The sequence below is a fragment of the Nocardioides furvisabuli genome (assembly GCF_021083185.1).
GTDB classification, from domain to species: Bacteria; Actinomycetota; Actinomycetes; order Propionibacteriales; family Nocardioidaceae; genus Nocardioides; species Nocardioides furvisabuli.
In genome coordinates, this window is sequence record NZ_JAIGQB010000008.1 from 1 (window position 1) to 113058 (window position 113058).

Sequence of the window (113058 nt, forward strand, 5' to 3'; positions counted from 1 at the left end):
ACGAGGATCAACGGGCTCATTGGTGGTCGGCACCGCCCCAGCCAGCCAGAAGTGTCACCACCAAACACCCCCTTCGTGTCACCAATGTCCTGATACAGAACTGTCACCGATGTCTTGAAACACGACACTCACCCGGCCAGGAAGGACCAGCGCACCTCGCGCCGGTCGTTGTCGACGTTGAGGTCGACCAGGCAGATGCTCTGCCAGGTGCCGAGGGCCAGCCCGCCGTCGATCACCGGCACGGTGCAGTGCGGCGGCACGATCGCCGGCATCACGTGGGAGCGGCCGTGGCCGGGCGAGCCGTGGCGGTGGCGCCAGCGATCATCGGCCGGCAGCACGTCCTGCAGCGCGGCCAGCAGGTCGTCGTCGGAGCCGGCCCCGGTCTCGATGATCGCGATGCCCGCGGTCGCGTGCGGGACGAAGACCTGGAGCAGACCGTCCCCGCGGCCCGCCACAAAGTCCGCGGCGTCGCGGGTCAGGTCGAGCACCACCTCGTCGGCGCCGGTGCGATAGGTGCGGACCTCACTCTCCATCGCGCAGCGCCTCCTCGATCCGCTCGACCTTGGCGGTGAGCTGCCCGTCGTGGCCGGGGCGGATGTCGGCCTTGAGGACCAGGCCGACGCGCGGGGAGACCTCGGCGACGACGTCGACGGCCCGCTTGACCACGGCCATCACCTCGTCCCACTCCCCCTCGATGTTGGTGAACATCGCGTTGGTCTGGTGCGGCAGGCCCGACTCGCGAACGACGCGTACGGCGGCAGCCACCGCCTCGGTGACCGACCCGCTGGGGTCCTGGGCGACGGGTGAGATGGAGAAGGCGACGAGCATGCGGGCCACGCTAGGACATCGACCTCCAGAGGCGCCCCACGGGTTCAACGTGAGTCACGCCGAGGAGTTCAACCGGGCGCCGCTGTTGCCCCGAGGCCGGTCTCGATACGCCCGCTCGCTGGCGCTCGCGACCTGCTCGATCACCGAGGACCAGGAATCAGGCGTTCGCGCCCTGGCCCGGCAGCGCACCCTGGGGGTCGGGCGTACCCCCCTGGCAGCTCGCGCCGAACTCCGGCGCAGTGTGACCGTCGCCGTACTCCTCGAGGAAGAGGCCGAGCCGCTCGTCATCAGCGCCGTCGAGCGCGAGCTGGGCCTCCCAGACGGTGACGACCACCGGCGACGGCAGGTCCCCGTGGGGCGACATGATGCCGTTGTCGGGCAGCCGGGCGGCGAGCGCGTCGCGGTCGGACTGCGACAGCTCCGGGTCGTGGGTGATCCAGACGGTGCCGTGCTCGAGGTCGTGGACAGCGTTCTCGTCGCGCACCGGCTCGTCGTACACACCGCACGCCAGCCAGATCGGGGCGTGCGCCCCGCCGGCAGGCGGCGTCTGGGGGTAGGTCACGTCGCCAATGGTGTGGGCGCGGTCGTCGATGACGAAGGTCGCGACCTCGCTGAGGTCCAACGCCTGCTGCTCCGCCTCGTCCCCGCGGATCACCCGGTCGACGAGCGGTGCGGCGAGCGCCGCGCCCATCACGAGGGCGGCGCTGACGCTGGCGAGCACGAGCGGCAAGCGGCTCGGACCGGGCATGACCTCTTCCGTGGCGGGCGGCGGCACGTCGTACGAGGTGTCGGGGTCGCTCACGGCGTCAGGCTACCGACGTACGCCCAGCGTCTCGCGCGTCGCGCCGGTCCGGCAGCAGCGTCCGCAACCGGGCGAGGCGGCGGGATCCCTTCCAGGCGGACGGCAGGCGGCCGCCGCCCCCACCGGTGGTGAGGTCGACGGCCGCCTGTGCCCGCGCGAGGAACTCGCGCAAGGTCAGGCCTTGAGCAGGTTCCGCAGGACGTACTGCATGATCCCGCCGTTGCGGTAGTAGTTCGCCTCGCCGGGGGTGTCGATGCGCACGACCGCCTCGAACTCACTGGTCTCGCCGTGCGCCTGGTCGGTGCCGGGGGCCGGCTCGACCTTGACGGTCACGGTCTTCGGCGTGGTGCCGTCGTTGAGCTCGGTGATGCCGGAGATCGAGATGATCTCGGCACCGGTGAGACCCAGGTCGTCGGCCGTCTTGCCCGCGGGGAACTGCAGCGGGATGACGCCCATGCCGATGAGGTTGGAGCGGTGGATGCGCTCGTAGGACTCGGCGATGACGGCCTTCACGCCCAGCAGCGCCGTGCCCTTCGCGGCCCAGTCGCGCGAGGAGCCGGAGCCGTACTCCTTGCCCGCCAGGACGATCAGCGGCGTGCCGGCGGCCTGGTAGTGCTCGCTGGCCTCGTAGACGCTGGTGACCTCGCCGTCGGCGGTGAAGTCGCGCGTCACGCCGCCCTCGGTGCCGGGGGCGAGCTGGTTGCGCAAGCGGATGTTGGCGAACGTGCCGCGGATCATGACCTCGTGGTTGCCACGGCGCGAGCCGTAGGAGTTGAAGTCACGCTGCTCCACACCGTGCTCGGCGAGGTAGCGACCCGCGGGGCTGTCCTTCTTGATCGCACCGGCCGGGCTGATGTGGTCGGTGGTGACCGAGTCGCCAAGCTTGAGCAGCACCCGCGCGCCGACGATGTCGCTGACCGGCTCGGGGTCCTGCGGCATCCCGTCGAAGTAGGGAGGACGACGCACGTAGGTCGACTCGGGGTCCCACTCGAAGGTGTTGCCCTCGGGGGTGGGCAGCGACTGCCAGCGCTCGTCGCCGGCGAAGACGTCCTGGTAGGAGTCGTTGAACATCTCGGAGCTGATCGCCATCGCGATCGTCTCCTCGACCTCCGTCGGGCTCGGCCAGATGTCCTTGAGGAAGACGTCGTTGCCGTCCTGGTCCTGGCCCAGCGCATCGTTGAACAGGTCGAGGTCCATCGAACCGGCCAGTGCGTAGGCGACGACCAGCGGCGGGGACGCGAGGTAGTTCATCTTGATGTCCGGGTTGATCCGGCCCTCGAAGTTGCGGTTGCCCGACAGCACCGAGACGACCGCGAGGTCGGCCTCGTTGACGGCGGCGCTGACCTCGGGGATGAGCGGGCCGGAGTTGCCGATGCAGGTCGTGCAGCCGTAGCCGACGAGGTTGAAGCCGAGCTTGTCGAGGTACGGCGTGAGGCCGGACTTCTCGTAGTAGTCCGAGACGACCTTCGAGCCGGGCGCGAGCGTGGTCTTGACCCACGGCTTGCGCGAGAGGCCCTTGTCGACGGCGTTCTTGGCCAGCAGGGCAGCGCCGATCATCACGCTCGGGTTCGAGGTGTTGGTGCACGAGGTGATGGCCGCGATGGTCACCGCTCCGTGGCCGATCTCGAACTCCTGACCGTCGAGGTTGACCGTCGCCCTGGCGGCGCGGTCCTCGGTGTAGTCGGCCAGCGCCTTCTCGAAGCTCTCCTGCGCCTTGGTGACCTCAACACGGTCCTGGGGACGCTTCGGGCCGGCCAGCGAGGGCACCACGGTCGACACGTCGAGCTCGAGGCGCTCGCTGTAGCGCGGCTCGGCGCTCGGCTCGTGCCAGAGGCCCTGCTCCTTGGCGTACGCCTCGACGAGCGCGAGCTGCTCCTCGGAGCGGCCGGTGAGGCGGAGGTAGTCCACGGTCTGCTCGTCGATCGGGAAGACGGCGATCGTGGAGCCGAACTCCGGGCTCATGTTGCCGATCGTGGCGCGGTTGGCCAGCGGCAGCGCCGAGACGCCCTCACCGTAGAACTCGACGAACTTGCCGACCACGCCGTGCTCACGCAGCATCTCGGTGATCGTCAGCACGAGGTCGGTGGCGGTCGAGCCCTCCGGCAGCTCGCCCGAGAGCTTGAAGCCGACCACGCGCGGGATGAGCATGGAGACCGGCTGGCCGAGCATCGCGGCCTCGGCCTCGATGCCGCCCACGCCCCAGCCCACCACGCCGATGCCGTTGACCATCGTGGTGTGGGAGTCGGTGCCGACGCAGGTGTCGGGGTAGGCGACACCGTCGCGCACCATGACCACGCGGGCGAGGTGCTCGATGTTGACCTGGTGCACGATGCCGGTGCCGGGCGGGACGACCTTGAAGTCGTCGAAGGCGCCCTGGCCCCAGCGCAGGAACTGGTAGCGCTCGCGGTTGCGCTCGTACTCGATCTCGACGTTGCGCTCGAACGCCTGCGGCGTGCCGAAGACGTCGGCGATGACGGAGTGGTCGATGACCATCTCGGCCGGAGCGAGCGGGTTGATCTTCGTGGCGTCCCCGCCGAGCTCGGCCATCGCCTCGCGCATGGTGGCGAGGTCGACGACACAGGGCACGCCGGTGAAGTCCTGCATGATCACGCGCGCAGGCGTGAACTGGATCTCCTGGTCGGGCGCGGCGCTGGCGTCCCAGCCGGCGATCGCCTTGATGTGGTCGGCGGTGATGTCCGCGCCGTCCTCGGTGCGGAGCAGGTTCTCCAGCAGCACCTTGAGCGAGAAGGGCAGGCTCTCGACGTCGAGACCCTCACCCTTCACCGCGTCGAGGCGGTAGATCTCGTAGGACTGTCCGTCCACGTCCAGGGTGCTCTTGGCACCGAAGCTGTCCTGACTGGCCATCAGCCACATCTCCTCGGGAGTTCGCGGGTCTGCGTCCATCTTGCCGTCGCACCCTGAGGTGCGGGAAGGAAGGCGACCCTTAGTTCTGACGTCACAATATCTTGACGTCAAGATATCACAACCGGTCCAGCCTCTGCCCGTGCCCACGCTCCTCCACCTCAACGGTCCTTCCGGCGTGGGCAAGTCGACCCTCACCCGCTCGTGGGCCGGCCGCCACCCCGGCACGCTGCTGTGCGACATCGACGAATTGCGCTCGTGGGTGTCGGGCCGGGGCCTGAGGTCTGGCCGTCTGGCCGTCTGGCCCGGAGTCAGAAGCCGAACAGCTTGCCGAGCGCGGAGAAGAACGTGTTGAACGTCCGGACGATCGGATTGCTCGACCCGCCGGTCGCGGACTTCTGCCAGAAGAGCTGGTGGCTCCCGGTGAACTCGTCGTCGACGAGCGGCGTCCTGCCCCACAGGTAGGGCCAGAACACCTCGGTCCGGTTGACCCCGACGGCGAGCCGGGAGTCGAAGCCCATCACCAGGTTCTGCTCGATCCTGGTGGACCTGCCCCGGGGCGTCGTGGCCACGACGTCGCCGCTGCCCTGGACGATGAGGCTGCCGGTGCCGGCGAACATGATGTAGCGCACCTGCCACGTCGCGAAGGACTGGATGCCCCACCGCCAGCGGGTCTGGAGCTCCGGTGTCCCGATGACGCCGACGACGTGCTTCGGGTGCACGACCACCCCCGGGTGGTCCTCGAAGTCGATGCGCATGAGGTAGGCGTCGGGGCTGTCCGGCGTCGCCAGCGTGGCAGAGGTGCCGCCGCCGTCCCCGGTCACCCGGCTGAGCCCGTAGAGACCCGCCGCGAAGCTGATGAACGGCGACGACCAGTCGTAGAGGAGCCGGCCACGGACGCTGCCCTCCACCGGACGCACGTGCTCCGATCTCGCAGAGAGCACCTGGCCGTCGGCCAGGTCGACGGCCAGCGTCCGCTGCGCGTCGGTGGTGCTCAGGGTCCCGGGCCCGTGCGCGGAGCCGGTCGCGAGGTCGATGCGCCGGTGCACACGAGCGACCAGGGGCATCAGCACGAAGTAGCCGACGACGCGCAGGACGAGGGGCAGGAGCAGGACGAGCAAGGCGATGCCGACCAACCACGGCCACGACCGGGCCCACTGGTCGACCAGCCAGGCCGCACCGGAGTCGCGGGCCGCACGCAGGCTGCGCTGCTCCGCGGTCTTCTGGACGAGCTCGGACTCCGTGTTGTCGATCTGCCGCTCGAGGGTGGACGTCCGGCCGCCGCTGCCCAGACGCAGGAGCTTCTCCTCGCTGCTCAGCTGGGGGTCGCCGAGGATCGCGGCCTGCGCCTGCGCACGGTCGAGGTTCTGCTCAAGCGTGTCGAGCGCCGCGTCGGCCTTCTCGACTGCCTGCTCGGCCGCGTCGCAGGCATCTCCGGGCAGCACGAGGGAGCCGAGCTTCTCCCAGAAGCCGCACACCTCGTCCTCACGATCGCGCAGGCGCTGCACCTCGGCCTGCTTCTCCGAGACGTTCCGGCGCCCGGCCTCGACCTCGGCGGCGATCGAGCTCGTCAGCGACGCGATCGCCGTGCTTCGCTCCTCGGCCGCCCGACGCCTCAGGTCCTCGAGGTCTGCCTGCAGGGCGGCCCGCTCCTCGGTGACCTGCTCCAGCCGCTCCCGGTCGGCGACGGCCTCGCTCACGGTCGGGACGACGGCCTGGACCACGAGGTAGGACAGGAACAGCGCCGCGATCAGGGCGACGAACAAGCCCACCTTCCTCAGGGCGAAGCCGAGGACAACCGCGAGGAGACGCACTTGAGCGATCCTAGGCGAACGGGGACGTGCACCAGGGACGTCGACTCCCACCGGACGTCGGCTGTCCCGACGACCCACGGGTGAAGTCCCTGGTCGCCGTCGCTGCGCTCGACGACGCAGTCGCTCGCCTCGACCAGCTCGGGACCTCGGTCGTCATCCCACCCCGTCCAGGTCGACCGGGCGTGCGGTGTCGCTGGTCGGACCGCTCTCGGGGTGGAAGTCATCCCGGTAGCGCCGCGCGTAGGCGACTCGGACGCGCTCACGGTCTGGCTCCGGCACGTCGGCCGTCTCGTTCATCGCCCGGATCAGCTCGGCCTGGCTCCGGAGGGCCAGCGCGGCACTGGGGCGGTGGAGCCCGGCCAGCGACTGCTCGATGTGGTGCAGCACGTCGAGCAGGTAGATCAGCACGGTCGGTTGCTCCGCCGATGCGATTCTCACCTCGTCGAACGCGATCCCGACGAGCTCCTCGTACGTCGTGGCGTGCGGGACCATCAGGACCAGGCCGTCTCGTCCGGACAACCGGCGAGACGGTGCCTGCCGACTCAGCAGGTCGGCCAGGACCGTGCCGAGGTGAGACATCGCGTCGTGGGCCGTGGTGGGGTCATTGATGCCGGGAGACATGGCCTTCAACGCCACGTCCGAGAGCTGGCGCACACCGTAGGCCATGTCCTGCTGCAACGTCCGGGTCTCCCCCACCATCACCGCTGCTCGGACTGCCTCGGCGATGTCCGCGATGTCGTCGGGGACGGGAGAGATGTGGCAGATCGGCGTGTGCTGGATGGCGTACTGCCCGGCGAAGGTGTCCAAGCGCACCGTCGCTCCGGGCGGCAACACAGACAGGAGCACGTCGTAGTCCACGTTCTGCACCCAGCCGTAGGTGGCGAAGCGCACCGCAGCAGCGCCCTCGGGCAGAGGCGGTGATTCACCCTGCTCGACACCGGACGATTCCGGCTCCGGTTCCGGCCAGGCCGAGCGTGCCTGGGTCAGCACCTCGTCGGTCACGCGGCGCAGGATCTTCGAGACGTCCATGGAGTGAGCCCCATGGTTGATGAAGGCGACGATCGAGAGGATGGAGACGATTCCGAGCACGACTGCGAGCAGGATGGAGACGCTCGGGACGACCGCGTCACCCGCATCCTCCAGCGCCCCTCGAACGGCACGCAGCACGACGAGGCAGTACGTGAACGTTCCGATGACCAGACCCATCACCCGCTTGTTGAACGGGTCGCGGAACATGCCGTGGACGACGCGCGGTGAGTACTGGCTCGACGCGAGCGAGATGAGCAGCAGGCTGACGGAGAACGCGATGCCGGCGAACGTCAGGGTCGCGCCGGCCACCGTGGTCAGCACGGTCCGGGCGCTGTCGACCGTGGCAGTCAGGCGTGGATCGATGCCGGTCACCAGGGCATCGACCACGAGCATCGCTTCGCCGAGAAGGACGCCGCCGATCACGCAGAGCATGGGGACGAAGAAGAGGCTGCTGCGAAGTCGGTCGCCCCAGGCCCTCAGTTGAGACAGCATCTCGCGCTCGTTCCTGTCGCTGGGACCTCGGTCATGGCCACGCGACGGGGCCGGGGCCTCGATGAGGTGGTCTGATCGAGAGTATGCCTCGTTCTGACATGTGCAGATGTCGGCGCTGCGGGGCCGAACGAGTCCCTAACGTCCGGTGGCTGCGCGATGAGCGGCCGGCTCCGCGCATCAGCCGGTCGGCGGGGACGCGGCCTCGACCCCGTCGGCGCCAGCGCATGGCGCGAGGACCCGGCTGCCTCCTCGCGGCGGAAGACGCTGCAGCGACGAGAGCGTCAGTTCGTCCGCGTCGGTAAGGTCTCGTGCTCTCGACCCTGACGGTCGCGCCGATCCAGCAGTGAGGGACTGAGCCATGGGCAAGAAGAAGTCGGGCACTGGCGCGTGGAGTGCCGACCCGCGAGACGCCCTCAGGGCCCACCCGGACTTCGACCTGTTCCAGATGGACCGTGGCGGCACTCCGGGCTGGGAGGACGACAAGGGCGCCGCGAAGAAGTTCGGTGCGCAGCGCGGTGGCCTGCTCAGCGAGCTCCAGGAGCGGCTCTACGCCGAAGGCCGGACAGGAGGCAGTCGGTCGCTCCTGGTGATCGTCCAGGGCCTCGACACTGCGGGCAAGGGTGGCGTCGCCCGGCACGTCATGAGCAAGGTCGACCCTCAAGGGGTGGCTCTGCGCTCGTTCGGACCTCCGACAGAGGAGGAGCAGCGGCACCACTTCCTGTGGCGGATCGAGAAGGAGCTGCCGGCCCCCGGCCTCATCGGCGTCTTCGACCGGTCGCACTACGAGGACGTCCTGGTCGCGCGGGTCGATGAGCTCGTCGCGCCCGAGGTCTGGGAGGAGCGGTACGACGAGATCAACGACTTCGAGGCCGACCTCGTCGCGGGTGGCACCACCGTGGTGAAGGTCGCCCTGATGATCAGCCACGACGAGCAGGGCATGAGGCTGATGAAGCGGCTCGACCGTCCCGACAAGCACTGGAAGTACAGCGCGAGCGACCTTTCCACCCGGCGTCGCTGGGACGACTACCAGGACGCCTACGCCGACGTGTTCCGGCGCACGTCCACTGATGTGGCGCCCTGGTACGTCGTCCCAGCCGACCACAAGTGGTACGCCCGCGTGGCCATCACCGAGATCCTGACCCAGACGCTGATCGACCTGGACCCGAAGTGGCCCTCGGTCCGTTGGGACCCGATGGTCCAGCGGCGTGAGCTCGCACAGACCTTGAGCACCCGAGCACTCGCCGACTCTCTCAGCGAGACCGACGAGCAGGTCGAGAAGTCGATCAAGTCCAACCGCGAAGTGCAGAAGAGGGCCGCCCGGGCCAGCAAGGTCGGCGACGGCTCGGATCCGGTCGCCGACGCCGACGCCACGGCCCGAGAAGCCGAGGCGTACGCGGCTGCTGCCGCCGCGATGGCCGACCAACAGCGCACCCGTCGCCAGAAGGCCGAGTTCCTGGCCGAGCGCGACGGCACCTGACGCACAGCTGTTCAGGGGGACATGTCACCGGAGGCCAGGTCCGGACTGCGGGCGGCGGAGCGACACGGCCTGACGCCGGCCCGCGGAGCGTCCCGCATCACAGCACTCCTGCGCGGTCTTCCTCTGACCGCTCGACCGGTTCATCGTGACTGCCGTGATCACGGCGGCGCCAGGCGATGGCGAGCGCAACGAGCACGACCGCCAACAGCGGCAGCCAGGTCGGCACGTGCGCGGCCCACTCGGTGACCGCCCGCTGCGCGGAGTACTCGACGTCGGTGAGGTCGCCCATGCCGAGGGACCCGGTGAGCCCGGCCGTGCCGTCGTAGCGCAGGAACACCACACCGACGGCGATGAACAGCAAGCCCGCGACCAGTGACGTGGTGTGCACCCGCAGGTGTCCCCACGTCAGGGTGCGGCCACGCAACCACCGGCGGCGGCCGAGCTCGAACCGGTCCCACAGGGCCGCGAGGACGAACAGCGGAGCCGCCATGCCGAGGGCGTACACCGCGAGCAGCGCCCCGCCCTTCCACGGCGAGTCCTGGGTGGCCGCGACGGTGAGGATGGCACCCAGCACCGGGCCCGAGCAGAAGCCCGCTAGCCCATAGACGGCTCCCAGCAGCAGCGTCGACAACCAGCCGTTGTCGCCGCGCGTCGACACCGCCGCTTGGAGCCGCGCGACGCCCGGCACGGCGAATCCACGTCCGGCCAGCTGGAGCACGCCGAGGCCGATGATGCTCCAGCCAGCGATCGTGATCAGCAGCGGCCGGTGACCATAGAACAGCGACGACGCCGCGCTCGCACCGGTGCCGAGCGGCACGAGGGTGATGAGCAGGCCAAGGTAGAACACGAACGTCCGGGCCAGGAGTGCTCGGCGGCTGGCGAACGCGTAGGCGAAGAAGGACGGCAGCAGCAGGGCGCTGCACGGCGACAGCAGCGCCAGGACCCCGGCCGCGAACGCAGCCAGGACTCCGACCTCGCTCATCGACCCGCGCCCCCCGCGTTCTCGGCCACATCGGCGGCCTGCTCGATGGTCTGCTCGAAGACCTCGGTCGGCTGCGCGCCGATGACCGGCACACCGTTGATGACGAACGCGGGCGTACCGGTCACCCCGATGGCCTGCCCCTCGGCGAAGTCCTTCTCGACGGCCTCCTCGTGCTCGGCGGAGCCGAGGTCACCGCGGAACCTCTCGACGTCGAGGCCGATGTCCTCGGCCACCGAGATCAGGTAGTCCTCATCGAGGTTGCCGCTGTTCGGCGGCAGCTGCTCGGCGTACATCGCCTCCTCGAACTCCCAGAACTTGTCCTGGGCGGCGGCTGCACGCCCGCCACGGGCTGCCACGTGCGACTCCTCACCGAGGTAGGGGAAGTCGCGCCACTCGATGCGCAGCGTGCCGTCCTCGACGTACTTCTCGACCAGGGTCGGTTCGGTGTCGCGGGCGAACTTCCCGCAGAACGGGCACTGGAACTCCGAGTAGGCGACCATCACGACCGGCGCGTCGGGCTCGCCCAGCGCCATCGGGTCGCCGGCGTCGCGGCGCACCAGCTCCTCCCACGTCTGCGGCGGCGCGGCCGACTCGGTCGCCGGCGCCGCATCGACAGGTCCGTTCGTCTCGTCGTCACCGCTGCCCTCCACGAGCACGAAACCGAGGGCGAGAGCCGCGACAAGGGCGACGATGAGCGGGACGACGGGGGTCGTGCGCTGTGCAGACACGAGCAGGAACTCCAGACAGGGGGTAGACGGTGGGTGGACGGGGGCAGTCGGGGATCGTCCGCGACGGTCCGGGGCCTCGGGGGAGCTCGGCAGGTTCAGCCGGCGGGTCCAGCCGCGGGCCCAGAGGCCGGCGCGCGGGCCGGCTGCACGGGGCACGACAGCTCGCCGCGCAGTCGGCTGCGCAGTGCCCAGACCAGCAGCGCAACGGCAGCAACCTGCAGGACGGGCTGGAACGGCTCGAACCACGTCATCGCGCCCGCACTGCCCAGGGCGAGAAGGACGAGCTTGTTGCACACCGGGCAGCCGACGGCGAAATAGGTGAGCAGCCCGCCGGCCCAACCACCCCGGCGGCTCGAGGGTCGGTCCGGCTGGACGGGAGCGCGCACGTAGGTCGCCACGAGCAGGCCAGCGAGCAGCGAGGACACCAGCAGCGAGGGCCACGCCCACCAGGTGGCCGGCACCTCGCGTCCGAAGACCGGTGTGTCGATGAGGTCGGTGGGGATGGCGACGACGAGCACGAACCCGGCCGCGGTGGAGAGCGCGACGAGCCAGCGTCGTGCCGGCCAGGTGAGCAGGACCGACCATGGGGTGGTCATGCCGCGCCCGCAGCGACGGGGAGCCCCGCGGTGCGCCACTCCAGCATCCCGTCCTCGAGGCGCCTGGCCTCGACGCCGGCGCCGCCGAGGATGCGCACGGCGTCGTGCGCCATGACGCAGAAGCTGCCGCGGCAGTAGGCCACCACGGCGGGCGTCTCGCGCAACGTGTCCACCTCGGCGCCCAACGTGTCGAGCGGTGCGCTCCGGGCGCCCGGGATGTGGCCGGCCAGGTACTCCTCGGACGGGCGCACGTCCAACAGGGTGACCTCGCCCGCCGCCAGCATCTGCTCGAGCTCCGCGCGCGTCACCAGGCCCACCTCGCCGGATCCGGGCAGATCGAGGTAGACCTCGAGAGCCTGGCTCACGTCGGCGGAGCGTTCCCGTGCGACGCTGCGCATCGCGGCGTACAGCTGGGCCACATCGTCGCCCGCAAGGCGGTAGAACACCTTGGTGCCTTCGCGCCGGGTCCGCACGAGGTTGGCGAGCTTGAGTACCTGCAGGTGGGCCGAGACAGTGCTCATTCCCATCCCGGCGGCACGCGCCAGCGCTTCGACCGTGCGCTCGCCCTGGGCGAGGAGCTCGACCAGCTCGAGCCGCTTGGGGCTGCCGAAGGCCTTGCCGACCACGGCGAGCTCGTCGAAGAGCCGGTTGCGCCTGTCGTCTGATTCCATCAGTCCTCCAAAGATCTTTGGAAGACTATACGGGATGGGCACACGGGCCCTCTCGTCGCGAGCGCTCGCTCCACGCCATGGATCCGCACGGCGTTCCCCACCAACGTCCAGGGCCGGCTGTGGCATATCCGCCGGCTCGCCGACTGATGGATGTCTCACCCCACCGGTTCCGCCGAACCGTGACAACCAAGATCGCCGAGGTCCACGACGCCGACGCCGCGATGAACCAGCTCGGCCACACGTCCAAGGCGGTCACCGAGCGGCACTACATCCATCGACGGCCCGGTCGTGCCCCGAATCATGCGCTTCCTTGCGGAAGAGCGCTCTGACTCCAGGAGCGATGCCGGGTGAACGTGCGTGATGTCGCTCGATGTAGCTCACTTCGGCCGGGTATTGCTGGTGTTTGCGATCAGTAGATGACCACGGCACGGACGCCCTACGTACTCGTCGGCCTCGACCCGGCACCGACCCGGACACGGTGGCGGATCGCATCCGCGAGAGCGTCGGTGGAGTGAGTGTCGCAACCCGAATGGCAGTGGGCACACACCCGAAAGGCCTGACGTCGGGTCTGAGGAAGCGGCGTTGAGAGATTACAGTCGCCCGGATGGGATGGATGATCAGTGCGGCTGGCCTACTCGTTGTCTTGGTGGCGCTGTGGGACATCTTCCACACTCTGTGGCACCCGGGCGGATTCGGCCGGATCGCTCGGTGGGTGTTCCAGCTCGTGTGGTTGGCCACCAAGCACGTGTTGCCCGGCCACAGCCGGCACCTCGCCGGGCCGATCGGAATCCTCGGAACCGTGGCGTTGTGGACCGGTCTGGTGGTGATCGGCTGGACTCTGGTCTACCTGCCCCACATGTCGGACGGCTTCTACTTCGGGTCTGCACTCAGACCCGAGCAGTCTTCCGATGCCCTGACCGCCCTGTACCTGTCGTTGGTCACCGTGGCCACGCTCGGCTTCGGTGACGTCACCCCGGCCGACCCCGTCCTGCGCCTGCTCGCACCGTTCGAGGCGCTTCTCGGGTTCGTCCTCCTGACCGCCGCCATCTCATGGATCCTGCAGGTCTACCCCGCCCTGGGCAGGCGGAGGTCTGTTGCGAAGCGGTTGAGCCTTCTGCAGTCGAGTCATGCGACTGCCGTGGTGGCCGGTGGGGAACCATGCGTCGCTAGCCGCATGCTGGACGCCGTGACCGACGGCACGATCCAGGCCGAGACGGACCTCATGCAGTACGCCGAGTCCTACTACTTCATCGAGGAAGAGGAAGAGCTGTCGCTGGCTGCGTCCCTCCCCCACGCCCTGGAGCTGGCGGAGGCCGGAAGGTCGTCGTCCTCGCGCGAGGTGCAACTCTCAGCCGACATGCTCACAGCGGCCGTCGAGAGCCTTGCCCTGCTGCTGGACCGTGCCTACCTCAAGACCGGGTCCGCGACACCGGAGGTGCTCGCGTCCTACCGCGCCGACCACGGATTCGAGCCCCACGCATGATGACGAAGGCGCGGGGCAGGGCGCTGCCATGACCCTTGACGTGCTGCTCATCGCGACCGGCGCGCTCGGCGTGCTGGTGGCTGCGTTGTCTGCACGAATCAGGCGTCTGCCCGTATCCGAGCCGCTCCTTGCTCTGGTGGTCGGCGTGCTCGTCGGGCCCGAGGTGCTCCGAGCTTTGCCTCTTCCACCGATCACCACCGAGCACGCGAGCGTTCACGACGCGACACGGATCCTGCTGGTGATATCGGTGATGGGAGTCGCGCTGCGCTATCCGTTCGGTTCGGTCCGTGCCCAGCTCCGGCCGGTCTCGATCCTGTTGTTGGTGGCCATGCCGGCCATGACGTTGGTCTCCACAGGCCTGACCGCCGCCATCCTCGGGGTCACGCTGGGCGCTGCGCTGCTGCTCGGGACAGCGATCTGCCCTACCGACCCGGTCCTCGCCTCCAGCGTGGTCACCGGCAAGCCCGCCGAAGAGGACCTACCGGCCCGTGACCGGCAGATCCTCTCCCTGGAGTCAGCCGCCAACGACGGTCTGGCCCTGCCGTTCGTGCTCGCCGCGGTCGCGTTCGCGGGACCGATGACCGCCGGGCAGGCAGTTGCCGAGGCGCTGTGGCAGGTGACGGGCGCTGTCGCCCTCGGCGTGCTCGCCGGTTGGCTCGGCGGTCGAGCCTTGCGGACAGGCGACGAATACGGGGCTGCGTCCCACGGCCCGATGCTGCTGTTCACCGTCCTCCTCGCCCTGCTCGTGCTGGGCCTGTCGGGCGTGCTCCACCTTGACGGCGTGCTCGCAGCGTTCGTCGCCGGCCTCGCCTTCAACCTCACCAGCACCGGCAGCGAGCGGACCGCAGACCTGGAGATCGACGAGGCTGTGAACCGATTCGCGGTCCTACCGATGTTCGTCCTGCTGGGCGCCACCCTGCCTTGGTCCGTGTGGGGCGAGCTGGGGTGGGCGGCGATCCTGCTGAGCGTCGCCGTGCTCTTGTTCCGCCGCATGCCCGTCCTGTTGCTGCTCAAGCGACCCCTGCGTCTGGGCTGGCCGGACGCCCTGTACCTGGGCTGGTTCGGACCCGTCGGAGTCTCGGCGGTGTTCTACCTGACCCTCGAGGCCGAGGAGCTCGGCCTTTCCGACACCGTCATGGGCGCCGGGATCATGATCGTCGTCGCGAGCACCGTGGCCCATGGCGTGACCTCCTCGACCGGCCGGCTGCTCTACCGACGCCTCACGGGCGAGACCGCAACCGGACAGCCAGTGCTCGAGGGTTGACCCTCCGCCACGTGGCCTGCGGTTCCCCATCTGGGGAACCCGTCAGATCGAGAAGACACTCCAGAGGACGCCTGCGCCTATGCCGAGCACGAGGCTGAGAGCCGAGGTCACCACCGCCGCCGTTGCCGACCAAGCACGAGGAACGAACGCTCCTTCTGGCAGGGTCCGCGCGGGGGGTTCCCCTCGGCCGTAGACGGATGCGATCCACCGAAGGTAGTAGAAGAGGCTGATCACGGTGTTGACGAACACCAGCACGGCCAGCCAGGCAAGCCCGCCGTCCCAGGCGGCGGCGGTGGTGGTGAGCTTGCCGGCGAAGACGACGGTCGGTGGGGTGCCGACGAGGCCGAGCAGCGCCACCACGAGGGATGCGCCGAGCCATGGCCGGGCTCGGCCCATGCCGCGGTAGGAGTCGAGGTCGCGCCGGTCGGGGAAGGCGGTCGTCACTGCGAATGCCGCGAGGTTGGTGACGGTGTAGCCGGCGAGGTAGAGCAGCAGGGAGGGCAGGGCGAGGTCGCTGCGCCCGGCGACGGCGACCGGCACGAGGAGGTAGCCGACCTGGCTGACCGTGGACCAGCCGAGCAGGCGTCGGGGGTCGGTTTGCCAGTAGGCGGCGAGGTTGCCGAGCGTCATGCTGGCAACCGCGAGGACGGCGACCAGCAGCGGCCAGGCGAGGGTGTCGGGGAGCATGGCGATGAGTCGGTAGGCTGCGACCATCGCGCCGATCTTGGGCACGGTGGTGAGGAAGGCCGCGACCGCCCCGCCCGCACCCTCGGCGGCATCGGGGACCCAGAAGTGCCCCGGGATGCCGCCGGCCTTGAACATCAAGCCACCCAGCACCGCCACGACGCCCGCCGCGACCACGCCCTGCGGCGCCTCAGCAAGTCGACCGGTGAGGTCGGCGTACGACGTGGTCGCGGAGACTCCGTAGAGCAGCGTGACCCCGAGCAGCAAGAGGATGCCGAACAGGGCACCCAGCAGGTAGGTCTTCATGGCCGCCTCGGCTCCGCGGGGGGTGCGCGCGATGCCGATCAGGCCGTAGAGCGGGATGCTTGCGAGCAGGAACCCGACCACGACGACGAGCAGGTCGTCGGCGCCGGCAAGGACAAGCGTGCCGGTCGTCGAGAACAGGAAGAGTGCGTAGGTCTCGCTCTCCCGTGGCGAGCCGGCGACCTCGTCGGAGGCCAGCGCGAGGACGATCAGCGTCCCGAGGGCGGCGACGATCCGCGCCACTCCGGTGGCGGTGTCGACGGTGAAGGTGCCCTCCATCGCCGGCTGGGCCGGGCTGGGGAGGTCGACCGCGGCCAGGATGGCGGCAGCGACCAGCGCGACCGCGGCGATGGCACGGGTGACCCACTGGCGGGTCCGCGGGAGGAAGGACCCGCTGACCAGGACCGCGAGCCCGCCGAGGAACAGCACGATCTCCGGCAGCAGCAAGAGCGGCCGCATGGCCATGTCGGAGCCCACGGATCTACCTTCCGACGAGCTCGACGGCGACCTCGGCCGCGGGCTCGATCACGGCGAGCAGCGGTCGGGGGAATACTCCGATGAGCAGGGAGAGCACCAGCAGCGGGCCGACCGACCAGACCTCGGCGGCGCGCAGGTCGGTGAAGCCGACCGAGCGGCAGCGGGTCTCGCCGGTGAAGATCCGTTGCAGCGCTCGGAGGAACAGCGCCGCGGTGAGGAGGATTCCGACGAGCGCGATCGCCGTGACGGGGGCGGCGGCGATGCTGCCGGTGAAGATCTGGAACTCCGCGATGAAGCCGGACAGCCCGGGAAGGCCAAGGGATGCGAAGGCACCGACGGCGAAGAAGGCGGCGAATCGGGGGGCGGGTCCGGCCAGGCCGCCGTAGGAGTCCATGTCGTAGGTCGCTGCCCGGTCCTGGAGGACGCCGGCGAGGAGGAACAGCGCACCTGTGATCAGCCCGTGGCTGACCATCTGTGTGACGGCACCGGTGACCGCAATGGACCGTGCCTGCGCGGTGTCGTCCGCGACGAGCCCTGCGGCGCCGACGGCGAGGACGATGTAGCCCATGTGGTTCACCGACGTGTAGGCGACCATCCGCTTGAAGTTCGTCTGGGCCAGGGCCACCAGGGCGCCGTACACGACGGAGACGATGCCCACGACGACGATCACCCACGCCCAGTCCCGCCACGCCTCGGGCAGCATCGGCATCGCGATCCGCACGAATCCATAGGCGCCCATCTTCAGCAGCACGCCCGCCAGGACCGCCGAGCCGATCGCCGGCGCGTCGGTGTGGGCCGGGGGCAGCCAGGTGTGGAACGGCACGGTCGGGGTCTTCACCGCCAGTCCGACCAGGATGGCGGCCAGCACCAGCCCACCGGCAAGCGACGACCCGGCGAGCGGGGTCTGCTCGGCCAGCTCGACCATGTCGAAGGTGTGCGGGTCGGCGGCGATGTAGAGGCCGATGAACCCGACGAGCAGGGCCAGGGAGCCCAGGAACGTGTAGAGGAAGAACTTCATCGCCGACCGGGCGGCGTTGCCGTGACCCCAGCCGGCGATCACGAAGTACATGCCGACGATCGAGAGGTCGAAGAAGACGAAGAAGAGGATCAGGTCGGCGGCGACGAACAGGCCCATGCTGACGCTCTGCAGGAAGAGGAACAGCGCAGCCTGGAGACGCGGCCGGTCGGTCTCGCGCAGCGCAAAGATCGCGCAGGCGAGGAATATCACCGCGGTCATCGCGATCAGCGGCAGGGACAACCCGTCGACGCCGAGGTGGTAGCTGCTGTTCACGCCGGGGATCCACTCGGCCTGCTCCTCAAAGGCGAGTCGTCCGGGCGTGGGCGTCTCGTAGCGCAGCCACGCCGCGACCACCAGGGCGAGGTCGGCGGCTGCGACCGCGACCCATGCCCATCGTACGGCCGTGTCGCCGAGCCGCGGAAGCGCGAGCAGGGCCAGAGCGGCAGCCAGAGGCAGGAAGACGATCAAACTGAGCACGTTCACCTCACCGTGACAAGGAGCAGGACGCCGATCGCGAGCACCGCGACGGCCTGGATGTAGTACTGGTGCAGCTGGCCGGTCTGCGGACGACGTGCGAGCCGGCCGAGGCGGCGCAGCTGCGCAGCGAGCCCCTCGACCGCCCGATCGAACCACCGGTCGTCGTCCCGTGCCGCACCAGCCGCGGCCAGCAAGGACGCCCGGGACGTTGCCTCGACCGCCCCGTCCAGCACCCGGTCGTCGAAGGTCGATGCCCGACGCGCCAGACCGAGCGCGGCCGCGGCGGACCCGGCCACGCCCCGGTCCAGGACGCGGTCGTCGAAGCGCGCCAGCGCCTCTGCCAGCGCGAGGGTCGGGCGTACGACGAGGGCCTGTGTTGCGCGCTCGAGGCCCAGCCAGGCCAGGGCCCAGCCCGGTTCCGGCACAGGACGCCACCACACGAGCGCGAGCACCCCCAGTGCGACCACGACCGACGCAGCCATCTCCGCCCATGTCGGGTGGAGCGGCTCCTCGCCGAGAGCGCGGACGACCGTGTCGCCGAACGGCGGCAGCGCGAGCACGCCGAGGACCACTGCGCCGAGGGCGAGGGCGACCAGCGGCGTCTGCTCCAGCATGCCGATGTGGCGGGTGCCTCGCTCCTCCTCGTCGAGGTGTGCCTCGACCTGGGCGTGTTCCCGCTCGGGTAGCTGTCGCCACAGCATCACCAGGATCTTGCCGGCGTAGGCCGCCGAGAACGCGGCCGCGGCGAGGCCGACGGCGTAGAGCCACGGTGAGTCCGCCAGCGCCGCGGCGAGGATCGCGTCCTTGGTCGCCCACAGCGCCAGCGGGGCGACGCCCGCGAGGGACAGCGCACCCGCGGTGGCTGCCCAGCCGACCAGCCGCCACCTTCGAGCCACGCCACGCAGGCCAGCGAGATGCTTGGTGCCGAGCACGGTGAGCCAAGCCCCGGCGGCGAGGAAGAGCAGCGCCTTGGTTGAGGCGTGGGCGACGAGGTGTGCCGCTCCCCCGCTCACCGAGGCCAGCCCGGCGCCCATGACCACGAAGCCGAGCTGGGCGGACGTGGAGGCGGCGAGGAGCTGTTTGAGGTCCCGCTGCGCCACGGCGACGGCGCCGAGCAGCAGTGCGGTGAGCGCGCCCACCCAGGCTGCAGTCGGCGCGGCCCAGCCTGTCGCGGCCAACAGCGGCTCGGTGCGCAGCAGCAGGTAGCCGCCCATGGCGACCATGGCGGCGGAGTGCAGCAGTGCGCTGACCGGGCTCGGGCCCTCCATCGCCCGCGACAACCAGAACGAGAACGGCAGCTGGGCCGCCTTGCCGAGCGCTGCGACCAGGACACCCGCCGCGACTACGTGGCGCCACCCCTCGCTGCTCGCCGAAAGGTCGCCCAGTGCCAGGCCGGCTCCACCAGCGAGCGCTGCTCCAGCCGCGACGTACAGCCCGACGTCCGCCGTGCGAGTGGTCACGAACGCGGTCAGGCCCGCGGTGACCCGGTGGTCGTCGCGCCACCAGAACCCGATCAGGGCGAACGACGTCGCACCCATCACCTCCCAGGCGAACAGCAGCGCGGGCAGCGTCTCGGCAGTAGCCGTCAGGAGCGCGGCGGAGGCGAAGAGCAGCATGAGCCCGTGGAACCGGGCCTGTGACTCCCGGATCTCGCCGGCCGAGAACACCAGCACGAGCAGGCTCACGACCGCCACGGTCGGTGCGACCAAGGCCGACAGCGCATCCACCCCGAAGGCGAGATCGCTGCCGGCCATGAACGGGACCGACACCCTCGGCCGTTCGAGGGCGACCACCACCGACAGTGCGGCTGTGGTGAAGGCCGTGGCCACCGACACGGCGGCCGCCCCCTGCTCCAGGCGGGAGAGTGCGAGCCCTCCGCCCACCACGGCGGGCAGCAGAACGAGCAGCCAGAGTGCGGTCTCGGACATGGACATGGTCACCCCGACAGGTCCGTGGCCATGTCGGTCATGTCGGCACCACGCTCACGATGCAGCAGCGTGGCGACCGCGAAGCCCATCGCCATCTCCACGGTCATCGCGGCGATGATCACCATGAGCAGGACCTGCCCGGTCGGGTCGGGCGCGAGGAACCACCAGACGCCGGCAGCGGCGAGAATGACAGCGTTGATCATGAGCTCCAGGCCCATCATCACCATCACCACGACCTGCTGGGAGATCGCGCCGTACAGCCCCACGCTGAAGATCGCCGCGGCGATGAGCAGCGTCGCCTCCAAGGTCATCGGCCGACACCTCCCGGCTGAGGGTCGTCTGCGGGACGCTGCTTCAGGTCGTCGCCCAACCGGTCGTAGCGGGTGCGGTGTGCGGCCAGCACGACGCCAGCCACGATCGTGGCGACCATGACCGGACTGATCACCGCCATCACCAGCATCTTCGGGCCCATCAACGACTCCCCCAGCGCCATGGTGACGTCCGACGACGGACCGCCCAGGCGGGCGGGCCAGTCGACCATCAGGATGCCCGCCGCCAGCCCCAAGAACGTGGTCAGGGCGACGGCGATGGCGGTCCTGTTGCCGTGCACCATGCTCATCGGCATCAGCGCCGGGTTCATCCCCATGAACATGACCATGTAGACGGCCATGATCGCCATCTCCATGACCATCATCAGGATCGTCACCACTCCGACGTAGTTCTGCTGCAGGAAGAGCACCTGCAGACCGACCGCGACGAACGACAGGGCGAGGGCGTACGTCGCGCGCGCCATCGAGTTGACGTAGAAGACCGCAGCGCCGCCGAGCAACGCGACGAGCCCGAACCCCCAGAAAGCGATGTCGCTGATCACGTTCACGACCTCCAGACGGCGATGACGGCGACGACCAGGTCCTGCAGCAGCACGGCCGGGAGCAGCAGCATCCAGCCCACCTCCATGAACTTGTCGGGGCGGAAGGCCGGCAACCGCCGCCGCAGCCAGACCAGGACCGCGAGCAGGGCAACGGTCTTCACCGGCACCCACGCCCAGTCCGGGAGCAGTGGGCCGGCGCCGCCACCGAGGAACATCGGGACCGCGAACGCGGCGCCGGCGGCGAGCAGTGCGTAGCGACCCGCCTCGAACACCAGCCGGTCCACGCCCGACAGCTCCGCGCGGGCGCCGCCGGCGATGTCGGCGCCGAGGGCCGGGGCGAACGGTCCCCACACGGAAAAGGCTGCGACCCCGAGCAGGTAGACCACGAACGCCACCGGCATCCAGACGACGAACCAGAGGCCGTCCTGGGCCGCCGCGACCTTGCCGACGTTCAGGCTCTCGGCGGCGATCGCCGGAGCGACCAAGGCAAACATCAACGGAAGCTCGTAGCCCAGGCCGTGCGCCAGGAACCGGTAGCCGCCGACCAGCGAGTGTGCCGAGTTCGCACCCCACCCGGTCAGCCACACCAGCGCCCAGACCATCACGTCCATGGCGTTGAACCACATGACGCCCACGTCGAGGTCGAAGATCGTCCACTCCCCCAACGGCACGACCGTCACCATCAGCGCGGCCACTACCAGCAGCCCGGCACCACCCATGCGCCACAGCAGGCGGTCCGCCTCGACGGTGGTACGACGACGCTGCCGCATCAGCCGGGCCGCCTCACCGAACGGCCGCGTCACACCGCTTGCTCCGCCGCCGGCACGCGCGGCGAGGGCACCGTCCAGCATGGCAGCGGCAACGGCCAACACACCGAGCATGGCCAAGGCGGCGATGGCCCAGCCGGGTGCAACGGTGGTGATCGGCGAGTCCGTCATCGGCATCGGGTCAGCCATGGGACACCTCGTGCTCCGCCTGACCAGCGACCAGCTCGTGGACGTCGAGGCTGGCGAGGACCAGACGTGCCGTGGCGAGATCCAGACCCGTCACCAGAGGTGCCAGGTGGTCGGTCGAGAGTGTCCGGTCGGCGACGTTCGTCCGACCGGTGTCACCGGCGGCGGTCGCGGCAACACCGGCGACCGCCCGGTCCAGCATGCCGATCAGCCGGTCGTAGGTGTCACCGACCGCGTCGGCCGGCAACCCCCGGGCGTGCGCGCCCTCGTCGCTCAGCCGCCTGACGCCTCGGAGCGACCAGCGCAACGTCCACGAACGACGGACCCTCCGGCGCAGACGCTCGAGATCCGAGCCCGCCGCTCCGTCCCCGGGCTCCAGAGCGGTGTCGCGGATCCGCCGGGCCTCTGCCGCGGCGTCGTCCCACCCCGTCAACGCCAGGAGCGAGGCGATGTTGTCGATGCCGCGGGCTGGCCCGATGACGTCGTCCTCTTGGCGGGCAGCCCCGTCGACGAGCTCGGCCTGTGCCTCGACGATGACGTCGCCCTGCAGCGAGCAGCGCAACACCAGCCCGGCCGGCCAGTGCGGCAGAACAGGCCCGAAACGCACCTGCAAGACGTCCATCTCGAGGCCGTCGCGGTCCTCACCGCCCTCCGCGAGCGGGATCCCTCCCGGGGACATCTCCATGTCGTCATGGCCTTCGTGGCCGCCGTGGTCCATGCCGTCGTGGCCGCCGTGGTCCATGCCCTCGTGGCCGCCATGGCTCTCGGCTTCAGGTTCGGCCTGCTCGGCGAGGAGTTCGGAGGCGGTGGGTCGCTGTTGCGCGTCACGGCGGTGGTGGTCGGTGTCGAGCAGGCCCCTGTGCGCTTCGTCCAGTCGAGCACCCACTTCGTCGCCCGCGTGCACGTCCACGCGCACCCGTGGTCCCGGCATCTGGTGCCAGACGCTCTCGATCGCCTCCGCGAGCCCCGGCCCGGGTGCGCCGCACACGACGAGTACGTCGGCGTCCGCGGGTGAGTCGGCGAGGCGCCATCCTCGCGCGAACAAGTTGCGCTCCGCCGTCATTCGCGCGCGCCACGAGCCCGGCACCTCGACGACCAGAGCGTGAGCGTGCCGGGAAGCGCTCCGTGCGAGCACGTCACTCAGACCCAACGCAGTGCCCCCTCCCGCCATGCCCAGAGCACGGCGACGAACAAGGCAGCCAGGAAGAGGAACATCTCGACGACCGCGGTCACGCCGACCTGTGCGACGACGACCGCCCAGGGATACATGAACAGCATCTCGACGTCGAAGGCGAGGAAGAGCAGCGTCGCGAGGTACCAGCGCACGTGGTACCGCGACAGTGCGTGCTGCGCGGGGGCCCAGCCCGACTCGAACGGAAGCACGTTCAGCGAGTCTGGCGCTACGGCGGTGAGCCTGTGCAGCGCGTACAGCCCGAGTACGAGTACCCCGACCGCGCTCGCCATCGCGACAACCCCTGCGTACATGACTCTCCTCTCGCGTTCAGATCGTCGCCACCGGCTGGCCATGGACGGGGATCCGTGCTCAGGGGCCGGCCTCGAAGTCCGGGACGGGGCGCTGCTCGGCCTCTTCCTCGGTGGTGGCGGCGCCGTTCTTCTCGATGTCCTCGATCAGCCACTTCATCTCGGCGATCTCGATGCGCTGAGCCTCGATGATCTCGTCGGCCAGCTTGCGCACACGCACGTCTTCGATCTCGGACCGCTCGCTGGTGAGGATCGCGATCGAGTGGTGCGGGATCATGCCCTTCATGTAGGACTCGTCCTGCACGAACGTCTGCGACCGGGACAGCCACAACGCGGAGCCCCCCACGACGAGCGCGGCGACGATGATGGCGACGTTGACCTTGACGTTCTTGTACATCATCCCCCACATGAAGCCGAGCATGATGATCGCCATCGCCGACCCCATGAGGATCGCCATGTAGACCCGCTCCTCGCTGAACGTCATGTGCGACCAGGTGAACGCGTTGGTGTAGGTGAGCAGGAACATCGTCACCGTCGACGTGGTGATCATGGCCGCGAAGACGAGGTACATCTTGCGCTCGTGCAACTTGCGCTGCTCGTGCTCGGAGGACTGGTTCTGATCGGACTTCGTGGTCATGCTGGGTCTCCTCTCATCGGGGATACTTGTCCACATCGCCGGTTGTGACACCGGAGCCTGTCGTCGGTGATCCGGGGCGATGGTCTTGCCTGCGCCTATCGGTCGCTGTCGCCTCGGAGCTGACGGAGACGGTCCTGGTACTCCTCGTCGGTGAGCTCGCCACGGGCGTAGCGCTCGTCGAGGATCTCCTGCGCTCGAGTTCTCCCGGTCCCCGGTCCAGGCGGTGGCGCGCTGCCACTGCCGCGGTTCGCGCCTCCGCCGCTGCCGCGAACCAGCAGCACGACGACGAGGACGATGACCAGGATCATGACGGGCCAGATGAACCACATCCCCATGCCCCCTCCGTTGCCGTACATGGGTCTCACCTCGCTTTCATTCCTCGAGCCCGAAGCTCCGCCTCTGTTGTCAGGCGACCCGATCTGGGCGGTGACCGCAGACAAGGTCAACTGGCCAGGATCGTGCCCATCATCCCCCGGTCCTCATGGTCGAGGATGTGACAGTGGTAGACGGTCCGACCGCCGAAGTCCTCGAACGCGACCCGGACCTTGACCTGGCTGCGGGCGGGAACGTTCACGACGTCGAGCCAGACCGGCTCAGACAGCTGTCGCCCGTCGACCTCCAGCAGCTGCATCGGCCACACGTGCAAGTGGAAGGGATGGTCCATCGAGCTGTCATTGCCGATGACCCACTCCTCCACCGTGTCCATCCCCACCTGTTGGTCGATCCGGTCGGCGTCGAACTCCTCACCGTCGAAGGTGAAGCTCATCGGACCGTCGCCACCGCCCATCACCGCGCCCATGCCCATCTGGAAGGTGATCGACCGACGACCATCGACGTCAGCCTCACGCAGGTCGCGGACAGCCGGGCCAGGCGGGATCCCCCCCGCGGCTCGGTTGCCGCTCGCGGACACGCCCAGGCGGGCGAGCGTCACCGGCCCGTCACCGCCTGGCATCGGGCCCCCGCCCATCATCTGGCCCGTCATGTCGCCACGGTCGACCGGCATCGCGGTGAGCTCGCTGCTTCCCTCGGACAGGTCGACCACCAGGTCGAGCCGGTTCCCGGGGGCGAGCACGACGTCCTCCAACGCCGTGTCCCGGGGCAGCCGACCCACGTCGCGACCGACCACTCGAGCCCGCTGTTCTGGCAGTCTCAACGCGAGGTAGCGGGCGGTGCAGGCGTTGACGATCCGCCACCGTTCACGCTCACCCGATCGACCCCTGAGCTCCGGCTCAACGGCACCGTTGACCAGGACGAGCTCACCCTCGCGGCCCATCATCTGCTCCATGGTGGACGGGCTGACCAGCGAGCCGCCGGAGTCGAGGGTGATGTCGGAGACGACCATGATCCGTTCCCGGTCGACGGGGATCTCCTCGTCGTCCTCCACGATGATGGCGCCGTAGAGTCCGCCGAACACCTGGGCCGCGACCGTGCCGTGGTGGTGCGGGTGGTACCAGTACACGCCTGGTGGATGGCTGTCGGGCAACCGATACTCGTAGCGATGCGCCCGGCCCGGTTCGACAGCGACGAACACGTCGTCGCCGCTGCCTTCGGGCGAGACGTGCAGCCCGTGCACGTGCAGGTTCGTGACCTCATCGAGCCGGTTCACCAGCTCCACCCGCAACGTGTCGCCCGGGCGCAGCCGCAACGTGGGACCCGGCACACCGCCGTTGAACCCCATCGTCGTGGCCTGTCGGCCGGCGACCTCGTGCTTGCCCAGCGCAGCCTCCAGCCGTACCTCCAGCAGGCCGCCGGCACTCCGGAGAACCTCGGGCTCGGTGAACCGCTCCCCGGCGACGGGGTCCAGGACCGAGGTGGACAGCTCCCGCCACAGGCCCGTGCCACCGACGACGGTGCTCACCAGGCCGGCACCGCCCATCGTCAGAGCCGTGCGTCGGCTGATCGATCTCACGATTGTCCCTCCTCCAGGACGCGCGACCGGTGCTGGTACTCCTCCGTGCTCAGCTCGCCCGCCGCGTACCGCTTCTCGAGGATCTGTCGGGCACCACCGGTCCCGCTCGGCCGACCGGGCCGGCCCGAACCGGTGTGGAGGCCCCCGGCCAGCATGCGCACCGCCGTCACCGCCAGCAGCACGACGCCGAGGACCAGCAGCACTCCGTAGAACCACGCGATCATGGGCGACCGACCTCGGACCACGTGGCACCAGCATCGGTGGACACGTGGACGCCGACCCCCGTAGCGGCGTACCACCGCGACTCGGTGGCGGTCAGCGCGTGAGGCACGTCCGGGAGTGATCCCACCTCCCGCCAGGTGTCCCCACCGTCGACGCTGCGGTAGACCGACCCCTCGGGGCCGGCCCCGACCAGCAGGTCCTCGCTGTCCCAGTCCAGGAGCACCAACCGCGGCGCGGACTCCACGACCTCGGGAGACCCAGGGACCTGGAGCCGGACGAGCGAACCGCTGCCATCGGTCAGCAGCACAAGATCGGGGTTGCCTGGATGGGCAGCCACGTCGGCGGCGGGCAGCTGTCCCAGGTCGCGCCACCGCTTGCCGTCCTCGGTGGACATGAGGCGCCCGCTCTGGGAGTCCACCCCGTACACGCGGTCACCCGACGCCTCGAGCGCATGGAAGTCCGCCGCCCCTTCCAATGAGAGCGACCTCCACGTCCGACCGGAGTCTTTCGACTCGGAGAGTCCGAAGTGCGCGGGTCCGCCGGCGCCCGGCTCGGGGTGTCCACTCATCAGGAAGCGGTCCGCGTCGGCGATGGTGAACGACATCGCGTCGAAACGCGCCTCCCCCACACGCTCGAACCCGTCGGCACCGAGGGCGAACACTCCGTGATGACTCGCGACGTAGAGCGTGTCGTCCGCGGGGTTCACGTCGAGGGAGTGGACATGGCCGAGCTCCTCCCCGGCCGCAGCGGCGTCCGAGGCGGCCGGGTCCTCTGTAGAGCCGCAGCCGGCGAGCAGGGCCGCGGCCACGGAGAGGCCGACGACCAGAGGGAGACCAGCAGACAGACTCAGTGAATTGCGCGTCGCGCACATGCGCATACTCCCATTGAGATCGGTGACGGGCAGGACAGACGCACCGGACCCACGTGGGTGGTGCGCCGGTGTGCCTGATCAGATCCGGAGTACGGTCAGCTGACGTTCGAACGGCGGTGGCAGCCCCGCCACGTCGAGTGCGGAGACGACCCACGGCAACGGACGCGGCAGACGCCATCCTCCGCCGCGTGCCGCAGCGGCGAGCAGCCACAGGCCCAGCGCCAGACCGGGCGTGAGCACCATCAGGCACAGCGCGACCAACCCCGCGTCATCCGCCGGCGGGGCCTCGTTGCCGGCAACGACGCCGGGGGATGCGACCACGCCCGACGTGGTGTCGGTGGTCATCATGATCGTCGGGGCGGCGTGGTGTCCGACGTGCTCGCCGGATTCCGGCCCGGACGCCAGCCCGTGCATGCCAACGATCCCGAGCGCGACTGCGCACAGGAGCACGGCCAGCGGAAGCCGCGTCCTCACGGCTCCTGGGAAGGTGCGGTCGGCAAGAGTCATCGCCTCCTGAGTTTAGGCACAGCCACACCCGGCCGCCAGCCGGACACCTCGATCCTGCCGCTGTGAGGGCAGGCAGCGGCACCGGACCCGAGGAGCGAGCACGTGCCATCGACACTGGTCCGAAGGAAGACTCCAGCAGCGCGACGCGCTCCACATGGCCGGTCACCGTCAAGTCGGCTTGGGCAGCCTCACGCGAACGTTCACAGGCTCCAGCAGCGCGACGCACTCCACATGACTTGTCATCGGGAACTCACCGGCGACGTTACGCGGGATTGCAGAACTTTGCGCTTGACTGCGATCGGCGGCCAAAGGTGCCCGCTGACCTGCAATGATGCTGACTTCGAGGGTTGCTGGCGTTAGTAGCCGGTTGCGGGCCGTTGCGACTCAAAGTGCGCCCAAACCGCGCCCTGCAGTCAGCAGGCTCAGACGTGCACAGACGCCCGCGGTCAACCGCCCTGGCACGGCACCCCAGAGACACGCTCGACGTCAGGCCTGGCACCGGCCGTGCGTGCAGCACGCGAGATCTTTGACCGCAAGACCTGGGCGACGCCGCGTTCGCGTGGTGCCCGCGAAGGACTGCGCACGCTCATCACCGGCCGTGACAGCGCGAAACTCGCGCGGGTCGCCGCGACCATCGTCCTCGAAGCACTTGTCGTTTGCCGCGCCCGTCGCCTTGCGCGAGGAACTGCGCGGCCGACCCCTGATGGACTCGGTCGGACGCTGCCGACGTCTGCGGCCGGACACCGCCGCCGATCCCGAGTACGCAGCGATGGAGCTGTCGCTGCGTAGTACCGCGAACCGCCTTCTGCAACCCACCGACGAATGCCGTGCGCTCGAGCTAGCGATGATCCCCCTCGTGCGGGCGACGGCGGCCGAGGTGCTCAACGAACCAGTCGCGGGCAGCGCCCGAGCTCGTCTCGAACCCATCACCGGTGTAGGCGTCGAAGTGCCCGCCGCCGACGAGAACGAGGTTCTTGGGTTGTGAAGCCTTCTCGTAAGCAGCCGTTGCCAGTCGCCCGTCGGCCAGGCGGTCGAGTGGGGCGACGATCATGAGCAGCGGAGTCGGTGCGATCAGCGGGATGTAGATGCCGGGCTCGTAACCCCGGAAGTACTCCATCGACGTCATCGTGACCTCGTTGCGCCAAGACGAGGCTCGATCGTCCGCCGTCGTCTGGAACCACTCATAGGAATCCGGGGTCGGGAGGGCCGACATCGCGGTCGGGTCCTTGTCGACCACTGGCAGCAAGGCGGCGTCCGCCCCGGCGGCGCGGGCCTGCCGCTCGGCGGAGAAGGCGGCGTCCATGGCCGCCCAGTTGTCGATGCGGACCAGCTGCTGGAAGCTATGGGAGCCGGAGATCGCGGGCACCTGGCCGACGACGGCCTTCACCCGGCGGTCGATCGCGGCAGTGACATAGGCGTGGCCACCGCCGTAGCTGGAACCCCACAGGCCGATCCGCTCCGCGTCGACCTCCGGGCGGCTCTGTGCGTAGGTGATTGCGTGCTGGATGCACCGCACCTGTTGCCACGGATCGATCTCCTGACGGGGTGTGCCTAGCACCGCGTCGCTGGCCCCGAAGCCCGGGTGGTCGTAGACGAGGGCGCTGAGCCCGGCCTCCTGGAACACCTCGGCGTAGCGGTCGAGCCACATTTCCTTGACGGCGGCGAACCCGTGCTGGACGACCACGCAGGGGGCGTCACCGTCCGAGCCCGTGGCCGGATAGAACCAGCCCCTGAGCGTCGTTCCCTGTGCATCGAACTCGATGTCCTCGCGGCTCATTTCGATCCTCCTCGTTATTGCTGTGGGTCACACCATGCCGGTCGCTGTGCAACCAGGGCTGGGACGACCGCGACAACTTCTGGTACGTCAGCGCCTCATCGATGCGCCGTGGGTGGCCCGGCGGATCGGGGGCACGCTGCTGGAGGATTTGGCGCGCTCGTACAGGCCAGGAGCGACTGGCCAGGGCTACGCTCGCGGGGTCCGCAACGAAAGGGGGCCGCCGTGGGGCAGGTTCTGACCGAGCACTACGACCTCAACGGCGTACCGGAGGCGGACAAGGAGGGCCGGTGGGAGGAGATTCTCTCCTCGACCCACGTCGATCTTCGGCTGCGCATCTCCGACGAGCCCATGACTCGGTCTCCGAAGCCGTTCCGCGCGACGGCCCGCCGGATGTGGATCGACGACCTGGCCTTGGTCGACGTGACATGTGACCCGTGCAGCGGGGTCCGTTCCGCGAGCCGGATCAAGGGCGCCGACCTCGATTACGTCGTCATCCTGATCAACCTCCGTGGCCGGGAGGTCGTGTCGCAGCACGACGCAGCGGCCGAGATGCGCGCCGGCGACGCCGTGGTGTGGGATACCACCCGCCCAGTGAAATTCCGCGTTCTCGAGCCCCTCGCGAAGCGGAGCCTCTTCGTGCCGCGGAGCGCCCTCGACGAGATCGGTGCCCGAAGCCTGGGTATCGCTGGGGCCATTCTCGGCAAGGACGCGCCAGCCACCGAGCTTCTGACGAGCTATCTCGACGTTCTTGCGCGCACGGTCGACCAACTCTCCCCAGCCGCGGTCGCCGCGGCGCGCAATGCGACGCTGGACCTCGTCAGTGCAGCTCTGCAGCCTGAGCAGGTCGATGAGCCCCTGCCGCGGGATGGCGCAGCATTGCGTGCCTCCATCAACCGCTGGATCGAACACAACCTAGACGGGTTGGATCTCAGCCCCTCGACGATTGCTCTGGCGCACAACGTGTCCGTCCGTTCGGTGCACCGCCTGTTCGAAGGCTCGGGCGCCACCGTCGTCGGGTTCGTCCGGACCCGCAGGCTGGCTCGAGCCCGTCAGGACCTGGTGTCGAGCAACGCCTCCATCACCGAGATCGCCGCTCGGTGGCGGTTCTACGATCCAAGTCACTTCACCCGCGCATTCCGTGCCCAGTACGGCGTGTCACCGAGCCACTTCCGCACAGACCCCGGGCGGCAGGGCGACGACAGGCTGAGGGCCTTGCCCTGACAGCGATCGTCCCGCCGGTCGCCAACGACTGGCCGCTCTCGGACGGTTGACCCCGCCGCGAACACGAGTTGATCGTGGAGCAGGCCGCGACCAGCGCGCCAGTCACCGTGCCGCACTTGGCGGAACGGCTCTCGCGGGCCGAGACCTCGTTGTCCGTCAGCGCTGGAGTCCGAGCTGGCGCGCAGCAGTGTCACGCATCTCGACCTTGCGGATCTTGCCGGTGACCGTCATCGGGAACTCGTCGACGAGCATGACGTATCGCGGAATCTTGTAGTGCGCGAGCTGGCCGTCACAGTAGGCCTTGACGGCAGCCGCATCGAGGCGGTCTGCGCCGGCCCGCAGCTTGATCCAGGCGCACAGCTCCTCGCCGTACCGATCATCCGGAACCCCGATGACCTGGACGTCCTCGATGTCGGGGTGGGCGTAGAGAAACTCCTCGATCTCCCGCGGATAGACGTTCTCTCCGCCGCGGATCACCATGTCCTTGATCCGGCCGACCACGTTGCAGTAGCCGTCGTCGCGCATCTCGGCCAGGTCTCCGGTGTGCATCCACCCGTCTTCGTCGATCGCCTCGGCTGTCCTCTCCGGGTCGTTCCAGTAGCCCAGCATCACGGAGTAGCCACGGGTGCAGAACTCGCCGGTCTCCCCGCGTTCAACGGTCTCGCCGGTGGCGGGGTCGACGATCTTGATCTCGAGGTGCGGGTGCACCCGGCCGATGGAGGCAGTTCGCCGGTCCAGGTCGTCGTCGGATCGGGTCTGCGTGGCCACCGGGCTGGTCTCGGTCATGCCATAGGCGATGGAGACCTCGGACATGTGCATGTCGTTGATGCAGCGTTTCATCACCTCGACCGGGCAGATGGATCCGGCCATGATCCCGGTGCGCAGGGTCGAGAGGTCGTGCTCGGCAAAGGTCGAGTGGTTCTGCATCGCGATGAACATCGTTGGCACACCGTAGACGCCCGTGCACCGCTCGGCCTCGATCGTGCGGAGAGTGATCTCGGGGTCGAAGCCCGGTGCCGGGATCACCATCGTGGTGCCGTGGCTGGTGCAGCCGAGGTTGCCCATCACCATCCCGAAGCAGTGGTAGAAGGGCACCGGGATGCAGAGCCGGTCCTCGTGGGTCAGGTTGATCAGCTCGGTTGTGAAGTACCCGTTGTTGAGGATGTTGCGGTGGCTCAGCGTCGCACCCTTGGGGCGCCCCGTTGTCCCGGAGGTGTACTGAATATTGATCGGGTCGCGCGGCTCGAGCGTGGCGAGGACCTCGGCGACGGCTCCGCGGTCGACCGCCTTGCCCTCCTCGACCAGCGTCGCCCAGTCATCGGTGTCGAGAAGGACCACACGTTCGAGGTCTGGGCACTCGGCGCGGGTCTCCTCGATCATGCCGCGGTAGTCGCTGGTCTTGTAACTCGAGGTCGCGATCAGCATCCGCATCCCGGACTGGTTCACCGCATAGACGAACTCGTGCGTGCGGTAGGCGGGGTTGACGTTCACCAGCACCACGCCCAGCTTGGCGGTGGCGTACTGCACGAGGGTCCACTCGGCGCAGTTGGGCGCCCAGATCCCCAGCCGATCACCCGTGGACAACCCAGCAGCGAGGAGTCCTCGCGCGAGCGCATCCACATCCTTGTTGAGCTCCGCCCACGTCCAACGTCGCCCGCTCGCGACCTCGACCAGCGCCTCACCATCTGGGTGCGCGGCGACCGTCCGCTCGAAGTTGGCTCCGATGGTCTCGTCCAACAGCTCCGTTCCGACGGGACCGCTGTCGTATGCCGTACTGGTACTCATACATCCGGACCCTAGACACCGACAAGACACTGCTCACACCTCCGATCGGAGGTGCGCGGTCCCAACCCGTTGCTGGTCGACCGGTCAGGGATCTGTGGGGTGGATGGCACCCTGACACGACGACGCTGACGTGGGAGCGCAATGCCGAACTCAGGCACCTCCGATCGGAGGTGAGCGATCGTTAACCTCCTGGATACGGTCCCGACATGAGCTTTGAGCTGACCCGCGAACATGAAGAGTTCCGCCACAGCGTGCGCGAGTTCGCGCAGGCTGAGATCGCGCCGCACGCCGCCCTGTGGGACAAGGACCACCACTTCCCGATCGACGTCGTCCAGAAGATGGGCAAGCTCGGTCTCTTCGGCTTGACCGCTCCCGAGGAGTACGGCGGCGCCGGCAACGACGGTGACTTCACCAGTCTGTGCGTGGCGATCGAGGAGCTCGGCCGAGTCGACCAGTCGATGGGCATCACCCTGCAGGCCGCGGTGGGGTTGGGGATCAATCCGATCCTCACCTATGGCACCCAGGAGCAGAAGGAGCGATGGCTGCCCGACCTGGTGGCAGGTGAACGTCTCGCCGGGTTCGGCCTCACTGAGCCGGGTGCCGGCTCGGACGCCGGAGCAACCCGGACCAAAGCCGAGCTGGTCGACGGCGGGTGGGTGGTCAACGGTTCCAAGCAGTTCATCACCAACTCTGGATCCGAGATCACCAGCGTGGTGACGGTGACGGCCCGCACAGGGACCCGCCAGGACGGCAAGCCAGAGATCTCCACGATCATGCTTCCCGCAGGAACGCCGGGCTTCACGGCTGAGAAGGCATACGACAAGCTCGGCTGGCACGCCTCGGACACGCACCCGCTGTCGTTCGAGGACGTCAGGGTGCCTGCCGACCACCTGCTCGGAGAACAGGGTCGCGGGTATGCGCAGTTCCTGGCGACGCTCGACGACGGACGGGTGGCGATCTCGGCACTCAGCGTCGGCTGCATCCAGGCCTGTCTCGACATGGCGCTGCAGTACGCCGGCGAGCGTCAGACGTTCGGCGGGCCGATCGGACGCAAGCAGGGCGTGGCGTTCCAGATCGCTGACCTCGAGGTGATGCTCCACGCCAGCCGCTTGCTGACGTACCGCGCAGCAGCGCTCAAGGACGCGGGAGCGCCCTACCAGCAGTTCAAGCAAGCAGCGTCGGTCGCGAAGGTCCACTGCACCGAGGCAGCTGTGACGGCTACGCGAATCGCGACTCAGGTGTTCGGTGGCTACGGGTTCATGGAGGAGTACCCAGTGGTGCGGTTCTATCGCGACGCGAAGGTGCTCGAGATCGGAGAAGGCACCTCTGAAGTGCAGCGGATGCTGATCGCACGTGGACTCGGGCTCCCGGTCGAGTGATGATGACTGGCCAGGGCGAGGAAGACGTGGCAGGGACGCCGATGGTGATCGATGGTTCGCGGGCGCGGGGCTTGGTCGATGTGAACACCCAGGTCCGCGTGGCGCTCAGCCTTCGGTCGCCGGTCGCCGGGGAAGTGAAGCGCGTCCAGGAAGTCGTCGGCAACCAGGTACCTCTCGGGGCGCCACTGTTCACGGTCGAGGCGAGGTCGTAGCGATGGACAAGGTCGTGTCGTCAGCCCAACAGGCCGTCGCCGACATCGGGCCAGGCTCGACGATCGCGGTCGGCGGGTTCGGCTTGTGCGGCATCCCGTCGGTACTGATCGGGGCGTTGCACGCTTCGGGCGTCGACGGTTTGGAGGCGGTATCCAACAACGCCGGGACCGACGGCTGGGGTCTCGGGATCCTGCTCGCCGAGGGCAGGCTGCGGCGGATGGTGGCGTCGTACGTCGGGGAGAACAAGGAGTTCGCCCGCCAGTACCTCGCCGGCGAGCTGGAGGTCGAGCTGACGCCGCAGGGCACGCTCGCCGAGCGCATGCGTGCTGGTGGGTCCGGGATCGCGGCGTTCTTCACCCGCACCGGCGTCGGCACCCAGGTGGCATACGGCGGTCTGCCGTGGCGCTACGACCCTGATGGCAAGGTGGTCGTGGCCTCACCGGCCAAACAGGTCCAGCAGTTCGGCGGCCTCGACTACGTGCTGGAGGAGGCGATCGTCGCCGACTTCGGTCTGGTCCGCGCCTGGAAAGGCGATAGGCACGGCAACCTCGTCTACCGCGACAGTGCGCGCAACTTCAACCCGTTGGCGGCAATGTGTGGGCGTGTGACGATCGCGGAGGTCGAACACCTCGTCGGGCCGGGTGAGCTCGACCCGAACCTCGTGCACACCCCGGGCGCCTACGTCCAGCGCGTGGTGGCCTTGACAGCCGGACAGGCAGCCGACAAGCGGATCGAGAAGCGGACCGTCCGGACGAAGGAGACCACGGTATGAGCTGGACGCGTGAAGAGATGGCCGCACGGGCGGCCGCGGAGCTGAGCGACGGGTCCTACGTCAACCTCGGGATCGGGCTCCCAACACTGGTGCCGAACTACGTACCTGACAACGTCGAGCTGGTGCTCCAGTCTGAAAACGGCGTGCTCGGCACCGGTGCCTACCCCCTCGATGGAGACGAGGACGCCGACCTCATCAACGCCGGCAAGGAGACCGTCACGCTGCGGCCCGGCGCATCGTTCTTCGACTCGGCCACGTCGTTCGGGATGATCCGCGGCGGCAAGATCGACGCCGCGATCCTCGGCGCCATGCAGGTCTCGGCGGTTGGCGACATCGCCAACTGGATGATCCCCGGCAAGATGGTCAAGGGCATGGGCGGCGCGATGGACCTGGTCCACGGCGCCACCCGGGTCATCGTGCTCATGGAGCACGTCGCTCGCGACGGGTCGTACAAGATCGTCAACGACTGCTCACTGCCCTACACGGGCCGTGGCGTCGTGCAGCGGATCATCACCGACCTCGGCGTCCTCGACATCACCGCCGACGGACTGCAGCTCGTCGAGCTCGCGACAGCCGTCACCATCGACGAGGTGCGGGAGAAGACCGAGCCTCAGGTGCTCGCCGGGTGAGCCGTGTGGCGCCCGGTCAATCGATCCAACCCGCGGTCCGGGCCGCTGCGATCGCTTGGACACGATTGGTGCAGTCGAGCTTGCGCATCAGGTCCTGCAGGTAGGACTTGACCGTGTTGGGCAGCAGGCCGAGGTTCTCGGCGATCTGTCGGTTGGACAACCCGCGGGCTGCCTCGACCAGGACCTGCATCTCGCGGCGAGTCAGTCGGGAGCCGTTGGGAAGTTCGACGCCGCGGTCGACGGCAAGGCCACCGTCGAGCCGTTGTCGGATGCGGTCGAGTCGCGCGCTCATCGCGGCGTTGCCAAGTTCAGCTGAGACCTCGCCAAGCTCCCGGACTACGGCAGCAAGCTCGATGGTGTTCGCCGTCGAGCTCAGAGCAGCCGAACCCGCCTGAAGCTGTGCCAGGCGCGCTTGGACCTCGTCCTCGACGAGGATCTCGTGCTGCAGTCGACGTCGTAGCGGTTCGAGGGTGTCGAACCATCGGTCGCCGATCGAGACCTCGGTGGTGCTCGCGAGGTAGACGAGCGCACGAGGTGTGCCGGCAACGACGATCGGAATGGCGACCGCCGTCACCAGCGACTCAGAGCGAACCGCGTGGTCGTAGTGGTGCGTGATCCCGCTGGCGGCCTCATAGTTCTCGACGCTCGTAGGACGCACAAGCGCCAGCGCCTTGCCGCCGAGTCCCGTCCGGGAGACGACTTCGAGGTTGTTGAGAGCCTTCGTCCTCGCACCTACCGTCGACATGATGTGAAGCGAGCCGGACTTCTCGTCGACGACCCCGCCGAAGGCCAAGTCCATGCCACCGACGCTGCGCCAGGCGGGCATGGCGGGGCTCAGACGATTGAGGACCGCGTCAGTTGACGCAGGCACCACGCTCACCTCCTGTGATCGAGCAGCGATTGACGCGGCGACACCCCAGAGAAGCTGGCCCGGGGCTGCGCGCGGCGAGTGAGGTTCTGGACCTCACCTCCTTTGCGCGGTCTCCTTTGCGGTCGGTGCGGAGCCCGCGGCCAACGCATTGGCGAGGAACCCAGTGACCGCCCCCAGCCCGCGTGGGTAGGCCGCCAGGGCAGGCATCGTGATGAAGTCGTGAAACGATCCGTCGAAACGAGCGACCTCGGCGGGAGTTCCGGCGCCTTCGAGGAGCTCGGCGTAGTGGAGACCGTCGTCGCGAAGCGGATCGTGTCCGGCCACGACCACCAGTGCCGGAGGCAGGTCGGCGAAGGAGCTCGCGTTGGCCGGGGTCGCCCGCGGATCGGTTCGGTCAGCCTCCGTGCGCAGGTACTGATCCCAGAACCAGACCGTGTCGGCGGCAGTCAGCAGGGGGGCGTTGGCATTGTCGATCCACGAGGGCCGGTCAACTGCATACTCGGTCGCCGGACACAACAACACCTGGGCGGCCAGAGGCATGGCGTTGCCCCGGTCCAGATGCGTGATGGCCGCCGCGATGTTGGCTCCTGCGCTGTCGCCGCCGATCGCGACGAGCGACGGATCCAGGCCCAGCGTGGGCGCCGAGCCGCGGAGCCAGGCCAAGGCCGCCTGGCAGTCCTCGACCGGAATCGGAAACTTGTGCTCTGGTGCCAGGCGATATTCCACCGATGCCACTGCGATGCCGAGCGTGCAGACGATATCGCGCGCCAGGTAGTCGACGCCGCCGTCGATGGATCCCATCGTCCAACCACCACCGTGGATGTAGAGCAGGACGGGGACCGGCCCGGCCGAGTCGGGCCGATACAGGCGCACCCGAACGTCTCCGTGTGGACCCGGGGCTTGGTGCTCACTCACCCGGTGCACCTCGGCCGCCGGCGGCGTCTGGGTGTTCGCTTGCTCTCCGAACGCTCGGACGCCGTCGACGCCCAGACCGGACAGACCGGCGGGAAGGAGGACGGCGAACTGGTCGGCGACCGCCTTCGCGTCCGGGTCGAGCGGGGCGGTGGTGTGGTTGGTTGTGGTGGACACAGTTGTTCTCCTCATGGCCGGGCGGCCAGGTTGGCGGTCGCAGGGGTGTGCAGGGTCAGACCTTCGAAGGTGCCAGCTGCCCACCAGCGGTCGATCATGTTCCAGTAGTCGACCTCACTGATCCGGTAGACGTCGGTGAAAAAGGCACGCGAGATGTCGCCCTGGCCGCTGTAGTAGCCGGGCGTACACGTCGAGACGTAGTGCAGGTGTGGCTGGGCTGCAGCGCGGACAGTCTCGACCCAGGCGTCCTGGGCCTCGAGGACAGGTTCGATGGTGCTGACGCCATGGTCGAGCGCGTGGGCGATGATGCGCGCGGCGTGGTGAGCCTTGCGATCCAACATGTACGTGTAGTTCACCAGATAGGCGTTCTGGCTCAGGCCCAGCTCGAGGAAGTTGGGGAAGCCGTGGGTGAACTGACCGTGGAGGGTCTTGGTCCCGTCGGCGAAGTGGTCGGCCAACGACAGTCCGTCGCGGCCGATGATGTCGTAGCCGTAGCGGGATGATGTCGAGCTGCCGGTTTCGAAGCCTGTGGCGAAGATGATGAGGTCGACGTCGTACGCGGTGCCGTCGACGACCAGGCCGGTCCCGGTGATGCCCTCGATGCCGCCTGGGGCCGAGACGAGCTTGACCGTGGGGCGATTGAACGCCGGGTAGTACTCGTCATTGAACACGGGTCGTTTGCAGAGGAAGCCGTACCAGGGCTTGAGCCCCTCAGCCGTATTCGGGTCCTCGACGATCCCGTTGATCCGGTCGTGGATGGCGTGGGTTGCGTTCATGTCCGCGATCTCGGCCAGCGCCATCTGGTCCTCCAGGGGCAGCGAGGCCGGCGGCACGTCGACCAGTTTGCGGCCCGTGGCGTTGGGAAAGACCTCGGTCCAGAAGTCTCCGACGAAGTTCTCGTCGGGATCGTGCCCGTTGACAACGTTGTTGAAGTTGTGGATCCGGTCCGCTTGCCACCCTGGCTCGAGGTCTGCGGCCCAAGCCGGATCGGTGGGCTTGTTGGCCCGGACACCTACCGTGCTCGGGGTTCGCTGGACGACAAGCAACTCTTTCGCGTACTCGGCGAGGTAAGGGACCGCCTGGATGGCCGTGGCACCCGTGCCGACGATTGCGACCCGCTTGTCGCGCAGGTTCTCCAAGCCACCGTGCTGGTCGCCACCGGTGTAGTCGTAGTCCCATCGGCTGGTGTGGAAGATCTTGCCGCGGAAGTCGTTGATCCCCGGCAGTCTGGGAACCTGCGGCTTGCTGAGGGGACCGTTCGAGCGGAGAAGGAACCTGGCACGGATGACGTCGCCTCGGTCGGTCCGCACCTCCCAGCGAGCCACGTCGGCCTGCCACTCGGTCGCGATCACGGTGGTCTGGAACAAGGCGGTGCGGTAGAGGTCGAAGTGCCGACCGATCCGCTGCGCGTGCTCGAAGATCTCGTCGCCATCGGCGTAGCGCTTGCTCGGCACATAGCCGGTCTCATCGAGCAGCGGCATGTAGATGTGCGACTCGACGTCGCACTGCACACCCGGGTAGCGGTTCCAGTACCAGGTTCCGCCGAAGTCGCCCCCGTGCTCGATGATGCGGAAGTCGGTGACTCCCTGCTCGGTCAGGCGCGCGCCGGCGCACAAGCCACCGAACCCTCCCCCGAGGATCGCAACCTCGACATCCTCGATGAGAGCGTCACGTACGACGGGATCGGCGAAGCGGTCGACGTACTCGAGCTCCAGCACATCGGACAGACCCTGGAACTGCCCCAAGGGCTCACGCTTCAGCCGCTTGTCGCGCTGCTCGGCGAAGCGTCGGCGCGTCTGGTCAGGATCGAAGTCGACACGGACAGGCGTGCCGGAGACGGGGAGTCTGACAGTCATATCGGCGTTCCTTTGCTCGAGGGACAGTCGGCCGCGTTCGGTGTCGGGGCGATCCCGCACCGGCCGGAGCCGTGAATTGGGCCTGTGATGCACGACATACAAAGGCAGGCCGTGAACCTCTCACGCGACACAGTGTTGTGTCAAGCATCACAGAGTCGTATGCCTAGCCGAAAGCGAAAGGGTGACGATTGACACGACCCAACGTCGAGTGGGTGGTCCACCTCGTAGCCATCACGCACGCAATCACGATGGTGATTCCCCCCGAAGGGTTCGACCGGCAGCATGGCCGAACAGCCCGACCAGACCGCCCAAGCCGTCGACTGCGACGGCTGGAGGCATACAGGAGACCTCGCCGTCATGGACGACTCCGGATACGTCCAGATCACTGGTCGCATCAAGCATGGTGATGAGCGGACTCACTGAAGCCGACAGCGGCGTCACCAGGTGAGGTCAGCGGAACCATGCGCAGAGGTCGAGGAGCGATCGCTTACTCGTATCCTGCTGCAATGCCAACAGAACCGGTGAAGCCCACACTCGCAAGACGAACGTCTCTGCGAGACGAGCAGAAGCGGATGACGCGCGAACGGCTGGTTGCGGCAGGTTACGAGACCTTTATCAAGTCTGGGTATTCCGCCACTGCGATCCGCGACATCACCGACGCGGCCGACGTGAACCGCGCGACCTTCTACCTGCACTTCGCAGGTAAGTCAGAACTCTTCCTGGCGGTGATCGAACACCAGCTCGCGAGGAGTGCATTCGCCCATTGGGACACACTTGACGCCGCCTTGACGAGTGGTAGCCGCGCCTCGATCCGCGCGTGGCTGGAGGATGCCGCACGCTGGTGGTTGGACAACGCGGCGTTTGTCTCCGCCTGGAACGAAGCTGTTGCAGTCGACGCCACGCTGCGAGCGTCGCCACGGGGTGTCTACGATCGCATCGGGCGTTCGTTGGCCCAGTTCGAGAGTTCGCTGCCAGAAGGCCCGGAAAGACAACGCGGCGTCCTCCGCGTCGAGATGCTGGTCATGCTGCTCAACAGCGTGCTGACCCAGTACTTGCAGCCCGAAACACCACAGGCCGAGCGGGCCGGCGCGCTGGACGCGCTCACCGAGATCTGGTGCGCAACGCTTCGCGTCCCTGAAGGCTCGGCCGAGTGAGGGAACCGGTGAAGCGGGCCCGCTTGCCCGTCGACCATGGATAGAAGTTGATCGCAGCACAACCGCTGAAGACCGTCGCCGACGCCGAGTAAGCCAGCCCCTGCGGGGTCGATTGGTACATCGACAGAAGGCTCCACGCAACCTTGGAAAGCGTCCCATCCGGTCGAGTACGAGCAAGCCCACTACGCTGCTCTCAACCGAGAGCCGCACCCCGTAGAGGAGCGGCCGAGAACCTGGGGCGGTTCAGGCTGCCTTTCGACAACAACGCCACAACCTCAACATGTGAAGTCATCGGGAACAGGTCGAAGGCCCGGACCGCGGTGAGCTCGTAGCCGTGCTCGGCGAAGATCGCCACGTCGCGCCCCAGCGCTGCGGGGTCGCCGGCGACGTACGCCACCGCGCGGGGGCGACGGTCGACGACCTGCTCGACCACGGCCCGCTTCGCTCCCTCCCGCGGAGGGTCGAGGACGACGAGGTCGAAGGGTTCGTCGAAGCCGTCGCGCAGCACCCTGTCGGTCGGGCCGCACTCGACCACCGCGCTCTCGAGGGCGGAGAGGTTGGTGCGCGCGTGCTGGCAGGCGCCGCGGTCTCCCTCGACGGCGACGACGCGCGCGCCCGTCACCTCGCCCACGAAGCGGGCGAAGAGGCCGACGCCGGAGTAGAGGTCGAGCGCCCGCTCCCCCGGCTGCGGCGCCAGCACGTCGAGCACTGCCTCCACGAGCACGCGGGGCGCCTCGGGATGGACCTGCCAGAAGCCGTCGGCCGCGACGGTGAACGCGTGGGTACGGCCGGCCGCGGTGACGTCGTGCTGGACCAGGCCCCGGGCCACGACCTCGTCCGGTCCGGCGGGTCCATCCGCATCGACGGGACGCGCCCCCTCGGCGGCGATGAGGCAGTCGTCGATCGCGACGAGCTCGTGGGAGCGGTGGGCGCGCATCGCGGGCCGACCGTCGGGCAGCACGGCGTAGCGCTGACGCGTACGCCACCGCAGGCCGTCGTCGGGGCGACCCGGCACGGGCACCGCCTCGACCCGGAGTCCGGCGACGAGCGGTGAGGACGCGTCGAGACGTCCCAGGCGCACGAGCTGCTCGCGGACGACCGCGGTCTTCAGGTCGCGCTGGGCAGGCACGGCGACGTGCTGGAAGTCGCAGCCGCCGCACTTCCCGGGGCCGGCGTACGCGCACGGCGCCTCGACTCGGTCGGGCGAGCGCGACAGGACCGACACGGCATCGCCGCGCCAGAAGCGGTCGCCGTCGGTGCCCTCGGTGATCTCGACGACCACCCGTTCGCCCGGGATCGCGTGTCGCACGAAGACCACCCGGGACTCGGGCTCGGGCAGCCGGGCGACGCAGTGGCCGCCGTGGGCGACCGGACCGACCTCGGCCTCGAAGCGCTCCCCCACCCGCGAGCGTCCGCGCGGCTTGCGGGGACGGTAGGAGCCGCGGCTCACAGGTCGTCCCGGATGTCGGAGGGACGTTCGGAGGCCACCCGGCCGCGACGCAGGTCACCGGCGTGCACGCGCGCCTCGTCCCACTTCTCGCGCTGCTGCGCGGCCTGGGAGGAGCGGAGCTGGTAGGGCACGGAGATCACCATGACACCGGGGGTGAACAGCAGCCGACCCTTGAGGCGCAGGGCGGTCTGGTTGTGGAGCAGCTGCTCCCACCAGCGCCCGACGACGTACTCCGGGATGTAGACCGCGACCACCCCGCGCGGGCTGGCCCGCCGGATCTCCTGGGTGTACTCCACGATCGGGCGCACCACCTCGCGGTAGGGCGAGTGCAGCACCTTGAGCGGGATGTCGAGGTGGCGCTCGTCCCACTCCTCGAGGAGCCGGTTGGTGGCCTTGGCATCGATGCTGACGTAGATCGCCTCGAGCACGTTGGGGCGTGTCGCGCGGGCGAAGGCCAGCGCCCGCAGGGTCGGCTTGTGCAGCTTGGAGGCCAGCACGATCGCGTGCACGCGTGTCGGCATCACCTTGTCCTGCTCGTCGGCGGCCAGCTCGAGCTCCACACGGTCGTAGTGGCGACCGATCGCCCGCATGACCACGTAGAAGAAGCCCATCGCCAGGATCGTGATCCAGGCGCCGGCGAGGAACTTGGTGACCACCACGATGACCAGCACGACGGCGGTCATGCAGAGGCCGAAGGTGTTGATCGCCCGCGAGCGCATCATCCGGCGACGCACGGCGGGGTCGGTCTCGGTCCTCAGGTGCCGTGTCCAGTGGCGGATCATCCCGAGCTGGCTGAGGTTGAAGGAGACGAAGACCCCGACGATGTAGAGCTGGATCAGCTTCGTCACCTCGGCGTCGAAGACCCAGATCAGCAGCATCGACATCGCGGCCAGGAAGACGATGCCGTTGCTGTAGGCCAGCCGGTCCCCCCGCGAGCCGAGCGAGCGCGGCGCGAGACCGTCCTGGGCGAGGATCGATCCGAGCACCGGGAAGCCGTTGAAGGCGGTGTTGGCAGCGAGCACCAAGATGATGCCGGTGACGGTGACCACGAAGTAGAAGCCGGGCGGGAAGTGGTCGAAGACCCCGGCCGCGATCTGGGAGATCACCGGGTGCTGCTCGTAGCCGGCGGGCAGCGCCGCACCCGACGCCGTGCGCAGCCGGTCGAGCTCGTGCGGGTCGACGTAGCGGATGGCCATCTGGTTGGCGAGGACGATGACGCTCATCATCATCGAGATGGCGATGAGGCCCAGCATCAACAACGTGGTGGCCGCGTTGCGGCTCTTGGGCTTGCGGAAGGCCGGTACGCCGTTGCTGATCGCCTCGACGCCGGTCAGGGCAGCACAGCCGGAGGAGAAGGCGCGCGCCAGCAGGAACATCAGCCCGATCTGGGTCAGCGGCTCCTCCCAGCCCGGTTGCGCCTCGATGACGAGCCCGGCGCTCTCGGCCTGGGGCAGGTCGCCCGACAACAGGCGGAGCAGGCCGTAGGCGCTCATGCCGAGGATGGACAGCATGAAGAGGTAGGTCGGCAACGCGAAGAACGACCCCGACTCACGCACGCCGCGCAGGTTCATCGCAGCGAGCAGCACCACCGCGACCAGGCCGACGCTCGCCTCGTGCCCGATCAGCGCCGGGATCGCGCCGGCGGCGTACTGCGAGGCCGACGAGATCGACACCGCGACGGTCAGCACGTAGTCGACGAGCAGCGCGCTGGCCACCGTGAGGCCGGCGTTGCGACCCAGGTTGACCGACGCCACCTCGTAGTCGCCGCCACCGGAGGGGTAGGCGTGGACGGTCTGGCGGTAGCTCGCGATGACGGTGAGCATCACGACCGCGACGGCGAGGCCGATCTTCCACGACCAGACGTAGGAGGACGCGCCGGCCACGGCCAGCATGATGAAGATCTCATCGGGTGCGTAGGCCACCGACGACAGCGCGTCGCTGGCGAAGACGGGCAGCGCGATCCGCTTGGGCAGCAGGGTCTCCCCCAGCTGGCTGCTGCGCAGCTTGCGACCCAGCAGGATCCGCTTGGACACGTCGCCGACACTCACAGGCCGGAAGCCTAGACCCGCAGGCGCCCAGATCCTCGCTGGGATACGGTTCCCGTGTGCACGTCGTGATCATGGGCTGTGGCCGCGTCGGTTCGACGCTCGCCCGCAGCCTCGAGGACCGCAACCACACCGTGTCGATCATCGACAGCGAGCCGGACGCGTTCCGGCGCCTCGGTCCGGAGTTCAACGGCGACAAGATCACCGGCTACGGCTTCGACCAGCAGGTGCTCGAGAAGGCCGGCATCCGTCGCGCGGACGCGTTCGCCGCGGTGTCCAGCGGCGACAACTCCAACATCATCGCCGCCCGCGTGGCGCGCGAGACCTTCGGCCTCCAGCAGGTCGTGGCCCGCATCTACGACCCGGGCCGCGCCGAGGTCTACCAGCGTCTCGGCATCACGACGGTCGCCACGGTCAAGTGGACCGCCGACCAGGTGCTGCGCCGGATCCTGCCCGCCGGCGCCGAGCCCGACTTCCGCGACCCGTCGGGCACGATCCGCGTCGACCACGTCCCGATCCCCGAGGCGTGGATCGGCACCCGGACGGTCGAGTTCCAGATGCAGTCGCGCAGCCGCATCGCCTGGATCGACCGGCTCGGCGAGGGCATGCTGCCCACCCGCGAGACCGTGCTGCAGGAGGGCGACATGCTCCACCTGGTCATGCGCGAGGAGCACGCGGCGCACGCCTACGCCGTGCTCGAAGCCGGCCCCGAAGCCGACTGACCCGACCCCAGACTGAAGCAGGAGCACCACACATGCGCGTCGCCATCGCCGGAGCCGGAGCCGTGGGTCGCTCGATCGCCCGGGAGCTGATCGAGAACGGTCACCAGGTCCTGCTCATCGACAAGAGCCCGTCGGCGATCCGACCCGAGCGGGTTCCCCACGCGGAGTGGCTGCTGGCCGACTGCTGCGAGCTGTCCTCCCTCGCCGAGGCGCAGCTGGGCAAGTGCGACGTCGTGATCGCCGCGACCGGCGACGACAAGGCCAACCTGGTGACCTCGCTGCTCGCCAAGACCGAGTTCGGCGTGCCGCGCACGGTGGGACGGGTCAACCACCCCAACAACGAGTGGTTGTTCACCGAGGCGTGGGGAGTCGACGTCAACGTCTCCACCCCGCGCATCATGTCCGCGCTCGTCGAGGAGGCCGTCTCCATCGGCGACCTCGTGCGCCTGTTCACCTTCCGCCAGGGCAACGCCAACCTCGTGGAGCTCACCTTGTCGGCCGACTCCCCCTTCGTCGGGACCCCGAGCGGGCTGGTGCCGTTCCCGGACAACTGCGCCCTCGTGACCATCCTGCGCGACGGGCAGGTCTACACCCCCGACGCCGAGCAGCCGCTGGAGTCCGGCGACGAGCTGCTCTTCGTGGTCCCGGCCGAGGTCGAGCACGAGCTCGAGCAGCTGCTCTCCCCCGGCCACCGCTGAGCCCCGGCCACGCCGCCGGCAGCGCAGGGCGTACGCCGTCAGGAAGGCGTCGCGTCGCCGGTGGCCGGCGTGACCGGCGTCCGGTTGCGCGACAGCAGCCACACCATCGTGGCCAGCGCGGCCAGCTGGAGGGGCCAGCCGAGCACGATCTTGAGCACGCCGAGCGCCGCGACTGCGGCGTCAGGGTCGATCGAGCCGGAGCTGCCGGCCAGCCAGATGGGCGCCTGGATCACGACACGGAGCGCGCAGGGCGCGACGAGCAGCCAGGTGAGGCGGCTGCAGAGCTTCACGACCTGCCGGTCGGAGTGCCAGGCGGTGGGGTCGCCGGTGATGGAGCCGACCATGAAGCCGACCAGCGGCCACCCGATGATGCAGGTGAAGCCCAGCACCACGGCGTAGGCGCCGTTGTAGAGGATGCCGGGCAGGAAGTAGGCCAACGCCTGGTCCTGCTCGGAGCCGCCGGCGGCAGCGGAACGGTGCACGAAGTACCACCCGATCGCGATGCCGAACAGCGCGTTGACCACGAACTGCACGGTCGAGCGCTGCACGAGCCGGATCACCAGCAGCACGAGCGCGGCCCCGACGCTGACGTAGATCGCGGTGTCGAGGTCGCGCATCGTGAGCCACGTGAGGGTGAACAGGATCGTCGGGACGGCCGCCTCGGCCATGCCCCGGCGCCCGCCGAGGGCCTTGGAGAGCTGCTGGCGCACGACGGCCTCGACCGTGTCGGTGTCGGCCGCGGCGGCGGTCCGCGTCGGCTCGCTCATGCGCGCAGCTCGTAACGGGGGTTGAACATGATCGGCACGCCGCTCTGGCGTCCGATGCAGCCGGCGACGGTCATCGCCCGGCCGGGGCCGATGCCGGAGATCCGGCGTCGCCCGAGCCACACCACGGTGATGACGCCGGAGCCGTCGTCGAGCTCGGCTTCGAGGGCAGGCACGCCCCCGCGGGGGCGCAGGGTCACGGTGCGGACGACGCCGTTGACCACGACGTGCTCGCGCTCGGGAGCCTCGGAGATGCACACAGCCTCGTCGCTGGTCTGGGACTGGCGCAGCTCGCGCTGGTGGGCCTCCGAGCTGTCTGCCCACTTCGACAGCGCCTGTCGCAGGCGGCTCTTCTCGGCCACGCTCGGCTCACCCCACCCGGCGGGCGTCGTCCGGCAGGCGGACCGGCAGGGGCTCGCCGACCGGCATCGCACCTTCGCCACGGCGTACGACGACCTGGGCGAGGGCGTCCTCCCACTCCGAGGCGGCGTCGGGCTCGACGGCGGGGCGTCCGAGGAACGACGCGCGGAGCATCCAGCGCTCGCCGTTGATGCCGATGATGCGCGAGGGCTGGGTGGCGGCGGTGCCGTCGGGACGCTGGACCGGCATCGCGCAGACCAGCTCGGTGCCCCAGCGGCCCTCGCGCTCGGTGGCGTGGCCGCCCCGGCGCGCCATGTCGGCGGCGATCTGCGGTCGGACGTCGGACCAGAGGTCGCCGTTGCGCGGCGCGGCGAAGGCCTGGAACTCGACGGCGCCGTCCTGGCCCGCGAGCATCACGGCCCGCACCTGGCCGCTCTGCTCGTCGACCTGCAGCCGCAGCTCGCGGTCGGCGATCGCGGGCACCAGCACCGAGCCGAGGTCGGCGCGCTCGATGCCGTCGCCCTCGACCTCCGAGACGTCGAACGGCCCGGACGCCGTCGGGGCGGGGATCGGCTCCTCCGCGGCGACGGTTTCGTCGTCGGCCGTCACGGCCGGGTCGGTGGCCTCTGCCTTGCGGCGGAACTTCACGTCAGCACTCCTTGTCGATGGGCCCGAGGCGCGCAGGACTCATGTGCGCACACCCGTACCAGTAGAACCGTAGCCCCCGTCTCCCCGCACCGAGTCGGGCAGCACCCCCACCTCGACGAAGCGCGCCCGCTCGAAGCGCTGCACCACCAGCTGGGCGATGCGCTCGCCGCGGCGCAGCGTGACCGCCTCGACCGGGTCGTGGTTGATCAGCAGCACCTTGACCTCGCCGCGGTAGCCCGCGTCCACGGTGCCGGGCGTGTTGACGATGGACAGCCCGTGGCGCGCCGCGAGCCCGGAGCGCGGGTGCACCAGGGCGACGTAACCGTCGGGCAGCGCGACGGCGATGCCGGTCGGCACCAGGGCCCGCTCGCCGGGGGCGAGGGTGAGGTCCACGGTGGTGTGCAGGTCCGCGCCCGCGTCGCCCGGGTGGGCGTAGGACGGCAGCGGCAGGTCGGGGTCGAGCCGCACGACCTGGATGTCGAGCTGGATGTCGAGCTGGATGTCGCGCTGGGTCTCGGACGGGGGCTCGGGCATGAGGTGGGCGTCGGGCACGAGGAGAGAATCTATAGGCTCTGCGCCGTGGACTACGCCGAACGCCTCACCGTCCCGCTGCGCTGGTGGGTCCAGGGCACCATGCTCGTGGCGTCGCTCTGGCTGGCGGTCCTGGCCGCGACCCCCGAGGTCGTCGCGTGGTCGGTCACGGCGGTCGCGCTGGCGCTGCTGGTGGCGCTGCTCGGCACCTACGGCAGCCCGAAGGTCTCGGTCGACGACCACACGCTGCGGGCCGGGCGGGCGCACATCCCCCTGGAGCACGTCGGGGCGGCCACCGCCCTCGATGCGGACGGCGTACGCCGCCAGGCGGGCGTGGACGCCGACGCCCGTGCCTACCTCCTCCTGCGGCCCTACCTCAAGCGCGGCGTGCGGGTCGACATCACCGATCCGGCCGATCCCACGCCCTACTGGTTGATCAGCTGCCGGCGCCCCGACGCCCTCGTCTCAGCCCTGGAGGCGACGCGCACGCACCGAGACGCTGGATAGGGTGCGTCCATGGCTTCCCAGGACTCCTCCAGCAAGTTCTTCTCCGCGTTCTCGCTCGTCGCTGCGATCGGGGCGGCGGCGGTCGCCAAGAAGGGACTGAACACCACGTGGCGCGCCACCACCGGCAAGAACCCGCCGACCAACCCGGCGGACCCCGACGTCGGGCTCGGCGAGGCGGTCATGTGGGCCGCCGTGAGCGGCACCCTGATCGGGGTGGCCCGGATGCTGGCGGCACGTCGCGCGGCGGGTTACTACGCGAAGTCCACCGGGCACCTGCCCCCGCAGCTGGCGAAGGACGGACAGGACGCCTCGAAGGCCCCTGCCGCCACCTCCTGAGCGCACCCTCCCGCACGACGCAGCGCCCGCCCCTCGACGGAGGGGCGGGCGCTGTGCGTTCGTGCAGCCGTGCTCAGATGCAGTCGCGGCAGATGAGCTTCTTCTCATCGGCCAGCTGCGAGCGGTGGTGCACCAGGAAGCAGCTCATGCAGGTGAACTCGTCGTCCTGCCGCGGCATGACCTCGACCGCCAGCTCTTCGTGCGAGAGGTCGGCACCGGGAAGCTCGAAGGACTCGGCCGCCTCGGTCTCGTCCTCGTCGACCTTGCCGGAGTTCTTGTCGTGGCGGCGGGCCTTGAGCTCCTCGATGCTCTCCTCGCTCTGGTCCTCCTCGGACTTGCGCGGTGCGTCGTAGTCGGTGGCCATCGAATCCCTCTCCCCATGCAGTGGCTCAGACCGGCCGGATCGCGGCACGGGCGTGAGACCGAGTTGTTGCTCGTCGTCGGCGCCAGATTGTGCACCATGAACCGGCTCCGTGGTGAGCCGGTCCGCAACGTGTCGCATGAACAGTGCGCGACGCCTCGCTATTCCCCGTGCCACCTGCGTGGTCCAGCCCGGTCGGACCCACCCGCGCAGGGGTGACGCGGGTCACCCCGTCAGGCGAGGAAACCGGTGCTCCGCAGCGCGTCCGCGAAGGTGTCCCAGCCGTCGGCAGGTGTCCCCACGACGACGTTGCGCCGGGGGAAGCCGGGGAGCGTCATCGTGCCGTCGAGCAGCTCGAAGCGGCCTCCGGCCTCGCGCAGCACGAGGCCGCCGGCCGACCAGTCCCACGGCTGGGGGCCGGCCTCGACGTAGGCGTCGGCGCTGCCCTCGGCGACGTGGCACAGGTCGAGCGAGCACGACCCCATGCGGCGGATGTCGCGCACCTCGGGCAGCAGGCGTGCGACGCAGGCGGCCTGGTGCTCGCGGACGGCGCGCTGGTAGCCGAAGCCGGTGAGGACCAGGCGCTCGGCCAGCGGCGGGGTGGGGCGTACGCCGATGGAGGCCCCGTCGCGGGTGGCGCCGAGGCCGCGGGCGGCGGCGTACTCGGTGCCGGTGGGGATGGCGACCACGGCGCCCGCCACGACCTCGCCGTCCACCTCCGCGGCGACGGACACCGCGCAGTCGGGCAGGCCGTAGAGGTAGTTGACGGTGCCGTCGATCGGGTCGACGACCCACCGCACCCCGCTGGTGCCGGGCCGGTCGTCGCCCTCCTCGCCGAGGATCGCGTCGTCGGGCCGCGCGGCGGTGATGCGCTCGCGCACGAGTGTCTCGACCGCCCGGTCGGCCTCGGTGACCACGTCGACCGCACTGGTCTTGGTGTCGGCCACGCCGATGCCGCCGATCCGCATCTCCCGGGCCAGCGCGGCGCCCTCGTGGGCGACGGTGCGGGCCAGGTCGCGCAGGGCGGCGGGGTCCGCAGTGCTCACGAGTCGCGACCGCACAGGGCGGGGCGCGGACCGCGCGGGTTGGGGCAGCAGCCCACCCCGCAGACGTCCGGGCCGGCCGGCATCGAGCCCACGGCCGGACGCTCGGGAGCCTCGCCACGCTCGGCCGCTGCGCGCTCGAGGAGCAGGTCGCGCACCATCGCGACGAAGCGCGGGTCGACCCCGGCGGTGGCGGCGCGCACGGCCGAGATGCCGAGACGCTCGGCCGTGGCCATCGCCTCGGTGTCGAGGTCGTAGATGACCTCCATGTGGTCGGAGACGAAGCCGATCGGCATCAGCACCACGCTGCTCACCCCGTCGGTGGCCAGCTCCTCGAGGTGGTCGTTCACGTCCGGCTCCAGCCACGGCGTCGACGGCGCGCCCGAGCGCGAGCAGTAGACCAGGTCGTGGCGGTGGGCGCGACCCGTCGCCTCGCGCACCCGCCGGGCCACCTCGTCGACGGCGCTGCGGTGCTGGCGGACGTAGGCCTCGCGAGGCTGGCCCAGGGGGTCCTCCGAGCCGCTGGTCTCGGCCATCGCGGTCGGGATCGAGTGGGTGACGAAGACCAGGCGCGCCCGGTCGCCCCCGTCGGGGAGCTCGGCGAGCGCCGCCAGGCAGGCGTCGACGGCCGGCTCGATGAAGCCGGGGTGGTTGTAGTACTGCCGCAGCTTGTCCAGGCGCGGGGCGCCCTCCACCTGCTCGACGGCGTCCAAGAGGTTCTCGCGGTACTGCCGGCACGACGACCACGACGAGTACGCCGACGTGGCGAAGACCGCGGCCCGCTGCACGCCGTCGGCGGACATCTGCGCGAGCGTGTCGGCGAGGTAGGGGTCCCAGTTGCGGTTGCCGAAGTAGACCGGCAGGTCGATCCCCTGCTCGGCGAGGTCCTTCTCCAACGCCTCGATCAGCGCGCGGTTCTGGTCGTTGATCGGGCTCCTGCCGCCGAAGAGGAAGTAGTGCTCCCCCACCTGCTCCAGGCGCTCGCGGGGGATGCCCCGCCCACGCGTGACGTTCTCCAGGAACGGCACCACGTCCTCGGGCTTCTCGGGACCTCCGAAGGAGAGCACCAGAAGAGCGTCGTACGGCTTCACGTCGGGTCCCGCAGGATTCATGGCGCCAGCCTAGGCGGGCCTACCATCACCTCGATGCTCGACTCCTACGCGCGGGTGCTGAGGCGCCCGGGTGCCCTCGCCTTCAGCAGCGCCGCCCTCGTGGCGCGCCTGCCCATCTCCATGGTCGGGCTCGGCATCGTGCTCCTCGTCCAGGAGCGCACCGGCTCCTACGGTCTCGCCGGCACCGTCGCCGCCGTCTTCGTGCTGGCCGAGGCCGCCTTCGCGGTCCTGCACGGCCGGTGGGTCGACCACTTCGGCCAGTCGCGCGTCCTCCCCCTCGCGATCTCCCTCTTCGGCGCCGGGCTGGCACTGATGATGGTGGCGGTCGAGCAGGACTGGGCACGGGTCTGGACCTACCTCTTCGCCGCGGTCGCGGGCGCCTCCCTCCCGCAGGTCGGCGCGAGCGTGCGGACCCGCTGGTCCCACCTGCTCGACCAGCCCGGCGAGAAGCAGACGGCCTTCGCGCTCGAGGCGGTGCTCGACGAGGTCGTCTTCGTGGTCGGACCGGTGCTCGTCACGCTCCTGGCCACCGGCTACCACCCCGTCGCCGGGCTCACCTTCGCCCTCGTCAGCGGCGTGCTCGGCACCTTCGCCTTCGCCGCGCAGCGACGCACGGAGCCCCCGGCGGGGCGCAGCTCGACGACCGGCGGGCCGAAGCCGCCGATGCCGTGGCGGCTGGTGCTGCCGCTGGCGCTCGTCTGCCTCACCCTCGGCGCGCTGTTCGGGGCCGCAGAGGTCACCACCGTCGCGTTCGCGGAGGAGCAGGGACAGCGCGGGGCCGCCGGCTGGCTGCTGGCGGCGTGGTCGTTCGGCAGCCTGGTGGCCGGCCTCGTCACCGGCGCGATCGCGTGGCGCAGCGGGCCGGACGTGCGCCTGCGCTGGGGCTCGGCTGCGATGGCGCTGGCCATGGCGCCCCTGATGTTCGTCTCCTCGATCCCCCTGATGGCCGTCGTGCTGCTCATCGGCGGGCTCGCGATCGCGCCAACCATGATCGGCGCGATGACGATGGTGGAGCAGGGCGTTCCGTCGGGCCGGCTGACCGAGGGCATGGCGATCCTGCACACCGGGATCGTCGCCGGCGTCGCGCCGGGCGCGAGCATCGCCGGCTTCGTGGTCGACCACAGCGGGGCGTCGGCGGCGTACGCCGTGGCCCTCGCCGGCGGCGTGCTCGGCGCGCTCGCCGCGCAGACGGCCCGGCCGTCGCGCGCCCTGGCTACCGTGCGCTCATGACGTCGACCCGCTGGCGCAACTGGTCCGGCCTCGAGGAGGCGGCTCCCCGAGAGGTCGTGACGCCGACCTCCGTCGAGGCCGTCGTCGGGGCCGTGCGCCACGCATGCGAGGCCGGGACCACCGTCAAGATGGCCGGCACCGGTCACTCGTTCACCGCGATCGCCGCCCCCGAGCACACGATGCTGCGACCCGACGGGATGCACGGCGTCGTCGAGGTCGACCGACAGGCGATGACCGTGACGGCACGCGCCGGCACCCCGCTCAAGGACCTCAACCTCGCCCTGGAGCGCCTGGACCTCTCGCTGCACAACATGGGTGACATCGCCGAGCAGACCCTGGCCGGGGCCACGTCGACCGGCACCCACGGCACGGGCGGCACTGCCGCCGGACTGTCCGCCCAGCTCGCGGGCCTCGAGCTGGTCACCGGCACCGGCGAGGTGCTGCGGGCCTCGGCCGACGAGAACGCCGACGTCCTCGAGGTGGCCCGCGTCGGGCTCGGCGCCCTCGGCATCCTGACGAGCCTCACCTTCCACGTCGAGCCGCTCTTCGTGGTCGAGGCCCACGAGCAGCCGATGACGTGGGACGCCGCGCTCGCGTCGTACGACGAGATGGTGGCTGCGGCGCACCACGTCGACATGTACTGGTTCCCCCACACCGACGCGATGGTGGTCAAGCAGGACGTCCGCACCGACCTCGAGCCCGGCGAGCAGGAGCCGCCGTCGCGCCTGGCGGCGTGGTGGGAGGACGAGCTGGTCTCCAACACCGTCTTCGGCGCGCTGTGCCGCATCGGCTCGCGGTCACCGGGCCTGGTCCCGCGGATCAACCGCGTCGCCGGCCGGGCACTCTCCGAGCGCCGCTACAGCGACCTCGCGCACCGCGTCTTCGTCAGCCCGCGCCGGGTCCGCTTCCGCGAGATGGAGTACGCCGTCCCGCGCGAGGTCGGCCTGGACGTGCTGCGCGAGTGCCGCCGGGTGATCGAGGCGAGCGACTGGCGCATCGCCTTCCCCGTCGAGGTCCGCACCGCTCCCGCCGACGACGTGCCGTTGTCGACCGCCCACGGTCGCGACAGCCTCTACCTCGCCTTCCACGTCCCGGCCGACACCGACCACCGGGCCTATTTCGGGGGGCTCGAGCCGCTGCTGCGCGAGGCCGGCGGTCGACCCCACTGGGGGAAGGTCCACACGCGCACGGCCGCGGACCTGGCGCCGGCGTACGACCGGTTCGACGACTTCCTCGCGATGCGCGACCGGCTCGACCCGCACCGGGTCTTCGCCAACTCCTACCTCCGCCGCGTGCTGGGCGACTGAGCCGTCGGCCACCTCGCAGCGTGTCCCTGGTGCCTGGACGAGTCGTGTGGTCACGGCGCAGGCAGTGAGCCTGCTGTCTGTTCTCCACCAGCCGGATGTTCGCAGGCTGCGGACCGTCGAGACAGCCACTTGACTCTCGCAACCCGACGAACGCAGACAACCAACCACGAGGTCGGCGCGTCACACCGAGGACCGTCGCATGCGACGTACTGTCACCGACACGCTGCCCACCGTCATCGGGGGTGGCTCACCCAGGGGGAACCGTGCTTCGACGTTCGACCACGCTTGTTGTCACCGCGCTTGTGACGGGGGCGCTGGGCGCACCGTCGTCGGCGGCGTCGGACACTGACCGGACCTGCCAGGGCCGCCCGGCCACGATCGTCGGCACTGGCCCGGACATCCAGGGCACGCCGGGTGATGACGTCATCGTCACCGGCACCTCCCAGGTCATTTACGCTCTCGCTGGGAACGACCTGGTGTGCGTGAGCCCGACCGCCTTGCGCGTGTACGCGGGCGACGGCGATGACGTGGTGGTCGCGTCCGAGGCTGGGACACAGATGAGTGCCTATCTCGGTGCTGGTCTCGACCGCTACCTCGGGGGACCTGGCAACAACGGTCCCGTCTCAGCCGCGCTCAATCAGAACGTGGTGTACGCGGACGGCACGGATGACACCGTGACAGACGCCGACTGGGCGATCCTGACGGTCACCGCGCCTGCGACCGGGACACGTGGCACCTACACCGGTGGCGGGATCGCCGTCTGGTCGGCCGACCAGGACGTGGAGATCGACCTGGACACCAACATGGTGACGGTCGGGGGGGTCCATGCGGTCGACCTGTCTGGCATCGACGGCGCGAGCGTAGTCGCGCCGCGCGCGGTGTTGCGAGGCAACGCCGAGGCCAACCTCCTCTTCGGTCTGGGATGCGATGTGCTGTTCGTCGGAAGAGGCGGAAACGACCGCCTCAGCGGTGGAGATGGGAACGAGGACGGCCCTGAGGCCCAGATCAAGTCGGAGTGCGTGGGCATGAGAGCCACGATGCGTGGTGGATCCGGCGACGACAGCATCAGGGGGTGGCTGGGCCGCAACCGGCTGGTCGGGAACGCAGGCAATGACGAACTCCAAGGTCGCGCCCGATCAGACGTGCTTCTCGGTGGCAGCGGCCGCGACGACCTCAGGGGCGGGGACGGGTCGGACGTGCTCCGCGGAGGCGGCGGTCGCGACACAGCCGACGGGGAGAATGGCCGCCAGGACCGCTGCGATGCCGAACGCGAGCGTCGCTGCGAACGCTGAAGCCACCTAGGTCTGACGATCGCCCTCGGCGCTCATCGGGATGAGCGGACAACACCCCGACTTCCGGTGGCTCCGGTCAACGGGCTCGCCCATGGGGACACACCCGGTCAGACGTTCGCCGGTCCCTTGGGCAGCGGGGCGCGCCAGCCGCGCACGAGCGCCAGCAGCCGCCAGCCGAGGCAGGTCGTGAACCCTGCCGCGGCGACCACGAGCAGCGGCACGTCCGTGCGGTCGAGCAGCACCGCGACGGTCGCGCCGGCGAGCGCGGGTGTGGCGTAGAGGACGCCCTCGAAGATCACCGGCACGCTCCCCGAGAGCACGTCGCGGAGCATGCCGCCGCCGATGCCGGTCAGCATGCCCATGAGCGCGGCGGGCAGGGGGTCGAGGCCGTAGTCGACCGCCTTGAGGGCGCCGGTGACGCAGAAGAGCGCGAGCCCGAAGGCGTCGAAGAGGGTGACGACCCGCTCGAGCCGGCCCACCGTGGGGTGGAAGACGAAGGTCAGCAGGCCGGCCGCAACCGGGACGAGGAGGTAGCGCCAGTCCGCCAGCGCGGCGGGTGGCGTCGCGCCGATCAGCACGTCGCGGATGAAGCCCCCGCCGAGCCCGGTGACCCCGCCCAGGACCAGCGCGGCGAAGAGGTCGAGGTTCTTGCGCACCGCCACGAGCGCGCCCGCCACTGCAAAGGCGAAGATGCCGACGAGGTCGAGGACGACGAGCGTCGCGGCGAACTCGGTCACGGGCACGCCCGAAGGCTAGATCGCGCTGCCGCCCTCCCGCCAACCAGCGGTCAGGGGTGGACGACCCCACCCCTGACCGGGCGGGTCCCGGCGCGCCGCAGGCGCAACCCGGCCCCGGCCCCGCGCTGGCGTAGGCTCGACTCGATCGGATGCCTCGCATCGATGACCACCTCAGGCAGGAGCCCGCCGTCCATGGCCAAGCTGACGTTCACCGGACGCAGCAAGGACGGCAAGCGCCTGCTGCTGGTGGACGAGTCGGGCCAGGAGCACACCCTGGTGATCGACGCCCGGCTCCGCCGCGCCTTCACCGGCGCACCCGAAAGCAACGGCCAGTTGGAGATCCCGATGGAATCAACCCTCCGTCCCCGCGACATCCAGACGCGCATCCGGGCAGGTGAGTCGCCCGAGGCGGTCGCCCACGCCGCCGGGACGTCGGTGGAGAAGATCATGGCGTTCGCGGCGCCCGTGATGGCAGAGCGCGCCCACGTCGCCGAGCGCGCCCAGCTCGCCTCCGTACGCCGCCGCGCCACCGAGTCCGGCGCCCGGACCCTCGGCGAGGCGGTCGCCGCGCAGCTGCGGGCGCACAACGCCGACCCGGGCAGCGTCGAGTGGGACGCCTTCCGCCGCGAGGACGGCCGCTGGACCCTGACCGGCCTCTACGACGTCGCCGGCCGCACCGGTGCCGCGACCTTCTCCCACGACCCGCGCGGCAACTTCGTGACCGTGGACGACGAGGACGCCCGCTGGCTGGTCGGCGACGCCGCCCCGGCGACACCCGCCGGGCCCGCCTCCGACGACCTGGCCCTCGCCCGCCAGCGCCGCCTCAGCGCCGTCGACGGCGACGTCCCGCTCGGCGAGGACGCCATCGAGATGGTGGCCGACGGCGCGGTGGCCGACGCCGGGGCCGACGCCGGGGCCGGGGCCGACGAAGAGTCCCCCAACGAGACCACGATGGAGATCTCCGGCGCGCTCGGCTCCGAGCAGTCGATCGAGGCCTACCTCGAGGGCACCGACGGCACCTTGTCGGACGAGCCCGAGCCCGAGCCGGCGCCCCGGCCCGAGCAGCCGGCTGCGCAGGCGCCTGCCGAGCCGGTCGCCAAGCCCAAGAAGCGCGGTCGCGCGTCGGTCCCGAGCTGGGACGAGATCATGTTCGGCGGCGGCAAGGGCGACTGAGGCGGTGCGGCTGGTCCGTCTCAACGTCCATCCCCTGAAGTCCGCAGCGATCCGTCCGGTCGGGTCGGCCGCCGTGCTGGCCCGTGGCCTCGTCGACGACCGCTCGTGGATGCTCGTCGGCCCCGACGACCGCCTGGTCTCCGCGCGGGAGCTGCCGGCGCTGTTCCGCGTCGTCGCCGACACCCCGGCGACCGATCCCACGGTGTCGTCGGCGCTGCGGCTGCGTGCCGTCGGCCACCGGGACCTGGCCGTCGACCTGCCCGGCGGCCCCGAGGTGCTGGTGCACCTGTTCTCCCTCGACCTGCCCGCGACGCCCGCCGGTCCGGAGGCCGATGCGTGGCTGCGCGACGTGCTCGGGACCGACGTACGCCTCGTGTGGTGCCACGACCCGACGCGCCGCCGGCTGCAGCCCGGCTTCTCCTCCCCCGCTGACCACACGGCGTTCGCGGACTCGTTCCCGGTCACGGTCGCCTCCCTCGCCTCGCTGCGCCGGCTGGACGACTGGATCCTCGAGCGGGCGCTCGAGGAGGGCGAGGAGCCGCCGGAGCCGCTTCCGGTCGAGCGGTTCCGTGCCAACCTGGTCGTCGACGGCGACGAGCCGTTCGCGGAGGACCGCTGGGCCGAGGTCCGCGTCGGCGAGGTCCGCTTCCGTGTCGCCAAGCCGGTCGGTCGCTGCGTGATGGCCACCCTCGACCCTGCCACGCTCCGCACGGCGAAGGAGCCGACCCGCACCCTGGCGCGGCACCGCCTCGTCGACGGCAGGACGCTCTTCGCCGCTCACCTCGTCCCGCTGGCCGAGGGCACGATCCGGGTCGGCGACGAGGTCACCGCACGCTGATCAGCGACCCGTCGCCACGGGCCGCCCGCGGTCGGTGATCCAGCCGCTCCAGCTCCCGGGGTAGAGCGCGGCGCGGACGCCGGCGACCTCCATCGCGAGCACGTCGTGGGCAGCGGTCACCCCCGACCCGCAGTAGGCGGCGACCGTCGTCGCGTCGGTGGCGCCCACCCGGGCGTACACCGCGCGGAGGTCCTCGGGCAGACGGAACCGGCCGCGCGCGTCGAGGTTCTCGGTCGTCGGGACGTTGACGGCGCCGGGGATGTGCCCGGCGACCGGGTCGACGGGCTCGGACTCCCCGGCGAAGCGCTCCGGCGCGCGGGCGTCGACGAGCACGTCGACCTCGCGCACGTCGTCTGCCCCGACGACGGGCATCCGGACGTCCGCCGCCGCCGTGAAGTCCCCCGGGGCGGTCTGCACCGCGCCCTGCTCCACGGGGTGGCCGGCCTCGCGCCAGGCGGTCCAGCCGCCGTCGAGGACGCGTACGTCGTCGTGGCCGCGGTGGCGCAGCAACCACCAGGCCCGCGCCGCAGCCCGCCCCTGCCAGTCGTCGTAGACCACGACGGACCGTCCGTCGCGCACGCCTGCGCGCCGCATCGCGGCCTCGAAGGTGCCGACGTCCGGCAGCGGGTGCCGGCCCCCGGCGCCCGGTGGCGCGGCCAGGTCGGCGTCGAGGTCGACGTACGCCGCTCCCGGGACGTGGCCGGCCTCGTGCAGCCCGCGGCCGGGCGGGCCGCCCATCACGTAGCGCACGTCGAGCACGGTGACATCGTCGAGCGTCGCCGCCAGCTCCTCGGGACCGATGAGCGGGCTGAAGTCGTGGTCCATGCCCGGCACGGTAGCCGCAGGTCGGCACCCGGGCTGTGACAAGATCGGCCGGTCATGGCTGAACTGCACTTCTTCACGGGCACGATGGACTCCGGCAAGTCGACGCTGGCGCTCCAGACCAACCACAACCACGCCGCCCGAGGACGCGTCGGCCGCATCTTCACCACCCACGACCGCTCCGGCGCGGCGGTCGTCTCGAGCCGGCTGGGCCTGACCCACGACGCGCTCGAGGTCGGCACCGACTTCGACTTCTGGGCCTACGTCGTCACCACGCTCACCCGCGGCGGTCGCATCGACTACCTCATCTGCGACGAGGCCCAGTTCTACTCCGCCGACCAGATCGACCAGCTCGCCAAGGTCGTCGACGAGCTCCAGATCGACGTGTTCGCCTTCGGCATCCTCACCGACTTCCGCAGCGTCCTCTTCCCCGGCAGCGCACGCCTCGTCGAGCTCGCCGACCGGATGAACGTGCTCCAGGTCGAGGCGCTGTGCTGGTGCGGCAAGCGCGCCACCCACAACGCTCGCACCGAGAACGGTGCGATGGTCACCGACGGCGAGGTGATCGTCGTCGGCGACGTCGAGCAGGCCGACGAGCCGCCCGCGGACGTGGCCTACGAGGTCCTGTGCCGCCAGCACCACCGTCGCCGGCTGACCGCCGCCCGGGCGAAGGCCGTCAGCCTGGCCCCGGAGCCGCTGCCCTTCGGCTGAGGCCGGTCTCATCCCACGAGGATGGGGATCAGCATCTCGGTCGACGTGAGGGAGCCGTGCAGCCCGACGAGGGTGTCCTCGTAGGCGAAGTCGCGGGTGGAGACGATCGCGGTGTCGCCGTGGCAGGCGACCATCACGTCGCCGAGCCGGGGCAGCACGCGCGCGTCGACCGCCCCGAACCATCCCCGGTCGACGGCGTCCTCGCGGGCCAGGACCGTCGCCCGCTCCCCCAGCACCTCACGCCACGTGGTGAGGACGTCGTCGACGGCGCGCCCGGAGCAGTAGAGGTGGCGGAAGCGGGCCTCGCCACCGAGCAGCCACACCCCGTCGCGCATGCCGTCGACGGCGTCGACGTCCACGCGTGCGTCGCGCGGGCTGTCGACCATGCCGTGGTCGGCCACCACCAGCAGCCGGGTCGCGGCGGGCAGCGCCTCGCGCAGCTGCTCGGCCTCGGCGTCGACCATCGCGAGCTGCTGGAGCCACTGGGTGGAGGCCACACCGAACTTGTGGCCGGTCCAGTCGAGGTCGGAGTCGTAGACATAGGTCAGCGACGGCTGGCGGGCCGACGCGCTGACGGTCGCGGCGATCCGCTCACCGACGCGGTCCGCGCCGACGTACGTCGCCCCACGCTGCGAGGCCACCGTGAGCCCGGAGCCGTCGAAGTCGCGCTTGTTGACCGACGTGACGTGCACGCCGGCATCCGCCAGACGCCCGAAGGCGGTGGGGTGCGGCTGCCACTCCAGCGGGTCGATGCCGTTGTCCCACCCGAGGTGGTTGAGCAGCCGGTCGGTGCCGGGGATGCGGGCGGTGAAGCCCACCAGCCCGTGGGCGCCGGGCACCAGGCCGGTGCCGAGCGAGGTGAGCGAGGTCGCGGTCGTCGAGGGGACCCCGGCGGTGCCGGTCGAGCCACCCTCGAGGAGGGAGGAGAGGTACGGCGCCACGTGCGCATGGCGGGCGAGGAGCTCGGCACCCATGCCGTCGACCAGGAACACGACGTACGACGGCGCGGGCGGCAGCTCGAGGCCCACGGGGTGACCGTCCAGGGGTGCGCCGAGCGCGCGGGCCACGGACGGCACCACGTCGGCGAGCGAGCGGTCGCCGTACGCCGGCGGGGTGAACGCGCCCGTCACCGGGGAGCGTTCATCCGCGGGTGCGCGCGGACAGCGCGTCGGAGAAGGCCAGCAGCCCCGCGACCGCGTCCGAGCCCTCGGCAGCCGCGGAGACCCGCAGGGTGTAGTCGTCGCCGGCCAACGTGCCGGTGTAGCCGTGGTCGGCATCGCACTCGGGGTCCGAGCACGCCGCGGGCTCGAGGTCGAGGCGACCCACGCCGCCCCACCCGATGGTCAGCACGGCCTCGGCCGGCGGCGCGACGCCCTTGGTCGGGTTGGCCACCATGCGGGTCACCACGACGGTGCGGATCGACGTCAGCGTGACCGCCTCGGTCGTGGTCGAGGTGTAGGGCTCGGGCAGCAGGTCGTCGCCGGGGTGCTCGTCAGTGTGGGCGATCACCAGCCGGGTCGGGGTCAGCAGCAGCGCCGTGAGGTGGCGGCGCACCTCTTCGTGGTCGAAGGTCGTCTCGTGGTGCACGAAGTAGGAGACGACCTCCTCACCGCCTGCGGCCGAGAAGACGCCGTCAGCGACGACCTCGGGGTAGTAGCCGGTGCGGTGGATCTCCTTGCGGAGGTCCTGGGAGACGTCCGCGTCACGGGTGGAGCGAGGCATGGTGGCAGTCTGTCACGCATGCGGCCTCAGTCGGGGAGCGTGTCCCCCGGCATCGTGCTCAGGCGGCGCACGAACCAGTCCGAGCGCGCGTTCGGCACCTGCTCCACGCGCACCGACGCACCGAGCACGCTGGCCCCCTCGGCGCCGGCGAGGACGAGCGGGAGGTGCAGCGCACGGACCTGCGGCAGGTCGTGCTGCAGCTGGGCGACCTGGCGCACCAGTCGCTCGATCTCGGCGACGTCGACGATCTCGCTGCCGCGGTAGCCGAAGAGCAGCGGCGAGGCCTTGATCTCGCGCACCATGTCCTGGGCGTCGTGGTCGGCGAGCGGCGGGATCCGGTAGGACCGGTCGCTGAGCAGCTCGGTCAGCGGACCACCGATGCCGAAGGACAGCACCGGGCCGAAGAGCGGGTCCTCGACCGTCGAGATCGTGACCGGCACCCCCGGGGGTGCGTTGCGCTGGACCACGAAGCCGGCACGCTCGGGATCGGTGATCACCTGGTTGAGCGAGGTCCAGGCGTCGGCCATCTCGTCGGCCGTGTCGATGTTGCGCCACACGTGGGCCAGGTCGGGCCGGTCACGCAGGTGGTCGGCCGTTGCCTTCAGCACCACGTCCCACTCCAGCGCCTCGCCCGCGGCGACCGCCTCGTCGAGCGTCTCGACGGCGTAGGTGTCCCACAGGTCGATGCCGTAGGCCCCGAGCAGCCGCCGCTGCTCCACGAAGTCGAGGTCGCGACCCTCGGGGTGTCGCATCAGCAGCTCGTTGACGAGATGACGCGCGTCATCGCGGTCGTTGGACGGCAGGTCGCCGACCGTCGACTGCGGCACCCGCAGCCACACGGCGTACTCGACCACGTGCGCGAGCGCGCGCACGGCGGCCTCCACGGCCGGGTAGGACGGCACCGACCCGCGACCGGCGCTCGAGCCGGCGACGTCGGGCACGCGCAGCAGCTCGGGGACGCCCTCGGTGCCGAGGAAGGTCGAGACGATCGGCTTGTCGGACTGCTCGCCGACGGCGGCCAGGACGTTGGCCACCTCCTCCCGCGCGCCGGTCACGTTGAGCGGCGGGATGAAGATCGCCGCGACCGCGTCCACCTCCGGGTCGTCGATCGCGGCATCGAGCGCGTCCTCGAAGTCCTCCGCGGTGGCGTCGGCCCCGAGCGCCTCCTGGCGGTTCACGACGAGTCCGACCGAGTTGGCGGCGTCGGCCGCGAGGAGGCCGAGCGCGTCGGAGTTGCCGACGATGGCCACCCGGCGACCGCGCGGCAGCGGCTGGTGGGCCAGCAGCTGGGCGACGTCGAACATCTCCTCGAGCGACTCGACCTGGATGATGCCGGCCTGTCGGAACATCGCGTCGACAGCCTGGGCGGGCGCGCCGATCTTGCGGACCGCATGACCCATCGGCACGCCCTGCGAGCTGCGACCCGAGCGCACCGCGACGATGGGCTTGCGGCGGCTCACACGGCGCGCGATGCGCGAGAACTTCCGCGGGTTCCCGATCGACTCGAGGTAGAGCAGCACCACCTCGGTGGCGTCGTCCTCCTCCCAGTACTGCAGGAGGTCGTTGCCCGAGACGTCGGCGCGGTTGCCGGCGCTGACGAAGGTCGTGAGGCCCAGGCCCCGGTTCTGCACCTTCTCCAAGATGGCGGAGCCGAGCGCACCGGACTGGCAGAAGAACCCGGCGCGACCGCGCGGTGGCATCACCGACGACAGCGAGGCGTTGAGCGAGACATCGGGGTCGGTGTTGATGATGCCCAGCGCGTTCGGGCCGATCAGGCGCAGACCGTAGGAGCGCGAGAGGCCCACGAGGCGCCGCTGGCGCATCCGGCCCTCCTCACCGGTCTCGGCGAAGCCCGACGAGATCACCACCAGCCCGTGGACTCCCTTGGCGGCGCAGTCCAGCACCACGTCCTGCACCGCGTCGGCGGGCACCGCGACGATGGCGACGTCGACGTCGCCGGGGATCTCGCCCACCGACTTCCACGCCGGCATGCCCGCGACCGAGTCGGCGCTGGGGTTGACGACGTGGATGCGACCGGAGAAGTTGCCGAGCACGAGGTGGCGCACGAGCGCGCGGCCGATCGTGTCCTGGCGGCGGCTGGCGCCGATGATCGCGACCGACCGCGGCGAGAAGAAGCGCTCGATCGAGGCGTACTCCGCGCGGTGCTCGCGCTGCTCCATCACCCCGATCGCGGTGTCGGTGGGATCGATGCGGAAGACCAGCTCCATCACGCCGTCCTCGAAGGCGCTCTTCACCTGGTAGCCGGCGTCCTTGAACGTGTGGATCATCGCCTGGTTGTCGGGCAGCACCTCGGCCACGAACTCCTCGACCCCGCGCTCGCGGCCCGCCTGGGCGAGGTGCTCGAGCAGCAGCTGCCCGATGCCGCGCCCCTGGTGCTTGTCCTCGACCAGAAAAGCGACCTCGGCGTATCCGGGGCGGATCGTGTCGTAGCGCCCGACGGCGATCATCTGCCCGGCCACGGTGAGGATCATCGCGACCCGGTCGCGGTGGTCGACGCGGGTGAAGCGGTCGAGGTCGCGCTCGGAGAGCTCGGGCATCGGCGAGAAGAAGCGGTAGTACTTCGACTGGTCGGAGACGCGGCTGTAGAACTCCACGAGCAGCTCGCGGTCCTCCGGCTGCATCGGCCGGATGTGCGCCGTCCGGCCGTCGCGCAGCAGCACGTCCGCCTCCCAGTGGCGGGGCGGGGCCGTCGTCCCCACGTCTGCAGCAGCGTCCGCTTCGGTCACGACAGCAATCTATCGGGCACCGCGTATCGAGACCCACCTTCGGCGAGCCCCGGGCCGATCCTCGCGGCCCACCGGGGAGAATGGCCCTCATGGCACGACGCACGAAGCAGGAGCCCCTCCCGGACGACTTCGAGGAGCACGTCCTCGACACCGACATCCGCGACGAGATGCAGACGTCGTTCCTGGAGTACGCCTACTCCGTCATCTACTCCCGGGCGCTGCCCGACGCGCGTGACGGTCTCAAGCCGGTGCAGCGCCGCATCCTCTACACGATGGACGAGATGTCGCTGCGGCCCGACCGGGGCCACGTGAAGAGCGCACGCGTCGTCGGCGAGGTCATGGGCCGGCTGCACCCGCACGGCGACGGCGCGATCTACGACGCCCTGGTCCGGATGGCGCAGCCGTGGTCGATGCGGCTGCCCACCGTCGACGGTCACGGCAACTTCGGCTCGCCCGACGACTCCCCCGCCGCGATGCGCTACACCGAGTGCCGGATGGCGCCCGCCGCGGTCGCGATGACGGCCTCCATCGACGAGGACACCGTCGACTTCAAGCCCAACTACGACTCCCGCGAGACCGAGCCCGTCGTGCTGCCCGCTGCGATCCCGCACCTGCTGGTCAACGGCGCCGCGGGCATCGCGGTGGGCATGGCGACCAACATCGCCCCGCACAACCTGGTCGAGGTCGTGCAGGCGCTCAAGCACCTGATCACCCATCCCAAGGCCCAGCTCGACGACCTGATGCGCTTCGTCCCGGGTCCCGACCTGCCCACCGGCGGCAAGATCGTGGGGCTCGAGGGGATCCGCGACGCCTACGAGTCGGGCCGAGGCACCTTCAAGATGCGCGCCACGGCCCGGATCGAGTCGGTCACCGCGCGCCGCAAGGGCATCGTGGTCACCGAGCTGCCCTACGGTGTCGGCACCGAGCGCGTGATGGAGCAGATCAAGAAGCTCGTCCTGGCCAAGAAGCTGCAGGGCATCGCCGACATCAAGGACCTCAGCGACCGCGAGCACGGCCTGCGCCTGGTCATCGAGGTCAAGAACGGCTTCGTCCCCGAGGCGATCCTCGAGCAGCTCTACCGCCAGACCGCGCTCGAGGACTCCTTCGGCATCAACGCCGTCGCGCTCGTCGACGGCCAGCCGCGCACGCTGGGCCTGAAGGAGATGCTCGAGGTCTTCCTCGCCCACCGCTTCGAGGTCGTACGCCGCCGCTCGACGTTCCGTCGCAAGAAGGCAGCCGACCGGCTGCACCTCGTCGACGGCCTGCTCATCGCCATCCTCGACATCGACGAGGTCATCCAGGTCATCCGCGGCTCGGACAACGCGGCCGCGGCCAAGGAGCGGCTCATCGAGATCTTCGAGCTCTCCGACGTCCAGGCCGACTACATCCTCGACATGCCGCTGCGCCGGTTGACGAAGTTCAGCAAGCTGGAGCTGGAGAAGGAGAAGTCCGAGCTCGAGCGCACGATCGAGCACCTCGATGCGATCCTCGCCGACGAGAAGCTGCTGCGGAAGGTCGTCTCCGACGAGCTCACCGACGTCGCCAAGGAGCACGGCACGCCGCGACGTACGGTCCTGCTGGCCTCGGCCGGCAACACCGTCACCGCCACCACGCCTGTCGAGGTGGCCGACGACCCGTGCTTCGCGCTGCTGTCGTCCAGCGGCCTGCTCGCTCGTACGACGTCCGGCGCCGCGCCCGGTCAGGGCGAGGGCCGTGCCAGCCACGACGTCGTGACCAGCGCCGTACGCACCACCGCCCGCGGCGAGGTCGGGGTGCTCACCAACCGCGGCCGGCTGCTGCGGGTCGGCGTGCTCGACATGCCCGAGCTGCCCGACTCGGCCAACGACCCCAACCTGCAGGGGGGCTACCCCCTCAGCGAGCTGCTCCCCCTCGCCACCGGGGAGCGCGCCCTCGCACTGACCTCGCTGTCCGCCGATGGCCCCGGTCTCGCGCTCGGCACCCGCGACGGCATCGTCAAGCGGGTGAACCCCGAGGTGCTCAACCGCGACGAGTGGGAGGTCATCGGCCTCAAGGAAGGTGACGAGGTCGTCGGCGCCGTCGAGCTCGTCACCGGCGAGGAGGAGCTGTGCTTCATCTCCTCCGACGCCCAGCTCCTCCACTTCCCCGCATCCGGCGTGCGCCCGCAGGGCCGCTCGGGCGGCGGCATGGCCGGCATCAAGCTCGGCGCGGGCCAGCACGTCGCCTTCTTCGGCGCGTTCGACCCCACCGATGCCGTCGTCGTCACCGCGTCCGGATCGTCGACCGCACTGCCCGGCACCGAGGCCGGCGCCGTCAAGGTGACGCCGTTCACGGAGTACCCGGGCAAGGGCCGCGCCACGGGCGGCGTGCGCAGCCACCGCTTCCTCAAGGGCGAGGACACCCTCGTCACCGCGTGGGCCGGACCGGGCCCCGCCCGCGCCGCCGCGTCCAGTGGGGCACCGGTCGACCTGCCCGAGGCCAACGGCCGCCGCGACGGGTCCGGCGTACCCGCCCCCCAGCCGATCGCGACGGTCGCGTCCCCGGTCGCGCTGCAGGTCGCTGCCCAGGTCGGCGATTCCCCGACCACCGCTGTGGAAGGCTGAGCACCATGTCAGTCCAAGTCCGCGCCCGCACCGCCGGACGCCTCGCCGCCACGGCCACCTCCGCGCTCCTCGCCCTGCCCCTGCTCGTCGCCTGCTCAGGCGACGAGGGCGGCGCCGAGGCCGACGGCAAGACGCCCGAGGAGGTCCTGGCGGAGGCCTCGACGCTGCTGTCCGAGACCAGCGGTGTCGACCTGACCCTGTCCACGGACGCGCTGCCGCAGGGCGTCTCCGGCATCACGCGCGCGGTCGGCACGGTGACCGACGCACCGGCCTTCGAGGGCTCGATCACCGTCGTCTTCGCGGGCCAGACCGTCGACGTGCCGGTCATCGCCGTCGACGACACCGTCTACGCCCAGCTGCCGTTCACGCCCGGCTACGACAAGGTCGACCCCAAGGAGTACGGCGCACCCGACCCGTCCGGTCTCGTCGGCGAGGACGGGTTCGCCGGCCTGCTCGGCCTGACCGAGTCGCCCGAGGAGGGCGAGAGCGTGAGGGGCGGCGCCGACAACTCCGAGGTCCTCACCACCTACACCGGCACGGTGCCGGGCGAGGCGATGGAGGCCATCATCCCGTCGTCGTCCGGGGAGTCCTTCGACGTCGAGTGGCAGGTCACCGACGAGGGCGAGCTCCGCACGGCGACCCTCACCGGGGTGTTCTACCCCCGCGCCGAGGAGATGACCTACACCGTCGAGTTCGCTGACTACGGCACCGAGCAGGAGATCGCCGCGCCGTGAGCGTGGGTGAGCAGGCGCAGGTCACCCGCACCTCGCGGCTGCTCCTCGCGATGGCGGCGGTCGCCGTCGCCTTCGCGGCCGCCGACACCTACGTCGTGGTGCTGGCGCTGCCGGACATGATGACGGGTGTCGGGGTGCCCATCGACCAGCTCCAGCGGGCGGCACCGATCGTCAGCGGCTTCCTGCTCGGCTACGTCGCGATGCTGCCGCTCATCGGCCGGATCGCGGACCTGCGCGGACGGGTGCCGGTGCTGGTCATGGCGCTCGTGCTCTTCGCCCTCGGCAGCCTGGTCACGACCCTGGCCTACGACATGCCCAGCATCGTCGCCGGCCGCTTCCTCCAGGGTGTCGGCGGCGGCGGCCTGGTGCCGGCGACGCTGGCCCTGGTCGCCGACCTCTACCCCGCCGAGCGCCGCGGCGTCCCGCTCGGGATCGTCTCGGCCGTGCAGGAGATCGGGTCCGTGCTGGGCCCGCTCTTCGGCGCGGCCGTCCTCGCCTTCGCCGACTGGCGTGCCATCTTCGCCATCAACCTCGCCGTCGGGCTCGTCCTCGCCGCCGCGATCCGGGCGCTGGCCCCTCCCTCACCCTCGCTGGTCGAGGCGCCGGCGCAGCGGGCCTCGAGGGGGCGCGTCGACCTCGTCGGCCCGCTCCTCCTCCTCGCCACCATGGCGGGCGGGGCCGTCGTCTTCCTGCGGCCCGCGTCGCTGATGCGCGACCTCACGTGGGGCCGGCTGTTCATCCCGTTCGCCGGCGACGGGCGGTGGCTCACGCCGCTCGGCGCGGCCACTGTCATGGCACTGGTGCTGCTCGTGGCGTGGTGCTGGTTCGCTGCGCGGCCGGCGTTCGACCTGCGCGGCTGGGTGCGGGTGCTCGTCGAGGCCGACCTCGTGGGCGCCGTGCTCCTCGCCGCCGCCCTGGGCGGGGTGATCCTCGCGTTCGTGACCGCCGACCCCAAGATCGAGGTGTTCTCCCCGCGCGGTCGGTGGTACCTCCTAGGAGCCGCGGTCGCGACGGCCGCCTTCCTCTGGCACGTACGCCGTGCCGCGAACCCGCTCGTGCCCCGCGGGGCGCTGCGGCGCACGCCGGCGTGGGGTGCGCTGCTGGTCAGCTTCTTCGTCGGCGCCGCGCTGATCGCCGCGCTCATCGACATCCCGCTCTTCGCCCGCACCACCGTCTACCCCGACGACCAGCTGCCCGCCGCGCTCGTGCTCGTCCGGTTCCTGCTCGCACTGCCGGTCGGTGCCGTCGTGGGCGGCTACCTCATCCGCACGGTGTCCCCCGCGATCGTCACCGCGGGCGGGATGTTGATGGCAGCGGCCGGCTTCGTGCTCATGACTCGCTGGGGCCTGACCACCATCGAGGAGCCGATCGCCAACGTCGCGCTCATCACCGGTGGCCTCGGCTTCGGGCTCGCGCTCGCACCGGTCAACGCCGCGCTCCTCGCCCACACCGACGACGACGTGCACGGCGTCGCCAGCGCCTTCGTGGTGGTGGCGCGGATGGTCGGCATGCTGGTGGGCATCTCCGCGCTCACCACGATCGGCCTGCGCCGCTACTACGCCGAGCAGGGCGAGGTGCCGCCGGTCCAGGAGGTCTGCGACGGCAAGAGCAGGTGCGAGGAGTTCTCCGACCTGCTGCGCGTCGCAGGGATCGCCCAGGAGCACGCCGTCTTCTGGGGTGCTGCCGGGTGCGCCGTCGCCGCCGCGGTGATCGCGCTCGTCGTCTTCCGCGGCGTGCGCCCCGACCGGGTCAGCACCCGCGAGGCGCTCACGGGGCACTGAGGTCGGTCCGGAGGGCGAGCACCCGACGAAACCGCCCCCGGCTCCGATAATGTCGGCTGCGTGGACGACTTCACCGACCTGATCCAGGCCAACCGCACGTTCGCCGACACCTTCGACCTCGGTGGCTTCGACGGCAAGGCGCACGCCGGCATCGCGCTCGTGACGTGCATGGACTCACGCATCGACCCGCTCCGGATGCTCGGGCTCAAGCACGGAGACGCCAAGATCTTCCGCAACCCCGGTGGCCGCGTCACGCCGCAGGCGCTCGAGGCCCTGGTGCTCGGGGTGCACCTGCTCAACGTGCAGCGGATCCTCGTGGTGCCGCACACCCGGTGCGCCATGGCGTCGGCGTCCGAGGCCGAGCTGCGGGTGCGCGTCGGCGAGTCCGCCGGCGTCGACGCCAGCTGGCAGTCCTTCGGCGTGGTCACCGACCAGCTCGGGCAGCTGCGCGAGGACGTGGAGAAGGTGCGCACCCACCCGCTCATCAGTGGGCGCGCCGCCGTCGGCGGCTTCCTCTACGACGTCGACACCGGTCTGCTGGCCCAGCACGCCTGAGCGCCTCGGGAGCGGTGTCCCGGCCACCTCCGGACCGCGAGGGATGTGGCCCGGTCACCGGCCACCCGGGCAGGGAGCCGTCGTGCGCCGCCTACCTGAGGGTCTGCTTCCCACCGTGCAGCAGGGTCACGAGCTGGGCGACCTTGCCGTCGGTGGCGGAGTCGCGGGCGAAGGACGTCAGGTTCATCACCGGCGCGAACTTCTGTCGGGTGACGGCCTTGGCGTAGGTGAACTCACGCAGGCCGTCGGGGCCGTGGATCCGGCCGAAGCCCGACTGCCCGACCCCGCCGAACGGCAGGCCCGGCACGGCCGCGAAGGCGATCACGGAGTTCACCGAGGTCATCCCCGAACGGACGCGGTGGGCGATCGAGACGCCGTTGCTCTTGGAGAAGACCGCCCCGGCCAGGCCGTACTGCGTGGCGTTCGTGAGTCGTACGGCCTCGTCCATGTTCTTCACCGGGTTGATCGCCAGCGTCGGACCGAAGGTCTCCTCGGTGATCTCCGTGGAGTCCTCCGGCACGTGGGTGAGGATCGTGGGCTGCACGAAGCGCTCCCCCACCGCCTCCGGTCCGCCCAGGACGACCCGCGCGCCCTTCGCGACCGCGTCCTCGAGGTGGCTCCTGATCACGGCCAGCTGCGACGGCATGGTGATCGGGCCGATCTTCGCCCCGCTGTCGGATCCGGCGCGTAGTCCGTCGGCCTGCGCGAGGATCTCGGCCAGGAAGGCGTCGAAGACCTTCTCGTGGACGTAGACCCGTTCGGTGCCGATGCAGGTCTGGCCGGCGTTGGCCATGCCTCCCCACAGCGCCGCCTCGGCGGCCTTGGGCAGGTCGGCGTCCTCGTCGACGATGAGCGAGTCCTTGCCGCCGGCCTCGATGACGACCGGGGTGAGGTTCTCCGCGCAGGCCGCCATCACCTTCTTGCCCGTGCGGCCGGAGCCGGTGAAGGCGAGCTTGTCGATCCGCGCGCGGCACAGCGCGTTGCCGGTGTCGCCGAGCCCGGTCACCACCTGGAGCACGTCGCGACCGTGCACCACCTCGCGGAAGCTGTCGGCGAGCCACTGGCCGACGCCGGGGGTGAACTCGCTGGGCTTGAACACCACCGAGTTCCCCGCCGCGAGGGCGTACGCGATCGAGCCCATCGGCGTGAAGACCGGGTAGTTCCACGGCCCGATCACGCCGATGACGCCGAGCGGGTGGTAGGCGACGGTGGCGGCCTGGTTGGCCATCAGCAGGCCCGAGGAGACCTTGCGCGCCCCCAGCACCTTCTTGGCGTTCTTCGCCGCCCACGCGATGTGGTCGATCGCGAGCACGATCTCGAGCTGGGCGTCGCCGTGGGGCTTGCCGGTCTCGCGGTGCACGAGGTCGGCCAGCTGCGCGATGCGCCGGGTGATCACGCTGCGCCAGGTCAGCAGGTGGTCGGCCCGCTCGTCGAAGGTGAGGTTGCCCCACCAGTCGACGGCGTCGCGGGCGCGGGCCACCGCCGCATCGACCTCGTCGCGCCCCATCACCGGGTGCGTGCCGACGAGGTCGCCGGTGGCGGGGTCGAGGGAGTCGAACGTCTCGGACGCGGTGGAGGCGGGGGCGGACGGCTCGAGCGTGGTGCTCATCGTGACTCCTTGATGAGATCGGCGCACTTCTCGCCGATCATGATGGTGGGGGCGTTGGTGTTGCCGCGCGGGACGCGGGGCATGACCGAGGCGTCGGCAACCCGCAGGCCCTCGACTCCGTGGACCCGCAGCTGCGGGTCGACGACGCTGCCCTCGACCGTGCCCATCGCGCACGTCGCGACGGGGTGGTAGAGCGTCTGGCCGAGCCGTCCGATGCCCTCGATGATGTCGTCGTCGCTCGGGTCGGTCGAGGCGGGGATCCACGGCTCGTCGACGTAGGTCGCGATGGGGCCCTGACGCAGGATCTCCAACGCGGTGCGGAAGCCGCCGATCATGGCCTCGAGGTCGGCACGGTCGTCGAAGTAGCCCGGGTCGATCTCGGGGTGCCAGGTCGGGTCAGCCGAGCGCAGCCGCACGTGGCCCGAGCTCTGCACGTTGACCAGCGTCACGGCGGTGGTCAGCGCACGGCGTACGGGCTCGTGCATGCCGTTGTCGTAGAACCCGGTCGGCGCGACGTGCAGCTGGATGTCCGGCAGGTCCAGGTCGTCCCTCGAGGTGTAGAACGCGCCCGCCTCGCCGACGTTGGAGCTCAACGGGCCCTTGCCGGTCGCCTTCCACTTCAGCAGGTTGCCGACGCCGAGCATCTCGGCGATGTCCGTGGTGTCCTTGGTGTAGCTCAGGATTCCCGCAGCCGGGTGGTCCTGGAGCTTCTGTCCGACTCCGGACGACTCGACCGCGACGTCGATGCCCAGGTCGCGCAGGTGCGCGCCGGGGCCGATGCCGGACAGCATCAGCAGCTGCGGACTGTTGATCGCGCCGCCGCTGAGCACGACCTCGGCCTCGACCCGGACGACGTGGTCCTCGCCCCCACGGGTGTACGCCACGCCGACGGCCCGGTTGCCCTCGAGCAGGATCCGGGTCACGAAGGCCTCGGTGCGGACCGTGAGGTTGGGACGCTTGTCCGCCGGGTGGATGTAGGCGTCGGCGACCGACCAGCGACGACCCTTCCTGCACGTCACCTGGTAGAGGCCGACACCCTCCTGCTCGGCGCCGTTGAAGTCGTCGTTGCGCTTGAGCCCGGCTGCGACACCGGCCTCGACGAACGCCGTGCTCAGCTCGTGGTCGTAGGTGCGGTCCTCGACGTGGAGCGGACCGTCGGTGCCGTGGTAGCGGCCGCCGAGGCGGGTGTTGCCCTCGGCCTTCACGAAGTAGGGCAGCACGTCCTCGAAGCCCCAGCCCGTCGCGCCGTACGCGTCGCGCCACTCGTCGTAGTCGGCGTGGTTGCCACGGATGTAGATCATCGCGTTCATCGAGGAGCAGCCGCCGAGGGCCTTCATGCGCGGCCAGTAGGCCCGGCGACCGTCGAGGTGCTTCTGGGGCGTGGTCTCGTAGTTCCAGTCCCACTTGGTCTTGAACAGCATCGAGAACGCGAGCGGGATGTGGATGTTGTCGTCGTCGTCGGCCGGCCCCGCCTCCAGCAGCAGCACCCGGACGTCCGGGTCCTCGGTCAGCCGGGCGGCGACGACACCGCCGGCGCTGCCCGATCCGATGACGACGTAGTCGAACTTCTCGTCGGGCATGTGCTCCCTCTCGACCTGCTGTGACGCGGGCCACAAACCTACTGAGAGGTAGTTCGCGACACAACCGTTGTCAGCGTCGGGGCGCGTCAAACGTGCGTGGTCGCAAGGCGGAGGAGGCAGCGCGATCTTGGAGCGAAGCGATCGCGCAACGACGACAACGCAGCGAACGCGTGCGTTTCATGCGTCCTATGCGTCGAGGGTCTCGACGTCGACCTCATAGGCACCCTGCACGATGAACTCCTTGCGCGGTGCCACGTCGGAGCCCATCAGCAGCTCGAAGACACGGGTGGCCTCGTCGACGTCGTCGATGGTGAGCTTGCGCAAGGTGCGGTGACGCGGGTCCATCGTGGTCTCGGCCAGCTGGTCGGCGTCCATCTCGCCGAGGCCCTTGTAGCGCTGGACCGGGTCCTTCCAGCGCACGTTCTTCCTCTTCAGCTCGGCGAGGCGGCGCTGCAGCTCGTCGTCGGAGTAGGTGTAGATGTACTTGTCCATCCCCTTCTTGGGGTTGGACAGCTCGATGCGGTGCAGCGGTGGCACGGCGGAGTAGAGCCGGCCGTCGCGCACGAGCTCGGGCATGTACTTGAAGAACAGCGTGGCCAGCAGGCACCGGATGTGGGAGCCGTCGGAGTCGGCGTCGGCCATGAGGATGATCCGGCCGTAGCGGGCCGCCTCGAGGTCGAACGTCCGCCCGGAGCCGGCACCGACGACCTGGATGATCGAGGCGCACTCGGCGTTCTTGAGCATGTCGCCGACCGAGGCCTTCTGGACGTTGAGGATCTTCCCGCGGATCGGCAGCAGCGCCTGGAACTCGCTGCTGCGCGCCGCCTTGGCGGTGCCCATGGCGGAGTCGCCCTCGACGATGAAGAGCTCGGTGCGCTCGGTGTCGCTGCTGCGGCAGTCGAAGAGCTTCGCCGGCAGCGCGGAGGACTCGAGTGCGTTCTTGCGGCGCTGGTTCTCCTTGTGCTGGCGAGCCGCCAGGCGGGTCTTGGAGGCTCCGGCGACCTTCTCCATCAGGAGCTTGGCCTGCGCCTTCTCGGCGCGCTTGGTCGAGGTGAGGAACGCCTTGAGCTCCCCCGCCACGACCTTGCGCACGACGCCGCGCGCCGCGGGCGTGCCGAGGATCTCCTTGGTCTGGCCCTCGAACTGCGGCTCGGCCAGGCGGACGGTGACGACGGCGGTGAGGCCCTCGAGGACGTCGTCCTTGATCACGTCGGCGTCGGCGGCCTTGAGCACCTTGGCCGCGCGCATCGAGTCGTTGAAGGTCTTGGTCAGCGCGCTCTCGAAGCCGCTGACGTGCGTGCCGCCCTTGGGCGTGGCGATCACGTTGACGAACGAGCGGACCTCGGTGTCGTAGGCGGCGTCCCAGCGCACGGCGACGTCGACGGTGAGCTCGCGCTCGACCTCCTGGGGCGTCATGTGGCCCTTGTCGTCCAGCAGCGGCACCGTCTCGGTGAAGGTGTCGGTGCCCTGCAGGCGCAGGATGTCGGTGACCGGCTCGCCGTGGGAGAGGAACTCCACGAACTCGGCGATGCCGCCGTCGTGGCGGAACTTCTCCTCCACCATCTCCTCGGTGCGCTGGTCACGGATCACCAGCTCGAGGCCCGGCACGATGTACGACGTCTGGCGCGCGCGGCCGATCAGGCCCTCCATCTCGAAGCGCGCGTCCTTGGTGAAGATCTGGCGGTCCGGCCAGAACCGGATGCGGGTGCCGGTCCTCCCCTTGGCCACCCGCCTGCCCTTGCGGGTCAGGCCCGACTGCGGGGTGAAGGCCGCTGCCGGCCCGTCGCCGTCGAAGACCCCTGGTACGCCGCGCTGGAAGGAGAGGCCCTGCTGCGAGGGCGAACGGTCGACGTCGATGTCCATCCGCTCCGACAGCGCGTTGACGACCGAGAGGCCGACGCCGTGCAGTCCGCCCGTCGCGACGTAGGAGCCGCCGCCGAACTTGCCGCCCGCGTGCAGCTTGGTCGCCACCACCTCCACGCCCGAGAGCCCGGTCTTGGGCTCCTTGTCGGTCGGGATGCCGCGCCCGTCGTCGTACACCTCGACCGAGCCGTCGTCGTGCATCGTCACCTCGACGCGGTGCGCGACGCCGGCCAGCGCCTCGTCGACCCCGTTGTCGATGATCTCCCACAGGCAGTGCATCAGGCCGCGGGTGTCGGTCGAGCCGATGTACATGCCCGGCCGCTTGCGCACGGCGTCGAGGCCCTCGAGGACCAAGAGGTGTGCTGCGTTGTAGGTGTTGTCTGCCGGTGCTGCCACGGACGTCCTGTCGTGCGGTGCGGGAGGTGCTGCGAACACGCCGAGACTACCCGCGACACGCCGTGGCCCGGCGGAGGCACGCCTGCCCCGGCGCGGGCTCCGGCAGGGCTAGCGTGGGCGGCGCCACCAGGTTTCACTTCGGCAACGGCTCGTCCACGGATGGGGACAACGCCCACGGCGGAGGGTGTGACGTGATTGACTGAAAGCCGTTCTCGATCTACACCGCCGGCGGGAATCTTTGTCCCACTGGCTACGTTGGGCCAGACACCGATGAACAAGAAATGAGGCTGACGTGACCACTGCCACCGCACCCACCCAGGCCGTCCTGACGGCCGGTGACCGCTGCGACCGCTGCGGCGCCCAGGCCTACCTCCGCGTGGAGCTCCAGTCCGGAGGTGAGCTGCTCTTCTGCGCCCACCACGCCCGGGAGCACGGCGAGAAGCTCCGCGAGGTCGCCGCCGCCGTGCACGACGAGACGCACAAGCTCGGCACGCCGGTCGTGAACCCGGAGGCCTGACCCGCACCCGACCACACCCCGACTTCCCGAACGGCCCCGGACTCAGCTCTCCGGGGCCGTTCTGCGTCCCGCGACAGGTCTGGAAGGCTGCGCACGTGAGCACCACCGAGATCCTCCTCGCCCTCGTCATCGCCGTCGGCGTCGTGGGCGTGATCGTCCCCGTCCTGCCCGGCACCGTCCTCGTGCTGGGGGCGGTCCTCGTGTGGGCCCTCGACATCGGTACGCCGACCGCATGGGCGGTCTTCGCCGTGAGTGCCACGTTCCTCGTCGCGGGTGCGGTGGTGAAGTACCTTGTGCCCGGTCGGCAGCTCAAGGCCTCCGGTGTGCCCACCCAGACCCTCCTCGCCGGAGCGCTGCTGGGCTTCGTCGGCTTCTTCGTCATCCCGGTCGTCGGGCTCTTCGTCGGCTTCGTGCTCGGCATCTACCTCGCCGAGCGCACCCGGGTGGGCGGCGAGGCCGCCTGGCCCTCCACCAAGCACGCGCTCCGGGCCGTCGGCGTGTCGATCCTGATCGAGCTCGCGGCCGCCGCCCTGGCGGCCGCGACGTGGGTCGTCGGCGTGATCGTCACCTGACGGCACTGCTGCTCGCCGCGCACCCGGCCTCGCCCTGGCCGCCGCGGGCTGGCCGCGGTCAGGCTCCGAGGCCGGACTCGATCGGCAGGCTCCAGCGTCGGCGCTCCGGGGACCAGTCGACGACCCGGGTGGACCCGTCGGTCGGATCAGCCATCTTGACCGACACCCGCACCGCCGAGGGGCGCTGGAGGCACTCGCGGTCGATCCGCACCCGCACGGAGTTCCTGATGCCCCAGTTGTACGTGGCCTCGTAGTCGCACTCGACGCGCTCGGCGGTGCCGCGCCACCCGGCAGCGGTGGTGAGGACGTAGTCCGTGCCGTCGTTCAGCCCGCTGCTGAGGACGTACTCCGCCCCCCTCTCGCCACGGTCGGTGTCGATGAAGACCGACAACCCCGCGGCGCTCGAGCGGGTCAGATCCTGGAAGCGGACCTTGACCACCACGTTGGCCGCGCCGTGCTTCGCGCGCACCGCACGGATGTCGGTGAGCGATCTGTTCGCGTCAGCCGGGTCGGAGGTGCTGTAGTACTCCGCCTGCGCCGGCGCAGCCACCAGGCTCGCGAGGACGACGGCGCAGACAGCGGTCAGGGCGGTCCGAGATCTCATGACCCCACTGTGGCACCACCCCCCTGCGCGCTCCACCCACCTGAGGGGGTGGATCGGCTCCCAGTGGCACGATGGCGCCATGACGGGCGCGCGCATCCGGGGCGTACGCCGCCGCGGGGCGATGCTCGCCGCCGGACTGGCCGCAGTGCTCGCCTCCGCCGCGTGCACGCCCCAGGACGCGCCGGCCGACCCGTCACCGGCCTCGGCGCCCTCCGCGACGGGCTCAGCGCGGCCGTCTCCCCCGGCACCGCCGCCCGAGCCCGTACGACGCCCGGTGCGGATCGCGGTCGCGGGAGACATCCACTTCGAGGGCGTCCTCGCCGACCGGCTGCAGGACCCGGCGACGGCGCTGGCCCCTGCCGCAGCCGCACTGCGCGCGGCCGACGTCGCTGTCGTGAACCTGGAGACGTCGGTGGGCACGGGCGGTCAGCCCGAGGCGGGCAAGCGTTTCACGTTCTCTGCCGGGCGAGCGGCGTTCGACGCGCTCGCCGCTGCCGGGGTCGACGTCGCGAGCATGGCCAACAACCACGCGCTCGACTTCGGTCGGGCCCGGCTGCCCAGCACCCTGCGCGCGGGGAAGGACGCCGCCCCCGCCCTCACCGTGGTCGGGATCGGCCGCACCGCGCGTCAGGCCTTCAGCCCGGCGCTGGTCGACGTGCGTGGCACGGTCGTGGCGACCCTCGCCGCCTCCGCCGCCGACCAGGACCCGTCCGCCGACCCCACCAGGCAGTGGGCGGCCACCGACCAGCGTGCGGGTGTCGCGACCGCCCTCGACCCGAGCCGGCTGCTCGCGACGGTGCGCCGCACCGACCGTCGTGCCGACGTCGTGGTGGTCTACCTCCACTGGGGCGTGCAGGGGCAGCGGTGCCCCAGCGCCGACCAGCGGAGCCTCGCGACCCGGCTCGTGCGCGCGGGCGCCGACATCGTGGTCGGCAGCCACGCCCACGTGGTCCAGGGCGACGGCCGCCTCGGGCGGGGCTACGTCGCCTACGGGCTCGGCAACTTCGCCTGGTACTCCCCCGGCACCGCGGCGACCGCCCGCACCGGGGTGCTCACCCTCGCCGTCCGACCGCCTCGCGAGCGGTCCGGGCGCGCACGGGTCGTGCGCTCGTCGTGGTGGCCGGCGCGAATCGGCGAGGACGGACTGCCGTCACGGGTCCGGGGCGACGACACCGACGCCTTCACGGCCGAACGCCGCTCGCTGCGCTCCTGCGCCGGTCTGGCCGGCTGACCCGGCCCTACTTCGGCGCCAGCCACTCCAGCACGAGTCGCCCCACCCGCCCGAGCTGGTCGGGGGACACGACCTCGGGGACGTCTCCTGCCGAGTGGTAGCCGGCGTAGGGCGTCGAGCCGAGCCGTGCGGCCGGCAGGCCGTCGCGGACGAAGGACCAGTGGTCGCTGCTGCGCTCCTCCGGGTCGGCGACCACCGGGACGCCGGCACGACCGGCCGCGACGAGCAGGCTGCGCTGCACCGGGTCGGACGCGGTGGCGGAGCCGATCGGCACCCGGTCCCCGACACCCACCCGGTCGAGGGAGACCATCGCCCGCAGCGCCCTGCGCTCCCGCGGCCCCATCAGGGCGACGTAGCGCCGCGAGCCGTAGTGGTGGTCGGCGTCGCCCGGCCCGCGCGGCTCCTCGGCCCCGAAGGCGACGAGCACGACCGGCAGGCGCGTACGCCGCTGCGCGACCGCCTCCGCGACCGCGAGCAGCACGCCGACGCCCGAGGCGTTGTCCTCCGCGCCCGGGGCCTGCGGGACGGTGTCGAGGTGGGCGCCCACGACGAGGTGCGGGTCGCCGGGCTCGAGCCCGGGCGGTGTCGCGACGACGTTGACCGACGTGCCGGCCGGCACCGCGACGCCCCACGACTCCCCGGCGGGCACGTCCACGCGCTGGCGTACGACGTCGTAGCCCAGCCGCCCCAGCCGGCGGGACACCCAGCCGGCGGCCTGCCGGTAGGCGGGGCCCGTGGCCTCGCGGGGGCCGACCACCCCGGCCAGGTGTCGTACGGCCGCGACGGCGATGGTCCGGTCGAGGTCACCGGCCCGCACCGGGTCCAGGACCGCCACCTCCGGCTCGGCCGGCTCGGGCTCCAGGGCCGTCGAGTCGCACGGGGGCGCCGTCGTGGGGTCGTCGCTCGCCTGCGACGACGTGGGGGCGGGAGGGCGTACGTCGCCGTCCGAGCACCCCGAAATGGCGAACAGCGCCGCCGTGAGGGCGACGCTGCTCGCGAGGCGGTGCACGTCCGCTCGCACCTGGAGCCTGGTCAGTCCAGGTAGTCGCGCAGGACCTGCGACCGGCTGGGGTGCCGCAGCTTCGACATGGTCTTCGACTCGATCTGACGGATGCGCTCGCGCGTCACGCCGTAGACCTTGCCGATCTCGTCGAGGGTCTTGGGCTGGCCGTCGGTGAGGCCGAAGCGCATCGACACCACGCCGGCCTCACGCTCGGACAGGGTGTCCAGCACCGCGTGGAGCTGCTCCTGGAGCAGGGTGAACGACACGGCGTCGGCCGGGACGATCGCCTCGGAGTCCTCGATGAGGTCACCGAACTCCGAGTCGCCGTCCTCGCCGAGCGGCGTGTGGAGCGAGATGGGCTCGCGGCCGTACTTCTGGACCTCGATGACCTTCTCGGGGGTCATGTCGAGCTCCTTGGCGAGCTCTTCGGGCGTGGGCTCGCGGCCCAGGTCCTGCAGCATCTGCCGCTGGACGCGGGCGAGCTTGTTGATGACCTCGACCATGTGGACCGGGATGCGGATCGTGCGCGCCTGGTCGGCCATCGCGCGGGTGATGGCCTGACGGATCCACCACGTCGCGTAGGTCGAGAACTTGTAGCCCTTGGTGTAGTCGAACTTCTCGACCGCACGGATCAGGCCGAGGTTGCCTTCCTGGATCAGGTCGAGGAAGAGCATGCCGCGACCGGTGTAGCGCTTGGCCAGCGAGACGACCAGACGCAGGTTGGCCTCGAGGAGGTGGTTCTTCGCGCGGCGACCGTCCTCGGCGATCCACTCGTACTCCTCGAGCATCTTGGGGCTGATGCGGCCACCCTTGCCGAGCTTCTCCTCGGAGAAGAGGCCGGCCTCGATGCGCTTGGCGAGCTCGACCTCCATCTCGGCGTTGAGGAGGGGGACCTTGCCGATCTGCTTGAGGTAGTCCTTGACCGGGTCGGCGGTGGCGCCCGCCACCATGACCTGCTGCTCGGGCTCGTCGGTCTCGTCGGCCGCGGAGACGGTGAAGGCCTGCTTCTCGTCCTCCTTGATCGACGGGTCCTTGGCGACGTCCTTCTCGAACACCTCGTCGGGGATGTCGGGAAGGATCTTCTTGCCGTCGGCCCCGAGCACGGGGGTCTCGACCGCGCCGAGATCGACGACCTCGTCGGTGGCGGCGGCCTTCTTGGCGGGTGCCTTCTTGGCGGCGGCCTTCCTCGCGGGGGCCTTCTTCGCCGGCGCCTCGGCGGCGGGCGCAGCCGCGGCCTCGGTCGCAGCGGCCCTGGCCGGTGTCGCCTTCGCGGCAGCCTTCCTGGCCGGGGCCTTCTTCGCCGCGGCGGTGCTGGCCGAGCGCTTGCTCGTCGCAGCGACCGCACGAAGACTCGCGGCGTCGACCTGGACCGAGATCCCCAGGCCGCTCAGGTGCACGAGGAGTGCCTTCAGGTGGCGGGGCTCGACACCGGCCTCGTCACTGGCGCGACGTACGTCCTCGGGGGACACGGTGCCGGTGGGGGTCCCGCCGGCGACCAGGGCGGTGATGGAGGGGTGCGTGAGCACCTCCGCGGGGAGCAACTTGCGTGCGTGTGAAGACACGAACACCTCTCGTCGGACAGCTTCGGGGCGCGGCGAGGCCCGGTGACGTCAAGAGCCGCACCGTCATTCTGCCACGGTCCTCCACGACCCGTGGCATCCGGTCCCGACCTGAGCTCGCGACGTCGCGGGGTCAGGACCCGGCCCGGGCCTTCTTCGCCTTCTTGAAGTCACGCACCTTCTGCAGGGAGTCCGCGTCCACCACGTCGGCGACGGAGCGGTGGCCCTCGAGGGCGTAGTCACCGACCGCGGCCTCCCAACCCTCAGGACGTACGCCGAGCTGCTTGGCGAGGAGGGCGACGAAGATCTGGGCCTTCTGCTTGCCGAAGCCCGGCAGCGCCATCACGCGCTTGAGCAGGTCCTTGCCGTCGGCGGCCTCGGTCCACAACCGGGACGCGTCACCGCCGTAGGTCTCCTCCACGATGCCGGCGAGCTCCTGCAGGCGCGAGGCCATCGACCCCGGGAACCGGTGGATGGCCGGCGGGGTCGAGGCCATCGCGGCGAACTCGTCGGGGTCGGCCGCGGCGATCGCCTCGGGCGCGATCGTGCCGAAGCGGTCCAGCACCTTGGCGGGGCCGCGGAACGCGTGCTCCATCGGGTACTGCTGGTCGAGCATCATCCCGGCCAGCAGCGCGAAGGCGGAGTCGTCGAGAACCTTGTCGGCGGCGGGGTCGCCGGTGATCTGGAAGCCCATGGGTCCATCCTGCCCGACGTGGTGCCGGCCCGGGACCTGCCGGGCGGACCTACTGGGCCTTGACCGCCAGCACCGGGCACGGGGCGTCGAGGAGCACGCGCTGGGCGTTGCTGCCGAGGATCAGCTTGCCCACGGGCGAGCGGCGACGCAGGCCGATGACGAGCAGGTCGGCGTTGTTGGCCTCGGCGATGCTGATGAGGTCCTCGGCGGGCTCGAAACCGCGTACGAGCTGGCGGATGTCGTGCTCGACGCCAGCCTCCTCGAGGGTGGCGCGGACCGCTGCCATCTCGTCCTCCGCGGTGCGTGCCCGGGTGCCGTCGAACTCCTGGCCCCCCCGGTGGGAGTTCACCACCACGAGCTTGCTGCCACGCAGCTTCGCCTCGCTGATGCCAGCTGACAGGGCGGCCTCGCCCTCCGGCTTGGGGACGTACCCGACGACGACGGTGCCCATGGTGTCTCCTCTCGTGACCAGCAGCGCCACGCCGCCGACCTGGTGGCACCGTAACGGAAACCGGCTGCCTTGGGCAGCCTGTGGACAGGCGCGTTGCGCACGCTCTCCTCCGGCAGGGTGAGGACATGGCGTCCACCCGTGCGCGTCCCGCAGGGCCCGTCGTCGGCCTCGAGGCCCCGATCGACCGAGCCACCCATGCGGTCCTGCGCGCCGCGACGCTGGAGCTGGTCGAGGCCGAGGCGCGGCGTCACTTCCCGGCGGTGCTGCACGCCGGCGTGCCCGGTCGCACCGCGCGCCACTGCGACGAGCCGCGGGCCGCCGACCCGGGCCTGCGGGCCGACCTCGTGCTGGCGCTGCTGCGCCACGCGTCGGCGCTCACCCCGCGCCCCTACCTATGGCTCACCCGGCCCGGCGAGCTGAGCACGCACGACGAGGACCTGCGCTGGCTCGGCCCCGCCGCCTGGGCGACGTCAGCCCTCGGGGCGCACACCCCGCTGGTCGTCGTGACGCGCCGGGGCTGGTTCGACCCCGTCAGCGGCGTACGCCGCGAGTGGCGGCGCCTGCGCCGACGGGCGTGAGGTCGCCTCAGTCCCAGAGGTGCACGGGCTCGTTGCTGTGCATGCGGTCCTTGTAGTCCAGCAACGTGGCGCGCAGGGCGTCGAAGCGGTCCTCTCCCCCACGCGCGCGCACCCGCTCGACGAACCATCCAGCGCCACTGGCCTCCAGCAGGCACCGCTGCTCGATGATGCCGAGGTAGTGTTCGCTCTCCTCGGTGGGCACGCCCCACGCGTCGAGACCGGCCTTCGCCATGGGCAGCAGGCGGCGCAGCACGAGCTCGGTGGCGCGGGCCTGGCCGATGCCGGGCCAGTAGACCTGGGCGTCGACGCCCATCTGGGCGGCGACGTGGAAGTTCTCCTCCGCGGCCGAGAACGACATCTGGGACCACAACGGCCGCTCGTTCTCGGCGAGGAAGCGGATCAGGCCGAACCACAGGGCCGCGTTGGCGATGGTGTCGGCGACGGTGGGCCCGGCCGCGAGCAGCCGGTTCTCCACCCGCAGGTGCGGCACTCCGTCGGCCACGTCGTAGACCGGCCGGTTCCAGCGGTAGATGGTGCCGTTGTGCAGGCGCAGCTCGTGCAGCAGCGGGGTGCCGCCGGACTCGAGGACCTCGAGGGGGTCCTCCTCGTCGGTCACCGGCAGCAGGGCCGGGAAGTAGCGCACGTTCTCCTCGAAGAGGTCGAAGACCGAGGTGATCCAGCGCTCGCCGAACCACACGCGGGGTCGTACGCCCTGCGCCTTGAGCTCCTCGCTGCGCGTGTCGGTGGCCTGCTCGAACAGCGGGATGCGGGTCTCGCGCCACAGCTCCTTGCCCAGCAGGAACGGGGAGTTCGCGGACACGGCCAGCTGCACGCCGGCGACGGCCTGGGCCGCGTTCCAGTAGGCCGCGAACTGGTCGGGTGAGGTCTGCACGTGGAACTGCGTGCTCGTGCACGCGGCCTCAGGCACGATCGAGTCCGCGGTGGTGCTGAGCCGCTCACGCCCCGAGATGCTGATGGTGATGTCCTCCCCGCGGGCGTTGAGGATCTGCTCGGACAGCAGGTTGTAGCGCGGGTTGGCGCTCAGGCTGGCGCGGCTCATGTGGCCCTCCGCGAGCGTCGGCAGGATGCCGATCGCCACCTGGTGGGCCCCGACCTGCGCCGCCTTCTCCTCGGCGTCGTTGAGGGAGTGGCGCAGGCTCTGCTCGAAGGTGCTGAGGCCGCCCTCGCGCAACTTGGCCGGAGCGAGGTTGATCTCGATGTTGAACTGGCCGAGCTCGGTCTGGAAGTCGGGGTCCGCGATCGCCTCGAGGACCTCGGCGTTCTTCAGCGCCGGATCGCCGGCGTCGTCGATGAGGTTGAGCTCCATCTCGAGCCCGGTCATCGGGTCGTCGGTGTCGAAGCGTGCCTCGCGCAGCATGCGTGCGAAGACATCGAGGTTGCGGCGCACCTTCGCGCGGTGCCTCGTCCGGTCGGCGCGACTGAACTCCTGCTGATCGACCTCTTCACCCATGCCCGAACCCTAGTGTCGCGGGCACACCGCGGGAACCGTCCCGAAGGCTGGTCCACGCCGATGGGTCAGGCCTGTGGGTCAGGCCGCGGGATCCGCGGTCCCGCCGAGCCGGGGTCGCAGCACCTCCCAGTCGTCCGGCGACGTGGCGGACTCGAGGAGCTGGGCGACGAGTCCGGCCAGCGAGTGGTCGGGATCGACGTCGTGGCAGCGGTCGACCGCGCACCACGCCAACGCGCCGTCCCCTGCGAGCCAGGCCGCGAAGGCCAGCACGGCTGCGGGGGCGGCGACGTGGCTCGTCGGCAGGCGGCGAACGGCGTCGGACCACAGCTCGACGGCGCCACGTGCGTCGGCGCGTCCGAGCCAGGCCCACGCCTCGTCGCGGAGCGCACCGGCCGTGACGGTCAGCGCGACGGTCGCGAGCTCGGCGCGGGTGAACCGGGTGCCGGTTGCCAGGTGCCGGCGCACCAGCGCCCCCAGAGCACCGGCGGGCAAGGTCGCAGCAGAGCATATCTCGTCCTCGACCTCTCGCGCGAGGACGGCGTCGAGGGCGATCGACGCGCGCAGGGCCTCGCGGCTGGCGTGGGTGACACGTCCGTCGAAGACCGCCTGGGCGGTGAACGGGTGCTCGGCCAGCTCGAACGGCACGCCGCGGTAGGCCGCGAGCGGTGCGCCCGGCAGGACGGCGTACCAGTGGTCATCGTGGACCCGCAGCACCTCGCGGACCTCGACGCCGGCCTCGCCGAACTCCTCGTGGATCGCCCAGGCGGCCTCGTCGGCCACGGTGGTGTCGTCGTCGTAGATCACGATGACGACCTCTCGCACGCCGTGGCGACGGGCCGGGCGCAGGAGTGCCTCGACGACGTCGTCCACGTCGTCCGGGTCGTGCGGCAGGTCGACGCGGGCCTGCATGCCACCCGGCGCCCCGGTGCTCACCATCACCACGGAGTGCTCGGGCAGGAACCCGAGGGCGAGAGGGACGAAGGCAGCGATGTCGGCGGGGGTGCGTGCTCGCAGGAGCGTCCGCGGCGGCGAGCCCCGGTCGGCGGAGGCGAAGGCGGACTGGGACGGGGTGCTGTCGGAGGTTTCCATGAGCAGGACGCTTCCCGCGCCCACCGACCCTCCATGCCCGATCGGCTCCAACCCTGTGGAGAACCGACCCCGCGGCCCGCCTGTGGACGGTTCGTGGCCCACGACCCGCCGCCCGAGCCCCGTGGACGAGACCCTGAGAGGATGCGGCGGTGACCGGACAGACGATGCGCGCCTGATGCGTTCGACCGCCTCGGTCCTGCACCTGGACCTCGACGCGTTCTTCGCCGCCGTCGAGCAGCGCGACAAGCCGTCGCTGCGCGGGAAGCCGGTGATCGTCGGTGGGACCGGTGGGCGCGGCGTCGTGGCCACGGCGTCGTACGAGGCACGCACCTTCGGCGTCGGGTCGGCGATGTCCGGGCGTGAGGCGCGGGCGCGCTGCCCGCACGCGGCGTTCCTCAGCGGCCGCTTCCACGCCTACCGCGAGACCAGCGCCTGGGTCATGGAGGTGCTGCGCGAGCTCTCCCCCCTCGTCGAGCCGCTGTCGCTCGACGAGGCCTTCGTCGACCTGGCCGCCGCCGACCTGCCCGACCTCGAGGTGTCCACCGTGACCGCGGCAGGCGAGCGGCTGCGCCAGCGCGTGCACGAGGTGACCGGTGGCCTGACCGCGACGGTGGGCATCGCCTCGTCCAAGTTCCTCGCCAAGGTCGCGAGCGAGCTCGACAAGCCGGACGGGATGACGGTGGTGCCGCCGGGCACCGAGCTGACGTTGCTGCGGCCGATGAAGGTGACCGTCATCCCGGGCGTGGGACCAGCCACCGCCGAGCGGCTGCGGCGGGCGGGCATCCACACGATCGCCGAGCTCGAGGCGGTCGAGGAGGACGAGCTCGTACGCCTGCTCGGCCAGGCCCAGGGGCACGGGCTGTGGCAGCTGGCGCGCGCCCGCGACCCGCGCCCTGTCCTGGCCGAGCGGGAGACGAAGTCGATCAGCGTCGAGGGCACCTACGACACCGACCTCAACGACCGCCGGGTGATGGAGGGCCTGCTCGCCCGCCAGGCGCGCGACGTCGGCGCCCGGATGCGGAAGAACGGCTTCTCCGGTCGCACCGTGACGATCAAGGTCCGCCTGCACGACTTCACCACCCTCAACCGCTCCAGCACCCTGTCCAGCCCCACCGACGACGGCACGACGATCGCCCGGATCGCCCGGTCGCTGCTCGCCGATCTCGACACCACCGGGGGCGTGCGGCTGCTCGGCGTCGGCGTCTCCGGGCTGGCCGACTGGGTGCAGGAGGACCTGTTCGGGTCCACACCGGAAGAGGACGAGGCCGAGGAGGTGCGGCTGCTCGAGCCACCGCGCCGTACCTGGCCGCCGGGCGCGGACGTCGTGCACGACGAGATGGGCCAGGGCTGGGTCTGGGGGTCGGGCTCCGGCGTGGTCACCGTCCGCTTCGAGACCGCCGAGACTCCCCCCGGTCCCGTGCGCAGCTTCCGTGACGACGACCCTGCGCTGCGCCGTCTCGAGCCGCCCGCCGAGGACTGAGCCGAGACCGACCCGTCACCGGGTGTCCACCGGTCGCGTGCTGCGCGCCGCGCCCCCGTCGGGCAGTCTCCCCGCGCGGCCCGCGCATGATCCCCGCGCGGAGGGGAACCCCTGAGAAGTCCCTGAGAGTTCCGGAATCGTGGAATTCCAGCAGCCACTGGCGCGTCACATCTGGTGAAGGCACCGAGCAATCCGTTCGGGAATCCCGCAACGGACACAGGCGTTGGATCAGACGTGCGACACAGGGGTGGGCGCACGAGGAGCAGGAGGACCAGATGAGCACTGCACAGGCCAAGCGCACCACCACCACGCGTGAGATCGAGGGCCGCGACAGCGTGGGCCTCTACCTCGACGAGATCGCCCGCACCCCGCTCCTCGACGCCGAGACCGAGGTCGAGCTGTCCAAGACCATCGAGGCAGGCCTGCTGGCCCAGCACCTCCTCGACACCGGTCGCATCGGCCGCCGCAAGGGCGGTGCCCCGATGAGCGCCAACGAGGAGGAGCTCGAGTGGCTCGCCGAGCAGGGACGCCTCGCGGTGGACCGCTTCATCGAGGCCAACCTCCGCCTCGTCGTCTCCATCGCCCGCAAGTACGGCCGCTCCCAGATGCCGATGCTCGACCTGATCCAGGAGGGCAACACCGGACTCATCCGCGCCGTGGAGAAGTTCGACTACACCAAGGGCTACAAGTTCTCGACGTACGCCACCTGGTGGGTCCGCCAGGCGATCACCCGCGGCATCGCCCAGCAGGCCCGCGTCGTCCGGCTCCCCGTCCACGTGGTCGAGGAGCTCAACCAGGTCGGCAGCGCCCGTCGCACGCTGGAGCGCCAGCTCGGCCGCGACCCGGAGCCGCAGGAGATCGCCACCGAGCTCGGGATGGAGCTCGACCGCGTGCTCGACCTGATGAGCTGGGGTCGCGACCACGTCTCGCTGGACACCCCCGTCGACGAGGACGGAGACACCTCGCTGGGTGACCTGATGGCGCAAGAGACCGCTCCGGGTCCGGACCTCAACTTCCTGGACGTCGAGGCGCGCCAGCGGCTCGAGGACCTCGTGGGCATCCTGGACGAGCGTTCGGCCGACATCGTGCGGGCGCGCTACGGCCTGGCCGACGGCCGCCAGCACAAGCTCGCCGACATCGGTGCCCGTCACGGCATCTCCGCCGAGCGGGTCCGCCAGCTCGAGCGCGAGGCACTGCAGAAGCTCCGCCGCGCCGGCGACCCGGACCTCGCGGCCTGATCGTCTAGTACGCCGCGGACAACAGGTCCGCACTCGCGGCCCGTGCCCGTTCGACCACGTCGGCGGGCACGGGCCGCTGTGCTGCCACGCGTGCCTGCCACACCTGGAGCGCGACGACCCGGGCCGCCGCCTCCTCGACCCGCTCGCGCGAGACGTCGCCTGCGATGATCGCGTCGGTGACGATCTGGTGCGTCGTGGCCGTCTCGACCGGCATGAGCAACAGGTCGGCACCCGCCTTGAGCGCCTGGAGGGCCGGCGTCGGCCGTCCACCGACCGCACCCATGCCGAGCGAGTCGGTGATGGCCACTCCCTCGAAGCCGAGGTCGTCGCGCAGCAGGTCGTACACCTCGGGGGCCATGCTCGCCGGCACGCCGGGCGCGATCGCGGTCAGGTCGAGGTGGCTCAGCATCACCGCGGGGGCCGCCTCGTCGATCGCCGCCTCGAAGGGCGGCAGGTCGTGGGCCTCGATCTCACCGAGGGGCGAGTCCACGACGGGCAGCGTGTCGTGGCTGTCGCTGGTGGCGGTCCCGTGACCCGGGAAGTGCTTGACCGTCGAGACGATCCCGGCGGCGTCGTAGCCCTTGATCGCCGACGCCACGGCGTCGGCCGCGACCTCCGGGTCCGTCGACGGGGAGCGGGCACCGATCGTCGGGTCGGCGGCGCCGATGGTGACATCGGCGACGGGGGCGAACACCCAGGTGAAGCCGAGGCCGCGCAGCTCGAGCGCCGTGGTCAGCGCAGCCACCCGGGTCGCGCGGCGCCCTTCCTCGGGATCGGCGGAGATGGCCTGTCCCGCGGAGGCGAAGTGTGGGAACTCGGTGGCGATGCCCCGCAGGTGGGAGACGTAGCCGCCCTCCTGGTCCACGCCGATCACCGGCGGGAAGTCGCGACCGTCGTCGGCCGCCGCCTGCGCGATGCCGGCAGTCATCGCCTGCACCTGGTCGAGGTCGGCGACGTTGGCACCGGTGACCGAGACGCCTGCGAGGTGGAGGTCGCGCACCATCTGCGCCGGCTCAGCAGGATCGGTGCCGTGGAAGCGCCCCACGATCACACCGCCGGCGAGCTGCTCGGGGGTCCAGGTGCTGACGAGCTCGCGGGCCGCGTCGAGCTCGCCCACGGTGGGTCCCCAGGAGGTCGGGGCGTCCGGGTCCTCGGTCTCCTCGGCCCCGGACTCGGCCCCTGACGAGGTGGACCCGGCCGGGGCAGAGGACGACGGCGCGGAGGTCGCAGGCGCCGCCTCGTCGGACGTCGGGCTGAGGACGGCGCAGCCGCTCACGAGCAGGACACCCGTCGCGATCGCGGCCAGTCGGGGTCGGATCGGAAGCACGCGTGGAGGGTACCGGCCGCGCCCGCGCGAACCGGAAACGTCAGCCCCGCGCGGCCAGCTCGGCGTAGACGTCCTCCACCCGGCGGCGCAGGTCCTCGAGCGAGCCGGTGTTGTCGATGACGTGGGTCGCGATCGCCCGTCGTTCCTCCCGTGAGGCCTGGGCGGCGATGCGCGACCCGGCGTCCTCCCGGGTCCATCCGCGGTCACCGACCATCCGCGCCATCTGGACCTCGGAGGGTGCGTCCACGACGATCACGGCGTCGAACGAACCGGCCCGACCGACCTCGGCCAGCAGCGGGATGTCGTGGACCACCACCGCGTCGGCGTCGGCTGCGCCCTCGAGCTCGGCACTGCGCCGGTGCACCAGGGGGTGGATGATCGCCTCGAGGCGCTTGCGGGCACCCGCGTCGGCGAAGACCAGGGCACCCATGGCCGGACGGTCGAGGTCTCCCCCGGGCGTCAGCAGCCCGGGCCCGAACTCGGCCACGACCGCCTCCAGCCCCGGCGTCCCCTGCGCGACCACCTCGCGCGCGATCGCGTCGGCGTCGATCACCACCGCGCCCAGCTCGGCGAGGATCGCCGACACCGTGCTCTTGCCGGAGGCGACGCCCCCGGTCAGCCCCACCCGGACGGTCACTGGTCCTCCCCCACGACGACGGTCAGCATCTCGTGGAGCGTACGACGCTGCGCCAGCGTCAGCACGGCCAGGTCCCGCTCGAGGGCGGCGGCCACCTCGGTGGCAGTGCGCGCACCGCCTCTCGACGGTCCGCGACGCCGACCGGGCACTTCGTGCTTGTGCTGGACGGCGACCGGGCACTTCGTTCCGTCTGCGAGTGAACGAATCGCCCGGTCAGCGCCTCTGCGAGGAACGAAGTGCCCGCTCGGCTTGCCTGCGGGAAACGAAGTGCCCGGTCGGCTCAGGCGGACGCCTTCTCGGCGGCCGCCAGCAGCACGCACGTCGCGACGGCCTCCATGGCCTCGGTGACCTCCGCGAGCGGCGGCATCGTCGGCGCGAGCCGGATGTTGGTGTCGTCCGGGTCCTGCTTGTAGGGGAAGGACGAGCCCGCGGGCGTGAGCGCGATGCCCGCCTCCTTGGCCAGCGCCACGACGCGCGACGCGGTGCCCGGCACGACGTCGAGGTTGACGAAGTAGCCGCCGGCGGGCTTGTTCCAAGTGGCCACACCGCGACCGCCCAGGCGCTCGGTCAGCACCCGGTCCACCTCGGCGAACTTCGGCGCGATGATCTCGCGGTGCTTTCCCATGTGCTCTCGCACGCCCTGCGGCGAGCCGAAGAACTGGGCGTGCCGCAGGTGGTTGACCTTGTCCGGGCCGATCGAGCCGTTGCCGAGGTGCCCGAGGTACCACGCGACGTTGGCGGTGGACGCCGCGAGGAACGCCACGCCTGCGCCGGCGTAGGTGATCTTCGACGTCGAGGCGAACATGATCGGCCGGTGCGGGTGCCCGGCGGCCGAGGCCAGCGTGAGGATGTCGGCGCTCTTCGCCTCGTCCTCGGTCAGGTGGTGCAGCGCGTAGGCGTTGTCCCAGAAGATCTTGAAGTCCGGCGCTGCCGCCGGCATCGCCGCCAGGCGAGCGGCGACGTCCTGGCTCACCACGGCGCCCGTCGGGTTGGCGTACGTCGGCACGATCCACATGCCCTTGATGCTCGGGTCGTCGGCCACCAGCGCCGCGACCGCGTCGACGTCGGGGCCGTCGTCGTGCATCGGCACCGTCACCATCTCGATGCCGAGGCTCTCGAGCAGGGTGAAGTGGCGGTCGTAGCCCGGCACCGGGCAGACGAAGCGCACCTTCTCCTCCTGCCGCCACGGGCGCTCGGAGTCGACGCCGCCGAAGAGCATCAGGTAGACGAGGCAGTCGCGCATGATCGTGAGGCTGGAGTTGCCGCCCGCGACGACCTGGTCGGGCTCGACCGACAGCAGCTCGGCGAACATCTCGCGCAGCTCGCGCAGGCCCTCGAGCCCGCCGTAGTTGCGCACGTCGACACCCGCCGCGTCCTTCGTCGAGGTGGGCAGGTGCAGCAGCGCGTCGGAGAGGTCGAGCTGCTGCGACGACGGCTTGCCGCGGGTGAGGTCGAGCTTCAGCCCGCGTCCCTTGAGCTCCTCGTAGGCCGCCCGCTGCTCCTCGAGCAGGGTGGCGAGGTCGTCGGCGGACAGGTCGGTCAGCGCAGTCGCGGTCACGCGGGCAAGGCTACCGAGGACCGTCCTGCGGCCCCGGGGGTGGCGCCACGGATCGGGACGCACGCAGCCTCACGGCCGCCTCAGGCGGTCAGCCGGAACGAACGCCGGTACTCCTGCGGGCTCACTCCGCGTGAGCGACCGAAGTGGTGGCGCAGGGTGGCGGCGTTGCCGAACCCGACCTCGCCGGCGACCCAGTCCACCGAGTGGTCGGTCTGCTCGAGCAGCTCCTGCGCCGCACGCACCCGTTCGCCGAGGATCCAGCTGTAGGGGGTCGTCCCGGTCTCCTCCTTGAAGCGGCGGGCGAAGGTGCGTGCCGACATGTGCATCTGGCGCGCGAGGGTCTCGACGTCGAGGTCATCGGCCAGGTGCTCGCTGATCCAGGCCAGCAGCGGCGCGAGCGCCTCGGACTCGCAGACCGGGACCGGGCGTGCGATGAACTGCGCCTGCCCACCGTCTCGGTGGGGCGGCACGACCATCCGCCGGGCGGTGGTGGCAGCCACCTTGGCGCCGAACTGCTGGCGCATCACGTGCAGCGCGGCGTCGAGCGCGGCAGCCGAGCCTGCGCCGGTGACGATCGATCCGTCCTGCACGTAGAGGACGTCGCGGTCGACGATCGCCTCCGGGTGGCGCTCGGCCAGCTCGGCGGCGAAGCGCCAGTGCGTGGTGCAGCGACGACCGTCGAGGAGGCCGGCCTGCGCCAGCATGAAGGTCGCCGAGCAGTGGGCGAAGAGCATCGCGCCCCGCGCGTGCGTGGCCCGGAGCAGCTCGGAGACCTCCGGCGACGTCTCCAGGTAGTTGCCCTTGGGCGCGAGGCAGACCAGGTCGGCGTCGGCCGCCTCGTCCAGCCCGTGCTCGACCACGAGGTCGAAGCCGGCCCGCGTGCGGAGCCTGCCGGGCTCGGGTGTCACCACGACGAAGTCGAAGACCGGGTTGTCGTCCTCGGGGTGGTAGGGCTCGGCCCATACCTCGCACAACGCTCCCAACCCGAACGGCTCGGGCTGGCCCTGGACCACGACGGCGACCTTCTTCACGGACCTCAGCATGCCCCGCCCATGGCAGGAACTCGACTAGCACCGCCATTCCTGCCAGGCCCCGGCTGTCCCCACACCCGACGGGCACGGGCGACCCGGCACAATGCGGGGCATGGGCGACGACGGGCTGGGTGAGGGCTCGCGGGTCGCCCTGCTCGTGCCCGGCTCGCCGGCGTACGTCGACCTGGTGCTCGCGCTGCTGGCCGACGGGATCTTCCCGGTCCCGCTCGACCCCGCCCTCACCGCGTCCGAGCGCGAGCGGATCCTCGCCCCGATCGAGCCCGACCTCCTGGTGACCTCCCAGGAGCAGGTCGACGACCTGCTGGCGGGCCGGGCGGACCGACAGCGGTCGCTCCCCCGCGGGCGCCCCATCCACTGCACGAGCGGCACCACCGGCACGCCCAAGGGCGTGTGGTCGGGCCTGTTGACGAGCGCCGAGGCCTCGGCGCTGGTGGCGGAGGAGCGCGACCTCTGGGACTTCGGCGCATCCGACGTCAACCTCGTCCTCAGCCCGCTGCACCACTCCGCCCCGCTGCGCTTCGCCATGGGGACGCTGCTCGCCGGCGGCCGGATCGAGGTCCCCGGGAAGTTCGACCCGGCCGCCGTCACCGCCGTCATCGCGGCGGCCCGCCCCACGACGATGTTCTGCGTGCCGGCACACCTGCAGCGGCTCTTCGCCCACTGGGACGAGGTCGGTGTGCCCGACCTGTCGTCATTCCGGCTCGTCGCGCACGCCGGCGCTCCGTGCCCCGACGCGGTCAAGCGCCGCCTCGTCGAGCTGTTCCCCGACGGCTCCACGTGGGAGTTCTACGGCTCCACCGAGGGGCAGTTCACCGCCTGCCGGTCCGAGGAGTGGCTGGCCCACCCCGGGACAGTCGGTCGCGCCCGCCCAGGTCGCACCCTGACCACCGACTCCGAGGACCGCATCTGGTGCGCGGTGCCCTCGCACGCCCGGTTCACCTACCTCGGCGCTCCCGAGCAGACGGCCGCCGCGTGGCGGGACACCACCGCCGGGCCCGCCTTCACCGTCGGCGACGTCGGGCGCATCGACGCCGACGGCTACGTCCACCTCGACGGGCGGCGTACGGACCTGATCATCTCCGGAGGGGTCAACGTCTACCCCCTGGAGGTCGAGAACGCACTGCGCGAGCACCCCGGGGTCCAGGACGTCGCCGTGTTCGGCGTCGCCGACGATCAGTGGGGGCAGCGGGTGTGTGCCGCCGTCGTCGGCACCGCCTCGCCCGACGAGCTCGCCGCGCACGCACGCCGGGTCCTGGCCCCCGCCAAGCGACCGAAGGACTACGTCACGGTCGGTGAGCTGCCGATGACCGCGACCGGGAAGGTCCGCCGCGACGCACTCGCCGGGCTGGCCCCCTGACCCGGCAGCGTCAGGCCGTCCACACGTGGCGGATCTCGTCGACCAGACCGCGCGACTGCCGCAGCCCCGCCTCGGCGGCGTCCTTGCGCCTGGCGGGATCGAGCAGGTTGCGCCCGAAGGCCGCCAGCGCCTCGGGATCCGGCGTCACCACCGACCACTCCCGGGGGGCCACGCGCTCGAGCTGCGCCCGGATGGACGTCTTCTTGCTCAGCGACCTCGGCAGCGGCGCCAGGACCACGACCCGCTCGACATCGCGGGCCACGTCGACGTTGGCGGTCGAGCGCATGCCGCCGTCCATGTAGGACCGACCGCCGATCTCGACCGGTGGCCACACCGTCGGGACGGCGCAGCTGGCGGCCACGGCCGAGACGAGGTCGACCCCGGAGTCGGCGGTGAAGACGGTGAACTCACCGCTCTCCGCGTCGACGGCGGTGATGCGCAGGTCGCGCTCAGGCCAGGCGTGGACGGGCAGCCGGGAGCGGATCACGCCCTCGCGGTCGGCGCTCCCGGGCTCGTGGGCTGCGCGCGCGACACGGCCGACCCTGGCCAGCTTGTCGCGACCGCTGCCGGGCAGGAGGTAGGGCGGCGCGAGCTTGAGCGCGGCGATGCGCGAGAGCCGGCCACCCAGCTCGGCGTCGGGCGGCTCGAGCTGCGCGGCGTAGAGGTCAGCGGTCGGTACGTCGTTGGCGACCTGCGCGCCGACGACCGAGCCCGCGGACGTCCCCACCACGATGTCTGCGTCAGTGAGGTCGACCCCCGCCTCCGCCAGGCCGGCGATGATGCCGATCTCCCACGCGATGCCCGTGATGCCGCCACCGCCGAGGACGAGTGCCGTACGCCCGTGTCCTGTCATGCGCCAGTTCTACCCCACGCACGACGACGGCCCGCCGGGGATCCCGGCGGGCCGTCGTGATGTGCGTCAGGTCAGGGGGTCAGCCGATCAGGCCTGGCCACCCGTGAGCTTCTCGCGGAGCGCCTGCAGCGCCTCGTCCGAGGCGAGCGAGCCGCCGGTGTCGCCACCGGACTCGCCACCCTCGACGACGTCGCCGCCCGAGGAGTAGGACGTGGCCTCGCCGGCCTCGACCTCGGCCTGCTTGGCCTCCTCCTGCTGCTTGACGTGCTGCTCCCAGCGCGCGTGCGCCTTGGCGTACTGGTCCTCCCAGACCGCACGCTGCTCGTCGAAGCCCTCGAGCCACTCGCCCGTCTCGGGGTCGAAGCCCTCGGGGTAGACGTAGTTGCCCTGCTCGTCGTAGGTCGCGGTCATGCCGTAGAGCGTGGGGTCGAACTCCTCCACGTCAGCGGCGGCAGCGGTCTCGTTGGCCTGCTTGAGCGACAGCGAGATCCGGCGACGCTCGAGGTCGATGTCGATGATCTTGACCATGACGTCGTCGTTGACCTGGACGACCTGCTCGGGGATCTCGACGTGACGCTCGGCGAGCTCGGAGATGTGCACCAGGCCCTCGATGCCCTCCTCGACACGGACGAACGAGCCGAAGGGCACCAGCTTGGTGACCTTGCCGGGCACGATCTGGCCGATCTGGTGGGTGCGGGCGAAGTGCTGCCACGGGTCCTCCTGCGTCGCCTTCAGCGACAGGGAGACACGCTCGCGGTCCATGTCGACGTCGAGGACCTCGACGGTGACCTCGTCGCCCACGGCGACGACCTCGGACGGGTGGTCGATGTGCTTCCACGACAGCTCCGAGACGTGGACCAGGCCGTCGACGCCACCGAGGTCCACGAAGGCACCGAAGTTGACGATCGAGGACACGACACCCTTGCGGATCTGACCCTTCTGGAGCTGGGTGAGGAAGCCGTGACGCACCTCGGACTGGGTCTGCTCGAGCCAGGCACGGCGCGACAGGACCACGTTGTTGCGGTTCTTGTCGAGCTCGATGATCTTGGCCTCGAGGACCTGGCCGACGTAGGGCTGCAGGTCGCGGACGCGACGCATCTCCACGAGCGAGGCGGGCAGGAAGCCGCGCAGGCCGATGTCGATGATGAGGCCACCCTTGACGACCTCGATGACGGTGCCCTCGACGACGCCGTCCTCCTCCTTGACCTGCTCGATGGTGCCCCAGGCACGCTCGTACTGAGCACGCTTCTTGGACAGGATCAGGCGGCCTTCCTTGTCCTCCTTCTGGAGGACCAGGGCCTCGACCTTGTCGCCCACGGAAACGACCTCGTTGGGGTCGACGTCGTGCTTGATCGACAGCTCGCGCGAGGGGATGACGCCCTCGGTCTTGTAGCCGATGTCGAGGAGGACCTCGTCGCGGTCCACCTTGACGATGGTGCCCTCGACGATGTCGCCGTCGTTGAAGTACTTGATGGTCGCGTCGATTGCCGCGAGGAAGTCCTCTTCGGACCCGATGTCGTTGATCGCGACCTGGGGCGCGTCGTAGTCCGGAAGAGTGGAGAGCGTGCTCGTCATATGGAAGGAATTTCCTTGGATGGATGGAGTCGTGCGGACGCGCGCAACCGCCTGTTTCACTGAGCCACGGCGGTGAGGTGTCACTGACGAGAGCTCGGCGAGCCGGGGTTCGCTCGGTACGGAAACCGGGCAGACGTCTGGCGCAGCACACAAGAGTACGCGCCTGCGACCGCGCACGTCCAACCGGGCAGGCCCCCTCGCGCCACGCTCACGCCACGCTCACGCCACGCTCAGCGACCGAAGGGCCACGCGTGGACGTCGCCGGTCTCCGCAATGGCCAGGAGCAGTGTCTCGGCGCGGTCCGCCACCGGGTTCTCCCCTGCCCGTGACGCGAGGTCCACGAGCGCCCAGAGGTCGGCCGCGCGGGCGCCCTCGAGGACGACGGCCGGGTCTCCCCCGCGCACGGCGACCCAGGCGTCGAGGACGGCGGCGACGTAGGCAGGGTGGCGCTCGAAGCGGAGCAGGTTCCCCAGGTCCGTCCACGGGTGGCCGGCGTGTGCGTACTCCCAGTCGAGCACGGCGGCGACCTCGAGGGTCCCGGGCGCGACGAGGACGTTCTTGGGGTTGAGGTCGCCGTGGACGAGGCTGGCACGACCCACCTCGTCCAGCAGTGCCTGCGCGGACCCGCAGGCGTCGGTCAGGGCGTCCAGCCGCGCGTCCGACCACCCCGGCAAACGGCTGGCGGCCCACTCGAGCAGGTCGTCGGTGGGGAAGCGTCCCAGCCGCAGCTCGGCGTCGACGAACGGACCGGGTCGCAGCAGGGGCATCCCGGCGAGCGCAGCCGCCACGACGCCCAGGGACCGACCGAGGCGCGCCAGCGACTCCACGTCACCGGCCGCCACCAGGCGCTCGACGGCGAGGTCGCCGCGCTCGCCCGGCACGAAGGACGTCACCAGCAACCCCGGGACGTCCTCCTCGGCGAGCGGGCGGCGCACCTCCAGCACGTCCGGGACGGGCACCAGGCCGCGAACCAGGCCCAGCACCGAGCGGTCGACCTCAGGGGCCGCGGCACCGCGCCGGTCACCGGGCGGGTAGATCCGTACGACGGCCCGCTCTCCGCCGGCACCGGCGACGAAGGTGCGGCCGGAGTGGCCGCCGGGCAGGGGATGCCAGTCGAGTCCGAGGTCGCTCACCCGCGCCATGGTGGCACGGGCCGCGGGCACGTCCCCGGAGAGCTCGGCTCATACCTTCGGACACGGTTCATGTCACCTTCTTGTGCACGACTCGTTGATCGGGCTAGATCTCTTCTCACCGTGGCGTAGATCTCTCGAGGATCTACGGGCGCAGACGCACAGGGGGTAGGACGCATGCAGGCACGACGACAGCACCGGCCACGGGGCCGGTTCTCCACAGGAGCGGCCATAGCCGTGGCGCTCGCGCTACCCGGGTCGATGCTGGCCCTGACCCAGGCGCCCGCCGCGGCGGCGCCGCTGCCGGCGGCCTACTCCGCCGACGCCCACGCCGACATCGTCGACCTCGACGTCGACCTGCTCGCCCTCGACCTGGCCGGGGTCCAGGTCGGGCACAGCCGCAGCACGGTCGCGAGCACGACGACCGACGGCACGAGCACGGCGACCTCCGCCAACCTCGGCGGGACCCTGGCAGGAACCGGACTCACCCTCGACGAGGAGACCGTCACCGCACCGCCGTCTCAGGACCCTCCCGCGACCACGCTCCTCGGTGTCCCCCTCGCTCCGGTCGTCACTGTCGGCGCCGTCCAGGGCGACGTTCAGGCGTCGTGGGCGGGCGCGAACACCTGCGTGCCCGCCGCGCAGGACGGCACGAGGGTCATGTCCGACGCGCGCACCACGCTCGCCGGCCTGAGCCTGGCGTCGCTCCCCGGCCTGGGCACGCTCGCCGACGTGGCGGCGTCCGAGACCCGGACCCGTACCTTCCTCGACGACCAGGCACCAGGTGGTGCCGACGTCGTCTCGCGGACCACCACCACGGTCGGTGACATCAGCCTCCTCGACGACGCCGTCACCGTCGACGTCACCAGCCCCGTCGTCCTCGAGGCCCGCTCCGACGGCGCCACGGGCAGCGCCGGCTACGTCAACCCGCCGACGATCGTCGCGACGGTCGGTGGCCAGCAGGTCACCATCCCGCCGAACGGCCAACCGCAGCCGATCACGCTGCCGTTCGCGCTCGACCTCCTCGTGAACCTCTCCCTCACCGCCTACCCCGCGCAAGACCAGTCGGCGGGCGCGACGGGCAGCGCGACGGCGGACGCGCTCCTGCGCATCGACCTCGAGGTCCTAAACACCGGGCTCCTCGATGCCGCCGACGTCTCCCTCGGCATCGCCCCGATGTCGGTGCAGGCAACCGCACCGACCGGCGGGGTGGAGTGCGGGGTGGACGACGACGCACCCGCCGCCCCGGTCATCGACCAGCCCACAGAAGGATCCGTCACCAACGACGCGACGCCTGAGTTCTCGGGGACCGCGGAGCCCGGCTCGACGGTCGTCGTGACGGACTCCAACGGCAACCAGGTCTGCACCGACGTTGCCGAGGGCGGCACGTGGAGCTGCGCACCGGCCGCGGACCTGACCGACGGCGAGGACACCTACTCCGCCACGGCGACGGACGCGGCGGGCAACACCTCCGCACCGGACACGGTCACGTTCGAGGTCGACACCACGACCACGGTGGACGTCCTGACCCCTGCGGACGGATCCAGCACCTCCGACCCGACACCGGCAGTGTCGGGCACCGGTGAGGCCGGCGCGTCGATCACCGTCACCGAGGGCGGGCTCCCGGTCTGCACCACGACCGTGCAGTCCGACGGCACCTGGTCGTGCGACCCGGCGCTGCCGCTGCTCCCCGGCGAGCACACCCTCACGGTCACCGCGGAGGACGAGGCCGGCAACACCGACACCGCGACGACGACCTTCATCATCGTGCCTGACGGCGGCGACACCGTCCCGCCGGCCGCGCCGGTGATCGTCGCACCCGCCGAGGGCGCGTCGGTGCAGGACACCACGCCGCTGATCTCGGGCACCGGCGAGGCGGGGGCCACCGTGACCGTCGCGGAGGGCTCGACCGTCCTCTGCACGGCAGTGGTGGCCACCAACGGCACGTGGTCGTGCTCGCCCGCGGTCGCGCTGCCCCTCGGGCCGCACACCGTCAGCGCCACCCAGGCCGACGCCGACGGCAACGTCAGCCCCGCCGACACCGTGTCCTTCACGATCGTCGGTGCCACGACGCCTCCGACGTCCCCGGCGTCGCCGGCGTCGAATGACACCGACGGCGACGGCCTGTCCGACGGCCAGGAGGCGATGCTCGGGACCGACCCGAACAACCACGACACGGACGACGACGGCCTGAGCGACGGCGCCGAGACCAACGTCCACGGGACCGACCCTCGGGACCGCGACACCGACGGCGACCGCATCACCGACGGTCGTGAGGTCAGCGGCGTGCGCATCAAGGAGCGCTTCGAAGTCTGCGGCAAGAAGGCGCGTACGGCGATCCTCGTCCGCACCGACCCGCTGTCGAAGGACACCGACAAGGACGGCCTCACCGACGGCAAGGAGGTCCGCGGCTACAGGATCAAGCAGAAGGTGCGGACCAAGAAGAAGACGTTCTTCATCGGCAGGACCCGGTCCAACCCGACGAGGAAGGACACCGACCGCGACGGCCTGGAGGACAAGGTCGAGCTGACCGGCAAGGCCAACAAGCGCTTCGGCAGGGACCGGACCGACCCGTCCAAGTGCGACACCGACAAGGGCGGCGTCGGCGACGGCGCCGAGGTGAGGGCGAGGTCCAACCCCGCCGACTGGCGCTCGGGACCGCGTGACCCGCGGATCCGCGGCACCAGGCCCACACGCCGCGACGACTCCTTCGGGATCGGCTGAGCGAAGCAGCGACGACCGGGTCCTCGGACGGACACCTGTCCGGGGACCCGGTCGCGCCGTGGGTGCGCACTAGGCTCCCGCTCGTGGACGATCACCTGCCCCAGTCGGTCCGCGTCGAGCGCCGAGCGGTCTCCGAGGAGGAGTCGCGTCGGGCCAACGGCCCCGACTGGGACCGCTACGCCGACGAGTACCAGGCGACCCACGGCACGTTCCTCGGCGACGCCGGCTTCGTGTGGGGGCCGGAGGGCCACACCGAGGAGGAGCTGCACGTCCTCGGTGACGTCGCCGGCCTCGACGTGCTCGAGGTGGGCAGCGGGGCCGGTCAGTGCTCGCGCTGGGTGCGGACCCGGGGCGGTCGAGGGTTCGGCCTCGATCTCTCGCACCGCCAGCTCCAGCACTCGCAGCGGCTCGACGAGGAGACGGGTGTCGCCGTCCCGTCCGTGCGGGGCACCGCCACCCACCTCCCCTTCGCCCCGGCGACCTTCGACGTCGTCTTCTGCTCCTTCGGCGCGCTGCAGTTCGTCAGCGACATCGAGGACGCCGTGGGCGAGGTGGCACGCGTGCTGCGTCCGGGCGGCCGCTTCGCCTTCTCCGTCACCCACCCCACCCGCTGGATGTTCCCCGACGACCCGGGCGAGGCGGGACTGACGGCCACCCAGTCCTACTGGGACCGCACGCCCTACGTCGAGGTCGACGACGCCACCGGCGTGGTGTCCTACGTCGAGCACCACCGGACCCTCGGCGACTGGGTGCGGCTGCTCGCCGGCCACGGCTTCGTCCTCTCCGACCTCGTGGAGCCCGAGTGGCCGGCCGACCACGACCGCGTGTGGGGCGGGTGGTCACGCGCCCGCGGGGTGCTGACCCCGGGGACGGCGATCTTCGTCGCGCACGTGGCAGTCCAGTGACGACCGGCGCCTGGGTCGCGGACCCGACGGTCGCGTGGGTGATCGCCCTCGAGGCGCACCTTCGGGAGCCGGTGGACGTCGAACAGGTCGCAGCGGGCCTTGCCTCCGCCGGACTCCCCGGACCGGTCGTGACCGCCGACCGGGGCCCGGACGCCCTCCAGCAGGTCCTTGCGCCAAGGACCGCTGCGGTCCGCGCGGCGGTCTCCACGAACCGTGTCGTCCTCGGCGCCCAGCACGAGCGCTGCGACGGGCTGGGGCTCCTCGCCCTGCTCGAGGCGGCGACGGGCGCGGCGGCCACGTCGTCGGCCCGTGGCCTGGGCGAGCGCGACGTACGCGGGTCGGCACTCGGTTCCACGGCCCGACGGCTCGCCGAGGCGCTGCTCTCACCTCCCGCCCCGGTCGCAGCACCTGCAGCGGCGGGCCGGCGGGATGCGGGCGAGGCGTTCGCCCGCTTCACCGTCGCCCGCAGGCTCCCCGTCGCCGAGCTGACCCACGCGGCCGTGCAGGGCGTCACGGCCCACAACCGTGCTGTCGGAGGGCGTACGACGCGGGTCGCCGTCGCGATCGGCGCCTCACGGCTGGGAGGCGAGGTCCCGGTCGTGGGCGACCACAGCGCCCTCCTCCGGCTCCGGGGAGTGGAGCGGCTGTCCGTCCCCGAGGTGCGTGCCGCCATCCGCGAGGCTGCTCCCGAGCCGCCGCCGCCCGGAACGGGTGACGGACCGTCGCTCACCGGACGCGTCGCCACTGTCGCGATGGGTGCGCTCTCGTCCCGCCTCGGGTCCACCCTGCTCGTGTCCCACCTCGGCGACGTCGATGCACCGCAGGTCGAGGAGCTGGCCTTCTACCCCGTCACGGCCGGGGGCAGCGGCGTGTCCGTGGGCGCAGTGGGCCTGCGGGGGACGACCGTCGTCACCCTGCGCGGCCGTGGCCACCGACACCCGTCCGCCACGCTCGAGGCCCTCGGGCGCCGGGTGCACGACGCGCTCGAGGCGACCGGCAGCTGACCGTACGCCGCTGGGCGGCGGGATCAGGCCAGGTGCCCCAGCGCGACCGACCTGCGCAGGTGCTCCAGCGTGGCGGCGAGCCCGACCACGAAGGGTGTCGCCGCGAGCGCGTCGAGCTCGGGCCAGACCGCGCTGCGCACCCGCAGGTCACGGGCTTGGAAGGCGGACGTCGACGACGAGCCGAAGGTCACCAGGGGTCGCCTCTTGACGACGCGGGCGAACTCCGCGACCACGAACCCCACCGACACCGCGTGCGGGGCGGCCATCACCTTGACCACCGACCGACCGCCGCCCACCGCCGCGCCGTCGAGGCGCCGCAGGCCGGCGACAACCATGGCGCCGCAGTCGGGGGCGTAGATGTAGCTGCGCATGGTGTCGAGCGGGACGTAGATCGAGAGCGGCCGGCGCAGCAGGTGCGCCCGGCAGAGCTGGGAGATGATCCCCTGCGGCTTGGACAGGTCCTGGCCGGGACCGAAGAGGTTCGCGATGCGACCGATCAGCAGCGAGGACCCGGTGGCGCGCTGGAAGTCGCGGGCGAGTGCCTCGAGCGCGAGCTTGGCGTCGCCGTAGGGCGAGATGCTGACCGGCACCGTCTCCTCGTCGAAGGGCGGGTCGGCCGAACCGGCGTACACCCCGCCGGCGGACGACGCCAGGAACAGCGACCCCTCCGGTCCCGCTCCCGCCTCGCGCAGGCTCGACAGCAGGTGGGCGAAGGCCTCGACCTCGCGCGCGAGGTCCGTCGCCGAGGTGCCGGAGACACCGGCGCCCGCGCACCACGCGACCCACCACGGGCGCCCCGCGGCGTGGGCGAGGAACTCCCGCGCCATCTCCTCCAGGCTCATCCGGGTCGCATCCGCAGCCAGCCAGGCCACCGGGCGCGGGGGCGCCCACACCTCGGCCGTCCCGGACGTGACCGTCGCGTCCACCACGGACGAGCCGAGCAGGCCACCGGCCCCGACGACCCACAGGACCGGTCGGGCGGAGGACCCCTCAGTCATGCGGGGGCGCGATCGGCCGTCGGCCCAGCGGTCCCTGGCTCCGGTCGCCGGTGATCAGGTAGTTGGGCCGCCCCATGGAGGTGTTCACCGAGACGCCGACGTACTCGGCGATCACGCCGAGGGAGAACAGCACCGTCCCGACGCCCAGCAGCATCACCACCATGACGGAGGTCCAGCCGGGTTCGTCGATGGTGCCGAGCAAGCGGCCGATGACCGCCCCGACGGCGAAGACGACACCCAGCACGGCGACCGAGACACCGAGCAGCGAGACCAGTCGCAGGGCTCGCGTGCCCGACGACAGCACGAGGCGCCAGAAGTGGGAGGCGAGCGCGCGGCTCGAGTAGCCCGACGGGCGTCCGCCCTCGGCCCGCAGCTCCACCGGGCAGGTCGCCACGCGCGAGTTGACCCAGCCCAGCGCGATGTCGAGGTAGACCCCCGCACCGGAGTACGCCGCCACGCTGCGCCCGATGTCGCCCAGCACGAGCCGGTAGCTCTGGAAGCTGACGATGTCGGGGCCGGGGACCAGTCGCTGCACGGCCGACTTCGCCGAGCGCGAGGCGAGGTTGCGCAGCAGACCGTGGGGAGCCGGGTTGGTCGCCTTCGCGTAGACCACCCCGGCCTGCTCGTGCATCGCGGTGTCGAGCATGCGCGGGATCGCCTCGGGGTCGTGCTGGCCGTCCTCGTCCATCGTGACGATCCAGTCGCTGCCCGAGGACGCCATGCCCGCCAGCGTCGCGGCGTGCTGTCCGAAGTTGCGCGTCAGCCAGACCGCGCGCACCTGTGGGAACTTCTCGGCCAGCGACCTCATCACCTGCGGCGAGTCGTCCGGGCCGTTGTCGTGCACGAGCAGCACCTCGGCGACGACCATGTCGTGGCCACCTGTCGTGACCCGCGGCGTGAAGAGCGGCGCGAGCTCCTCGACGACCGCCCGCAGGGTCTGCTCACCCTGGTAGACGGGGATGACCACGGCGACGGTGTGCCGAGGAGATGGTGCGGGCGCCTCGGTCACCACGGAAAACTAGCACTCACCTGACACACTCGCGCCATGGTCACGGCAGGTTCCCCGTCGCTCAACGCGCCTGAGTACTGGTGGTACACCGCCCGCGCACGGCTGCTGCAGACCGTCCTGGAGCCGTACGCCGCCGGCGCCAGGCGGGTCCTCGACGTGGGGAGCGCCGACGGCCCGAGCGTCGGCTGGCTGACGGCCTCGGAGCTCGCGGTCGCGATGGACATCGATCCGCGGGGACTCGTCGCCGGCGGCGTGTGCGGCTCGGCGACCGCGCTCCCCTTCGCCGACGCGTCGTTCGACGTCGTCGCTGCGTTCGACGTCATCGAGCACTGCGCCCCCGAGGCGCTCGCGTTGGCCGAGGCGGCGCGCGTGCTGGCCCCGGGAGGCGTCTTCCTCATGTCGGTGCCGGCCTACCAGTGGGCGTGGACCGAGTTCGACGAGGCCAACCACCACCACCGGCGCTACACCAGGCGCCGTGCGGTGGACGCGGTGACGGGTGCGGGGTTCCGCGTCGAGCGGGCGACGTACGCCTTCGGAGCCACCTTCCCCGCCTTCGCCGCTGACCGACTGCGGCGCCGCATCAGCGAGCGCCGCTCCCCCGCGCCCGCACCCGCGCCCTCGGGCACCGAGCCCGAGCTCCCGCAGGTGCACCCGGTGCTCGCGCGGGCACTGCTGCGTGCCACCCGTGTCGACCAGCGGCTGCTCCGCACCCGCGACCTGCCGTTCGGCTCCTCCGTCGTGGTGGCCGCCCGTCGGGCGTGACCCGACCGGGCTCAGCGCCCGACGAACTCGCCGGCCGACTCCTGCTCGGGGGTGACCGTCGGCACAGCGTCGTGCGTCGGGGCCGAGAAGGCCCGCCGCACCGCCTTGCGGACGCTGCCTCGCAGCGACGCCGGTCCCCACCAGGCCCGTAGCCGCCCCCGGACGCCGTGCTGCGTGAGGAGGTCGCGGCGCTCCCGGACGACGACCTGCCACGCGCGCGACGCCTCGTCCTCGCTGGGCGGCACCAGCGCGAAGACACCGTCCGCCATCCGGGCGAGGTCGACGCCGCGCCCCAGGACGGCGGCCTGCATAGGCCGCGGCGCACCCGCGGGCACATGGTGGCCGAGGTCCACGACGAGGTCGAGCAGCTCCTGCCACGCGCCCGCCACCCGGTCGGCCGGTGATCCCGACGTACGCCGCCGGCGCCGGCGCCACCACTTGGCCGCCGGGACGGCGCCGATCAGGAGGAGGGCCGCCAGCACCCCGGCCATGACCCTCGGCACCCGCGAGTCCTCCGGCTCCTCGCTCGTCGGCAGGGTCTTCCGCTCGGGCTCGGCGGTGGGCGGCTGCGCACGGGGATCCTTCTCCTTCTCCTTCTGCGCCGCCTCCTCCTCCGCGACCACGAAGGCACCCGGGTCCTGCTTCGGCGGATCGGTGCGACGCGGGGCTCGGGTGCTGAGGTAGAGCTCGGCCGGCAGCACGCGCCACGAGCCGTCGGCCACCCGCACCTCCACCCACGTCGTCACGTCGCTCCCGCGCACGAGCCCGTCCTTGCCCGGCACCGCGCCGACCACGACCCGTGCAGGTACGCCCAGGCGGTTCGCCGCCAGTGCGAGCAGGGCGGCGTACTGCTCGTGGTCGCCCACCATCTGCTCGGCCTCGAAGAACCCGGCCCCCAGCCGGGCGGCGTCGTGGCCGGCGGTGAAGCGTTGCTCCCACGACTCGGCGCCGTCGCTGTAGCGCCCGTTGGTGCGCAGGTAGTCGGCGACGCTGAACACGCGCTGCATCGGTGTGAGGGACGCCTGGCGCCACGGAGCGAGGGCGTCGTCGAGGAACCGGCCCTCGGGCTGGCTGCGGCCGCGCCGGTAGGGCACCATCGCGACCCGCAGCTCCGAGGGCGGCAGCACGGCCGTGAAGGAGTAGTCGTCGCGACGCACCAACCCACCGCGCACCATCGCAGTGAGCGTGGCGGGGTTGTACCTCACGTCCTCGCGCTGCGCGCGGCCGTCGAGGTAGGTGAACTCCAGCGAGGTCAGCTGTCCTGCGAGCGGGAGCCAGCTGCTGCCCTCGTACGCGCGGCGCACCCTGACCTCCACGGTCGCCGGACGACCACGCAGCGGCGCGCCGACCTCCTGGCCGATGCGCAGGAAGAGGGAGTCGCTGCGGCCTTCCACGGTGCGGTTGCCGGGGCTCCAGGTCGTGCCGTCGTAGACGTCGAGCGTGACGAAGCGCAGCGGGGTGTCGCGCGGCAGCCCGGAGACCTTGAGGAGGGTCTCGTTGAAGACGTTGCCGGGCGTGCCGGGGAGCTGGCGCGTGAAGCTCCGGAAACGGGACAGGGGGTTGTCCAGCCGCGACACGTCCTCGCCGGCGCCCACCTGCCCGCGCAGCACCCACCGCTGGTCGTCGGCGGCCGGCGCCGGCGGCTCGATGACGGTCCCGAGCAGTGCGGCGACTCCCCCGGCCACCACCAGCGCGACGGCGGACCGGACGGCTCCGGCGTTGCGCACGGTCGTCGGACCGGTCCGGTGCCCGCGCGAGGAGGACCAGGCTATGGCCGTCGCAGCCAGCACGAGCAGGCGTACGCCGTCGAGACCCGGGTCCTGCACACCGAGCAGGGTGGTGAGCACCAAGCCGAGCAGGACGGGCAGCAGCGGCAGGACCGGACGCCGGCTGAAGAGCGCCAGCGCCGCGCAGCTCCCGGCCAGGACGTAGCCGAGGATGAAGGTGAGGACCAGCGGTGCGCCCGCGGCGTCCGCCGGCGGGATCGTGCTCAGCAGCTCACCCGGCCCGGTCACCGCGCCGGTGAGGACCGCGGACATGGAGTCCGGCCCCGGGACCGTCACGAGGTCACCCTCGTGGCGCGAAACCAGCGCTCCGAGCGGGGCGAAGAGGACCAGCAGCGTGAGCACGAGCTCCGAGCGCGAGCGACCCTGCGTCCAGGCGACGGTGGCCAGCGCCGTGGCCATCACGGCCCCGAGCCCGCCGACGACGAGGTAGGAGCGGTCGGAGTAGCTGCCCTCCAGCGCGGTCAGGACGACGAGCACGAGCACCACCGGTGCGACCACGTCCGCCCACGAGGTCGGGCGGTGCTCGGGAGCGCGCTCCGCGGTCGTCATCCGAGGCTCTTCGCGAGCAGGGACGCCAGGTGCGGGAGGTCGTCCACCACGAGGGAGGTGGACCGACCGCTGCGTGCGGTGCGGGGCTCGGCGCCGTGGTCGGCGCGCACGCTGAGGACGTCGGCCGATGTCGGGAAGTGACTGACGGCGCGGCGCACGGCCGCCCCGTCGGCCCGGCTCCCGGTCACCGTGGCCACGAGGCTGCTGCCACCCATCCCGCCCGAGACCCGGGCACAGGTGTGCTGGAGGTCGCTGCTGCCCCAGGTGAACCGGCACGCCAGGTCCAGCAGCGAGGAGACCTCGGTCGTCACCGTCACCTCGTCGCCGCACGCGAACGCCACCTCGAAGCCGTCCTGGGCCGCACGGACGGCGACCGAGGTGGCGGCCGAGACCGCGAGCTCGAACTCAGCCGAGTCGACGTAGCTGTCCCGGTGCGGGTCGAGCAGCACGGAGGCGTGGCTGTGGCGGGTGAGCTGGAACTGGCGCACCAGGAGCGACCCGGCGCGGGCGGACGACTTCCAATGGACGTGGCGCGGGTCGTCACCGGGCACGTACTCGCGCAGCGCGTGGAACGAGAAGTCGCTGGCCGTGAGCCGGTCGCTGGGCACCCCTTCGAGGTCGTGGACCATTCCGGCCGACAGCGACGGGAGGTGCGCGATCCTGGGGCGCACGTGCAGGAGGAGGGTCGGGGTCACCGCGCGCTCGCGGCGGAACGCGCCGAACAGGTCGGTGCGCACGTGGACCGCCGGGCCCACGTCCACGAGGCCGCGGTGCTCGGTGGGCAGGGTCAGGTCGACCCGGGCCGGGCGGGTGGTCGTCACGAGCGACGGGCGTACGCCGCGCGCATCCCCCGCGGTGGGCACGACGAAGGTCGGCGCGAGCAGCGGTAGCCGGTGGGCGCGAACGTCGAGTGCGGCCACCGCGCCGTCGCCCACCGTGACGCGGGAGGGCCGCAGCTCCAGCTCGACCACCGCGCGCCGGGGCAGCAGCACGGTCACCGCACCCAGCGCCAGCACGACCCCGACGGTGGCAGCGAGGTGGACGAGCTCGGTCCACTGGTAGCGCTCCCCCAGCCAGGCCGCCACGAGCGCGAGCCCACCCAGGCCCCATCCCGTGGGGGTGACCCTTCGTCGCACGGCCGCCGTCGCGCCCCTCAGGACCGCCGGCGCCATCACCCGCGACCGGTGGGCGCGGCGACCGACGCGACGATGTCGTCGATCACCGCCTCCACCGTGGTGTCGCCGAACACGGCCTCGGGACGCAGCAGCAGCCGGTGGTTGAGGACGGGGGTGGCCAGGGTCGCGACGTCGTGCGGGACGACGTGCGTGCGGCGCGCGGCGGCGGCCCACACCTTGGCGACCCGGATGAGCGCCAGCGCACCGCGGGGAGACAGGCCGACGCGCACGTCGGGGTGGTCGCGGGTCGCCTCGGCGACGAGCCGGACGTAGCGGATGAGGGCGTCGTCGACGTGGACGCGATCGGCCACCTCGCCCATCGCGGTGACGTCACCGAGACCCGCGACCGGGGACACCAGCCCTGCGCGGTCGCGGATGGCGCTGCCGCGCAGCAGCGTCTCGGTGGCGTCGGCGTCGGGGTAGCCGACGGAGGTCTTGACGAGGAAGCGGTCGAGCTGGGCCTCGGGCAGTCGGTAGGTCCCCGCCTGCTCGATCGGGTTCTGCGTGGCGATCACCATGAAGGGGCGGGGCACGTCGTGCGTCACCCCGTCGACGGTGACGTGTCCCTCCTCCATCACCTCGAGCAGCGCCGACTGCGTCTTGGGCGAGGCCCGGTTGATCTCGTCGGCCAGGAGGAGGTTGTGGAAGACCGCGCCCGGGTGGAAGTCGAAGCGCGAGGTGTGCTGGTCGAAGACCGTCACCCCGGTGACGTCGGAGGGCAGCAGGTCGGGGGTGAACTGGATGCGGGCGTGCGAGCCGTGGATGGTGTTGGCCAGCGCGCGGGCGAGCATCGTCTTGCCTGTGCCGGGGTAGTCCTCGAGCAGGATGTGGCCGTTGGCGACCAGACAGCTCAGCGTCAGGCGCACGAGGTGGTCCTTGCCGAGCAGCGCCTGCTCGATGTTGGCCGCCATGGCGTCGAACTGCTCTGCGAACCTGTCGACGTCGTCCTGGGTGACCATGGCCGAATCCTAGTGAGGTCTCCCTCGGGCGGTGGGCGGATGCGCCGAAGCGGGTGCTCTAGGCTCGCCCGCGTGGACGAGGACGAGATCCGGAAGTCGGCACAGCTCGAGCAGAAGCACTGGTGGTACGCCGGCCGCCGGGCGCTGGTCCGGCGCCTCGTGCGCCAGGTCCCGCCGGGCCGCGCCCTCGACGTCGGCTGCGGGTCGGCCGGCAACACCGCCGTGCTGCGCGACCTCGGCTGGTCGGTGACCGGCCTGGAGTACTCGCCCGCGGCGGCGAGGCTCGCCCGTGCCCGACAGCTCCCGGTGCTGCGCGGCGACGCGCGCCACCTGCCGTTCCCCGACGAGACCTTCGACCTGGTGATGTCGACCGACATGTGGGAGCACGTCGTCGAGGACGACCAGGTGGCCGCCGAGGCCGCGCGCGTGCTGCGCCCGGGCGGTCGCCTGCTCGTCGCGGTCCCGGCGGGGATGGACCTCTGGAGCGGCCACGACGTCGCGCTCGGCCACGTCCGTCGCTACGACCGCGATGGCCTCGTCGCGCTCGTGGAGTCGGTGGGACTGCACGTCGACGACGTCCGCTCGTGGAACGTCCTGCTGCGCCCGGTCGCCAAGGCGCGGCGGCGCCGGCACTCCGAGAGCGAGAGCGAGATGGAGCCCGTGCACCCGGTGCTCAACGCCGGCCTGCGCGCCGCCGTCGGGCTGGAGTCGCTCCTTCCTGTCGGCGCCAGGAAAGGCATCAGCCTCGTGGTCCGGGCGAGCAAGCCCGGACCACGAGGCTGATGTGACAGACGGCTGGCCGTCTCCCTGATGCTGTTCGGGGAGGGTTAGGCGGCCCTCGAGTCGGCACTGCGGCGACGAGCCAGCAGGATGCCGAGGCCCAGCAGCAGCAGACCGAGGACACCGAGCACGATGGGCGCGGTGGTGCGGGCGAGCGCGAGCTGCCGGCCCAGGTCGCCGAGGTCCTCGCGGTTGGTCGCGACGGTCTCGTCGGTGTACTCGAGGTTGGCGTCGGTCGCGACGATCGCCTCCTCGCCCTCGTACTCCAGGCTGGTGCGGGTGCTCTCGTTGCGGTCGACGATCGCGCCGGTCTCGGGCTCCACCCACAGCGTCCTGCTGTTCTCGTAGATGGTGGTGGCCGTGACGGACGGCTCGTCGGAGTCGACCAGCGAGCCCGGGATCTCACGGGTGCCGACCTCGGTGGCCGGGACGTCGGACTCGAAGCGGTAGACGGTCAGGCCGTCGATGTCGGTCTCCTCGACGAACTCCATGTCGATCGACTCGCCCAGCGTGCCGTCCCACCACTGGTAGGTCTGCTTCTGGGTGTTGAAGGGCAGCTTGTAGACCTGTCCCTCGCGGTTGGCGGCGGTGCGCTCGCCCTCCGTGGTCTCGGTGAAGGCATCGCAGCAGTTGACCGCCGCACCGTCGGTGGCGCCGAAGGCCACGCGCTCCTGGCTGCGGGAGATGATGGTGCCGTCCGCGGCGCGGATGGACTGCGAGCCGAACCACACGCGTACGTCGTCGCCGGCCTCCTCGGTCGCCTCGGCGTCACCCAGGGTGAGGTTCTGCACCGACAGGTCGGTCTGCTCCTCGGAGAGGGTGGAGGTGTTGAAGTAGGTGGCGTCCTCTGCCTGGAGCTTGGTGACGCTGTTCTGGTTCACCGGTGCCACCGCCAGCTCGGGGTAGGCGTAGAACCTCACCAGGAGAGCGACTGCCAAGAAGAAGCAGCCAAGCCCCACCAAGACGGGGCCGAGGATACGTCGCATGTGAATCTGTTCTCCCTCCGAAGCGCCTGCTGGCCGCAGATCGAGCGTCACAGTAGCAGCGGGATCGGGCCTTGGCACCGTGTCCGACCCATGTTGTGTCAAGTAGTTACGCGCGAGTAGAACTCGCGGGTAGGTCACGGTCCTCAAGGGCGGCCACCGTGGCCGCCACCGCCTCGGTGTGCATCCGTTCCCACGTGAAGCCCGAGGCCCACTGACGGCAGCCCGCGACCAGTCGCTCGCGCTCGGTGGTGTCGCCGAGCACGGTGACGGCGTGATGGATGCGCTCGGCCAGCACCTCGGGCAGCCGCTCGCCCGAGTCGGCCTCGACCAACCACCCGGTCTCCCCGTCGACGATGGAGTCCCGCAGGCCGGGCACGTCGCGGCCCACCGTCGGCAGGCCGTGCGCAGCGGCCTCGATGACCACCTGCCCCCAGCCCTCGGCGTCGGATGCGCACACGTGCAGCCCGCTGCGCGCCAGCACGGCATCACGCTCATCGTCAGGGAGGTAGCCGTGGAGCGTCACGTAGCCGCCCGCGTCCAGCTCGGCGACCAGCGCGGCCAGCGCGTCGGCCTCCGGTCCGCGGCCGATGACGTCGAGGCGCAGGTCGGGGAGCTCGGGCTTGAGCGAGACGATCGCGCGCACCACCGCGTCGACCCGCTTGTGGGGCACGAGGCGGCCCAGCACGGCGACGTGGGCCGGCGCGCCGGGGCTCGCGTGCGCCTCCCCCGCGCGGTCGGTCGCGCCGTTCTGCAGGATGCCGATGGGACCCTCCCACGCGAGGAGCTCGCGCATCTCCTCGGCGGTGGACCGCGAGACGGCGTACGTCGGCACGGAGCGGTAGACGCGCGGCATCAGCCACCCCTCGAGCCACCTGCCCAGCGTGCTGAGCGGACGCGGGAAGTAGGTGCGGAACTGCTCCTGGTGCACGTGGTGCACGAGCAGCACCACTGCGGTCCGGCGACGTACGAAGAGCGGCGAGAAGGTCGGGATGCCGCACTCGGGGTCGATGACCACGTCGAGACGACGACGGCGCCGCAGCAGCTGCCAGGCGGCCCACGGGTAGAACGTCATCGCGCTGCCGCCGCGGAGCACGGGGATCCCGTCGCGCTCGTCGGTCGCGTGCTGGTGGCGGTCACGCGCGGTCAGGAACTCCACGCGCGCCCCGGCCTCCTGCAGGGCGCGGGCATACTCCCAGGCGTAGTGCTCCGACCCACCGGCGAGGCTGTGGTCGAGGTCGCGCCAGTTGACGACGACCGCACGGACGCCGTCGAGGGAGCCGGGCTCAGGCATCCAGCGCGAGGTCGGCCGACGCGGGTGGCACGAGGGGCGTCACCGAGGCGTCGACCGGCGCGGCCGGGACGCGTCGCTGGGCCCGTCGCTGGGCCCGTCGCAGCATCAGCGCGATCCCAGCGAGCTGGGCGAAGGACTGGACGCCGTGCCGGGCGGGGTCGAAGGTCGAGCCGGGCACGTCGACCCAGGTGACGGGGAACTCCGCGATGCTGGCACCGAGGAGCTGCGCGCGGCCGAGGACCTCGACGTCGAAGGAGAAGCCGGCCGTGTGCGTGTCGGCGAAGACCTGCCGCGCGAGGGGCCCGCGGAAGACCTTGAAGCCGCACTGGGTGTCGCGCACGTCCTCGACCAGGCGTGCGGTGCACCAGCGGTAGGCCGCCGCCCCGCGCTCGCGAAGACCGCTGTGGCGCGCCATGGTCACCGAGCCGGACACCGCTCGCGAGCCGATGGCCACGTCCGCGCCGCGGCGGATGTGCTCGACCGCCTGGGTGAAGGCGTCGAAGGAGGTGGCGCCGTCGGCGTCGACGAAGGCGACGAGGTCGGCGGTGGTGGCGAGGATGCCGGCGCGGACCGCGGCACCCTTGCCGGGCTCGGGGCAGTGGAGCACCGAGACCGGGACCTGGGGGGTCGACAGCATCCGCGCGACGTCGGCGGTGCCGTCGGTGCTGGCGTTGTCGACGACCAGCACCTCGAGGCGACCGGCCCAGTCGGGGTGCGCCTCACCGATCCAGGAGCCGAGGAGGACGAGGGTGCGCGGCAGGCGCTGCGCCTCGTTGTAGGCCGGGACGACGACCTGGATCATCGGACCGGCCTCGTGCCCGGCGTTCCCGCCGACCTCGGCAGGTCGGGCGGTCACTCGTCCGCGTACCCGCCGATGGAGGACTGCGCGACGGGCTCGCCGGCGGTCATGGACTTGACCGCGTTGACGCCGCCCACGGAGACGACGAGTGCCGCGACGAGGCCGGACACACCAGAGATGACGATGCTGTTCACAAGAACCCTCCCAGAATGAGGCCGCGACGGTTAGTTACTCGCCAGTCCGGCCGGGGGGAGCATAACCCCTGCGACGGGCAAAGGTGACGATCGCCACGAACAGTCCCACCACAGCGACCGCGTCAGCCGCCAGGATCACGGCCCTACGTCCGGCGCCGCCGGCCCGCGGGTCGTCGACCTGCGCGGCGGGTCCGAGGTCGACGAGGGTGAGCCAGCGTCCGTCGTGGACGACCGTGCCGGGCGGGGCGTCGTACGCGCGTGGCACGGGCTTCTCCACCAGGACCCACCGCACGCCGACGTCGTGCAGCGCCTGCGCGGCGTCGGCTTCCTCGAGCGCACCGGTCACCTGCGCCGCGCGGGGGTCCTCCCCCGGCAGGACGCGGTCCGGCAGCACGATCCGGTCGTCGATGAGCACCTCCCCGGGCAGCAGCCGCGGGGCCGGGTCGAGGGAGGCGCGGGAGTCGTTCCAGCCGAGCCGGCGATAGCTGCCGACCCACGGGAGCACGATGGTGTCACCGGAACCGGCGGCGTCGTCCTCGGCGAGGATCGCTGACACGGTGTCCCACTCGGCGGGGTAGGTGACCGGGCGCAGGTCACCGGCGAGCCCCCAGGCCGCGCTCGGCAGCAGCAGCGCCGGGGCCGCGAGCAACGCCAGCGTGGGCACCAGCAGTCCCTCCTGTCCCGCGGCGGCCCGGCGGCGCAGGGCGACCACGACGAGGGCCACGCCGAGCGACAGGACGAGGGCGAGCGGAGCGAGGTAGCGGTGGGAGTCCCGCAGGATCGACAACCCC

General features: G+C 71.0%; 106 protein-coding genes (1 of these 106 only partly in view). 35 read left to right on the top strand and 71 right to left on the bottom strand.

Annotated elements, in window-relative coordinates; all coding sequences use genetic code 11:
* Positions 1-128 precede the first annotated feature (128 nt).
* The 7 genes from K4G59_RS14990 to K4G59_RS15020 form a co-directional block, all read right to left on the bottom strand.
* A complete protein-coding gene (locus K4G59_RS14990) occupies positions 129-533 on the bottom strand; it encodes a YjbQ family protein (protein WP_231251876.1) in 405 nt (134 codons plus the stop codon).
* Positions 523-828, bottom strand: coding sequence for an MTH1187 family thiamine-binding protein (locus K4G59_RS14995; protein ID WP_231251877.1), 306 nt, complete (start codon positions 826-828; stop codon positions 523-525). The genes K4G59_RS14990 and K4G59_RS14995 overlap by 11 nt, the downstream gene beginning before the upstream one ends.
* A gap of 157 nt (positions 829-985) precedes the next feature.
* Positions 986-1630, bottom strand: a complete 645-nt coding sequence (locus tag K4G59_RS15000) for a thioredoxin-like domain-containing protein (protein WP_231251878.1) — start codon at positions 1628-1630, stop codon at positions 986-988.
* A 4-nt stretch (positions 1631-1634) separates the two neighbouring features.
* Complete coding sequence (locus tag K4G59_RS15005; protein WP_231251879.1) at positions 1635-1802, bottom strand: hypothetical protein; 168 nt, start codon at positions 1800-1802, stop codon at positions 1635-1637.
* Between the two features lie 2 nt (positions 1803-1804).
* Positions 1805-4495 carry an aconitate hydratase AcnA gene (acnA, locus tag K4G59_RS15010; protein WP_231252041.1) on the bottom strand — a complete coding sequence of 897 codons (2691 nt, stop codon included), beginning with the start codon at positions 4493-4495 and terminating at the stop codon, positions 1805-1807.
* A 308-nt stretch (positions 4496-4803) separates the two neighbouring features.
* On the bottom strand, positions 4804-6306 hold the full coding sequence (locus K4G59_RS15015) for a hypothetical protein (RefSeq protein WP_231251880.1): 1503 nt from the start codon (positions 6304-6306) through the stop codon (positions 4804-4806).
* Positions 6307-6459: 153 nt separating this feature from the next.
* The gene (locus tag K4G59_RS15020) at positions 6460-7827 is read right to left on the bottom strand and encodes a DUF2254 domain-containing protein (protein WP_231251881.1); all 1368 of its coding nucleotides are present in this window, start codon (positions 7825-7827) and stop codon (positions 6460-6462) included.
* A gap of 358 nt (positions 7828-8185) precedes the next feature.
* On the opposite strand from K4G59_RS15020, the gene K4G59_RS15025 reads away from it, so the two are divergent.
* The gene (locus K4G59_RS15025) at positions 8186-9304 is read left to right on the top strand and encodes a PPK2 family polyphosphate kinase (RefSeq protein WP_231251882.1); all 1119 of its coding nucleotides are present in this window, start codon (positions 8186-8188) and stop codon (positions 9302-9304) included.
* 97 nt (positions 9305-9401) lie between these two features.
* Here the strand turns inward: K4G59_RS15025 and K4G59_RS15030 are convergent, their stop codons facing one another.
* The 4 genes from K4G59_RS15030 to K4G59_RS15045 form a co-directional block, all read right to left on the bottom strand.
* Complete coding sequence (locus K4G59_RS15030; RefSeq protein ID WP_231251883.1) at positions 9402-10286, bottom strand: cytochrome c biogenesis CcdA family protein; 885 nt, start codon at positions 10284-10286, stop codon at positions 9402-9404.
* Complete coding sequence (locus tag K4G59_RS15035) at positions 10283-11014, bottom strand: DsbA family protein (RefSeq protein ID WP_231251884.1); 732 nt, start codon at positions 11012-11014, stop codon at positions 10283-10285. Before K4G59_RS15035 ends, K4G59_RS15030 begins: the two co-directional genes overlap by 4 nt.
* A 95-nt stretch (positions 11015-11109) precedes the next feature.
* Positions 11110-11610, bottom strand: a complete 501-nt coding sequence (locus K4G59_RS15040; RefSeq protein ID WP_231251885.1) for a hypothetical protein — start codon at positions 11608-11610, stop codon at positions 11110-11112.
* Positions 11607-12281 (bottom strand): ArsR/SmtB family transcription factor, encoded by a 675-nt coding sequence (locus K4G59_RS15045; RefSeq protein WP_231251886.1) that lies wholly within the window; start codon positions 12279-12281, stop codon positions 11607-11609. Before K4G59_RS15045 ends, K4G59_RS15040 begins: the two co-directional genes overlap by 4 nt.
* A 604-nt stretch (positions 12282-12885) precedes the next feature.
* On the opposite strand from K4G59_RS15045, the gene K4G59_RS15050 reads away from it, so the two are divergent.
* Complete coding sequence (locus tag K4G59_RS15050; protein ID WP_231251887.1) at positions 12886-13764, top strand: potassium channel family protein; 879 nt, start codon at positions 12886-12888, stop codon at positions 13762-13764.
* 28 nt (positions 13765-13792) lie between these two features.
* Positions 13793-15028: a cation:proton antiporter domain-containing protein gene (locus tag K4G59_RS15055; protein ID WP_231251888.1), complete on the top strand. Its 1236-nt coding sequence runs from the start codon at positions 13793-13795 to the stop codon at positions 15026-15028.
* A gap of 42 nt (positions 15029-15070) precedes the next feature.
* Here the strand turns inward: K4G59_RS15055 and K4G59_RS15060 are convergent, their stop codons facing one another.
* Genes K4G59_RS15060 through K4G59_RS15090 form a run of 7 tightly spaced genes read right to left on the bottom strand, consistent with a single transcriptional unit; the run spans position 15071 to position 22424 of the window.
* Positions 15071-16492 (bottom strand): NADH-quinone oxidoreductase subunit N, encoded by a 1422-nt coding sequence (locus K4G59_RS15060; RefSeq protein WP_231251889.1) that lies wholly within the window; start codon positions 16490-16492, stop codon positions 15071-15073.
* A 4-nt stretch (positions 16493-16496) separates the two neighbouring features.
* A complete protein-coding gene (locus K4G59_RS15065; protein WP_231251890.1) occupies positions 16497-17987 on the bottom strand; it encodes a complex I subunit 4 family protein in 1491 nt (496 codons plus the stop codon).
* A 2-nt stretch (positions 17988-17989) separates the two neighbouring features.
* On the bottom strand, positions 17990-19915 hold the full coding sequence (locus K4G59_RS15070; protein WP_231251891.1) for a proton-conducting transporter transmembrane domain-containing protein: 1926 nt from the start codon (positions 19913-19915) through the stop codon (positions 17990-17992).
* A gap of 8 nt (positions 19916-19923) precedes the next feature.
* Positions 19924-20226, bottom strand: a complete 303-nt coding sequence (locus K4G59_RS15075) for an NADH-quinone oxidoreductase subunit NuoK (protein WP_193667652.1) — start codon at positions 20224-20226, stop codon at positions 19924-19926.
* Positions 20223-20786, bottom strand: a complete 564-nt coding sequence (locus tag K4G59_RS15080) for a hypothetical protein (RefSeq protein ID WP_231251892.1) — start codon at positions 20784-20786, stop codon at positions 20223-20225. Before K4G59_RS15080 ends, K4G59_RS15075 begins: the two co-directional genes overlap by 4 nt.
* Positions 20787-20788: 2 nt before the next feature.
* Positions 20789-21742: a complex I subunit 1 family protein gene (locus K4G59_RS15085; protein WP_231251893.1), complete on the bottom strand. Its 954-nt coding sequence runs from the start codon at positions 21740-21742 to the stop codon at positions 20789-20791.
* A complete protein-coding gene (locus K4G59_RS15090; RefSeq protein ID WP_231251894.1) occupies positions 21735-22424 on the bottom strand; it encodes a hypothetical protein in 690 nt (229 codons plus the stop codon). Before K4G59_RS15090 ends, K4G59_RS15085 begins: the two co-directional genes overlap by 8 nt.
* Before the next feature lie 6 nt (positions 22425-22430).
* Here K4G59_RS15090 and K4G59_RS15095 point away from each other — a divergent pair, with 6 nt between their 5' ends.
* Positions 22431-22754 (top strand): hypothetical protein, encoded by a 324-nt coding sequence (locus tag K4G59_RS15095; protein ID WP_231251895.1) that lies wholly within the window; start codon positions 22431-22433, stop codon positions 22752-22754.
* A 125-nt stretch (positions 22755-22879) separates the two neighbouring features.
* Here the strand turns inward: K4G59_RS15095 and K4G59_RS15100 are convergent, their stop codons facing one another.
* The 8 genes from K4G59_RS15100 to K4G59_RS15135 all read right to left on the bottom strand — a co-directional run bounded on the left by K4G59_RS15100 (position 22880) and on the right by K4G59_RS15135 (position 29144).
* Positions 22880-23266 carry an NADH-quinone oxidoreductase subunit A gene (locus K4G59_RS15100; protein ID WP_308189406.1) on the bottom strand — a complete coding sequence of 129 codons (387 nt, stop codon included), beginning with the start codon at positions 23264-23266 and terminating at the stop codon, positions 22880-22882.
* Positions 23267-23282: 16 nt separating this feature from the next.
* The gene (locus K4G59_RS15105; RefSeq protein ID WP_231251896.1) at positions 23283-23858 is read right to left on the bottom strand and encodes a DUF305 domain-containing protein; all 576 of its coding nucleotides are present in this window, start codon (positions 23856-23858) and stop codon (positions 23283-23285) included.
* Positions 23859-23953: 95 nt separating this feature from the next.
* Positions 23954-24214, bottom strand: coding sequence for an SHOCT domain-containing protein (locus tag K4G59_RS15110; protein ID WP_231251897.1), 261 nt, complete (start codon positions 24212-24214; stop codon positions 23954-23956).
* 86 nt (positions 24215-24300) lie between these two features.
* Positions 24301-25767 (bottom strand): multicopper oxidase family protein, encoded by a 1467-nt coding sequence (locus tag K4G59_RS15115; protein WP_231251898.1) that lies wholly within the window; start codon positions 25765-25767, stop codon positions 24301-24303.
* Positions 25764-25991 carry an SHOCT domain-containing protein gene (locus tag K4G59_RS15120; RefSeq protein ID WP_231251899.1) on the bottom strand — a complete coding sequence of 76 codons (228 nt, stop codon included), beginning with the start codon at positions 25989-25991 and terminating at the stop codon, positions 25764-25766. Before K4G59_RS15120 ends, K4G59_RS15115 begins: the two co-directional genes overlap by 4 nt.
* Positions 25988-26860, bottom strand: coding sequence for a F510_1955 family glycosylhydrolase (locus tag K4G59_RS15125; RefSeq protein ID WP_231251900.1), 873 nt, complete (start codon positions 26858-26860; stop codon positions 25988-25990). Before K4G59_RS15125 ends, K4G59_RS15120 begins: the two co-directional genes overlap by 4 nt.
* Positions 26861-26938: 78 nt before the next feature.
* The gene (locus tag K4G59_RS15130) at positions 26939-27367 is read right to left on the bottom strand and encodes a DUF6153 family protein (protein WP_231251901.1); all 429 of its coding nucleotides are present in this window, start codon (positions 27365-27367) and stop codon (positions 26939-26941) included.
* Between the two features lie 838 nt (positions 27368-28205).
* A complete protein-coding gene (locus tag K4G59_RS15135; RefSeq protein ID WP_231251902.1) occupies positions 28206-29144 on the bottom strand; it encodes an alpha/beta hydrolase in 939 nt (312 codons plus the stop codon).
* A gap of 222 nt (positions 29145-29366) precedes the next feature.
* Between K4G59_RS15135 and K4G59_RS15140 the strand changes: the two genes are divergently transcribed.
* Positions 29367-30365: a helix-turn-helix domain-containing protein gene (locus K4G59_RS15140; protein ID WP_231251903.1), complete on the top strand. Its 999-nt coding sequence runs from the start codon at positions 29367-29369 to the stop codon at positions 30363-30365.
* A gap of 156 nt (positions 30366-30521) precedes the next feature.
* Here K4G59_RS15140 and K4G59_RS15145 read toward each other — a convergent pair whose 3' ends face one another.
* A complete protein-coding gene (locus tag K4G59_RS15145; protein ID WP_231251904.1) occupies positions 30522-32150 on the bottom strand; it encodes an AMP-binding protein in 1629 nt (542 codons plus the stop codon).
* Between the two features lie 206 nt (positions 32151-32356).
* On the opposite strand from K4G59_RS15145, the gene K4G59_RS15150 reads away from it, so the two are divergent.
* The 3 genes from K4G59_RS15150 to K4G59_RS15160 all read left to right on the top strand — a co-directional run bounded on the left by K4G59_RS15150 (position 32357) and on the right by K4G59_RS15160 (position 35143).
* Positions 32357-33529 carry an acyl-CoA dehydrogenase family protein gene (locus K4G59_RS15150; RefSeq protein ID WP_231251905.1) on the top strand — a complete coding sequence of 391 codons (1173 nt, stop codon included), beginning with the start codon at positions 32357-32359 and terminating at the stop codon, positions 33527-33529.
* Positions 33530-33743: 214 nt separating this feature from the next.
* Positions 33744-34514 (top strand): CoA transferase subunit A, encoded by a 771-nt coding sequence (locus tag K4G59_RS15155; protein WP_231251906.1) that lies wholly within the window; start codon positions 33744-33746, stop codon positions 34512-34514.
* Complete coding sequence (locus K4G59_RS15160) at positions 34511-35143, top strand: 3-oxoacid CoA-transferase subunit B (protein WP_231251907.1); 633 nt, start codon at positions 34511-34513, stop codon at positions 35141-35143. Before K4G59_RS15155 ends, K4G59_RS15160 begins: the two co-directional genes overlap by 4 nt.
* A 16-nt stretch (positions 35144-35159) precedes the next feature.
* Here K4G59_RS15160 and K4G59_RS15165 read toward each other — a convergent pair whose 3' ends face one another.
* From K4G59_RS15165 to K4G59_RS15175, 3 genes are all read right to left on the bottom strand, one after another.
* Positions 35160-35942 carry a helix-turn-helix transcriptional regulator gene (locus K4G59_RS15165; protein WP_231251908.1) on the bottom strand — a complete coding sequence of 261 codons (783 nt, stop codon included), beginning with the start codon at positions 35940-35942 and terminating at the stop codon, positions 35160-35162.
* Between the two features lie 165 nt (positions 35943-36107).
* Positions 36108-37103, bottom strand: coding sequence for an alpha/beta hydrolase (locus K4G59_RS15170; RefSeq protein WP_231251909.1), 996 nt, complete (start codon positions 37101-37103; stop codon positions 36108-36110).
* Positions 37104-37114: 11 nt separating this feature from the next.
* Entirely contained in the window at positions 37115-39019 is a 1905-nt protein-coding gene (locus K4G59_RS15175; RefSeq protein WP_231251910.1) for a flavin-containing monooxygenase, read from the bottom strand.
* 512 nt (positions 39020-39531) lie between these two features.
* Between K4G59_RS15175 and K4G59_RS15185 the strand changes: the two genes are divergently transcribed.
* Positions 39532-40113, top strand: coding sequence for a TetR/AcrR family transcriptional regulator (locus tag K4G59_RS15185; protein ID WP_231251912.1), 582 nt, complete (start codon positions 39532-39534; stop codon positions 40111-40113).
* 193 nt (positions 40114-40306) lie between these two features.
* On the opposite strand, the gene K4G59_RS15190 is transcribed toward K4G59_RS15185, so the two are convergent.
* Together K4G59_RS15190 and K4G59_RS15195 are read right to left on the bottom strand one after the other, a co-directional pair.
* A complete protein-coding gene (locus K4G59_RS15190) occupies positions 40307-41563 on the bottom strand; it encodes a class I SAM-dependent RNA methyltransferase (RefSeq protein WP_231251913.1) in 1257 nt (418 codons plus the stop codon).
* Positions 41560-43611: an APC family permease gene (locus tag K4G59_RS15195; protein WP_231251914.1), complete on the bottom strand. Its 2052-nt coding sequence runs from the start codon at positions 43609-43611 to the stop codon at positions 41560-41562. The genes K4G59_RS15190 and K4G59_RS15195 overlap by 4 nt, the downstream gene beginning before the upstream one ends.
* 56 nt (positions 43612-43667) lie before the next feature.
* Between K4G59_RS15195 and K4G59_RS15200 the strand changes: the two genes are divergently transcribed.
* Both K4G59_RS15200 and K4G59_RS15205 read left to right on the top strand, forming a co-directional pair.
* Positions 43668-44330, top strand: a complete 663-nt coding sequence (locus tag K4G59_RS15200; protein ID WP_231251915.1) for a potassium channel family protein — start codon at positions 43668-43670, stop codon at positions 44328-44330.
* A 32-nt stretch (positions 44331-44362) separates the two neighbouring features.
* Positions 44363-45028 (top strand): potassium channel family protein, encoded by a 666-nt coding sequence (locus K4G59_RS15205; protein WP_231251916.1) that lies wholly within the window; start codon positions 44363-44365, stop codon positions 45026-45028.
* A gap of 38 nt (positions 45029-45066) precedes the next feature.
* Here the strand turns inward: K4G59_RS15205 and K4G59_RS15210 are convergent, their stop codons facing one another.
* From K4G59_RS15210 to dut, 4 genes are read right to left on the bottom strand one after another with little or no spacing between them, the layout of a single operon-like run.
* Positions 45067-45795, bottom strand: coding sequence for a DUF3159 domain-containing protein (locus K4G59_RS15210; protein ID WP_231251917.1), 729 nt, complete (start codon positions 45793-45795; stop codon positions 45067-45069).
* The gene (locus tag K4G59_RS15215) at positions 45792-46154 is read right to left on the bottom strand and encodes an OB-fold nucleic acid binding domain-containing protein (RefSeq protein ID WP_231251918.1); all 363 of its coding nucleotides are present in this window, start codon (positions 46152-46154) and stop codon (positions 45792-45794) included. Before K4G59_RS15215 ends, K4G59_RS15210 begins: the two co-directional genes overlap by 4 nt.
* Before the next feature lie 7 nt (positions 46155-46161).
* Positions 46162-46800 (bottom strand): DUF3710 domain-containing protein, encoded by a 639-nt coding sequence (locus K4G59_RS15220; RefSeq protein WP_231251919.1) that lies wholly within the window; start codon positions 46798-46800, stop codon positions 46162-46164.
* Positions 46801-46839: 39 nt separating this feature from the next.
* Positions 46840-47334: a dUTP diphosphatase gene (gene dut, locus K4G59_RS15225; RefSeq protein WP_231252042.1), complete on the bottom strand. Its 495-nt coding sequence runs from the start codon at positions 47332-47334 to the stop codon at positions 46840-46842.
* Between the two features lie 45 nt (positions 47335-47379).
* Here dut and K4G59_RS15230 point away from each other — a divergent pair, with 45 nt between their 5' ends.
* The gene (locus K4G59_RS15230; protein ID WP_231251920.1) at positions 47380-47838 is read left to right on the top strand and encodes a DUF3093 domain-containing protein; all 459 of its coding nucleotides are present in this window, start codon (positions 47380-47382) and stop codon (positions 47836-47838) included.
* Positions 47839-47847: 9 nt separating this feature from the next.
* Complete coding sequence (locus K4G59_RS15235) at positions 47848-48174, top strand: DUF4235 domain-containing protein (RefSeq protein ID WP_231251921.1); 327 nt, start codon at positions 47848-47850, stop codon at positions 48172-48174.
* Between the two features lie 73 nt (positions 48175-48247).
* On the opposite strand, the gene K4G59_RS15240 is transcribed toward K4G59_RS15235, so the two are convergent.
* The 3 genes from K4G59_RS15240 to K4G59_RS15250 all read right to left on the bottom strand — a co-directional run bounded on the left by K4G59_RS15240 (position 48248) and on the right by K4G59_RS15250 (position 50690).
* On the bottom strand, positions 48248-48538 hold the full coding sequence (locus K4G59_RS15240) for a DUF4193 domain-containing protein (protein ID WP_056600397.1): 291 nt from the start codon (positions 48536-48538) through the stop codon (positions 48248-48250).
* A gap of 230 nt (positions 48539-48768) precedes the next feature.
* Positions 48769-49581: an inositol monophosphatase family protein gene (locus K4G59_RS15245; RefSeq protein ID WP_231251922.1), complete on the bottom strand. Its 813-nt coding sequence runs from the start codon at positions 49579-49581 to the stop codon at positions 48769-48771.
* Positions 49578-50690: a ferrochelatase gene (locus tag K4G59_RS15250; RefSeq protein ID WP_231251923.1), complete on the bottom strand. Its 1113-nt coding sequence runs from the start codon at positions 50688-50690 to the stop codon at positions 49578-49580. The genes K4G59_RS15245 and K4G59_RS15250 overlap by 4 nt, the downstream gene beginning before the upstream one ends.
* Positions 50691-50723: 33 nt before the next feature.
* On the opposite strand from K4G59_RS15250, the gene K4G59_RS15255 reads away from it, so the two are divergent.
* The 3 genes from K4G59_RS15255 (at position 50724) to K4G59_RS20555 (ending at position 54519) form a co-directional block, all read left to right on the top strand.
* A complete protein-coding gene (locus K4G59_RS15255; RefSeq protein ID WP_231251924.1) occupies positions 50724-51920 on the top strand; it encodes an MFS transporter in 1197 nt (398 codons plus the stop codon).
* The gene (locus K4G59_RS15260) at positions 51917-53227 is read left to right on the top strand and encodes a D-arabinono-1,4-lactone oxidase (RefSeq protein ID WP_231251925.1); all 1311 of its coding nucleotides are present in this window, start codon (positions 51917-51919) and stop codon (positions 53225-53227) included. The genes K4G59_RS15255 and K4G59_RS15260 overlap by 4 nt, the downstream gene beginning before the upstream one ends.
* Before the next feature lie 263 nt (positions 53228-53490).
* Positions 53491-54519 (top strand): calcium-binding protein, encoded by a 1029-nt coding sequence (locus K4G59_RS20555; RefSeq protein WP_231251926.1) that lies wholly within the window; start codon positions 53491-53493, stop codon positions 54517-54519.
* A 107-nt stretch (positions 54520-54626) separates the two neighbouring features.
* Here the strand turns inward: K4G59_RS20555 and K4G59_RS15270 are convergent, their stop codons facing one another.
* Complete coding sequence (locus K4G59_RS15270) at positions 54627-55262, bottom strand: trimeric intracellular cation channel family protein (protein WP_231251927.1); 636 nt, start codon at positions 55260-55262, stop codon at positions 54627-54629.
* Positions 55263-55448: 186 nt separating this feature from the next.
* Between K4G59_RS15270 and sepH the strand changes: the two genes are divergently transcribed.
* Both sepH and K4G59_RS15280 read left to right on the top strand, forming a co-directional pair.
* Positions 55449-56429, top strand: a complete 981-nt coding sequence (sepH, locus tag K4G59_RS15275) for a septation protein SepH (protein ID WP_231251928.1) — start codon at positions 55449-55451, stop codon at positions 56427-56429.
* 4 nt (positions 56430-56433) lie between these two features.
* Positions 56434-57267, top strand: a complete 834-nt coding sequence (locus K4G59_RS15280) for an MOSC domain-containing protein (RefSeq protein ID WP_231251929.1) — start codon at positions 56434-56436, stop codon at positions 57265-57267.
* Here the strand turns inward: K4G59_RS15280 and K4G59_RS15285 are convergent, their stop codons facing one another.
* A complete protein-coding gene (locus tag K4G59_RS15285) occupies positions 57268-58092 on the bottom strand; it encodes a sulfurtransferase (protein WP_231251930.1) in 825 nt (274 codons plus the stop codon).
* Between the two features lie 54 nt (positions 58093-58146).
* Here K4G59_RS15285 and K4G59_RS15290 point away from each other — a divergent pair, with 54 nt between their 5' ends.
* Positions 58147-58800, top strand: a complete 654-nt coding sequence (locus K4G59_RS15290) for a thymidine kinase (protein WP_207085240.1) — start codon at positions 58147-58149, stop codon at positions 58798-58800.
* Between the two features lie 8 nt (positions 58801-58808).
* On the opposite strand, the gene K4G59_RS15295 is transcribed toward K4G59_RS15290, so the two are convergent.
* Genes K4G59_RS15295 through K4G59_RS15305 form a run of 3 tightly spaced genes read right to left on the bottom strand, consistent with a single transcriptional unit; the run spans position 58809 to position 63269 of the window.
* Entirely contained in the window at positions 58809-59930 is a 1122-nt protein-coding gene (locus K4G59_RS15295; protein WP_231251931.1) for an alkaline phosphatase family protein, read from the bottom strand.
* Between the two features lie 10 nt (positions 59931-59940).
* Positions 59941-60522, bottom strand: coding sequence for a DUF5998 family protein (locus K4G59_RS15300; RefSeq protein ID WP_207085238.1), 582 nt, complete (start codon positions 60520-60522; stop codon positions 59941-59943).
* Positions 60523-60548: 26 nt separating this feature from the next.
* Positions 60549-63269: a bifunctional acetate--CoA ligase family protein/GNAT family N-acetyltransferase gene (locus tag K4G59_RS15305; protein ID WP_231251932.1), complete on the bottom strand. Its 2721-nt coding sequence runs from the start codon at positions 63267-63269 to the stop codon at positions 60549-60551.
* Positions 63270-63358: 89 nt separating this feature from the next.
* Here K4G59_RS15305 and K4G59_RS15310 point away from each other — a divergent pair, with 89 nt between their 5' ends.
* From K4G59_RS15310 to K4G59_RS15325, 4 genes are read left to right on the top strand one after another with little or no spacing between them, the layout of a single operon-like run.
* Positions 63359-65851: a DNA gyrase/topoisomerase IV subunit A gene (locus K4G59_RS15310; RefSeq protein ID WP_231251933.1), complete on the top strand. Its 2493-nt coding sequence runs from the start codon at positions 63359-63361 to the stop codon at positions 65849-65851.
* 5 nt (positions 65852-65856) lie between these two features.
* Complete coding sequence (locus tag K4G59_RS15315) at positions 65857-66585, top strand: LppX_LprAFG lipoprotein (protein WP_231251934.1); 729 nt, start codon at positions 65857-65859, stop codon at positions 66583-66585.
* Positions 66582-68366, top strand: a complete 1785-nt coding sequence (locus tag K4G59_RS15320; RefSeq protein WP_308189407.1) for an MFS transporter — start codon at positions 66582-66584, stop codon at positions 68364-68366. Before K4G59_RS15315 ends, K4G59_RS15320 begins: the two co-directional genes overlap by 4 nt.
* Before the next feature lie 60 nt (positions 68367-68426).
* Entirely contained in the window at positions 68427-68921 is a 495-nt protein-coding gene (locus K4G59_RS15325; RefSeq protein ID WP_231251935.1) for a beta-class carbonic anhydrase, read from the top strand.
* Positions 68922-69012: 91 nt separating this feature from the next.
* On the opposite strand, the gene K4G59_RS15330 is transcribed toward K4G59_RS15325, so the two are convergent.
* From K4G59_RS15330 to K4G59_RS15340, 3 genes are all read right to left on the bottom strand, one after another.
* Positions 69013-70530: an aldehyde dehydrogenase family protein gene (locus tag K4G59_RS15330; RefSeq protein ID WP_231251936.1), complete on the bottom strand. Its 1518-nt coding sequence runs from the start codon at positions 70528-70530 to the stop codon at positions 69013-69015.
* A complete protein-coding gene (locus tag K4G59_RS15335) occupies positions 70527-72110 on the bottom strand; it encodes a GMC family oxidoreductase (protein WP_231251937.1) in 1584 nt (527 codons plus the stop codon). The genes K4G59_RS15330 and K4G59_RS15335 overlap by 4 nt, the downstream gene beginning before the upstream one ends.
* Before the next feature lie 186 nt (positions 72111-72296).
* Complete coding sequence (locus K4G59_RS15340) at positions 72297-74369, bottom strand: DNA gyrase/topoisomerase IV subunit B (protein WP_231251938.1); 2073 nt, start codon at positions 74367-74369, stop codon at positions 72297-72299.
* A 292-nt stretch (positions 74370-74661) separates the two neighbouring features.
* On the opposite strand from K4G59_RS15340, the gene K4G59_RS15345 reads away from it, so the two are divergent.
* Positions 74662-74886 carry a DUF7455 domain-containing protein gene (locus K4G59_RS15345; RefSeq protein WP_231251939.1) on the top strand — a complete coding sequence of 75 codons (225 nt, stop codon included), beginning with the start codon at positions 74662-74664 and terminating at the stop codon, positions 74884-74886.
* A 95-nt stretch (positions 74887-74981) separates the two neighbouring features.
* Positions 74982-75458, top strand: a complete 477-nt coding sequence (locus K4G59_RS15350) for a DUF456 domain-containing protein (protein WP_231251940.1) — start codon at positions 74982-74984, stop codon at positions 75456-75458.
* A gap of 58 nt (positions 75459-75516) precedes the next feature.
* Here K4G59_RS15350 and K4G59_RS15355 read toward each other — a convergent pair whose 3' ends face one another.
* A complete protein-coding gene (locus tag K4G59_RS15355) occupies positions 75517-76062 on the bottom strand; it encodes a hypothetical protein (protein WP_231251941.1) in 546 nt (181 codons plus the stop codon).
* A gap of 79 nt (positions 76063-76141) precedes the next feature.
* On the opposite strand from K4G59_RS15355, the gene K4G59_RS15360 reads away from it, so the two are divergent.
* The gene (locus tag K4G59_RS15360; RefSeq protein WP_231251942.1) at positions 76142-77293 is read left to right on the top strand and encodes a CapA family protein; all 1152 of its coding nucleotides are present in this window, start codon (positions 76142-76144) and stop codon (positions 77291-77293) included.
* A gap of 7 nt (positions 77294-77300) precedes the next feature.
* Here the strand turns inward: K4G59_RS15360 and K4G59_RS15365 are convergent, their stop codons facing one another.
* From K4G59_RS15365 to K4G59_RS15380, 4 genes are all read right to left on the bottom strand, one after another.
* On the bottom strand, positions 77301-78314 hold the full coding sequence (locus K4G59_RS15365; RefSeq protein WP_231251943.1) for a M28 family metallopeptidase: 1014 nt from the start codon (positions 78312-78314) through the stop codon (positions 77301-77303).
* Positions 78315-78325: 11 nt separating this feature from the next.
* The gene (locus K4G59_RS15370; protein WP_231251944.1) at positions 78326-79864 is read right to left on the bottom strand and encodes an RNA polymerase sigma factor; all 1539 of its coding nucleotides are present in this window, start codon (positions 79862-79864) and stop codon (positions 78326-78328) included.
* Between the two features lie 124 nt (positions 79865-79988).
* On the bottom strand, positions 79989-80549 hold the full coding sequence (locus K4G59_RS15375; RefSeq protein ID WP_231251945.1) for an HhH-GPD-type base excision DNA repair protein: 561 nt from the start codon (positions 80547-80549) through the stop codon (positions 79989-79991).
* 49 nt (positions 80550-80598) lie between these two features.
* Positions 80599-81000: a universal stress protein gene (locus tag K4G59_RS15380; RefSeq protein WP_231251946.1), complete on the bottom strand. Its 402-nt coding sequence runs from the start codon at positions 80998-81000 to the stop codon at positions 80599-80601.
* 125 nt (positions 81001-81125) lie between these two features.
* Here K4G59_RS15380 and K4G59_RS15385 point away from each other — a divergent pair, with 125 nt between their 5' ends.
* Positions 81126-81578 carry a hypothetical protein gene (locus K4G59_RS15385; protein WP_231251947.1) on the top strand — a complete coding sequence of 151 codons (453 nt, stop codon included), beginning with the start codon at positions 81126-81128 and terminating at the stop codon, positions 81576-81578.
* A gap of 7 nt (positions 81579-81585) precedes the next feature.
* Here the strand turns inward: K4G59_RS15385 and K4G59_RS15390 are convergent, their stop codons facing one another.
* Together K4G59_RS15390 and K4G59_RS15395 are read right to left on the bottom strand one after the other, a co-directional pair.
* Positions 81586-83049 (bottom strand): glutamate-cysteine ligase family protein, encoded by a 1464-nt coding sequence (locus tag K4G59_RS15390; RefSeq protein WP_231251948.1) that lies wholly within the window; start codon positions 83047-83049, stop codon positions 81586-81588.
* Between the two features lie 78 nt (positions 83050-83127).
* The gene (locus tag K4G59_RS15395; protein WP_231251949.1) at positions 83128-84138 is read right to left on the bottom strand and encodes a DUF4192 domain-containing protein; all 1011 of its coding nucleotides are present in this window, start codon (positions 84136-84138) and stop codon (positions 83128-83130) included.
* A 175-nt stretch (positions 84139-84313) separates the two neighbouring features.
* Between K4G59_RS15395 and K4G59_RS15400 the strand changes: the two genes are divergently transcribed.
* Positions 84314-85618, top strand: coding sequence for a DNA polymerase IV (locus K4G59_RS15400; RefSeq protein WP_231251950.1), 1305 nt, complete (start codon positions 84314-84316; stop codon positions 85616-85618).
* Between the two features lie 275 nt (positions 85619-85893).
* The gene (locus tag K4G59_RS15405; protein WP_207085216.1) at positions 85894-86856 is read left to right on the top strand and encodes a sigma-70 family RNA polymerase sigma factor; all 963 of its coding nucleotides are present in this window, start codon (positions 85894-85896) and stop codon (positions 86854-86856) included.
* Positions 86857-86860: 4 nt separating this feature from the next.
* On the opposite strand, the gene K4G59_RS15410 is transcribed toward K4G59_RS15405, so the two are convergent.
* The 4 genes from K4G59_RS15410 to K4G59_RS15425 all read right to left on the bottom strand — a co-directional run bounded on the left by K4G59_RS15410 (position 86861) and on the right by K4G59_RS15425 (position 91409).
* Entirely contained in the window at positions 86861-88183 is a 1323-nt protein-coding gene (locus K4G59_RS15410; protein ID WP_231251951.1) for a glycoside hydrolase family 3 N-terminal domain-containing protein, read from the bottom strand.
* A gap of 40 nt (positions 88184-88223) precedes the next feature.
* The gene (gene coaE, locus K4G59_RS15415; protein ID WP_231251952.1) at positions 88224-88820 is read right to left on the bottom strand and encodes a dephospho-CoA kinase; all 597 of its coding nucleotides are present in this window, start codon (positions 88818-88820) and stop codon (positions 88224-88226) included.
* Between the two features lie 280 nt (positions 88821-89100).
* Positions 89101-90378 (bottom strand): aspartate aminotransferase type Ic, encoded by a 1278-nt coding sequence (locus K4G59_RS15420; protein ID WP_231251953.1) that lies wholly within the window; start codon positions 90376-90378, stop codon positions 89101-89103.
* Positions 90379-90458: 80 nt separating this feature from the next.
* On the bottom strand, positions 90459-91409 hold the full coding sequence (locus K4G59_RS15425; protein WP_231251954.1) for a GlxA family transcriptional regulator: 951 nt from the start codon (positions 91407-91409) through the stop codon (positions 90459-90461).
* A 112-nt stretch (positions 91410-91521) separates the two neighbouring features.
* Here K4G59_RS15425 and K4G59_RS15430 point away from each other — a divergent pair, with 112 nt between their 5' ends.
* The gene (locus K4G59_RS15430; RefSeq protein ID WP_231251955.1) at positions 91522-92787 is read left to right on the top strand and encodes a class I adenylate-forming enzyme family protein; all 1266 of its coding nucleotides are present in this window, start codon (positions 91522-91524) and stop codon (positions 92785-92787) included.
* A gap of 10 nt (positions 92788-92797) precedes the next feature.
* Here the strand turns inward: K4G59_RS15430 and K4G59_RS15435 are convergent, their stop codons facing one another.
* From K4G59_RS15435 to K4G59_RS15445, 3 genes are all read right to left on the bottom strand, one after another.
* Positions 92798-93640, bottom strand: a complete 843-nt coding sequence (locus K4G59_RS15435; protein WP_231251956.1) for a patatin-like phospholipase family protein — start codon at positions 93638-93640, stop codon at positions 92798-92800.
* Positions 93641-93727: 87 nt separating this feature from the next.
* The gene (gene rpsA, locus K4G59_RS15440; RefSeq protein ID WP_231251957.1) at positions 93728-95215 is read right to left on the bottom strand and encodes a 30S ribosomal protein S1; all 1488 of its coding nucleotides are present in this window, start codon (positions 95213-95215) and stop codon (positions 93728-93730) included.
* A gap of 230 nt (positions 95216-95445) precedes the next feature.
* Positions 95446-96348 (bottom strand): phosphotransferase family protein, encoded by a 903-nt coding sequence (locus K4G59_RS15445; RefSeq protein WP_231251958.1) that lies wholly within the window; start codon positions 96346-96348, stop codon positions 95446-95448.
* 234 nt (positions 96349-96582) lie between these two features.
* Here K4G59_RS15445 and K4G59_RS20560 point away from each other — a divergent pair, with 234 nt between their 5' ends.
* From K4G59_RS20560 to K4G59_RS15460, 3 genes are all read left to right on the top strand, one after another.
* On the top strand, positions 96583-99069 hold the full coding sequence (locus K4G59_RS20560) for an Ig-like domain-containing protein (protein WP_231251959.1): 2487 nt from the start codon (positions 96583-96585) through the stop codon (positions 99067-99069).
* A gap of 83 nt (positions 99070-99152) precedes the next feature.
* On the top strand, positions 99153-99974 hold the full coding sequence (locus K4G59_RS15455; RefSeq protein ID WP_231251960.1) for a class I SAM-dependent methyltransferase: 822 nt from the start codon (positions 99153-99155) through the stop codon (positions 99972-99974).
* Positions 99971-100978: a hypothetical protein gene (locus tag K4G59_RS15460; RefSeq protein WP_231251961.1), complete on the top strand. Its 1008-nt coding sequence runs from the start codon at positions 99971-99973 to the stop codon at positions 100976-100978. Before K4G59_RS15455 ends, K4G59_RS15460 begins: the two co-directional genes overlap by 4 nt.
* Positions 100979-101001: 23 nt before the next feature.
* On the opposite strand, the gene K4G59_RS15465 is transcribed toward K4G59_RS15460, so the two are convergent.
* A complete protein-coding gene (locus K4G59_RS15465; protein WP_231251962.1) occupies positions 101002-101976 on the bottom strand; it encodes an NAD-dependent epimerase/dehydratase family protein in 975 nt (324 codons plus the stop codon).
* A complete protein-coding gene (locus K4G59_RS15470; protein WP_231251963.1) occupies positions 101969-102985 on the bottom strand; it encodes a glycosyltransferase in 1017 nt (338 codons plus the stop codon). The genes K4G59_RS15465 and K4G59_RS15470 overlap by 8 nt, the downstream gene beginning before the upstream one ends.
* Positions 102986-103021: 36 nt before the next feature.
* Here K4G59_RS15470 and K4G59_RS15475 point away from each other — a divergent pair, with 36 nt between their 5' ends.
* Positions 103022-103747: a class I SAM-dependent methyltransferase gene (locus K4G59_RS15475; RefSeq protein WP_231251964.1), complete on the top strand. Its 726-nt coding sequence runs from the start codon at positions 103022-103024 to the stop codon at positions 103745-103747.
* Between the two features lie 11 nt (positions 103748-103758).
* Here K4G59_RS15475 and K4G59_RS15480 read toward each other — a convergent pair whose 3' ends face one another.
* Genes K4G59_RS15480 through K4G59_RS15490 form a run of 3 tightly spaced genes read right to left on the bottom strand, consistent with a single transcriptional unit; the run spans position 103759 to position 108217 of the window.
* Positions 103759-106083: a transglutaminase TgpA family protein gene (locus tag K4G59_RS15480; RefSeq protein ID WP_231251965.1), complete on the bottom strand. Its 2325-nt coding sequence runs from the start codon at positions 106081-106083 to the stop codon at positions 103759-103761.
* Positions 106080-107219 (bottom strand): DUF58 domain-containing protein, encoded by a 1140-nt coding sequence (locus K4G59_RS20565; protein WP_231251966.1) that lies wholly within the window; start codon positions 107217-107219, stop codon positions 106080-106082. Before K4G59_RS20565 ends, K4G59_RS15480 begins: the two co-directional genes overlap by 4 nt.
* 35 nt (positions 107220-107254) lie before the next feature.
* A complete protein-coding gene (locus K4G59_RS15490; RefSeq protein ID WP_231251967.1) occupies positions 107255-108217 on the bottom strand; it encodes an AAA family ATPase in 963 nt (320 codons plus the stop codon).
* Between the two features lie 72 nt (positions 108218-108289).
* Here K4G59_RS15490 and K4G59_RS15495 point away from each other — a divergent pair, with 72 nt between their 5' ends.
* Positions 108290-109000, top strand: coding sequence for a class I SAM-dependent methyltransferase (locus tag K4G59_RS15495; RefSeq protein WP_231251968.1), 711 nt, complete (start codon positions 108290-108292; stop codon positions 108998-109000).
* A gap of 44 nt (positions 109001-109044) precedes the next feature.
* On the opposite strand, the gene pgfA is transcribed toward K4G59_RS15495, so the two are convergent.
* The 5 genes from pgfA to K4G59_RS15520 form a co-directional block, all read right to left on the bottom strand.
* Positions 109045-109983, bottom strand: coding sequence for a cell envelope lipid trafficking protein PgfA (gene pgfA, locus K4G59_RS15500; protein ID WP_269210234.1), 939 nt, complete (start codon positions 109981-109983; stop codon positions 109045-109047).
* Positions 109984-110089: 106 nt separating this feature from the next.
* Positions 110090-111274, bottom strand: coding sequence for a glycosyltransferase family 4 protein (locus K4G59_RS15505; RefSeq protein ID WP_231251970.1), 1185 nt, complete (start codon positions 111272-111274; stop codon positions 110090-110092).
* Positions 111267-112130 (bottom strand): glycosyltransferase, encoded by an 864-nt coding sequence (locus tag K4G59_RS15510; protein WP_231251971.1) that lies wholly within the window; start codon positions 112128-112130, stop codon positions 111267-111269. Before K4G59_RS15510 ends, K4G59_RS15505 begins: the two co-directional genes overlap by 8 nt.
* On the bottom strand, positions 112127-112267 hold the full coding sequence (locus K4G59_RS15515) for a hypothetical protein (RefSeq protein WP_207085194.1): 141 nt from the start codon (positions 112265-112267) through the stop codon (positions 112127-112129). Before K4G59_RS15515 ends, K4G59_RS15510 begins: the two co-directional genes overlap by 4 nt.
* A gap of 34 nt (positions 112268-112301) precedes the next feature.
* Positions 112302-113058: the end of an MmpA family trehalose lipid delivery protein gene (locus K4G59_RS15520; RefSeq protein ID WP_231251972.1), read on the bottom strand. It continues 1004 nt past the right edge of the window; 757 of the gene's 1761 nt are visible here — the last part of the coding sequence; its start codon lies off the right edge, out of view — the gene reads right to left on this strand; its stop codon occupies positions 112302-112304.

Bases quoted from the DNA above. Each gene is read 5' to 3' on its own strand.
- K4G59_RS14990 (WP_231251876.1), bottom strand. From the start codon at position 533: ATGGAGAGTGAGGTCCGCACCTATCGCACCGGCGCCGACGAGGTGGTG.
- K4G59_RS14995 (WP_231251877.1), bottom strand. From the start codon at position 828: ATGCTCGTCGCCTTCTCCATCTCACCCGTCGCCCAGGACCCCAGCGGG.
- acnA (WP_231252041.1), bottom strand. From the start codon at position 4,495: ATGGCCAGTCAGGACAGCTTCGGTGCCAAGAGCACCCTGGACGTGGAC.
- K4G59_RS15020 (WP_231251881.1), bottom strand. From the start codon at position 7,827: ATGCTGTCTCAACTGAGGGCCTGGGGCGACCGACTTCGCAGCAGCCTC.
- K4G59_RS15025 (WP_231251882.1), top strand. From the start codon at position 8,186: ATGGGCAAGAAGAAGTCGGGCACTGGCGCGTGGAGTGCCGACCCGCGA.
- K4G59_RS15030 (WP_231251883.1), bottom strand. From the start codon at position 10,286: ATGAGCGAGGTCGGAGTCCTGGCTGCGTTCGCGGCCGGGGTCCTGGCG.
- K4G59_RS15040 (WP_231251885.1), bottom strand. From the start codon at position 11,610: ATGACCACCCCATGGTCGGTCCTGCTCACCTGGCCGGCACGACGCTGG.
- K4G59_RS15045 (WP_231251886.1), bottom strand. From the start codon at position 12,281: ATGGAATCAGACGACAGGCGCAACCGGCTCTTCGACGAGCTCGCCGTG.
- K4G59_RS15050 (WP_231251887.1), top strand. From the start codon at position 12,886: ATGGGATGGATGATCAGTGCGGCTGGCCTACTCGTTGTCTTGGTGGCG.
- K4G59_RS15055 (WP_231251888.1), top strand. From the start codon at position 13,793: ATGACCCTTGACGTGCTGCTCATCGCGACCGGCGCGCTCGGCGTGCTG.
- K4G59_RS15070 (WP_231251891.1), bottom strand. From the start codon at position 19,915: ATGTCCGAGACCGCACTCTGGCTGCTCGTTCTGCTGCCCGCCGTGGTG.
- K4G59_RS15075 (WP_193667652.1), bottom strand. From the start codon at position 20,226: ATGACCTTGGAGGCGACGCTGCTCATCGCCGCGGCGATCTTCAGCGTG.
- K4G59_RS15085 (WP_231251893.1), bottom strand. From the start codon at position 21,742: ATGGCTGACCCGATGCCGATGACGGACTCGCCGATCACCACCGTTGCA.
- K4G59_RS15090 (WP_231251894.1), bottom strand. From the start codon at position 22,424: ATGGAGATGTCCCCGGGAGGGATCCCGCTCGCGGAGGGCGGTGAGGAC.
- K4G59_RS15095 (WP_231251895.1), top strand. From the start codon at position 22,431: ATGGCCTTCGTGGCCGCCGTGGTCCATGCCGTCGTGGCCGCCGTGGTC.
- K4G59_RS15100 (WP_308189406.1), bottom strand. From the start codon at position 23,266: ATGGCCAGCCGGTGGCGACGATCTGAACGCGAGAGGAGAGTCATGTAC.
- K4G59_RS15105 (WP_231251896.1), bottom strand. From the start codon at position 23,858: ATGACCACGAAGTCCGATCAGAACCAGTCCTCCGAGCACGAGCAGCGC.
- K4G59_RS15110 (WP_231251897.1), bottom strand. From the start codon at position 24,214: ATGTACGGCAACGGAGGGGGCATGGGGATGTGGTTCATCTGGCCCGTC.
- K4G59_RS15120 (WP_231251899.1), bottom strand. From the start codon at position 25,991: ATGATCGCGTGGTTCTACGGAGTGCTGCTGGTCCTCGGCGTCGTGCTG.
- K4G59_RS15125 (WP_231251900.1), bottom strand. From the start codon at position 26,860: ATGTGCGCGACGCGCAATTCACTGAGTCTGTCTGCTGGTCTCCCTCTG.
- K4G59_RS15130 (WP_231251901.1), bottom strand. From the start codon at position 27,367: ATGACTCTTGCCGACCGCACCTTCCCAGGAGCCGTGAGGACGCGGCTT.
- K4G59_RS15135 (WP_231251902.1), bottom strand. From the start codon at position 29,144: ATGAGCCGCGAGGACATCGAGTTCGATGCACAGGGAACGACGCTCAGG.
- K4G59_RS15145 (WP_231251904.1), bottom strand. From the start codon at position 32,150: ATGAGTACCAGTACGGCATACGACAGCGGTCCCGTCGGAACGGAGCTG.
- K4G59_RS15150 (WP_231251905.1), top strand. From the start codon at position 32,357: ATGAGCTTTGAGCTGACCCGCGAACATGAAGAGTTCCGCCACAGCGTG.
- K4G59_RS15155 (WP_231251906.1), top strand. From the start codon at position 33,744: ATGGACAAGGTCGTGTCGTCAGCCCAACAGGCCGTCGCCGACATCGGG.
- K4G59_RS15160 (WP_231251907.1), top strand. From the start codon at position 34,511: ATGAGCTGGACGCGTGAAGAGATGGCCGCACGGGCGGCCGCGGAGCTG.
- K4G59_RS15165 (WP_231251908.1), bottom strand. From the start codon at position 35,942: ATGGACTTGGCCTTCGGCGGGGTCGTCGACGAGAAGTCCGGCTCGCTT.
- K4G59_RS15185 (WP_231251912.1), top strand. From the start codon at position 39,532: ATGACGCGCGAACGGCTGGTTGCGGCAGGTTACGAGACCTTTATCAAG.
- K4G59_RS15205 (WP_231251916.1), top strand. From the start codon at position 44,363: ATGCGCGTCGCCATCGCCGGAGCCGGAGCCGTGGGTCGCTCGATCGCC.
- K4G59_RS15210 (WP_231251917.1), bottom strand. From the start codon at position 45,795: ATGAGCGAGCCGACGCGGACCGCCGCCGCGGCCGACACCGACACGGTC.
- dut (WP_231252042.1), bottom strand. From the start codon at position 47,334: ATGCCCGAGCCCCCGTCCGAGACCCAGCGCGACATCCAGCTCGACATC.
- K4G59_RS15235 (WP_231251921.1), top strand. From the start codon at position 47,848: ATGGCTTCCCAGGACTCCTCCAGCAAGTTCTTCTCCGCGTTCTCGCTC.
- K4G59_RS15240 (WP_056600397.1), bottom strand. From the start codon at position 48,538: ATGGCCACCGACTACGACGCACCGCGCAAGTCCGAGGAGGACCAGAGC.
- K4G59_RS15250 (WP_231251923.1), bottom strand. From the start codon at position 50,690: ATGAATCCTGCGGGACCCGACGTGAAGCCGTACGACGCTCTTCTGGTG.
- K4G59_RS15255 (WP_231251924.1), top strand. From the start codon at position 50,724: ATGCTCGACTCCTACGCGCGGGTGCTGAGGCGCCCGGGTGCCCTCGCC.
- K4G59_RS15260 (WP_231251925.1), top strand. From the start codon at position 51,917: ATGACGTCGACCCGCTGGCGCAACTGGTCCGGCCTCGAGGAGGCGGCT.
- sepH (WP_231251928.1), top strand. From the start codon at position 55,449: ATGGCCAAGCTGACGTTCACCGGACGCAGCAAGGACGGCAAGCGCCTG.
- K4G59_RS15285 (WP_231251930.1), bottom strand. From the start codon at position 58,092: ATGGACCACGACTTCAGCCCGCTCATCGGTCCCGAGGAGCTGGCGGCG.
- K4G59_RS15290 (WP_207085240.1), top strand. From the start codon at position 58,147: ATGGCTGAACTGCACTTCTTCACGGGCACGATGGACTCCGGCAAGTCG.
- K4G59_RS15300 (WP_207085238.1), bottom strand. From the start codon at position 60,522: ATGCCTCGCTCCACCCGTGACGCGGACGTCTCCCAGGACCTCCGCAAG.
- K4G59_RS15310 (WP_231251933.1), top strand. From the start codon at position 63,359: ATGGCACGACGCACGAAGCAGGAGCCCCTCCCGGACGACTTCGAGGAG.
- K4G59_RS15315 (WP_231251934.1), top strand. From the start codon at position 65,857: ATGTCAGTCCAAGTCCGCGCCCGCACCGCCGGACGCCTCGCCGCCACG.
- K4G59_RS15330 (WP_231251936.1), bottom strand. From the start codon at position 70,530: ATGAGCACCACGCTCGAGCCGTCCGCCCCCGCCTCCACCGCGTCCGAG.
- K4G59_RS15335 (WP_231251937.1), bottom strand. From the start codon at position 72,110: ATGCCCGACGAGAAGTTCGACTACGTCGTCATCGGATCGGGCAGCGCC.
- K4G59_RS15355 (WP_231251941.1), bottom strand. From the start codon at position 76,062: ATGAGATCTCGGACCGCCCTGACCGCTGTCTGCGCCGTCGTCCTCGCG.
- K4G59_RS15360 (WP_231251942.1), top strand. From the start codon at position 76,142: ATGACGGGCGCGCGCATCCGGGGCGTACGCCGCCGCGGGGCGATGCTC.
- K4G59_RS15375 (WP_231251945.1), bottom strand. From the start codon at position 80,549: ATGGGCTTCCAGATCACCGGCGACCCCGCCGCCGACAAGGTTCTCGAC.
- K4G59_RS15380 (WP_231251946.1), bottom strand. From the start codon at position 81,000: ATGGGCACCGTCGTCGTCGGGTACGTCCCCAAGCCGGAGGGCGAGGCC.
- K4G59_RS15385 (WP_231251947.1), top strand. From the start codon at position 81,126: ATGGCGTCCACCCGTGCGCGTCCCGCAGGGCCCGTCGTCGGCCTCGAG.
- K4G59_RS15390 (WP_231251948.1), bottom strand. From the start codon at position 83,049: ATGGGTGAAGAGGTCGATCAGCAGGAGTTCAGTCGCGCCGACCGGACG.
- K4G59_RS15395 (WP_231251949.1), bottom strand. From the start codon at position 84,138: ATGGAAACCTCCGACAGCACCCCGTCCCAGTCCGCCTTCGCCTCCGCC.
- K4G59_RS15400 (WP_231251950.1), top strand. From the start codon at position 84,314: ATGCGTTCGACCGCCTCGGTCCTGCACCTGGACCTCGACGCGTTCTTC.
- K4G59_RS15405 (WP_207085216.1), top strand. From the start codon at position 85,894: ATGAGCACTGCACAGGCCAAGCGCACCACCACCACGCGTGAGATCGAG.
- K4G59_RS15430 (WP_231251955.1), top strand. From the start codon at position 91,522: ATGGGCGACGACGGGCTGGGTGAGGGCTCGCGGGTCGCCCTGCTCGTG.
- K4G59_RS15435 (WP_231251956.1), bottom strand. From the start codon at position 93,640: ATGACAGGACACGGGCGTACGGCACTCGTCCTCGGCGGTGGCGGCATC.
- rpsA (WP_231251957.1), bottom strand. From the start codon at position 95,215: ATGACGAGCACGCTCTCCACTCTTCCGGACTACGACGCGCCCCAGGTC.
- K4G59_RS15465 (WP_231251962.1), bottom strand. From the start codon at position 101,976: ATGACTGAGGGGTCCTCCGCCCGACCGGTCCTGTGGGTCGTCGGGGCC.
- K4G59_RS15475 (WP_231251964.1), top strand. From the start codon at position 103,022: ATGGTCACGGCAGGTTCCCCGTCGCTCAACGCGCCTGAGTACTGGTGG.
- K4G59_RS15480 (WP_231251965.1), bottom strand. From the start codon at position 106,083: ATGACGACCGCGGAGCGCGCTCCCGAGCACCGCCCGACCTCGTGGGCG.
- K4G59_RS15490 (WP_231251967.1), bottom strand. From the start codon at position 108,217: ATGGTCACCCAGGACGACGTCGACAGGTTCGCAGAGCAGTTCGACGCC.
- pgfA (WP_269210234.1), bottom strand. From the start codon at position 109,983: ATGCGACGTATCCTCGGCCCCGTCTTGGTGGGGCTTGGCTGCTTCTTC.
- K4G59_RS15505 (WP_231251970.1), bottom strand. From the start codon at position 111,274: ATGCCTGAGCCCGGCTCCCTCGACGGCGTCCGTGCGGTCGTCGTCAAC.